Below are 115,343 nucleotides of genomic sequence, written 5' to 3' on the forward strand. Positions count from 1 at the left end.
CCATTTCGCTGGGCGCCGTGGTCGATTCGCATGTTGTCGCTGCCGGGTGGATGCTGCTGGGGCTGCTGCTGGCGTGGTGGCTGGCCCAGCGCGAGCGCAGTGTGCGGCATGCGTTGCCGCGTCTCATGCCGACGGGCGCGTATTCGTTGCGAACGCGCCTTGGCGGTCTCTACGCCGTGATGAGCCTGCTGGGTCTGGCGATGACGAGCGAGATCTACATCCCCTATTTCCTTCAGACGATTCACGGCCAGACGCCTTTCGCCGCCGGTTATCTCGCTGCGCTCATGGCGGCGGGCTGGTCGGTCGGCTCCATGACGAGCGCCGGCCGACAGGGGGAGGCGGCGCAGCGTCGGGTGCGCCTCGGTCCAGTCATCGTCACGATCGGCATGTTCGCGCTCGCCGGGTTGTTGCCGCAGGCGTCGCTTTTCGCGAGTGTGTCGGGTGTCGTGAGTTTGTGCGTCGCGCTGTTTGGCGTGGGCGTCGGCGTGGGCATCGGCTGGCCGCATTTGCTCACGCAGGCGATGACGGCGGCGCGCCCGGGCGAAGCGGGGCTGGCGTCGGCGTCGATCACGACGGTGCAACTGTATTCGATGGCGCTCGGCTCGGCGCTGGCCGGGCTGGTCGCGAATTCTGCCGGGCTGGCGGACGGCGGGCTGGCGCAAGTGCAGCGCGCGTCGGTCTGGCTGTTCACGATGTTTGCCCTGGCACCCGCAGGCGCGAGCGTCATCATCCTGCGCGGCAGGGTCGCCGCGTCTGTCGCAAAGCCGGAAGGACAGGAGGCGTCATGATCGATCGCATCACTGCCATGCGTACCTTTGTGCGCGTGGCCGAAGTCGGCAGTTTCACGAAGGCGGCGCTGTCGCTGGATATTCCGCGCGCCACCGCGACCACGCAAATTCAGCATCTGGAGCGCTGGTTCGGCGTGGCGCTCTTCACGCGCTCCACGCGACGTGTCGCGCTCACGATGGAAGGCGCGGCATATTACGAACGCTGCTCGGCCATTCTCGCGGATGTCGAAGAAGTCGAGTCGGGCCTGTTCGGTGCGCAGGCGCAACTGCGCGGACGCCTCGCCGTCGTCCTGCCGCCGGTCATCGCGCGCGAGGTCGTCATGCCGTCGCTTGCCGAGTTTCAGGCGCGCTATCCGGGATTGGAAATCGCGCTGGACGCGACGCCGGCGCACGGCGACTGGCGGGGGGACGGCGTGGATTGCGGCGTGGTGCTCGGGGAGTTGCCCGACTCACGTCTGGTGGCGCGCCACCTCGGCGATCTGCCGCGTGTCACGTGTGCGAGCCGCCGTTATCTCGAATCGCACGGCACCCCCGGCGATCTCGACGATATCGCCACGCACACCTCGGTGAAATGGCTGTCGGCGCCCGCAGAGTCGCTGGCGTCGTCGGGGGCGTCCGCTTCGTCGTCCGGCAGCGAAGGCGTTGCAATGCCCGCACGCTGCGGCGATCTCACGCTGGTCGTCGGTGGCAAGGCGACTTGCGTGCGCACGCGAGGCCAATTGCATGTCGGGGATGAAGCTGCGTATCTTTCGGCGGGGCTGGAAGGTCTCGGGCTGATTCAGCCCACGTTGCTTGCGGCAGCGCCTTACCTGGCGTCGGGGCGTCTGGTGCCGGTGCTGCCGAAGTGTCCGCCGCCGTCGTTACGTCTGTCGGTGGCGTATCCGGCGCAAAAGCGTGTGTCGCCGCGTGTGCGAGCGTTCGTCGACTGGCTCGCGCTGATCTGCGAGCCGCTGGGCAGTACGCCACCCGGCGTGGCAACGCAGACTCCCGGCGGGGCGGCGCCTCAAGCGACGGACGATGGCGGGCGCGGTGGGGGGATGCCCGCCGACGCCGCCGCACACACGGTGGCGCATGCACATTCCGAGTATTCCGGGCATTCCGGGCATTCCGGGGGCGCGGCACCCCCTTCGCGTTATGCCCCGCTGCCGGTCTTGCCCGACGGCGGGCCGTCGAGTGCGCGTCGTTCGTTCACGCTGCCGGCATAGTGATTGCGCTTTTCTTCATACATCAGCAAGTCGGCGCGCTGAATCGTGGCTTCGAGCCGCTCGCCGGCTTCGCACGTCGCCATCCCCATCGAGAACGACAGCGGCGTACCGGGATAGAACGAGTTGTTCAACTCCACCAACTGACGAATGCTCTCGATGACAGCGGCGCCGCCGGTGGCATCGGTGGACGGCAGTAGCAGCGCGAACTCGTCGCCGCCGATGCGCGCTGCGATCTGCGGCGCTACGACGGCCTTGCTCAGCACCTCGCCTGCGCGGCGCAGCAGGGCGTCGCCCGCGGCGTGACCGAGCTGGTCGTTGACGGTCTTGAGCCTGTTCAGATCCGCCACGACCACCGTCACCGGGTACGGCCCCTTGCGTTCGAGCCGGTTGAGTTCGTCCACGTAGAACGACCGGTTGCGCAGCTTGGTGAGCACGTCGTGCTTGCCGAGGAATTCGAGGTACGACTCGGCTTTCTTGCGTGCGGTGATGTCCGTGAGCGCGACCAGCACCAGATCCCAGCGCGCTTCGTGACCCGGCAGCACGGCGAATTGCAGATGGACGTTGATTTCGTTGCCGTCGAGCGCGTAGTTGACGACCTCGCGCTGCTGGAAGAGCTTGTTCTCCCACAAGTCGATCAATTGTTCGCGGAAGTTGTGACGCATGTCGTCGCGAAAGACCTCGGGCAGGCGGCCGAGCAGCGTGGCCTTGTCGGGGGCGACGAACATCGCGAGCGTGTGACGGTTCACGTCGAGCACATCGATTTCCTGCATGCAGCGCTCGACGAACTCCGGATGCACATCGGTGAATGTGCGGAAGTCGGAGATGCCGCGCGCGCGGGCGTCGTCCAGCAGCAACTTGATCGCGCTGAAATCTTCGACCCACAGGGAGACCGGCGAATACTCGAAGAGGCCCCGGGCGTACTGCTCGCCCATCGTGACGCGCTCGCGCGCGTGCTCCAGTTCCGTGACGTTCTCTAGCGCGATCAGCACACGGTCGAGCGACGCTTCGTGGCCGGGCAGGACCGAGCCGTTGAGCAGCACGTCCAGACGCCGGCCGTCGAGCGTGTAGTTGACGGTCTTGCTCGTGAAATGCGTCTTGCCGTCCCAAAGTTGGCAAAGCTCTTCGATGTGCGTCTTGAGCATGTCGTCGCGGAACACGCGCGGCAGGTTCGCCACGAGTTCGTCGAGCGAGGGGGCGTTGAACATCGTGAGCGTACGGCGATTGACCTTGATGACGCGAATGCGTTGCGAGCACAGCGAGACCTGTGCCGGCTCGGCCTTGAAGTAGGCGCGCAGATCGCGCACGCCCAGCGCGCGCCATTCGTCGAACAACTGCTTCACGCCGCTGAAGTCTTCCAGCCAGAGGGAGACCGGCGCGAGGTCGAACATCAGGGCGTCATCGGTGGAGGCGGTGTCGCCGGTGCATGGCGATTGTTGCGATTGTTGCGATTGCGGCGATTGCGGTGGTTGGGGAGAGGCGGGTACGGCGGGCATGGCGTCCATATCGGCACCTGGTCTGGTTCTGGTTTTCGCCCGCCATTCTACGGTGAAATCTGCTTCATTCAGCAGTGAATCGATTTACAACAGGGGCGCCCCCGTATCGCGTTTGACTTCGCGCAAAGAGAGCATCGACTCGATCGCCGTCACGCCCGGCAGGGCGCGCAGCACATCGCGCGTGAAACTGCCGTAATCGTCGAGATCCGTGGCGACGACACCGAGAAGGTAGTCCGCACTGCCCGAAATGTTGTGACAAGAGACGATGCGGTCGATCGCCTGCACCTCCCGCTCGAATTGCTCGGACAGCGCACGGTCGTGCACGGCGAAGCGCACGTGCACGAATGCCGTGACGCCGAGGCCGAGCGCGCGGTGCGAGAGTTCGGCGCGGTAGCCGGTGATATAGCCCTCGGCCTCGAGGCGCTTGAGGCGTCGGGCACACGGCGTCTCGGAGAGTGACACGCGTTCGGCGAGCCGGGCGTTGGAGATGCGGCCGTCGCGTTGCACGATGGCCAGAATCGCCCGATCGATGGCGTCGAGTTCATTCATTGTGGGTGTCCCGCTACAAAATCTGCTGCAAAGATGGCATTCCACCACGATATGACGCTTACGGAAAGTGTTTCCCTCATCCGTTCGTCCTAATCCGACTGGCGATCCACGTCATGTCGTATTGGCGGTTTTCTTATGGATGACAATTTATCGGGTGGAATAAACCAAAAAATTCGCTTTATATGGGTGGAAAACGCCATGTATCTCTCATCGAATGGCGAGATCATAAAGCTCGTTTTCATTGCGTTACATCCTTTGGGGAAAAGTCATGGTCTCGCTGCAATTGCTCACGGTTTTCATTGGCGCGCTGGTGGTCGTCTACGCATTGCCGGGGCCCGATATGGCGGTCGTGATGCAAACGAGCATGATGCGGGGCACACGCCACGGTCTGGCGACGGCCGCCGGTCTGGCGCTGGCGCGCGCTGCGCACGTGACGCTGTCGGCCTGCGGTGTGGCGGCGCTGTTGCGCGCGGCGCCCTGGCTCTTCGAGACGGTGCGCATCGTCGGCGCGATTTACCTGGCGTGGGTGGCGATTCAGATCTGGCGCTCGCCGGCGTTCGGCATGGATGTGGCATCGGCGACGAAAGACACGGCGCCGCCGCTCTCTTACGCCTTCCGTCGGGGCGTGCTGTCCAGCGTACTGAATCCGAAGGCGCTGCTGTTTTGTTCGGTGCTGCTGCCGCAGTTCGTGCGTCCGGAAGCGGGGCCGGTGTGGACGCAGGTGCTCGAACTCGGTGTGCTGTTGCTGGTCGTCGGCGCGATCTTCGACGTGACGCTCACGTTCGGCGCGGCGCGCATCGCGCGCTGGTTGCGCAATCGCCCGCTTGCCCAAAAAGTACAACGCTGGTCGTTCGGCGCGGCGCTCATGGCCTTTGCCGTGCGACTGTCGCTCGATTGAAAAGCCGGGCACAATCGCTTTCACCGATATCCCTATCCGGCGATTGCACCAAATGCGTGCATTTCGCTGCGACACCGCAAATCAGGGTGCGACACAACGTCGCACCCCTTGAATTCAGAGAACCTTCCCGAATTGCTGCATTGCACAGCGTTTACCGCGAAACAGGTGCCGATCTGCTTGGAAAACGTCGCGCGCGTACGCGTGAGGGCTGCGCGACACTTTGTCGCGCAGGTGGGTGTGCGATGTCCGGCCTAATTAAACTTCGGCATAATGCCGCACCGTGATGGAAGTAAAAGACAAGAAGTCGGACAGTGACTTGAGGTCTGAGGGCGGCAACATGCCCCGGTTCCCGTCTTTTCGATGACACAGTCGTCGTAGTTCGACCGGTGCAATACCGGCGTGACGACTGCTCCCGTCCCACCTTAACCCTTGCCAACCTCCTGCGACCCTGCATCAGGCCGGTAAGCCCGTGTTGCGCCGTTCGGTGGCCAACTCAACCCTGTCGTGTGACATGAAGAAACACAGAAACCCGCGATTGTTTAGGCTGCTCGCCTTGTGCTCGCCGCTGCTTTTGGCAGGCTGCGACATGACGCTGCTCGACCCTAAGGGGCAGATCGGAATCGAGAACAAGAACCTGATCCTCACGGCCACCTGGCTGATGCTGATCGTGGTGATTCCGGTCATTCTGATGACGCTGTGGTTCGCGTGGAAGTACCGCGCATCCAACAAGTCGGCGCGCTATGAGCCGAATTGGTCGCACTCGACGGCCATTGAGGTCGTGGTCTGGCTCGTGCCGATCATCATCATTGCGATCCTCGCGCGCATCACCTGGGTCTCCACTCACGAACTCGATCCCTACAAGCCGCTGGAAAGCGACGTGAAGCCGATCACCGTGGAAGTGGTGGCGTTGAACTACAAGTGGTTGTTCATCTACCCGGAACAGGGCATTGCGTCGATCAACGAACTGGCCGTTCCTGTCGATGTCCCGGTGAATTTCAAGATCACCTCGGAATCGATCATGAACTCGTTCTTCATTCCGCAATTGGGTAGCCAGGTCTACTCGATGGCCGGCATGGAAACGAAGCTGCACCTGATCGCCAACCACGTCGGCGCGTACGACGGCATTTCGGCGAACTACAGCGGCGGCGGCTTCTCGGGCATGCGCTTCAAGACGCTGGCGATGACCGACGGCGACTTCCAGCAATGGGTGACGAAGGTGCGCGAGTCGAAGAAGGTGCTCGACAAGAACGCCTACGCTTCGCTGGTGCCGATGAGCGAGAACGCGCCTGTCACGTATTACAGCTCGGTCGACGCGAACATGTTCCAGTCGATCGTGCACGCCCCGATGGCATCGGGCATGGCGCAGCAGCACGAGGGCCATGAGAACCACGGTGCCATGGACATGAAGGGCGCGGACATGAAGATGGAAATGAAGATGGATACGAAGGGTGCGGGCACCGACGCCGCGACGGCTCCGGCCGCCGCCGCCAACGTGCAAGGCCAGTCGATGACCATGGCCATGGACGCCGGCGCGCATGCGATGCATGCCGGTACGGCTGCGCACGCGCATAAGGAGTAAACAACAATGTCAGCACTGTTTGGCAAACTGACTCTCGAAGCCATCCCGTACCACGAGCCGATCATCGTCGGCGCGGTCGGCATGATGGTGCTGGGCGGGCTGGGCATCATTGCTCTGCTCACCTACTTCGGCAAGTGGAAGTATCTGTGGAACGAGTGGGTGACGTCGGTCGATCACAAGAAGATCGGCGTGATGTACGTGCTCGTGGCGCTCGTCATGCTGCTGCGCGGCTTTGCCGACGCCATGATGATGCGTACTCAGCTGGCGCTTGCCCACAACTCGGGCGGCATTCTCCCGCCGGATCACTACGACCAGATCTTCACCGCGCACGGCGTGATCATGATCTTCTTCGTGGCGATGCCGTTCATGACGGGCCTGGTGAACCTCGTGGTGCCGCTGCAAATCGGCGCACGCGACGTGGCGTTCCCGTTCCTGAACACGTTGTCGTTCTGGCTGTTCGTGGCCGGCGCCGCGCTGGTGAACCTGTCGCTGGGCGTGGGTGAATTCGCACGCACGGGCTGGCTGGCTTACCCGCCGCTCTCGGGCATTCAGTACAGTCCGGGCGTGGGGGTGGATTACTACATCTGGGCCTTGCAGATTTCGGGTCTGGGGACGTTGCTCACCGGTGTGAACTTCGTCGTCACGATTCTGAAGATGCGCGCACCGGGCATGAACCTGATGAAGATGCCGATCTTCACCTGGACGTCCCTGTGCACGATGGTGCTGGTGTGCGCGGCCTTCCCGGTCCTGACCGTGACGCTGGCGCTGCTCTCGCTGGATCGCTACCTCGACTTCCATTTCTTCACGAATGAGTTGGGCGGCAATCCGATGATGTACATCAACCTGATCTGGATCTGGGGACACCCTGAGGTGTACATCCTGATTCTGCCGGCGTTCGGTATCTTCTCGGAAATCATCTCGACGTTCTCCGGCAAGAAGCTGTTCGGCTACAAGTCGATGGTGTACGCCACGGCGGCGATCATGGTGCTGTCGTTCCTCGTGTGGGCGCACCACTTCTTCACGATGGGCTCGGGTGCCAGCGTGAACGCCTTCTTCGGTATCGCGACGATGATCATCTCGATTCCGACCGGCGTGAAGATCTTCAACTGGCTGTTCACGATGTACCGTGGTCGCGTGCAGATGACCACGCCGGTGCTGTGGACGCTGGGCTTCATCGTCACGTTCGTGATCGGTGGTATGACCGGCGTGCTGCTGGCCGTGCCGGGCGCGGACTTCGTGCTGCACAACTCGCTGTTCCTGATCGCTCACTTCCACAACGTGATCATCGGTGGCGTGCTGTTCGGTTACATCGCCGGTATGAACTACTGGTTCCCGAAGGCTTTCGGCTTCAAGCTGGATGAGCGTCTGGGCAAGGCGAGTTTCTGGTGCTGGCTGATCGGCTTCTACCTCGCGTTCATGCCGCTGTACGTGCTGGGCCTGATGGGCATGACCCGTCGTCTGAACCACTACAGCAATCCGGAGTGGCAACCCTGGCTGATCGCCGCGCTGATCGGTGCGTTGTTCATCGCTGCCGGTATCGGCTTCCAGGTGCTGCAACTGGTCGTGTCGATCAAGAACCGCAAGGCGCTGGCCGACACCACGGGCGATCCCTGGAACGGCCGTACGCTGGAGTGGATGACGTCGTCGCCGCCGCAGTTCTACAACTTTGCCGAGGAGCCGCGCGTGCATGACATCGACGAGCTGGCCTATCGCAAGGAACACGGCATCAAGAGCGATCTGAAGACGAGCTACGCCCCGATCCATATGCCGAAGAACACCGGCGCCGGTTTCATCATCAGTGCTTTCTCGCTGGTGTTCGGTTTCGCCGCGATCTGGCACATCTGGTGGCTCGCCATCGTCGGCTTCGTGGGCATGATCGTGACGTTCATCTGCCGCAGCAACAACGATTCGATCGACTACTACGTGCAGTCGCCGGAAGTGGTGGCCATTGAATCGGCCCACCATCAGGCACTGGCCGCAGCAGCAAAGGCTTAATCATGACGAGCGAAGTTCTCAAACACACGGGCGCGCATGCCGATGCGCATGCGCATGACCACGCGCACCACGACACCGGGGGCAACACGATCTTCGGTTTCTGGGTGTACCTGATGACCGACCTGGTGCTGTTCGCCAGCTTGTTCGCCACGTTCGCCGTACTGCGTGACGCCACGGCGGGCGGCCCCACGGGCAAGGAACTGTTCGACCTGAAGTTCGTGCTGGTCGAAACGTTCATCCTGCTGTTCTCGTCGATCACCTATGGCTTCGCCATGATCGGCCTGCATAACGGCAAGAAGGGTGCCGTGATGGGCTGGTTGGCCGTCACCTGGATTCTGGGTGCCGCGTTTATCGCGATGGAACTGTACGAATTCCACCACCTGATCCTCGAAGGCGCAGGTCCGAACCGTAGCGGCTTCCTGTCGTCGTTCTTCGCACTGGTGGCAACCCACGGTCTGCACGTGGCCTCGGGCCTGCTGTGGATGGCCGTGCTGATGTTCCAGATTGCCAAGAAGGGCCTCACCTCGACCAACACCACGCGCCTGCAATGCCTCTCGCTGTTCTGGCACTTCCTGGACGTGGTCTGGATCGGCGTCTTCACGGTCGTGTACCTGATGGGAGCGATGTAAATGAGCAATACGAAATCGGTGCAATCGCACGGCCACGACGCTGGCCACAATGCCGCCGGCGGCAGCCACGGTAGCGTGAAGTCGTATCTGATCGGCTTCGTGCTCGCCGTGATCCTCACGGTCGTGCCGTTCAAGCTGGTGATGGATGGCACGATGCCGCCGTCGACGGTGCTGCCGCTGATCCTCGGCGCAGCCCTCGTGCAGATCATCGTCCACCTGATCTACTTCCTGCACATGGACCGCTCGTCGGAACAGCGCTGGAATGTGATGGCGTTCCTGTTCACCGTGCTGATCGTGGCCATCGTGCTCGTCGGCTCGCTGTGGATCATGCACAACGCCAACTCGCTGATGATGCCGGGGATGTAAGTCTTCCCGGACTTGCCCGCATGTCTCGGGTAAGCGAAAAAGGCGGCTTCGGTTAACCGGGCCGCCTTTTTTTGTTTTTGTTGTTCTCTGCCTTATCGGTACGCAAAAAGTGCAATTCGATCATCGAATCGCCCTTTTTGCCCATACCTCGCCTATGCGTCGACACCGCCCGCTAACCAACCACCACCAGCCCCCGCTTCCCCCCGAACCCGCGGCGCTTGCCGGTACCCTGACTCCGCTCCAACTTTAAAGTCGCTCCGTCAGGGCACCGACAATCACCGCTCATCCATCCTGTCTCATCACTGCCCTCGCACTGGACGAAGCCACTCGTGTTCGCTGCGGGCGGGGAGATCGAACCCCTTTGCGTACCGCTCGGTGTCGTCGCATCGCTATCGTTGGCGGATCGGGGCGGGGGCTGCCCGCGGTGCGACTTAACAGGCAATGGAGTGCCGCGGGCGGCCCCCGCCCCGATTGACTGATGACGACGGAAGCGGGTCGGGCGTTTGCTTTGCCGAGGCGACTTTCAATGCAACCTAAAAAGCGCTTTTGAAAGCGTCCTCAAAAGCGACGCCCAAGGCGACACCCAAAGCCAATTCAACCGTGCGATCCCTTATCATCCGGCGGCGTATCCGACGTCGGCGCCGCCAGAATCACGCCCGGACGCACCGGGAGATCCGGCCGAATCCCCAGCAACGGCAGCGCCTGCGAGGCAATCTCCGCAAACGCCGGCCCGGCCGCCTGACCGCCGAAGTGCTGCGACGCCTTCGGTTCGTCCACCGACACGGCAATCACCAGACGCGGCGCCGACAAGGGGGCAATCCCCACGAACGACGCCCGGTACTTCGAGTGATCGTAGCCGTGTGCGCCCGCCTTGTATGCCGTCCCCGTCTTCCCGCCGATGCTGTATCCGGCCACCTGCGCGGTCGTGGCCGTGCCGCCTGTATCCACCACGCTCGCCAGCATCTTGCGCATCTCCGCCGCCGTGTTTGCATCAATGACGCGCACGCCCTCGGGCTGCACCGGCGAGTCCGGCTTGACGATCGAGATGGGCACGAGCACGCCGTCGTTAGCGAAGATCGTGTACGCACGCGCCAGTTGGAACAGCGACGCCGAGATGCCATACCCGTAAGCCATCGTGGCCTGCTCGATGCGTCGCCAGGACTTGTAAGGGCGCAGGCGCCCCGAGACCGCACCAGGGAACCCCAGCTTCGGCTGCTGGCCCAGTCCGATCTCGGTGAACATGTCCCACATCTCTTCCGCGCGCAACATCGTCGACACCTTTGTCATGCCGATGTTGCTCGACTTCTGAATCACGCCTGCCGCTGTCAGTACGCCGTTCGCGGAATCGTCGGTAATGGTCGCTCCTTCGAAGACGTAACGGCCGGGGCCGGTGTCGATAGTCGTGGTCGGTGTCAGACGGTGCAGATCCAACGCCAGCGCCATGGTGAACGGCTTGAGAATGGAACCCGGCTCGAAGACGTCGGTGAACACCCGGTTGCGCAATTGCTCGCCGGTCAGATGCTCGCGATCGTTGGGGTTGTACGTCGGCAAGTTGGCCAGCGCCAGCACCTGCCCGCTCTTGGCGTCGATGACGACGGCCATGGCGGCCTTCGCCCCCGTGCGCTCGACCGCATTCTTTAATGCTTCGTAGGCGATGTATTGCACGCGCGTATCGAGCGTCAGGCGAATGTCCTTGCCGTCGCGCGGCGGGCTGGAGTCGTCGAGATCCTGAATGGTGCGCCCGATACGGTCCTTGATTACGCGACGCACACCGGCCGTTCCCTCGAGCAAGGGCTCCTCGCCCAGCTCCATGCCTTCCTGCCCCTTGTCCTCGACGTTCGTGAAGCCCACGACATGCGCGGCGACTTCCCCTTCCGGGTAGAAACGCTTGAATTCGCTGCTCTCATAAACGCCGGGAATGCCCAGCGCTTCGACCTGTTTGCCGATCTCCGGCGACACCTGACGCTTCACATAGACGAACTTCTTCTCGCCGATGAGCTTGGTGCGCAGCTCCTTCACCGGGATGTCGAGCAACTTGCTGGCCTTCTGGACGTCGCTGTCGGACAGGTCGTCCGGCACTTCGGCAGGCACCGCCCAGACGGTGCGCATGGGCAGGCTGGTGGCGAGCACGCGACCGTCGCGGTCTTCGATCTTGCCTCGCACGCCCGGCATGACGATGGCGTGCTCGTAACGCTTTTCACCCTGTGCGATGTAGAAGCCGTTGCCCGGGCCGGCAATCCAGAACGCCCGGACCACCAGACCGATGAAGGCGAGGGTAATCAGGATGACGATGAACTTGGAGCGCCACAACGACATGCGCGACTGCAAAACAGGACTGGCGGCGAACGTGACGTCCTTGGGCTGGCGATTCTTTTGCATGGCGCTCGCGGGGCGTTGAGAGACTTGATACCGCCGATCGGCAGCGACGCACGACACGATGTCCGTCGACCGACTCCGGCGCAAATACTAGGCGAGATAGCGTAGCACGCAAGCGGCTGTTGTAATAGCGCGAAAGCCCCGTCACACGGGGCTTCAAGGGGATTTTTCGAGGCTTTCGACACGGCATTTCGCATGGGTGTCGGCAGGTGAAACCGGGGGCGTGTTCCCGGCGCTATTTGCCTGCATCGAAACGCACGTCGCCATACCAGGCATGCGCACTCGTATGCGTGTTGTCGCTGTCGGTGAAAACGCCGTAACCGAGCAATTTGCCCGGCTTCTCCTTATACACGCGCTCGTAGTCCGCCGCGAGGTTGCGGGAGAATGTCTGCCACTTGCCGAGCGACGCCTCGCCGCCCGCCACCACGAGCATCTGTACCCGATCGGTGTGCGGGTTCTGGATCACGCCGCCGACCGGCGCATCGTTGGACCAGATGTACATGAGCGTCGCGTAGGGGAGGTCTTCGCCGCTGGCCCTGGCGAGCGTCATGACCGCGCGGTCGCCGAACGAGAGCGACGACTTGTCGCCGTCGAAGAAGAAGACGAGCCGCGCAGGCGAATCTTCTTTGTCGCTCACCCGGTTATCCGCGCCGGGGACGGCCTTGTCGACCTTCCAGCGCCACGCGACAACCGGCGTTGCATTCAGGTCGACGCCGTCGCCCTTGGCCATGAGTGCGGATGCCGAGTCCGTCGAGCTCGCTTCGATGATGTTGCGCTTGCCGTCCGTGACGACGCTGTAGACGGTGAGCTTCTTGCCGCTCACGACCGGCAGGTTCTGCCAACCCGTGGGCAACGCATTGCCCGGACTCGCTTTGGAGAAGGACACGGCCGGCGTCGTCGACGCGCTCGCCGGATCGGCAGCGAATGCCGGCGCCGCCGCCAGCGACATCGTCGTCAGACAGGCGGTTATCGCCAGGGCCCTGAGGGTCGCGCCCGTGTGACGTCGAGGGGGATTGGCGCGCGAACGAAGCGTCGAAACAATGCGTTGCATGGTGAACGACTCCCACGTTGGAACACGACTTGTGACGGTGCGACGGCTGCCGCGCAACCGTCTGGCCCGGTCTCAGCGCTGCTGCATGGCGACGCGCAGCCCCAGCCCGATGAAGAGGGCGCCGATGATCTTGCCCTGCCAGCGCAGCAGCCAGGTGAAGCGCCTCACGAACTTGCCCAGCGGCCGCACGGAAAACACGATGGCGGTGGTGTAGATGGTGCTCATCGCTACGAACACCATCCCCAGCACGAGAAATTGCGCGAAGACGTTCCCTGCGCTCGCATGCGCGAACTGCGGCATGAACGCGAGGAAGAACAGCGCGGTTTTCGGATTGAGCACCTCGGTTGCCACGGCCTGCACGAATGCGCGGCTCGGCGACACCTGCGGTGCGGCAGGCAACTGCGGGTCGGACGGCCGCTCACGCAGCGCTTTGATGCCCAGATAAATGAGATAAGCCGCCCCCACGTATTTGACGACGTCGAAGGCGAGCGCCGAGGTCATCAGCACCGCCGACAGTCCGACCGCCGCGAACAACGTGTGAACGAGATCGCCGAGGGCGATGCCCATGCCCGCCATGACGCCGGCGTGGCGTCCCCCCTGCACGGTTCGCGTGACGGTAAGCAATACCGCCGGCCCCGGAATCAGAAAAAAACCGAGAACGACAACGACGAACGTGGCAAGCGTGGCAAGCGTGGCAAGGGTCGGCATAAGGGCTCCGGTCGGATGGGGGGCGTTTCACGGCGATGCAATGGCGACATCATCCCAGATTCTGCGAGAGGCCGCCCAAAAGTGGCGCGAGCGAATCCTGAAGCCGCCAGCGCACGGCCGGCAGACCATGCCCGCTCATTCGATTTTCTCATTCGGTTCCCCGTTCGGCCCCTTTGCCCCTTTATTAGGTCCCTCTATTCGGTCCCATTATTCGGCCCCTCGTTCGATTTCCGCCCACATCCCTGTCCTCAAGGAGCTTTCGCCATGTCATTCGCAACCGACGCGACCGTCACGTCTGTCTCGGCCGGCGCCACCCCGAGCATCAGCACACTGTTTCAACTGACGAGGGCGGCCGCGCACTGCGTCTTCGACGCCTTCCGGGGCGACTTCTCCGGTGCCGCGGCATGCCTGCGAGAGAATGGCTTGCGCGATCTGCTCGCCGACGCATGGCATCAGGCGTCCCTGCGATTTCATCGGCACGCGGCGGCGCATCCCGGCGCGGCGGACGTCGGCTTCGCCTGTGCACTCAGTGCGCTGACCGTCGGCGCGACTTGCACCTACTTGTGGCCCGAACTCAAGGCGCTGGAGCAGGCGATCGACGGCGGCGGCGAGGCGCAACGCCAATGGGCATTGCAGACGGATTCGCAATTGCGCCGCCGCACGCTCGCGGACGTCACGGCCATGCGTCAGTGTCTGGCCGTGTTCGAGGCGACGGCGCACGCCGCCAAGGCGCGCGAGGACGGCGCTGCGCTGCCGCGTCGCGCGCTGGCGGAGATGCGGATCGTCGAATCGTTGCTGCTCCATATTGCCGACGCCCCGCAATCCGACTTCGCGCGCAGCGACCGTGTCGCCGGACTCTGTCAGTTGATGGCGCACGGTCTGGGATTCAAGCTGCCGAAGGCCCTGCGCGACGCCCTGCGTATCTCCGACGAGCGCCCCTCGCTCATACGCGACGACAACGCCTTTGCATTGCTCAAATCGCGGTTGGCGCCGGACTGGCGTCACGATGAGGCGGGCTCCCCGACATTCAGCGTCCACCCCATCGATGTGCAGATCTTCGATCCCGCCGAGACGACCGACGATCTGTCTGCGAAAACCCGGAACGAGCGTCGTTTGCTTACGCACGCCAAAGCGCTGCGTCGCGTGCGGACCCGCCTGGTCGCGCTATTCGCCGCCAGCGTGCGTCACGACTGCGGTGGCACAGGCGACTGGCGTCACCTCGCAGAGCGGGCGCTGACGGCCGCTGCTCAGCACGGCATGACGTGCGAGCAGGTCATGACGGCGCTGGGGGTCGCAACGCGTGCCGGTGTCAGTGCGCGGTATGCCTGGCGGTGGTCCGATGAGCCGACGCCGCAGCCCGGCGAGACGCTACGGCCGACGATCGCGCTGGACGTCGCGCAGTGGATCGCGTGCGTCATGATCGTGGCAGGCAGGCCAGAGGGAGATGACCACAATCAGAGCAACGTCGGTCATGTCGGTAATGTCGGTCATCCCGTTAATGCCGGTCATGCGCCGTGCCCGCCACGACTCGCGGCGCTGGTGCGCGGCGACACGCCGCCGTCGCTCAAGATCGGTAGCGCCGACTGGATCCTGCTGGTGGATGGTATCGACACGCTGGGGCGCGACCACTGGCACGCCTCGTTTGCTCAGGTCTGCGAAGCCGGCAAACGCTGAGTGCCGCCGGGCCGGTGTGCGGGGGCGGGAGGCATGCCGATGCACACCCGCCATCGCACCTACAGATACGCGCCGCCGAGCAATCCGGCGATGCTGCCCGCCGCGAGCCACCACAGCGGGTGCACCTTGGTGCGGATCGCGAGCACGGCAACGCTTGCGGTAATGCCCGAGAGCAGCCAGGACGTGGCCGACGCTTGCACGATCAGCACTGCGCTCGCGGCGACCAGCCCGGCGGTCATCGGCATCAGACCGGCCTGCACGATGCGTCGCCATGGGCGATCCCGGAAGCGCTCCCACAAATGCAACACGCCGACCGTGATGAGCGAGGACGGCCCGAACTTCGCGATCGACGTCACGAGCATGCCCTGCCAGCCGGCCACGTGCCAGCCGACGAGCGTCACGATCATGAGATTCGGCCCCGGCGCGGCCTGACCGAGCGCGAACAGCGCACTGAATTCCTCCGACGTCATCCAGCGATGCAGATCGACGACCTGACGTTCCATCTCCGGCAGGATCGTGTTGCCGCCCCCAAAGGCGAGCACCGATAACTGCGTGAAGATGAGCGCGAGCGAGACGAGCGTGCCGGTCATTGCGACACCCGCCACGTGGCGTAGATGGACACGGGCGTCATCACGAGCATGGTCAGCACGAGCGGGACACGCAGCACGGCAATCGCGATGAAGCAGGCCACCGCCACGCCGCCGAGCGCGAGCGATTTGCGCAACGGCCACGCGACCTTCCAGGCCATCTGAATCAGCAAACCGGCGGCGGCCGCCGCCAGCCCGGCAAAAAGATGCTTCACATGGGGATCGTTCTGGAAATGCTGGTAGATCGTACCCAGCGCGATGACCACGGCGGACGGCGCGGCAATCAGACCCAGAATCGACGCGAGCGCGCCGCGCCAGCCGTGAAAACGCATGCCCAGCGCAACCGACAGGTTGATGATGTTGCCGCCCGGCAAAAACTGGCACAGACCGAGCAAGTCGGTGAACTCGGCAGACGTGATCCAGCGGTGCTTCTCGACGATCATGCGACGCGCGAGCGGCAGCGCCCCGCCGAACGCGGTCATGCCGAGGCCGAGAAAACCGAAGAAGAGGGCGCGCACGCTCGGCGTGTCGGCAATGGGCGCCACGGCGGGGGAGGCAGGCGTGGATGGGGGCGGGGCCGGTGTGTTCATGGCGGACGAGTTCAGCAAAAGCGGCATGACGGTGGGCCGCCCGGCACCAAGCGCCATGAGGGAGACAGGCACGCGTGCCGCGCGGGACCCCTTGAGAGTAGGCCGATTGCGCTATATTGTCCAATATATGGAAGTGACTTGAATCATATCGAATCAATATGGCAAATATCGATGTACGCCTGTTGCGCTACTTCATTGCAGTCGCGGAAACCGGGCACATGACACGTGCGGCTGAGCGCCTGGGCATCGGGCAACCGCCGCTCTCTCAGCAGATCCGGGTGCTGGAGACGCAATTGGGGGTGACGCTGTTCGAACGGCTGCCGCGCGGCATGGCGCTCACCGACGCCGGTCAGGCGTTTCTTGCCGATGCCTACGAGGTCGTGCGCAAGCTGGATCAGGCGGTAGACGATGTGAGACGGGTCGCCGCCGGTGTGAAAGGCCGGTTGTCGGTCGGTTTTACGAGTTCCGCCGCGTTGCATCCGTTCGTGCCGACGGTGATTCGCGCGTTTCGCGGCGATGCGCCGTCGGTCTCGTTGATGCTGGACGAGGCGAGCACCGGCGAATTGCTCGACGGATTGCGCGACGGGCATATCGACGTCGCATTCATCCGGCAGCCGCAGGGCAATACCGGCGACATCACCGTCGTGCAGGTGCTGGAAGAGCCGATGGTGCTGGCCGTGCCGTCTGCGCATCCGCTCGCGCGCACGGGGCGAGCGGCCGAGGGTGGCAGGGCAGGCAAGGCCGCGCGTGCCGCCGAAGTCCCGATAACGGCCATCGCGGCGGAGAAGCTCATTCTCTATCGTCGACGGGCGGGACAGGGCCTTTACGACGCCATCATCGCCGCCTGTCACGGGGCGGGTTTCAGTCCGACCATCGAGCAGGAAGCGCCGCGCCTGCTCACCACGCTGTCGCTGGTCGCGGCGGGGCTGGGGGTGTCGGTGGTGCCGGCGTCGCTCATGCGCATGCAGATCGAAGGCATCGTCTACCGGCCGCTCGCGCCATCCCCGCGCGCGCCGCTGTGCTGTGCGTATCGGGAGGGCGTGCTCGCGGGGCCGACGGCCCGCTTGCTCGCCCATGTGCGCGCCGCCACCGGGGCAGAGGCGGGGTGAGTCGATGCGAGACGTCGCCAGGTGTTGCCGTCAGGCTGTCGCCCCGCCTTTCTGCGCAATCAGGGCTTCGATGTGGCCGTGCAATCCGACATCGCGCCAGTCGAGTTCGCCCATACGCCAGTAGCGCACGTTGCCCGCCCGGTCGACGAGGTACGTCGCGGGCAGGCCGAGCGAGCCGAAGCGTTTGTAGAGCGCGCCGTCGGCGTCGAGCAGGACCGTGCCGTCGATGGGCAATTTGTCGAGGAAAGGTTTCACCGTGGTGAGCAGCTCTTTGTAGTTGACGGCAAGCAGCGCAAGACCGCGTTGACGATACTGACGAACCACGGCCCCCATAGCCGGAATCTCATCGCGGCATGGGCCGCACCACGTCGCCCAGAAGTTCAGGATGACCACGCGTCCCCGGTAATCGGACAGCGCATGCGGGGTGCCGTCGAGGCTCGGCAAAGAGAACGCCGGCGTTGCCCCGCGCCAGGCCGACAGCGTGCCGCCGGACGTTCCGGCAAGCGCGCTGTCGTCGACTTCCGTCGACCCTTTCATCGCGCCTTTCATCGCCCCCTTCATCGACTCATCAGGCCCTGCGGCCAACGCTCGCGAGCCGGTTTCGCCGAGGGCGCCGGCGCTGCCGAGCACCCCAAGCGCGTGAAGAAAGCGACGACGTTGCATGGCGATGCGCTCCTTGGTGTGGCGTTTCGGCGAGGCGGCTGACGACGTATCAGGTCGTGAGCTCGCGCGCGGTCATGCGATAGCGGAACGTCTCCGGATCGAGGCTGTCGAGCCGGGCGCGGGCCACTTCGCCGTTCGGATACATGAGGAAGGGGACGGTGGACTTCGGTGCGCCCTGTGCGCCCGGCAGCGGAATGTCCGCCCCGTGGTTGAACGCGACCCAGTTCATTTCCCACTGGCCGAAGAGCATCGCACGCGCCGCACGAACGCGCAGATCGTCGAGCGGCAGACCGCCCGGGACTTCTTCGAGCACGACCTTGCGCACGTCCGCCGGATCGACCGGCACCCATCCGTAACCGGCCGCGTAGAACTCGGCGCGGCAATGCTGTGCGCGCGTCACGTCCCCCGCCTTGCCCAGGCTGTTGAACCCGTGACGTGAGGTCGCCACGCGCACGCCGTAAGCGTCGCGCGCCGGAATGCCGACCGAGCGCGCCAGCGCCGTGAAAAGTGCGTTGATGTCCGCACACTTGCCCGCGAGGTCGCCCGTGGTGAGCATGTAGCGCACGTCCCCCGTGCCGCAGCCGCGCACCGACCCTTCGCGACGACAGTTCTCCACGATCCATTGATAGATGGCGCGGGCCTTCTCCACATCGCCCTTCTCCCCGCGCGTGATTTTCTCGGCGGTTTCTCGCACCAGACCGTCGATCGGTTGGAGTTCGGTCGGACGAAGGTACTGACGCAGCACCGCTTCCGATTCGCGCGGCGCTTTCGCGGACGGCGGCTGCGACAGATCGACGCGCCGGTCGCGCGTCGCGAAAGTGTTCGTCAGCGTGACGGTGCGAGTCCCTTGCGCGGCGGCTTCGGGCCACGCCACGGCAAGCATCGGCACACCGATGTCGGACGCGCCGCGCACCATGCGCAACTCGGCTTTGGCACCGGGCGCTTCCCAGTGCGCGCCCAGAGCCGTCTGATAAGCGCCGGACGGCGTTGTCGCCACCGGCAGCCAGACATTCGCCGGACCGCTTCCCGCCGGCAGGTCGACCTGAGTGGTCAGTTCAAACGTGCGCCAGCCGTCGGCGGCGTCGGGGGCTGGGGTCGCCGACGCGCCAGATGCTGCACGGGCGGCAGCCGGGATCAGCGAAGTCGACAGCACGGTAGCGGGCAGGGCGTAGGCGCCCAGAGACAGGAAGCGGCGGCGTTGCATGGTGTGGGTCCCCTTGTGCTTCAGCGCTCACGGCGCACGGTGGTTAGGGTGAATCGGCACCGCCCTGCGGTGCAGGGACGATGTGAAACGGTAGCATGGCGTCGTCGATCTTCGCGAGGCCGCTGTTTCGAGACAGGCCCGGGCATGGCCGGACATGTCGGGACATGGCGGCAAGCCAAAGCTGCTTCATAATACGTCGACTTAAGGAAAACGAACACTGACGACCATGACCGCAAACGATGCAACTCAAGCGGGCGCCGCCCAGAGCGCCACGGCAGCGCCGCGTCTGACTTCGCTCTCTCACGGCGGCGGCTGCGGCTGCAAGATCGCGCCGGGCGTGCTGTCCGAACTGCTCGCGCGCAACGATACGCCGCTGCCCGCGCCGGCAGCGTTGCTCGTGGGCACGGAGACGTCCGACGACGCGGCCGTCTACCAGCTCAACGACGAGCAGGCGATCATCGCGACGACCGATTTCTTCATGCCGATCGTCGACGATCCGTTCGATTTCGGTCGCATCGCCGCGACCAATGCGCTCTCCGACATCTATGCGATGGGCGGCAAGCCGATCTTCGCGCTGGCGATCGTCGGCATGCCGATCAACGTGCTGCCGCACGAGACGATTCGGGAGATCCTGCGCGGCGGCGAATCGGTCTGCGCCGAGGCCGGCATTCCGATCGCGGGCGGCCACAGCATCGACTCCGTCGAGCCGATCTACGGTCTGGCGGCGCTTGGCGTGGTGCACCCGAAGCGCCTCAAGCGCAATGCCGACGCGCTCGCGGGCGACGTGCTGGTGCTCGGCAAGCCGCTCGGCGTCGGCGTGATGTCGGCGGCGCTCAAGAAGCAACAACTGGACGAGGCGGGCTATCGCCGCATGATCGATGCGACCACGCGCCTGAACCGTGTCGGCCCAGCCCTGGCCGCGTTGCCCGGCGTGCATGCGCTGACCGACGTGACCGGCTTCGGCCTGCTGGGCCACACGCTGGAGATGTGCCGTGGCGCAAACCTCGCCGCCTATCTGCGCATGTCCGACGTGCCCCTGTTCGACGGCGTTCGCGAGTTGGCGGATCAGGGGTGCATTACAGGGGCGTCGGGACGCAATTGGGCGTCGTATGGCGCGTCGGTGGCGTTGGGCGAACGCCTCACGGCGCGCGACCGCGACTTGCTATGCGATCCGCAGACGGCCGGCGGCTTGCTGGTGTCGTGCGCGCCGGGCGCCGTCGACGATGTGCTCGCCGTTTTCCGTGCCGACGGCTTCATCGAAGCCGCCATCGTCGGCGCTATGCGTCCGGGCACGCCGGGGGTGCGCGTCATCTGACACGGCGAGGTTCAGACACGCCGCCGAAACACACCGAAACACGCCGAAACACGCAGCAAAAGCGTGAAATCCAACGTGTGACCGAAAAACACGGGCGTCCGCCGAGCAGGGGCGCCCGCGTTTCATGCACGCAATGCGTTTCGGCGAGGCTTGCGCGATGGCGCGGCGTCAAGCCGCCTGGCGCTGCGTATGCGCACCGATGAATGCGACGATGGCGTCACCAAGGGGGCCGGGGGCGTCGCGATGCGGCGAGTGTCCGCACTCGGGCAGTTTCACGACCTTCGCATGCGGCACATGCGCAGCAATGCTGTCCATCTGCGCCATCGTGCCGTACTCGTCGTCTTCGCCCTGTATCGCGAGCAACGGCTTGGCGATCGTGGCGACGGCGCCGACCAGATTCCAGTCGCGAAACGCCGGGTTCAGCCAGATGTCGTTCCAGCCCCAGAACGCCGAATCCACATCGTCGTGATAGCGGCCGAGCTTCGCGCGCAGGTCGGTCGTCTCATAGACGGTCTTCGTCTTGGCGATGCTCTGCACCGACACATCCTCGACGAACAGATGCGGCGCGAGCACGACGGCGCCGGCGAGCCGGTCGGGGAACGCGGCCGAGAACAGCAGCGCGATCGAGCCGCCGTCGCTGTGCCCGACGAGCCACACGCGCTCGGCCTGATCGGGACCTACGCCGAGCGTATCGAGCAACGCGGGCAGCACCTCGCGCGCCTGCCGGTGCATGAAGTCGACGGGCCACTTCTCGTCGTGCGGGCGCGGCGTCGAGCGGCCATAGCCGTTACGCGAATAGACGAGGCCCCGATAGCCGCCCGCGTCGCACAACTGCTGCGGCCAGTCCTTCCACATGGCCACGGAGCCGAGCCCCTCGTGCAGAAAGACCAGCAGCGGCGCGCTCGTGCGCTCGCGGTGGATCCAGCGATACTCCAGCGAAAGCGCGCCGTGCGAGGGCGTCTCGATGCGGGCGAACTGTATGTCGGACATCTTCCTTGCGTCTCCTAGAGCAACTCGCGCAGCTTGAAGCGTTGCACCTTGCCCGTGGCCGTCTTCGGCAGGTCGTCGACGAACACCAGCTCGCGAGGATATTTGTGCGGCGCCAGGCGCGCCTTGACGAAGGCCTTCAACTCGCTGGCCATCTCGTCGGTGGCGACGATGCCGGGCTTGAGCACGACGAACGCCTGCGTCTTGGTCAGGCCGTTGTCGTCGCGTCCCACGACCCCCGCTTCGAGCACCGCATCGTGCTGCATCAACACCATCTCCACTTCGATGGGCGAGACGTACTGGCCGCTGACTTTGAGCATATCGTCGCTGCGCCCGGCGTAGACGTAATACCCATTGGGCAGACGCTGGTATTTGTCGCCGCTCTTGAGCCAGTCGCCGAGGAAGGTCGAGCGCGACTTCTCGCGATTGCACCAGTACATGAGCGCCGCGCTTGGGCCTTTGATGTACAGGTCGCCGATCTCGCCGTCGGGCACCGGGTTGCCATGCTCGTCGCGCAGTTCCACTGCGTAGCCCGGCACCGGCTCGCCGGTCGTGCCGTAGGCGACCTGTCCCGCGCGATTCGACAGGAAGATGTGCAGCATCTCGGTCGAGCCGATGCCGTCGAGAATCTCGGCGCCGAAGTGTGCCGTGAAGCGCTCGCCGATCTCGCGGGGCAGCGCTTCGCCGGCCGACGTGCACAGCCGCAGCGCGACTTCGTCCCTTGCGGGCAGATGCGGCGAGGAGAGCAGTGTGGCGTAGAGCGTGGGCACGCCGTAGAAGATCGTCGGGCGATGCTGGCGAAGGCGCTTCGCCACGGCTTCCGCCGTCGGCCGCTCGGCCATGAGCACGACGGTCGCGCCGACCGACAGCGGGAACGTCAGCCCGTTGCCGAGGCCGTAGGCGAAGAAGAGTTTTGCGGCGGAGAAGACGATGTCGTCCTCGCGAACGCCGAGTACGTGACGACCGTAGGTCTCGGCCGTCCAGTATAGGTTTGCGTGCGTGTGTACGGTGCCTTTGGGCTTGCCGGTGGAGCCGGACGAGTACAGCCAGAACGCAATGTCGTCGCCCGCCGTATCGGCAGGCAGCGCGCTCGGCGGGCCGTCGAGCAGGGCGTCGAATGTCGTGTCGAAGGAGGGGGCGAAGGTGGCGCTTTTGAACGATGCCGCATCCGTGCGGCCCGCAACCGGTGGGGAGACCACGCACGGCGGCGGCGCAGCGCCCGTCGTCCCGGCGACCTTGTCGAGCGCGGCTTGCACGGTCGGCATCAGTGCGCCGGACGCGATCACGAGCTGCGCCTTGCTGTGCGCGATCATGTACGCGTAATCGTCGGCGGTGAGCAGCGTGTTGACGACCACCGGCACGACACCGGCGTACAACGCGCCGAGGAACGCCACCGGCAAGTCGACGGTGTCGAGCATGATCAGCAGGATGCGCTCTTCACGATGCACGCCTGCACGCGCGAGGCCGGTCGCGAAGCGTCGGCTTAGCTCGGCCAGTTCGCCGTAGGTGAGGGCTCGTGTGTCGTCGACATAAGCAGTCTTGGCAGCGCGCTCGCGACCGAGCGCCTCCAGATGCGCGGCGAAGTTGAAGTTCGCCGGCGGTGGGGTGAGTACGGCTTCCATGTTGCCTCCGGTGGATCACCACGGGCGAGGCGCCCACCAACGGGCGCGCACGCGTGGCGTGAGTTCTTTTCAGCGCTCTGACGGCGCCTGTCTGAATCACCTTGACTGCGACGGCTTGCGGCTACTGCGGGATCAAACGTTGGGTACGATGCACCTCGCGTTTGTCCATGGGGTCGTTCGTATCTTCACTTGCATCTTCACTTGCATCCTTCACTTCGGCAGTTCGACGGCGTTCTGCGTGAGCGCTTCGACGAGCGCGGCCGGGCCCTGAACGGCCGCGCGCACGTGATAGAAGCGCAGCGCGCGCAGGCCGCCGAGTTCTTCGCCGCCACCCGCGCGGCCCGGCCCGCCGTGCAGCGACTGCGGCATCACATTGCCGTGGCCCGTCTGTGTCTTTGCGACCGAGGCGTCCACGGCATGCACGCGACCGTGCGCGTGCGCCAGTGCGAGCGCGGGCGCACGCATGGCGAGCGCGTCGTTGCTGTACAGGGAGACGACGAGCGAGCCTTGTCCGCGCTCGGCGAGCGCTACGGCCTCGTCGAGATCGCGATAGCCGACGAGTGTCGCCACCGGCCCGAAAACTTCTGTGTCGTGCACGCGCTTGCCCGTCGCGCCATCGCGCAGGCCCAGCAGCACCGGTGCGACGCAGGCGCTGTTCGCATCGGCATCGACGAATGCTGCCTCGCGATTGCCGTCGTAAAGCGTTTCGGCTTCCGTTTGCAATTGCGCGATGCCGTCGAGCACCGCACGCTTTTGCGCGAGACTCACGAGCGACCCCATCGTCACGGATGCATTGCGCGGGTTGCCCACAACGGTCTTCGCAAGACGCTCGGCAATGGCTGCGGCCGCCGCGTCGAAGTGCTCGACCGGCACCATCGCGCGCCGAATCGCCGTGCATTTCTGCCCCGACTTCACGGTCATCTCGCGCGCCACCTCGCGCACGAACTGATCGAAGACGGGCGTGCCGGGCCGGGCGTCGGGCAGCAGGACGGCGCTGTTCAGGCTATCGGCTTCCACATTGATGCGCGCAGCGCGTTGGGTGAACGCCGGATGGGCGCGCAATGTCGCTGCCGTGTCGGCCGACCCGGTGAACGAGACGACATCGAACGGCCCGATGCGGTCGAGCAGGCCGGCGGCGCTGCCGCAGATCACGGACAGGCTGCCCGGCGGCAGCATTCCGGCGGCAACGACATCGGCGACCATGCGCTGCGTAAGCCACGCGGTGGCCGTGGCCGGCTTCACGATGACGGGCACGCCTGCGAGCAATGCGCCCGCCGCTTTTTCCCACAGCCCCCATGACGGGAAGTTGAAGGCGTTGATGAACAGTGCAACGCCCGGGGTGGGACGGAACACGTGACGCACGGCGAACGAGGCGTCCTTGGCGAGCGGGACGGTGGCGCCATCGAGCAACGTATGGGCGTCGCCTAGCGACGCGCCGAGTTTCGCGTACGTCGACAAGGTGTAGATGGCCCCGTCGATATCGACGGCCGAGTCGGCGGCGACCGTCCCCGAATTCGCCGTGGCGATGGCGTAGTAATCGTCGCGATTCGCCTGCAATGTGGCAACGATCTGCGCCAGGCGTTGCGCGCGCTCGCCGTATGTCATCGCTCGCAGCGCGGGGCCGGCCGTCTCGCGTGCGAACGCAAAGGCCGCATCGAGATCGAGGCCCGCGCTCGATACATAGGCGAGTGTGTCGCCGTTGCCGGCCACCCATTGGCCGGCGAGGTAGTTTTCGAGCAGGGCAGGGGTACGCATGTCCATCAACCGAGGGGGATCGAACGTGAATCGAACGTGAATCGAACCGAAGGGGGCGACGCCTTCGCCATCGCCGTGCGCGCGTGCTGCGCTCAGGCGCTGCGCGTGAACTCGATCGCGCCTTCGGGCAACAGGTAGAGCACAAGGGCGCGGCCGCCGGCGACCGTCGGGCGATGCGCGCTGCCGGGGCCGTATACGCACCAGCCGGCGGCATGACCGTCAAAGGTCGCGCCCGGCGTGAGCGGCATGATCAGATCGATTTCGCCATTGGGATGCACGTGGTGCGGCCCGGCCAGATCGGCCATGTCCACCACGTCGACAGAGAAACCGTGCGTGTCGGGCGTCGGTTTGATGACGCGTCCGTAGCGAATGCCGCCCCCTTCGCGATTGCACAGCCAGCCTTCGGCCACACCGGTGCGGCAGGCCTCGGCCAGCGTCTCGAATTCGCGGGAGCCCGCGCCATAGTGGGCGTTGAGCCAGTCGGCCAGCGATGCGTCGAGCGGGCGAGCGTCGAGTTGACGTGTCACGTCGGCGATCAGCGCCTGAAATTGGGGCACATCCATCCATGTCTCCTGGGGACGTCGCAGTCGCTGCACCGGGTGCGCCGACAGAGGACACCTGAATCCGACCGGGCCGGGATCGTCGATGCCATGCCCAATGCCGAGTGTCACCTTGCTGCCCGCACGCCGTCCGGTCTGCGCACTGTCTGTTGATATGACGTCGATCAATAACGGTGCACAGCCTGTCTGGCCCGCATTTGCTTTTTTACCGACGCATGGTGAAAATTAGAGCATGCAAATTTGGCTGTCAAGCAATATATTACATGTTATCTGCTTCGAGGATCTCATCCGATGAATAAGAGTGCGCAAGCCGATGGGGTGCCGACGGCGCGGGGCGCCGGCGATAAAGACCCGTTCCTGGTCGCGCTGGGCGAGCGGGTCCGGACGCTGCGGGCCCGTCGTGGCTTGACACGAAAGGCGCTGGCGCTCGATGCGGGCGTGTCCGAGCGTCACGTGGCCAATCTGGAGTCAGGCGTGGGGAATGCGTCCGTGCTGTTCCTGCGTCAGCTGGCACAAGCACTAAATTGCACGTTGGCGGAAATCGTAGGCGACGAGACGACGTCGTCGGCCGAGTGGCTGCTGATCCGCGAAATTCTGCACGGTCGCGATGGCGAGGCGCTCACCCGAGCGCGTCAGGCGCTGACCGAACTGTTCGCGGGGAGCGAGCGCGATCCGGACCGTCGCGGGCGCATTGCGCTCATCGGCCTGCGCGGTGCGGGCAAGTCGACGCTGGGGCGCATGCTTGCCGACGACCTGCACGTGCCGTTCGTCGAACTCAACCGCGTGATCGAGCAACTGGCCGGTTGTCCGCCGTCGGAGATCTATTCGCTGTACGGTGCGAGCGCCTACCGCCGCTATGAACTGCGTGCGCTGGAGGCCGTGGTGGCCGAGCATCCCCGCGCGGTGATCGCCTCGCCCGGCGGTATCGTCAGCGACGCCGCGACGTTCAACTTCCTGCTCACCCACTGCTATACGGTATGGCTGCAAGCCTCGCCCGAAGAGCATATGAAGCGTGTCGTGGCGCAGGGCGATCTGCGTCCCATGTCGGGCAATGCCGAAGCCATGGACGACCTCAAGCGCATTCTGGCCGGGCGTGCAGACTTCTACGCCAAGGCCGACATGAGCTTCGACACCGGTGGGCGCGCGCTGGCCGACGCCTATCTGCAACTGCGCGGCCGCCTGGCAGTGCAGTTGTCGTCCGATTGATCGTCGTCATTCTGCAAAATAATTCATTTTCCGTAAGAGAAACGGTTGACGGTGGGTTTATGCTGCACTATATTGCAATTCAACAAGATCATTATTCGAGTTGGAGGCAATCATGTTCGGCAAACCCCACGTCGACTACCGTACGGATCCCACCCAGTACAAACACTGGAAGCTAAGCGTCGACGGTGCGGTGGCGACGCTCGCCATCGACATCGCAGAAGACGGCGGCATTCGCGAAGGCTACAAGCTCAAGCTCAATTCGTACGATCTGGGGGTGGACATCGAACTGCACGATGCCATCCAGCGCATTCGCTTCGAGCATCCGGAAGTCAAGACGGTGGTGGTCACGAGCGCGAAGGACCGCGTGTTCTGCTCGGGCGCGAACATTTTCATGCTCGGCCTTTCCTCGCATGCGTGGAAGGTCAACTTCTGCAAATTCACGAATGAGACGCGCAACGGTCTCGAAGACGCCAGCCGTCATTCGGGCCTGAAGTTCATTGCCGCGGTCAACGGCGCATGCGCCGGCGGCGGGTACGAACTTGCACTGGCCTGCGACGAGATCTATCTGGTGGACGACCGCTCGTCGTCGGTCGCGCTGCCGGAAGTGCCGCTGCTGGGTGTGCTGCCGGGCACCGGCGGCCTGACGCGTCTGACCGACAAGCGCCGCGTGCGCAACGATCGCGCCGATATCTTCTGCACCATCGTCGAGGGCATTCGCGGCGAGCGCGCCAAGCAATGGCGTCTCGTGGACGAAGTGGTCAAGCCTGTGCAGTTCGCGCAAGCCGTGGCGTCCCGCGCGCAGGAACTCGCGCAGGCGAGCGACCGTCCCGGCGGCAAGGGCGTGACGCTCACGCGGATCGAACGCACCGACGAGCCGGACGCCATGCGCTACGAATTCGTCGAGGTCGAAATCGACCGCAACAACCGCACCGCCAGCCTGACCGTGAAAGCGCCCAAGTCTGCGCCGCCGGCCGACATCGCCGGCATCGAAGCCGCGGGCGTCAACTGGTGGCCGCTGAAGATGGCGCGTGAGCTGGACGACGCCATTCTCAACCTGCGGACCAACGAACTCGATATCGGCACGTGGCTGCTGCGCACCGAAGGCGACGCCAAACATGTACTTGCCGCCGACGCCTCGCTGCTCGCTCACCGGGATCATTGGTTCGTGCGCGAAACCCTGGGCATGCTGCGCCGCACGTTCGCCCGCATCGACGTGTCGTCGCGCTCGCTGTTCGCGCTGATCGAGCCGGACTCGTGCTTCACCGGCACGCTCGCCGAATTCGCATTCGCCGCCGACCGCACGTACATGGCGGCGCTGCCTGCGAGCGAGGAAGACGAGCCGGCTATCACGCTCAGCGAAGTCAACTTCGGCCTGTTGCCGATGGTCACGGATCAGTCCCGTCTGGCCCGTCGCTTTTATGAGGACGTTGCCGAGCTGGAGGCCGTGCGCGCCACCCTCGGCCGCCCGGTGCGTCCGGACGAAGCGGAGCGTCTTGGCCTGGTCACGGCCGCCGTCGACGACCTCGACTGGCCTGACGAAATTCGCATCGCCATCGAGGAGCGTGCGGCCATGTCGCCCGACGCGCTCACCGGCATGGAAGCGAACCTGCGCTTCAACGGTCGCGAGACGATGAACACGCGCATCTTCGGCCGTCTGTCGGCATGGCAGAACTGGATCTTCATCCGTCCGAACGCCGTGGGCGAGAAGGGCGCGCTGAAGGTCTACGGCAAGGGCAACAAGGCGCAGTTCGATCTGAACCGCGTCTGACGAATGCGGCGCATCGCGGCCCCGGCCCTCACGGGCTGACAGGGGGCGGCGGCCCGCGCGGCGACATCCACCGGACGAGACGTCTTACCCAAAGTACGCAAAAGATTTACAGGACACGAGGATTCCCACGATGGCTTCGATCAATTACAGCGAGAAGATCCCCAATAACGTCAACCTGTCGGACGACCGCACGCTGCAACGCGCGCTCGAACAGTGGCAGCCTAATTTCCTGTCCTGGTGGGGTGACATGGGGCCGGAAGGCTCGCACGGGTTCGATGTCTATTTGCGTACGGCGGTGAGTGTCGATCCGAGTGGTTGGGCACACTTCGATCACGTGAAGATGCCCGACTACCGGTGGGGCATCTTCCTCACGCCGGGCGAGGCCGAGCGCAAGATCCATTTCGGCGAGCACAAGGGCGAGGCCGCCTGGCAGGAAGTGCCGGGCGAGCATCGCGCGAACCTGCGCCGCATCATCGTCACGCAAGGCGACACGGAACCGGCATCGGTCGAGCAGCAGCGTCACCTCGGGCTGACCGCGCCGTCGATGTACGACCTGCGCAACCTGTTCCAGGTGAACGTGGAAGAAAGCCGTCACCTGTGGGCGATGGTCTATCTGCTGCATCGCTACTTTGGCCGCGATGGCCGCGAAGAAGCCGAAGCGTTGCTCGGCCGTCGCTCGGGCGACGACGACAATCCCCGCATTCTCGGCGCGTTCAACGAGAAGACGCCGGACTGGCTGGCGTTCTACATGTTCACGTATTTCACGGATCGCGACGGCAAGTTCCAGCTGTCGGCGCTGGCCGAGTCGGGCTTCGATCCGCTCGCGCGCACCACGAAATTCATGCTGACCGAAGAGGCGCACCACATGTTCGTGGGCGAATCGGGGGTCTCGCGCGTGATCGCCCGCACGGCGCAGGTGATGAACGAACTGAAGACGGACGATGTCTCGAAGCTGCGCGCCGCCGGCGTCATCGATCTGCCCACGATCCAGCGTTACATCAACTTCCATTACTCCGTGACGATCGATCTGTTCGGTGCGGATCAGTCGTCGAATGCGGCGATCTTCTACAGCTCGGGTCTGAAGGGGCGCTACGAAGAAAGCAAGCGCGACGACGATCATCAACTGAACGGCCAGATGTATCGCCTGCTCGACGTGGACAACGGCAAGCTCGTCGAGCGCGAAGTGCCGATGCTCAACGCGATGAACGAGGTACTGCGCGACGACTACATCAAGGACTCCGTGGCGGGGGTGAACCGCTGGAACAAGGTGTTGGAGAAGGCGGGCATCGACTTCCGCCTGACGGTGCCGCACAAGGCGTTCAATCGTCAGATCGGCACGTTCGCCGGCGTGCGCGTGTCGCCCGACGGCCGTGTCGTGAGCGAGACGGAATGGGCCGCGCATGAGCGCGAGTGGCTGCCGTCGTCGGAAGACCGTACGTATGTGGCGTCGCTCATGGGGCGAGTGACCGAGCCGGGCAAGTTCGCCAACTGGATCTCGCCGCCTCCGCTGGGCATTAACCGGCAGCCGATCGATTTCGAGTACGTGCGTTTCAACTGAGCGGCCGCAAGCGCCATCCCCACAAGGAGACAGCATCATGAACGGCCCCGTTCCGGTCGAAGTCCTGAAGCAGCATCTGATCGATCCGGAGATCTGCATTCGCTGCAACACTTGCGAGGAGACGTGTCCGATCGACGCGATCACGCACGACGAGAACAACTACGTCGTGCGCGCGGACACGTGCAATGGGTGCATGGCCTGTATCTCGCCGTGCCCGACGGGGGCTATCGACAACTGGCGCGACGTGCTCAAGGCCGAGGCCTATGCCGTCGAGGCACAGTTCACGTGGGACGAACTGCCCGTGCAGGACGATGCGCTTGCCGGGCGGGGCGTCATCGGCGAGGCGGCACAGGGCAATCAGGGGGCGTCCGGCGGTGGGGCGTCGAGCGCCGCCGAGTCTGCCGAGTCCACCGAGTCCACCGAGTCCGCCGAGCCGGTACCCGGGGGCGCTGACCTCGTGCGCGGGTCGCTCGTGCCGCCGTGGTCGGCCGCCAGACCCTACGTCAATCTGTACACCCACAAGACCCCGGTGCAAGCCACCGTGGTCGGCAACTACCGCGTGACGGATGCGAGCACCGAGAGCGACATCCACCACATCGTGCTCGACTTCGGCAAGCAGCCGTTCCCGGTGCTCGAAGGGCAGTCCATCGGCATCATCGCTCCGGGCACGACGGCGGACGGGCGTGCGCATCATGCGCGTCAGTACTCGATCGCGTCGCCGCGCGACGGTGAGCGCGCGGGCTATAACAACCTGGCGCTCACGGTCAAACGCGTGACGAAGGATCATCAGGGGCAGGCGGTCGGCGGCGTGTGCTCGAACTACCTTTGCGATCTGAAGAAGGGCGATGTGGTGAACGTGATGGGGCCGTTCGGCAGTACGTTCCTCATGCCCAACCATGCCGACTCGCATCTGCTGATGATCTGCACCGGCACGGGCGCCGCGCCGATGCGCGCCATGACCGAGTATCGCCGGCGCCGGCGCATGAAGGGCGCGACCGGCAAGCTGATGCTGTTCTTCGGCGCGCGCACGCAAGGCGAGTTGCCGTACTTCGGGCCGCTGCGCAATCTGCCGAAGGATTTCATCGACACCAATCTCGCGTTCTCGCGCACGCCGGGCCAACCCAAACGCTACGTGCAGGATGCGATGCGTGAGCGGGCGGCCGATGTGGCGGCGCTGCTGCGTCACGATCACACGTACATCTACGTGTGCGGATTGAAAGGCATGGAGGACGGTGTGCTGCAAGTGTTGCAAACCATCGCGGGCGATGCCGGGCTCGACTGGCAAACGCTCTGGCAACGGATGAAGGCCGAAGGGCGTCTGCATCTCGAAACCTACTGACTCGACAGGCATGCGCCGTCCGGTCGGCACGACGGCGCGGCCCCACGATTGACCGACGGCGTTTTGCGCCGACTTGACACCGCGTGTTTCGGCACGCGGTTTTTTTTCGTCGCAATGTCGCCTCGGATCGAGGCGCTCGTGCGTCGCTGGACCGACGCATGGCGTATCGTCGTCGACGCTGTTCCGGAGGCGTCACCGGAATTGAGTAACATGGAGGGGCTGTTTCCCTTCCATTTTTTCTCTGAACGGAGAGTCACATGGGCAAGAAGCGGATTCTGGTGTTGGCGGGCGACTACGTCGAAGACTATGAGCTGATGGTGCCGGTGCAGGCGCTCATGGCGGTGGGGCATCGCGTGGAAGTCGTCTGTCCCGGCAAGAAAGCGGGCGACAAGGTGCGCACTGCGATTCACGATTTCGAAGGCGATCAGACCTACAGCGAGAAGCGCGGTCACGACTTCACGCTGAACGCCACGTTCGACGGTCTGTCGCCGTCCGACTTCGACGCGCTCGTGATCCCCGGCGGACGCGCCCCGGAGTATCTGCGTCTGAACGAAGATGTGCTCGCCGCCGTTCGCCACTTTGCGCAAAACGACAAACCGATCGCCGCGATCTGTCACGGCGCGCAACTGCTCGCGGCCGCAGGCGTGATCGAAGGACGCGAGTGTTCGGCGTATCCGGCGTGTGCGCCGGAAGTGCGTCTGGCGGGCGGGAAGTATATGGAGATCGCCATCGACGACGCGCACACCGACGGCAAGCTCGTTACCGCCCCGGCGTGGCCCGCGCACCCCGCGTGGATCGCGCAGTTCCTCAGCGTGCTGGGCACGAAGATCGCACTGTAATGCGTTGAACCGCTCCGTCGCGGCGCGTCACGCGCGACGGAATTGTCCGATGTTGCCTCATTTTCGAAAGCTGGCCGTCCGGTGCCGCAGCAAGATTTGCCGATCTCAATCGGGGACGCAGGCGCGCCGCGCGCGCCTGCGCCCGCGCAACGACCAAGGAGCGTCGGGATGCAAATCAACGCCGGTATCGTGCAGGGGCAGCCAACGCCCGGCTGGGGAGGCAGTGACGCGCCGCGCCACGGCGATGCGCTTCCCGAAGCGGGGCCGCTGGGGGTGTTCGGTGCGGTAGTCGGACACGACGGCAGTGGCGCGCCGCTGCCGGACATCGGTCCGTATGACTTCTCGGGCGCCACCCGCGTGGCCGGCACCGAGGCGATGGGAAGCTCGGGGTCGGCCGTTCGCCTGTCGTTCGCCGCACATGTGCATGCGCCGCAGTACGTCGTAAAGGCGTGTCCGAGCGCCGGGCACGCGGCGCAGACATGGCTGGCGTCGCGGCTCTTCGGCGCGGTGGGGCTGGCCACGCCGACCGCGATTCTCGTGCGGGGATGCTCGCAGATCTTCGACGGCACGCACGCGCCCGAGCGTCTCTATCTGGCGACGACATTTCTGGAGGCGTACCGGAATCTCGGCGAGTGGCTCGAGAGCGACGACGCGTGGCGCGTCATCGGCGGCGTGCATCACCCCGATGTCGAGGCCCTGCAACGCGCACGTGGGCAAGCGCACGCCGCAGGGCAGCGCATGGCGCAGGCGATCGCGATGTCCGGCGGTCTGCCGTTCTACAGGCTCGGCGGCGAGATGGCGCAGATGCATGCCGAAGCGCTCGGCCATCGCAACGCCATGCGCCACCGGCTTTGCCATGCACTCCCGGAGGTCTATCAATGCGCGTTGGAGCGTCACTACATCGCAGCGCTCTGGCTCGGCAATTGGGATCTTTGCAATGTGTTCATGGAGAACATCGGCGTCTGGCGCGACAAGAACGACCTGCCTTACGTGATGTCGCTCGATTTCGACGCGTGCCTCGATCTGGCATTTCAGCAAACACGCAAGGTCGACGGGTACGACATGGCGGTCAACCAGCGTAAGGCGGTGACGTCGCTCCCGCCGCTCACCTCGACGTTTCGCCGGGAGGCCGCGAGTTTCGAGGCCACGCTACCCGATGACGCCTTGGCGGATCTCACGCAGTTCCCGTATGGCGAACACTACGCCCCCTTCGTGCGGCGACTTGCCGGACTGGAGGGCGGTACGGGTATCCAGCGCGATGCGGCGGGCAAAGCGATGTCGGAAGCGTTGAAGAATCCTAACGGCGTACGCGCATTGGCCGCAGAAATGGCGTATCGGCTCGGGCGCATTTCATCGCACGACATTCGGCGCTGGGTGGGATGCGCGTATCAGGTGGCCTACCTGCCGCAGACGGCTCAGGCGGCTGGCGAGACATCGTCCGACGCGATGATGGGGCTTCGCGATCCGGAGGTGCTGGTCGTTCACCTCCTGACCCGGCGAGACAGCGTTGTGCGATTGCTCGGCGGCGCGTGGGCCGCGCAGACGTGGGCGCACATGTATCCGATGCGCGCTCAGGCGATCGATGCGCAGCAGGAGCCGTTCGGATGTCCGGCGGGCGCCTGACACGGACTTTGGGGATGCTTGGCCGGCTTGATCACAGTGAGCCGGTGAGGGAACGGTCAGCCCGGCGGTTGCACGCCGAGTCGCGCCGGCACGGCGTGCAGCAGCGCGTCGATGGCTGCGCGCAGTTTGGGGGACGGATGCCGTGTGTCGGGCCAGACCAGATGCAGCGGCGTGCCCGGCGTATAGGCTTGCGGCAGGAGATGCACGAGCGTTCCCGCATTCAGGGCCTGCATCGCGACCCAGCGGGGAAGGCAGGCGATGCCGAGCCCCTGCTCGGCGGCCGTCACGAGCGCGACGAGATCGTCGAGGACGAAGCGTGGCGCACGCGGCGCGGCCTCGGGTGCCATCGGGAGCGCGGGCCATGAATAGAGATTGCCGCCACGCCCGTACATCAGACGTTCATGGTGCGCGAGATCGGCGGCCGTTTGCGGCGCGCCATGTTCGGCGAGATAAGCGGGCGAGGCGCACAACAGCATCGTTTGTTCGACAAGCGAACGCGCCTTGAGCCCGGGCGTGTCGTCCAGGCGGCCGCTGCGCACGGCCAGGTCGTAGCCTTCCTCGACCAGATCGACACGCCGGTCGCTGAACGACATTTCGAGCCGCAGTTGGGCATGCGATTTCGCCAGTGCCAGCAGGACTGGCGCGATGCACTGTCGCCCGAGCTGAACCGGCATCGTGACGCGCAGTCTGCCCATCGGGGTTTGCGCGCCTGCGCTCAATTCGTCCTCGGCCTCGGATAACTCCGCCAGCACCTTCGTACAACGTTGATAGAACGTCTGCCCTTCGTCGGTCAGATGCTGGCTGCGCGTGGTGCGATGGAACAGCCGCACACTCAGGCGCATCTCCAGCCGGCCGATTCGCTTGGCGACCGCCGAGCGCGTGAGGTGCAGCCGCTCGGCCGCACCGGCGAAGCTGCCTGCGTCAACCGCCGCTACGAAGGCCGAGATGCCCGAGAGTCGGTCGGGCGTGTAGGTCTCATTGGTTCTCATATATCGCCAATCCGTCGATAAATTGCCATCACTGCCGCTGAGTATTCTCCAATAAGCTTCTCCCTGTCTATCCCGCGTGCCGGGATATCCGATGAGAAACACAGATCGACGATCAGGGGAATGGACATGGCAACGATGCAGCAATGGCAAACGACGGCACTGGGCGAAACCGCGCTGGAACTGACGCGCACAGGGGTGCCCGAGCCCGGCCCGGGCGAAGTGCTCGTCAAGGTACGCGCGGTGTCGCTCAATTACCGCGACGCGCTGATGATCGATACCGGCATGGGCTTGCCGGTGACGTTCCCGTTCGTGCCCGGCTCGGACATGGCCGGCGAGGTCGTGGCGGTGGGCCAAGGGGTGACGCGCGTGGCGGTGGGCGAACGGGTCGTCAATACGTTCTGGGATCGCTGGATCGACGGCGAACAGGCGCCTGCGGGATTGAAGCTCTTCGGCGGAACGTTGCCGGGCGTGCTGCGTGAATATGCGGTGTTCGACGAAGCGTCGCTGGTTCGCGCACCGTCCACGCTGGGCGACGTCGCGGCGTCGACGCTGACCTGCGCCGGACTCACCGCATGGTTTGCGCTGTTCGGCACGGGACGCAAGCTCTCGGCGGACGAGACGGTATTGGTCATCGGTACCGGCGGGGTGGCGCTGTTCGCCGCGCAACTGGCGCTGGCCCATGGCGCCAGGGCAATAGTCGTGAGCGGCAGCGCCGGGAAGCTGGAGCGGGCGGCGGCGCTCGGCGCCACGCACGGTGTCCTGCGACGGGAAGGTTGGGCGGACGAGGTGCGCCGACGGACCGGCGGGCGGGGCGTCGAGCAGGTGCTGGAACTGGCGGGCGGGGACATGCGCGAGACGCTGGCGGCGCTCGCCCCGGGCGGCAAGGTGTCGGTCATCGGCACGCTGGGCGGGGATACCCTGCAAATTCCGGTCTATCCGATGTTGCTCAAGCGGGCGCATGTGCAGGGTATCGGCGTCGGGCACCGGCAGGGGCTGGAGGCGCTGACGGCCATGGTCGACCGGCACGGCATCGTCCCGCCGGTGGATGCGGTCTACGATTTCGCGGACTTCCCGCAGGCGTTGTCGCACCTGCGCCGGGGGGCGTTCGGGAAGGTCGTGGTGCGAGTTTCCGGGCCGGTTGCCTAACGTCTCAACCTCGCATAAACTGTCGTCGCCACAAACCCCGCGTGACTGGCGATTAGGGTGCACAGCCTTGTGTGCCCGAGGTGGAGCAACCCACCGGGAAGCGCCGGGGTCTTATTTGCCGTTCGCCTGGGCAGCCGTGATGGTTAGTGCTGCCCTGTCTATCGTCTTCCGAAGCACAAAGGAAGGCGCGCCGCAGCATCCCCTCCCGGAAAACCTGTTCAATTCAACGGAACCGCCATGTTCGACAAATCGAAATCTACCGTTGCCTCCGTCGATCCCGACGTCTGGGCCGCGATTCAGAAGGAAAACCAGCGTCAGGAAGATCATATCGAACTGATCGCTTCGGAAAACTACACCAGCCCGGCCGTGATGGAAGCGCAGGGCTCGCAACTGACCAACAAGTATGCGGAAGGTTATCCGGGCAAGCGCTACTACGGCGGTTGCGAGTACGTCGACGTCGTCGAACAACTGGCGATCGACCGTGTGAAGGCGCTCTTCGGCGCGGAAGCCGCCAACGTGCAGCCGAACTCGGGTTCGCAGGCTAACCAGGGCGTGTATTTCGCCATGCTCAAGCCGGGCGACACGATCATGGGCATGAGCCTCGCGCACGGTGGTCACCTCACGCACGGCTCGCCGGTCAACATGTCGGGCAAGTGGTTCAACGTGGTGAGCTACGGCCTGAACGAAGCCGAAGACATCGATTACGACGCCGCGCAGAAGCTGGCGGAGCAACACAAGCCGAAGATGATCGTGGCGGGCGCCTCGGCCTTCGCGCTGAAGATCGATTTCGAGCGCATGGCTCAGATTGCCAAGTCGGTCGGCGCGTATTTCATGGTCGACATGGCGCACTACGCCGGTCTCATCGCCGCGGGTGTGTACCCGAACCCGGTGCCGCACGCGGACTTCGTCACCACGACCACGCACAAGAGCCTGCGCGGCCCGCGCGGCGGCGTGATCCTGATGAAGGCTGAATTCGAGAAGGCCATCAACTCGGCGATCTTCCCGGGCATCCAGGGTGGCCCGCTCATGCACGTGATCGCCGGCAAGGCCGTCGCGTTCAAGGAAGCGGCATCGCCGGAATTCAAGGAATACCAGCAGCAAGTCGCGAAGAACGCGCGCGTGATGGCCGAAACGCTGGTCAAGCGTGGGCTGCGCATCGTGTCGGGCCGCACCGAATCGCACGTGATGCTGGTCGACCTGCGTGCCAAGAACATCACCGGTAAGGCCGCCGAAGCGGCACTGGGCGAAGCGCATATTACCGTCAACAAGAACGCCATTCCGAACGATCCGGAAAAGCCGTTCGTGACGAGCGGTGTGCGTCTGGGCTCGCCGGCCATGACCACGCGTGGTTTCAAGGAAGCTGAAGCGGAGTTGGTCGGCAACCTGATCGCCGACGTGCTCGACAATCCGGAAGACGCTGAAAACCTGGCCCGCGTGCGCGCACAAGTGGCCGAGTTGACCAAGCGTTTCCCGGTCTACGGCTAAGCCGCAGGCGTCGCACGCATGCGCTGCCCGTTCTGCCGGCACGACGACACGCAGGTCATCGACTCGCGTGAAGCGGAAGACGGCGCTGCCATTCGGCGGCGCCGGAAATGCCCGTCGTGCGATAAGCGATTCACCACGTACGAGCGCGTCGAGCTCACCATGCCGGCCGTCGTCAAAAAGGACGGTAGCCGCGCCGAGTACGATCGGGCGAAAGTCCGTGCCAGCATGCAACTGGCGATTCGCAAGCGCCCTGTCAGTGCCGAAGCGATGGATGCCGCCATTGCGCGCATCGAGTACAAGCTGCTGGCCGGCGCAGAGCGTGAAGTGATGAGCCAGCGCATCGGCGAATTGGTGATGCGCGAGTTGAAGCGGTTGGACAAGATTGCGTACATCCGCTTTGCATCGGTCTATCGCAGCTTCGAGGACATCGCAGAGTTTCGCGACGTGCTCGAAGAAATCGACAGCACCGATATCAAACCCAAGCGCAAGCCCGGGGTGTGAGGCATGTGAACGGTTGAGCGCATGACGGAAAAAACCGTCGTACCTGAAAAGGTACGGCGGTTTTTTTATGGCCGCCCGGCGGGGGATCGGCACGGGTTCGTGACGAGCAGCGACGCGTCGGCGACGTGTAAAAAACGACGGTGGGATGCGCCTGAAATCTCACCTTCAACCGTTGTATGCGCGCCTCATGCCGCATTCACTTTGGGGAAGGTGGGGGCGTGATTTCACGCGTTTTGGGAGTTTTCAAATTTTTATTTAAAAGAAAATACAAGAATCATCCCAATTTTAAAAATTGATGGAATTGTGGGGTAAGTACCAAAAATATTGAGAATGAATCTTTGGTTTTTGATTCGTGCCTAGAATTCGCAGCCTTGAAGTGGCGGGTATGCCGCTATCCGGGTGACGGCATCGTGTGGGGCCGTTTGTTGTGAATTCATCAGGGAACGATCGAATGCAAGAGATGCATCTGACGTCGGATACGTTGCGGAAAACGAAGGTTTGCCTCGCCGTCGCAGCGGTTGTGGCGATGATGGCTGTGCCGTCGAGGGTTGTTGCCGAGCTGTCCGGGAATCAGGCGGGCTGGCTTGTCGAGCGAAATAAGATCGTTGATTCAATTCTTAAAGATAAAGAGCAGGAATATAAAAATAAATATGAGGCGTATTCCAACGCGAAACAGTTGGGCGCCACATATAAGTTAATTCTCGAGGAAAGTGATGCGGGCCTGCCGCTGGCGCGGCGAGTCGATAACATCAGGAAACTGAGCAACAGCTTCGGCCATCTATTGGCGGAACATGAGACGAAGAGCGCAGGCAACGATCAATACCGCGCGAATGGCGGTATTACGCTCGCGGATCTGCGTCACATGAAATCGACGATGGACGCGGTGCTCGATGCGAGCGAAGACGGTCGTGAACAGGCGTTCGAAGCGATGCAGGCGACTTTCTCGGCGACGGCCATTCCCCGGGCAGTCAAGACCGAGTATTGGCAGGCCGCTGAGGCCCTCAGGAAGGCCGAGAAGTCTGCCGAACGCTGGCTGGCATTGGAGACGGTGCAGGCGTTCAATGAACTCTCGCACACCTACGAACTGGTCGCACCGGCCGACGGCGCTCGGGACGGCGCGTCGACTTGGAACAACACGCACCTCGTCAGCGCGAAAACGGGGGGTGCCCCCGACGTCGGGCACGCTCTGCTGGGGCGGAAAACCACGTTGGAAATCGGCGGCGAAGCGGGTTACACGTCGAAGGTACCGGCGGGTGACGGCAACGGGGCGCTCGATGTCGGCACGATCCGCGCAGGCCAGCATGCCGATCATGACATCGCGCTGGCGGATGGCGCGCTGACGGTTCATCGCGGCATCGAAGGGACCGGAAAACTGACGATCCATGTCGGCACCGCCGGCGTACTCCATTTCAACGCCGGGGGCGTGGGCGTTGCCGACGAGTTCAAGACCTTGCGGCTGCGCGCCGGCGTGAGCGAAACCGACAACGAACCCCCGGGTGAAGACGACGGCTTGCACCTGCCGGGACCGGACAATCCTCTCGTGGGCGGCCGCATCGTTTTCGACGAAGGCACCAGCGCCGCACGCGCCAACCTCAGCGCGGCGCACGACGGGCAACTGCGTTTTCACGCCGGAGCCAACGCTGGCGACAGCCTTATCGACGTGCATTCGCGTGGCGAGGCGCATTTCTCCGGCGCCGACCTCGCGCGCGCGAAAATCGACGTTTTCGAGAACGGCGCCGTGCAGGCGAGTGCAGGCGCCCGCATGGGGCAGTCGAGACTGGTGAACCGGGGGCAGGTGGTGATCCGGGATTCGTTCGCCGATGGCGCCGACATCGAGAATCTGACGCAGGGGGCATTGATGATATCGAAAACGCGGCTCGACAACATGGATCTGACGAATGTCGGGGCCGCCTCCATCAGTGCGTCGCGTGGCGGCAATGCCCGGGTCGACAACGTGAGGGACGCTCGTCTCGTGATCGGCGACAGCGAACTCGAACGACTGCGACTGCGTAACGCCGGTACGGCCAGCATGACGGGAACGACCACGGCGCACGACGCATCGATCGAGCTGGCCGGCGGCTCGCTCGACATCTCTGGGATCGCCCCGGCAACGCAAGCGGGTGGGCACACGGGCGCAGCGCTGGGTATCGGGACATTGACCGGCGAGGGCGACATCGTCACGGGCGAGACCGTGCTGATGCTTGGCGCACTGGGCCGTGACGACGCGTTCGGCGGTCGGATCATGGCCCGGCAGGACGGGCCGGCAGGCGACGAAACGGCACGGTTGTCGATGCCCGGGGGCATTGCCCCGGAGACCGGCACGCACACGCTGCCGATCACGCCACCCGGCGCACATGTCGTCAAGGTGGGTGCCGGCAACCTGACGCTCTCCGGCGATCAGCGCGGCATCGCCAACCTGCGCGTGGACGACGGTCGAGTGACGGCGGCGCATGCGCAGGCCCTCGGCACAGGCAACGTGAGCGTCGGGCCGCACGCCACGCTGGCGCTCGCGCAGGACGTCGCAGGCGTCAGACATATCGATAACGCGGGGAAGATCGATCTCAGCGCCCATCGCTTGTCGGTCGAGCGCTACGCCTCGCGGGGCGACAAGGCGCAGATCACCGCGAAAGCTGTCAGGGACGGGGAGCACATCGCTCGCGGCACGATTCACGTCGAAAAGGACGGCGATTTCCGAAATACCACGATCTCCCTGATTCCCGACGCCGGCGTGGCGTTGAAGGATCTGGTCGACCAAAAGCTTCAGGTCGTCACGCACGACGACGGCGCGACGGTCGAGATGGGGGAGGTCGTCTATGGAAGCATCCGGACCGATGTCGATGAGGAGACGCCCGCCGATCCGGAGATGGACGACGACAATCCGGGGGAGCCGAATCCCGGCGACAACCGGCTGGGCAACGACAAGCCGTACGGTCCGGCCGAGGGCGGTGGGACGGTCACTATTACCCAGGACAGCAAGGTCGGCTTCCTTGCTCGCGACGCAGCGTATGGGAGCAACGAGCGTGCAGTGCTGACCTCGATCGACGGCATCAGCGTCGGCGATATCGCGTCACGCCGCATCGGGGGCGCGGTGCTCGACAACGTCGCGACCCTGATCGCCGGCTCGGCGGAGCAGCGTCAGGCGGCGCGCATGCTCTCGGGCGAATCGCTTGTTAACAACGCCTATGCGGCACAAGGTGCGGCAACGCGCTTCCAGCGTAATCTCCAGGCCCGCACGTTGGCCGGCGGCACGATGCTCGATGACAAGGCGACCGGCGGGGCAGCGTCCGGCGATCACGGTATCGCCGGGTGGGCCTCGTTCGATGGCGGCAAGTCGACGCAGCGCGACGAAGCGGTGTCCTTCGACGTGCAAGGGGTGAACGGCGCCATCGGCGTGGACAAGCGTCTGGGCGACGACACGCGGCTCGGTGCCGCCTTCGGTCTGGGCAATCAGACGTCGAGCGCCGGGCGGACGTCGGGCGAATCGAAAATCGACAGCGTCAGCGTAGGGCTGTACGGTTCGCACCTGAACGACGCGAATCTGTTCGTGAACGGCGGCGTGTCGTACACCCATCACAGCGTCGCGACGGACCGAACGGTAGCCGCAGGCGAGGCGTCGGCGCGTTTGTCGGGCAAGACCCGAGGCAACACGTTCGGCGCGTTCGGCGAAGTCGGCCAGCGTTTCGACGTGGCGGGTTTTCACGTCGATCCGTCGGTAGGCGTGCGTATCGCGTCGTCCCGTCTGGCCGCGTTCGACGAAACGAACCGCGACGGTGGGGCCGGCCACGACGGGCTCAAGGTCGGCGCGCAGTCGCAGACGTCGGCGCGCGGCGTGCTGGGTGTGCGCTTCTCGCGCGACGTGTTCCATTTCGATGGCGGCAAGGCGACTCCGTCGCTGCGCCTCGCCTACGAGCACGAGTTCGGCAATACGCAGAGCCAGCTTGCGAACACGATCTACGGCGCGCCGCGCGCCTTCAACGTGATGGGGCCGAAGCTGGGCCGCGATGTCTTCACGGCAGATCTCGGCGTGGATCTGCGCATCAGGACGCGGCTCGATGTGCACGTGGGCGCGAACGTCGGCGTGCGCAAGGGCGAGAACGCGCTCGCCGGGAGCATTGCGGCGAAGTACCGCTTCTAAGCGCCACCGGGCCGTCTTTTGAGGCAGCAAGGCCCGCGAGCTTCATCTGCGTGCGGGACCCGAACCCGTCGCGTCCGAAAAGGACACGGCGGGTTTTTTATGCAAAAAACGCACGGAGGAAATGTCGCAATTTTTGTCCGGAACACGTGGGAAGAAGGCGTCGCCCGTTGATGAATTTGGGATGGGTGAATATTGATTCGATGTGGCGATGAGCGATTTGTTAAAAGCAAAAACAATTCGTTTGGGATTCGTCGCTTATTTAACAAATTTTCTGTTCGTGGGTTAAGTATCAAACCGATCTGATATCAAGTCGATTCGGATGGATCGACTCCTAGAATTTGCCAGAACGATGGCGGCCATCAAGCCACTGTCTGAAGCGTGATGAGGGAAATCATCATTTGAGGCGAATTGAAAAAGGAGTTGTCCGATGCGAGGAAATCGTCCGAAGTCTAGTGCGCTGTGTCAGACAAGAATGTGTGCGGTCATGGTTGCGGTAGTTGCCGTCATGGGGGCATCTCCGGGGGCATCGGCGGCAGATGTTCAGTCGAGCGGGTTGGAAACCAGGGCGCAGAGATTGAAGGCGCTTGATCCGATTGTCAGATATGCGAATAACGAGGAGCGGCAGAAATCCGAAGAACATGCGAAAAACATGTCGTTGATAGAATCGGAAATTCCGATTCACAATATTTTATCTAACATCAAGGATGAGAAAGCCCTTCGCGAAGCGTTGGGAAAGCAGGTGAGCGAGGTTGAAAAGGCTATCGATGTCGTGAAAAAAAGAATAGATGAGGGAAAGCAGTTGCCAAAAGATACGGAGCTGTTGAAAGATCTCGATAGTCTGAAAGTCAAGGTGGAGAATTTGCAGGGAAGTGCAACGCCATTATCGGGTTCGGATCGGAAAGATCTGGAAGATTATTTGAAAAATGGTGTTGATCAGTTTCAAAAATCCCTCGGGGCCCTGGTCGAAGCGAAAAAGCAGGCCGAACTCGTCAATTACAAGTTGCAACGTTGGCAAGACGCACGTGACGAAAAGGCGGCGAGTGAGCTCAGCACGACAACAGAGCTGAATGCGGCTGCCGATGGTGTCGAGGTGGTGGACGACAATCGGTATGTGACGTGGAATGACAAGAACCAGATCAACTTCATGTCGGATGCCGCGCCGGCCGACGGCCAGTCGCTCGATGCCCAATCGATTCTCGAACTGTCGGATCGTTCGGGGAAATTGTCCGATGCGATATACGGGGCGACCGATCGAAAGCGTGATATCGGCACCCTTCGCGCGACCAAAGACGCGGATCACACCGTGCGTGTCGATGAGGGCACGCTTTCCGTGCATCAGGGGATCGATGGCGACGGTAAGTTGGCGATCAATGTCGGCACCAAGGGGAGGCTCAAGTTCATGGCGGGTCAGGGTGTCTCGGACGACGCACGAAATGTGAGTCTTAATGCCGGACAGTCGGCCGGACAGTCGGCCGGCCAGGCACCGGGGGACCCGGGCGGTACCATCGATTTCTTCAAGGGAACCAGCGCGGGGGCGGCGAAGTTCCAGATTCACGAGAGTGGCGCACTCACCTTCCACCCGGAGTCGACCGGTGGGCACAGCGTGATTCAAGTGGACCAAGGCGGATTCGTGGGATTCGACAGTGCGAATGCAGCCGACGCCACGATCACGAACAGCGGCATTGCGGTTTTCCGAAAAGCCAAAGGCGGGGCCGGGGTGATCGAAAATCAGGCGGGCGGTCAGTTGCTCGTCGTGGACAGCGATCTGGAAACGCGCCAGATCATCAACGCAGGCCTCGCCAATCTTGCGGGAACGACAACCGCAGATGCCGCAGCGATCACTCTGCAGAACGGCACGCTCAGTCTGGCCGACGTCAAACAGTCGCCGGGAGACGACCCGGCGCCCGCAACCTCCGCAACCTCCGTGACAATCGGCGCGTTATCGGGCAGCGGCCATGTGGTCACGAGCGGCAAGACACTCAAACTCGGTGCGCTTGGCAAGCACGATGTCTTCAGCGGAGACATCGTCAAGCTCGACACCGACAAGCAGGGCGCCATCGTCAGCAAAGTCGGCACAGGTAATCTCACCTTCAGCGGGGACCAAAGCGCCATCTCCACGCTGAATGTCGAGAGCGGCACGCTGACCGCGGCGCATCGCAATGCCCTCGGCACCGGCTTGCTGACGCTCTCCGAGCCGGGGGTCATCGCGCTGGCGAACGATGTCTACGGCGTCAAGACATTCGAAAACGCGGGGACGCTCCACCTCCACGGTTACAAACTGGTCATCGACTCCTATGCGTCGATGGGCGACAAAGCGAAAATCGAGTCGGATGCGAAAAAGGACCCGCAAGGAATTCATCGCGGCACCCTCGAAGTCAACAAGGACGGCGACTTCACGAAGACGAAGATCGTGCTGCGTCCCGTCGACACTTCCGTGACGCCCGAGGAGTTGTACGAGAAGAAAGTGCAGGTCGTCGTGCCCGGCCCCAATGCCAAGGTGAAACTCGGTGAGGTCGATTACGGCAGTATTCCGACCAAGCCCGACGATACCGGTGGCGACGACGGTTCGGTCATCATCGATCCCGATAAGGGGATTGCCTTTCTCGATCCCAACGCGCCGTATTCTGGCAACGAGCAGGGCTTGCTGGGGTCCCTGCAAGGCGTGACGCTGGCCGATATCGTTTCGGGCCGTGTCGGGGGCAGCGTTCTCGGCCAGATGGTTTTGCTGCCCGCAGGGTCGGCCGAGCAGCGCCGCGCGGCGCGCATGCTTTCCGGCGAATCGCTCGCGAACAACGCGACAGCCGCCTACAGTGCCGCCGACGCGTTTCGCAGCAGTATGCAGACCCGTATGCTCGCCGGCGGCTCGATGCCCGATTGCAATACGTCCAGGGGGCAGCGTGCCGATGAAAACGGCACAGCCGTCTGGGGGGCGTTCAAAGGCACGGGCGCGACACAGGAGAACAGCGATATGGCCTTTTCCACGAAGGGTATCGACGGCGCATTCGGCGTCGACAGACGCCTGAACCGCAACGCGCTCGTCGGCGCGTCGTTCGGCCTGGGCACGCGTTCCTCGGTCGCCGGCGACCTGCCCGGTTCGTCCGACGTCAGAAGTGCGAGCGTCGGGATTTACGGCTCGTACCTGAGCGATACGCGCTGGTTCGCCAACGGCGGTGTGTTCTTCACGAACCACAATGTGTCGACCGAGCGCACCGTCGCGGCCCGCGACGTGTCGGCACGTGTCTCGGGCAGGACCGGTGGCCGCACGCTGGGCTTTTTCGGTGAAGTCGGCCAGCGCGTACTCGCCGGTGGAATGAACGTCGATCCTTTCCTCGGCATGCGAATCGCAACGACGCGTCTGAACGGTTACGACGAGACGGATCGCGACCCCGCACAAGGCAACAACGGGCTGCACGTCGGCCCGCAGACCAGCAACTCGCGCCGGATCATCGCCGGGGTGCGGCTATGGCGCGAACTGGTCAACACCGCCGGCGGCAGCGTGATTCCGACGTTGCGTCTGGCATACGAGCATGAATTCGGCGACACGCAGAGCCGCCTGACCAACGCGATCTACGGTGCGCCGCGCGCGTTCGTCGTCAATGGCGTGAAACTCGGACGCGACATCTTCACCGCCGACCTCGGCGCGGACATCCGGGTCACCAAGCAATTCAACGTGCACGTCGGCGGCGATCTCAGCCTGCGCGCCGGGGAAAAAGCCGTGGCAGGGGGTGTTAGCGCGAAGTACCGTTTCTGAGCACCGACGAATCGATCGTATGCAAAGCAGAAAACCGCCCGGCGATCACCGGGCGGCTTGCGGTGTGGAGACTGGTGGTGGGGTGGCGGGCTGGCGTACGCCCGACGTGATAGCGCGGGCAGACTCAGAACGAGTGCGAGACCCCGATGTAAGCGCCGGTCTGGCTCTTGCCCGGCGGCGGGTTGTCGAGTGAGTCGCTCGGAATCGCGGCGACCGAAAAGCTCTGGTTTGCGCTGTTCTTCACATACGCGACGGTGCCGTACAGGAACGTGCGCTTCGAGAGGTTGTACGTGGTGCCCAACTCGAACATCGTCGCGTGCCCGAAGCCGCCCGGTACGTTCACGTGATACACGGCGGCGTTCGCTGCCCACACGGCGGTCGCCTGGTACTTCACGCCTGCCCAGTAGTGGTCGGCGCGCGTGGCGAAGTCGGGGGCGGGCGCGTCCGGGGCCGACATGTGCGTGTAGCCCAGCGAGATCGTGAAGCGGTTCAGAAAGACGTTCGCGCCGGCGAAGTATTCGCGTGAGGTAGCGAACACGTCGGTAAAGCGTCCGTTGGTATCGCGAATTTCGTCGTACAGCGCACGCAACTGGAAGCGGTCGTGCGTGTAAGTCAGTTGCGCGCCCATGCCGCGCCCGTTGTTGAACTGGCCGGCGATGTTGGAGAAAGCGTACTGGCCCGCGAAGTCCAAGCCATACCAGTTCGGGCTCTGATAGTTGACGGTATTGCTCGCCTGCGGCCAGTTGCGTCCACGCACGAGCGACGCCGACGAGAAGGCCTGCTGCTGGAAGGGATCGAAGTCCCAGACGCCGTTGCTGATGAACAGGTTGCGTCCGAGCGTGAGTTGCCCCCACGAGCGCGAGTTGAGACCGACCAGCGCGCGCCGGTCGAAGATCGATCCCGAGCCGTTGTTGTTGAACCCGTTCATCAACTGGAATCCGCCTTCCAGATTGAATACGGCATGCAATCCACGGCCGAGATCCTCATAACCGCGCAGGCCGAACAGGCTCGTGCCGTAGTCGCCACCCTGCGCACGCCATCGCGAGGCGGTGCCGCCGTTGCCGTCCTGCAAATTGTTCATGAACTCAAAGCCGCCATCGACGCGGCCATAAAGTTGCACACTCGATTGTGCGTGCGCCAATGCGCCGATGCTGCATAGCAGGCTGGCTGCAATGAGCTTCTTTTTCATGGTCTGCTCCCCAGGTTGCGTTTTGCCCCGCACCTCTTTTGCGTGGTTATGACCGTCGCCGTCGTAAGGCGCCCGAGCGGGGGCGGTATGCGACGTCGTCGGAAAAGCCTGAAATTTCGTTACGAATGACGAGAAATCGGCAAGCGGGGACGCCTGGGCAACGGGTGGCGCATGGGGGAATGCGGCCAGTTGCGAGTGGTGTCGATACGACCTTTACCGTTATTACGCTCTGGTCTTCAGAGATCGTCGTCATGGCAGTCCACTGGCGTAGGGTCGGCGGCGAAGCGTTGTCGCGCTTGGCCATGCGACCGGAATGAGTGGCGGGACCGGGGCGTGTTTTTGTCTCGTAGTGCGACCTAAAGCACGACGTCAAGGCACGACGTCGAACTACGAAGCCACCGCACGACGCGAACGCACCGGTTCACCTGATTGGCTTCTTTATATCCGAATTTTTCGGTACGTAATATAAGGGAAAGGCTTAGGCCGCCGAGTGTTGCGTGCCAGCAACCGAAACGCTCGGACGGATCGCCTCGTACACCAAAAAGTTGGGTGGAATGCTTTCAGTCGGCCGTTTCAGGCGGCGTGTGCCGTTGCTGGGGGGCTCCGGCCCCGGACTTCAGCCCGGCGCGCCGAAGGCTTCCATTTTGCTGGCGAGGTGAGTGAGCAGACGGTTGGCCGCGCCGGACAGGCGGCGTCCGGCACGTGTGATCAGGTGCGCCTCGGCGCCATTGAGAATCGGATGATCGATGGGCACCGCACACAGCACACCGGCTTCGATTTCCTGAGACACGGCGAACGTCGGCAGAAAAGTCGCGCCCAGACCCGCGCGAACGAAGTGCTTGAGTACCGAGATCGAGTTCGTGGTGACGGTCGGGATAAGACGATGCTTCTCGGACTGTTCGGCCAGCGCCATCAACTGTCGTGTGCCGTATGAGCCGTGCATGAGCGCGAGCGGCACGCCGTAGAGGGTGTCGAGGGGCAGGGCGCCGGGTCGGTCTGCGTGCTGCGCGTTGCGCGCTGCGGCGATCAGCGGGGAGTCCGGTGCGACGATCGCATGCACCGGCTGCGCCATCTGCGCGCGCGAGACGATCTTGGGCTCGGCGGGCGGATTGTAGACCAGACCGATGTCGGCATCGTCTTCCGCCACCAGCCGCATGACTTCATTGGTGCCGGCGAGGTCGAGGGTGAGCGTGATGTCGGGATAGCGCTTGCAGAAGTACTGCAACGGCGCACCCATCAGATCGCTCACGAAACCTTCGCCGACCGCCAGCCGGATGTGCCCGCGCCGAAGCCCGCGGACTTCCTGAAGCTTGGCCAGCAAGTCTTCCTGGTGCGCGCGCTGCTCGCGGTAATACTCCATGAGCAACCGGCCGGCCTGCGTCAGGTGTACGCCGCGTTTGTGGCGCTCGATCAGGGGCATGGCCAGTTCCGCCTCCAGCAAGGCGATCTGGCGGCTCACTGCGGAGGGGGCGATGTCGAGTCTGTCGGCGGCGGCGCGCACCGTGCCGCACTGGACGGCCTCATACAGATACGACAAACGGTTTTCGTTAATCGTTGGTGTCATGCCCTAAAGACTAATAATTAGAACAAAAATCTTCAAGCGTTGTCATTGAGTGGCAATTTTTTTCAATCCAAACTGCCAGGCATGCGGATCGGCCCCAACGCCGGGCAACGAACCCAGGCGAGGCCCGGTGTCGGCGGCTCGATTCCGCGCCACTTGTGACCCGACCCAATGTGACGACGGCGCACTGCGATTCGACGCGAAGATTCGACGTGAATTCAGCTGGAATCGCATGGCTCCCGGGCCCTTCGGAGACACCCGATGATTCCTCCGCGCAACACGCGATTCGGCATCGATCATCCGCTGGTCACCGTGCATGACCATCCACGGCGGCTGGCGCATTACGAGCGCATGGGTTTTGCGCCGTCGCCGGTGTCGTACCACCCGTGGGGGGGCACGGTCACTTCGCTCATGATGTTCGACGACAACTTCATCGAACTGATCGGCGTGGACAACGCGAACAAGTTCGGCACGAACGCCGTCGGCAATTTCTGCTTCGGACGCTATCTCGGCGGCTTCCTCGCCCGGGAAGAGGGCGTGTCGCTCGTCGCGCTCCATAGCAAAGACGCCCGCGCCGATCATGCGCGCCTCGTGCAGGCCGGCCTCGAATCGCAAGGCATTCTCGATTTCCGTCGTGCGATGCGCAAACCCGACGGCACGCCCGACGAGGCTGTCGTCTCGCTGGGGCTGTTCATCGACGACTCGCTCGGCGACGCTTCCCATTTCATTTGCCACCAGCACCGTCCGGAACTGATCTGGGCGCCCGAATGGCAGACGCACGCGAACGGCGTGACGGGCATCGTCGGTATCACGTATGTGACGCCCGACACCGCGTCGCTAAGCTCGCTCGCCACGCGCTGGCAGCGGATGTACGGCGCGCGTCACGTCGATCTCTACGAAGGCGGCGCGGTGGCCGACACCGGCTGCGGCCATCTGCGCGCCATGTCGCCGCAGCGGGCCGAAGCGCGCTACGCGGCCGTCGGGTTGCCGATGGCGCAGGGCGTGCGCCCCCATGCGGTGGCGATCACGCTGCTCACACCGGACCTGGCGCATGTCGAAGCGCTGTGGCGCGAGAACGGCGTGCCCTATGGGTACAACGAACACGGACTGGTCGTGGAGCCCGAGTTCGCCGGCAATGTCGTGCTGGAGTTCGTGAACCACTAGCGCGGCGATCCCCGTCAATCCTTAGCGTCGGCCGGATATCCCGGCCGGCGGAGCAACGCGGCGCGGCCCGTGGGGGCGGCGTCATTCTCGCAGTCAATCTGGAGTCAACATGAAAATCATCGGAGTGGTCGGACTGGGCAATATGGGACGCGGCATGGCGCTGTCGTTGCAGCGCGGCGGTTTCACGGTGCTCGGTTTCGATCCGTCGCCGGCTGCCGGTGCCGCGCTGGCGCAAGCCGGCATCGGCCTGCGCGCTTCGGTCGCGGAACTGGCGCGCGAAGCCGATGCGCTAGTGCTGTCGCTGCCCACGTCGCAGGTCGTCGAAGCGGTGGTGAATGGCGCCGACGGTATTGCCGCGAACGGGCGCGAAGGCCTGATCGTGGTCGACACGTCGACGGCCGATCCGGAAAGCACACGCAAGCTGGCCGTCACGCTGCGTGAGAAGGGCATCGCCTTGGTCGACGCCCCGGTCTCCGGCGGCCCGAAAGGCGCACTGAACGGCGCACTCACGATGGTGCTCGGCGGCTCGGCGGACGATATCGCCCGTATCGAGCCGGTGCTCGCCGCCATGTCGGCCAAGCGCGTGCATATCGGCGACGTGGGGGCAGGTCATGTGACCAAGCTCATCAACAACCTGATGTGCGCGGCGCATCTCGTGGTGGCCGGTGAGGCCATGCGTCTGGCGAAGGCGGCGGGCGTGGCCCCGGCGCAGGTGCTTGAAGGCCTCAATGCCGGCTCGGGACGCAGCGGTGTCACGCAAACCAACTATCCGACGTGGATCCTGAACGACGCCTTCGATTCGGGCTTCACGATGAAGCTCATGCGCAAGGACGTGCGTCTGGCCATGGCGCTCGCCGAGCAGACCGGCACGCTCGCCACGGGACCGTTGTCGGCCGAAGTCGGGCGTTTGTGGGCCGCCAGCGCCGCAACGGTGGGCGACGACGAGGATTTCAACCGCATCGTGCAATTCATCGAGCCGGGGCGCGCGTAACTGCCATAGCTGAGGTCACGGTCAGAACCGGCGTAACGACCCGGCGCCGGGGCGATCATGCCTGCGGCCCTCTGCAATTCTTTTTGTTTGACGACACGATGCGTGCCGCAGCGCGCATCGCACGGAGCTTTCACATGCCAGACCAACAAGCCGCCGCATTGCTCGGCGCATTCGCCAAGTTCTTCCCCAACGCCACCACAATCGGTTCGTTCGTCAATGGCGAACTGATCGAAGGCCGTGGCGAGGCCAGCATCGACATCGTGAACCCGGCCACCGGCCAGACGGTGCTGACGTACCGCGACGTGGGCGCCGACGTCGTGGCGCAAGCCGCCGAAGCCGCTCAGGCCGCGCAGAAAACGTGGTGGGCCCTCACGCACGCGGCGCGCGGACGCGTGATGCAGGCCGTCGGCGCGAAGATTCGCGAAAACGCCGAAGCGCTGGCGCAACTCGAATCCGTCGGCGCGGGCAAGCCGATCCGCGACTGCCGCGGGGAAGTCGGCAAAGTGGCCGAGATGCTCGAGTATTACGCCGGCTGGACGGACAAGTTCTTCGGCGACGTCATCCCGGTGCCGAGCACGCATCTGAACTACACGCGCCGCGAGGCGATGGGCGTGGTGCTGCAAATTACGCCGTGGAACGCGCCGGTCTTCACCTGCGGCTGGCAACTCGCGCCTGCCATCGCGATGGGCAACGGCGTGCTGCTCAAGCCGTCGGAACTCACACCGGCGAGTTCGCTCGTCGTCGCCGCCCTGGCCGAGCAGGCCGGTGTGCCGCGCGGTCTGATCAACGTGCTCGCCGGTTTCGGTCATACGACGGGGCAGGCTGCCATTTCGCATCCGGTCGTCAAGAAGGTCGTGTTCGTGGGCTCGCCGGCGACGGGCAGCAAGATCGCGACGGCCGCCGCGCAGCGGTTGCTGCCGAGCGTGCTGGAGCTGGGCGGCAAGTCGGCCAACATCGTGTTTGACGATGCGGATCTCAAGCGCGCCTGCCTCGGCGCGCAGGCGGCCATTTTCTCGAGCGCAGGTCAGAGTTGCGTTGCGGGCTCGCGTCTGCTGGTGCAGCGCGGCGTATACGACCAGATGATCGAAATGCTGGCGCGCGGCGCGGAAAAGATTCGCGTGGGCGAACCGCTCGACGACACCACCGAGGTTGGCCCGATCTGTCATCGCACGCAGTACCAGCACGTGATGAACATGATCGATGCGGGTGTCGAGGGCGGCGCGCGGCTGGCGGCCGGCTCGCAGCAGCGCAGCGACGGCGGTTTCTTCGTGCGCCCGACCGTGCTGGCCGACGCCAACAACTCGATGGGCGTTGCGCGTACGGAAATCTTCGGCCCGGTGGTCGTGGCGATTCCGTTCGATACGGAAGAAGAGGCGTTGGCGATCGCCAACGACAGCGAGTTCGGTCTGGCCGGTGCGGTATGGACGCAGGATGTCGCGCGCGCACACCGCGTGGCCTCGCAGGTCAACGCCGGCACGTTCTGGATCAACGGCTACAAGACGATCAACGTCGCCTCGCCGTTCGGTGGCTACAACCACAGCGGTTACGGGCGCTCCAGCGGTGTGGAAGCGCTCTACGAGTACACGCAGACGAAGAGTGTCTGGGTCGAGACGGCGGCCAATCCGGCCACACCGTTCGGCTACGTCTGATCGGTCGGACCCGGTGGGCCGGTGGGTTGGCATGCCGGATGCCGGCGCGCCGGGGGATCCTGCTGTCATCTTGCGTTCAGTTGCCGGCAATCTGGTGCGAATGCATCGTAAAAGTGAGGAAAGTGCGCCGGGTGCGGGTCGAGAGGCCTGATTCGGTGCGCAACCGTTTCAGCCTGCGGGACAGGTGGCCGAAACGGGGTTTTTGACCGCGTATAATGCCGCCCTCGGGCGGTTCGGCGCGGGGCGCTGTTGCTGTCACCAAGGCGTGCCAACATGGCGGGCGTTCAGGCGCCGCCATGCCGAAAAGTCCGCTGGTTTCGCGGCCGGACGGATGGCGCGCCGAACTTCCCTAATCACCGAGATGTTCGCTAACCCCCTCGCATCGTCGCCATGCGCGGCGCGCGAAAGGCATCGGACCGGTTCAATAGCAAGTGCAGTGGAGACCCAGATGGCAGTCATGGAACAAAACGCGGCAAAGCCGCAGGGAGGCGCCTTCAGCGATGGCGTGCGCCTGTATGTGTGGGCAATCGTGATCCTCGTGATCGCGGAGCTGATCGGTGCGATCAGCATCAAGGCCGGTCACGGCAAGATCGTGTTGTTGCCGATGGTCTGGGCGTTGCTGCTCGGCGCGGCGTTGGGCCTGTCGCAAGCGCGTTTGCCGCGCTTCGTGCAGATCGACCTGCCGCTGCAGCATAAGGCGGCGGCCATTCTGCAACCGGCGTTGCTGCTGTTCGTGGCCAAGCTCGGCCTGCTCGTGGGCGGCTCGCTGCCCAAGCTCGTCGCCGCTGGCTGGGCGCTGGTGTTCCAGGAGTTCGGGCACTTCGTGGGCACGATCATTCTGGGCCTGCCGGTCGCGCTGCTGCTCGGCATCAAGCGGGAAGCCATCGGTGCGACCTTCTCGGTCGGCCGCGAGCCGAGCCTCGCCATCATCGGCGAAAAGTACGGCTTCGATTCCCCGGAAGGCCGTGGCGTGCTGGCCGAGTACCTGACGGGCACGATCTTCGGCGCCGTGTTCATCTCGCTGTTCGCGGGCTTCGTTGCCAGCCTGAACCTGTTCCATCCGCACTCGCTCGCCATGGGCGCCGGTGTGGGTTCGGGTTCGATGATGGCCGCCGCCGCCGGCGCCATCGCCGCGCAGCAGACGCCGGAAGTCGCCAAGGAAGTGGCGACCTTCGCCGCCGCGTCGAACCTGATCACCACGACCATCGGCACGTACTTCACGCTGTTCATCTCGCTGCCGCTCGCCGTGTGGGGCTATCGCGTGATGGAGCCGGTGCTCGGTCGCATGAGCAAGCGTGGCCGCGCGAACGCCGAAGCCGCGGCGGTGGCCGACGCCGAAGCCGCCAAGGAACTCAAGCAGGCCAGCAAGGCGCACACCGTCGACATGAACTTCGGCGCGCGTCTGTTCGCCTGGGTCTTCTCGGGGGCGCTGGCGCTGGTCGGTAACAGCATGGCCTTCAAGACGCCGTTCCTCGATGGCGTGCCGGGCATGCTGATCATCATCGGCGCCGTGATCGTCGGCGAAGCGCTGTACTTCGTCACGCGTCGCAAGGTGCCGGCTGTGTGCTGGGTGTCGCTGATCGCGATGTTCCTGACCTCGCCCGCTTTCCCGTTTGCACCGGTCGTCGAGCAGTTCACGGGCAAGATCAACTTCCTGGCGCTGGTCACGCCGATGCTGACCTATGCCGGTCTGTCGGTCGCCAAGGATGTGCCTGCCTTCCGTCGTCTGGGCTGGCGCATCGTGGTCGTGTCGTTCCTCGCGAACGCCGGCACGTTCCTCGGCGCCGCGATCATCGCCGAATTCTTCCACGTGTAATGCGTACGCTCGGGGTGCGACGGTGACAGGTCGCGCACCGAGGGAATCGGTGACGGCACCGTAGGTGAATCACTACCGTCAGACAGACGGTGCGTCGGAAACGAAAGGGCTGGATCCCGTAAAGCGGGATCCAGCCCTTTTCGTTGTCGGGCGGTCCGGGAGCAGGGAGCGGGGAGCATTTTCGCGAGATCCCGTGCCGCCCGGACGTGCTCGCTTACGGCTTTGTGGTCGCCGCATCGGCTTGCGCGCGCTGGTGGTAGTAGCGGCGGAAGAAGCTGCGAATTTCAGCCTGCGAGAGCTTGCCGTCTCGATTCGCATCGATGTCGTCGAAATGCTGATAGAGGAACGGTTCGGACGCCGCAGCTTCCTCACGGCTCAGATAGCCGTCGCCGTCTTTGTCGGCCGCCTTGAAGTAGCGCTCGAACGTCGCGCGACGCGCCTGCAGTTGGCTGCGCTGATAGGCCGACCATTCGTTGCGATCGATCTTGCCGTCGTGGTTGGTGTCGATGGCGTCGAACGAGCGTTGCAGGTACAGGCCCAGCGCGGCGTTCTGGTCGGCGGCGTCGCCGTAGTCCGGGGCGCTCGCGGGCGGCGGTGGCGTCGGCGTGGACGGAACGACGCCGGTGATGGGCGCCCCGGACTGCGCGAAGCTCGGCATGGCCGCGAGCGACAGCGCCGCGGCGCCGACGCACAGCGTTACGGCGGCGAGGGCCCGGCGGCCGAGGCGCCGCGTGTCGAGGGTGCGAAGCGCCCGTTGGCGGAGGGGGGGGTGGGGAGTCATGTGTCGCTTCTCCTTGTTTCTTGAGCGTTCAGGAAGGCCGCGCGGCCGAAGCGTCGCGGGCGACGTCTTGCCGGTGGCTTGCCGCTTGCGGGGCGATCAAGTGCCGTGGGGGCGATGAGCAGCTATCCAAGGCAACGAGAGGCCGTGGCGATGGACGTCGATGAGAGCGACGAAGACGTCCACCGGGGAGGCGAATACTGGCGGATATCGGCGGATATCGGCGAATATCGGTGGATATCGGCGCATATCCGCCATAACTGCAATATCAGCGGCGGCGACGATCGTCGGTGATCACGTTGCCGATCACGCCGCCGACGACGGCGCCGCCGACGGTCGTGCCGAGGTCGCCGCCGGAAATCAGCGCTCCGCCCAGCGCGCCGACCCCTGCGCCGACCGCCGTATTACGCGATTCGCGCGGCGTCATGCCGCCGCATCCGGCGAGTGTGCCGATAAGCGCTGCGCCCACGAGCACCGGGGCGACCGAGCGGGAGAGGCGAGTGATGGGCGTGGCCCATCGTTGTGGGGTTTTCATGACGTATGGCTCCTTCAAAGGGGCAAATCGCCCAGAGTATCGGCAGGCCGTCAGGCGAGCCACCGAACATCGCCCATCGCGATGTCCGTCGTGGCTCCTGTGTGACGAAAGCGGTCTGCTTTCATCGGTTGTTTGATTGGCTATTCGATGGCGTGTCCGGTGTTGGCGATTAATGCGCGGTTGCCGACCCGTTTTCCGGTACACCTGCCCCGGTGGCAGGGTTCGATTCCCGATATGCCGGCGGCGGAGGATACGGAGGGTACGGACGACCCTGCGCATCGGTCGGATACGGCCGGCCCGCGGCGTCGGTCGGCGGATACGGGCGGCCGTAAGCATCCGTATTGGGTAATGGACCCGGCGGCGCGGGCGGTGCGGCGTAAGGACTACATGCCGAGCCCGGCGCATAAGGCGGCGGGCCGCAATTCGGTTGGTACGCAGGATTCGTACTCTCCGGTCCACGGTACGGTAGGCGCGGTTGAGGCGGCGCTTCATAGGCACAGCCTGCCAGCGTCAGCAGCAGCGTCGCCATGCCGATGGCCGAGGACACCTTCGCCACGCGTGTCTTTGAGACGTGCACCGGTGTCGTGTGCCCCGGGCATTTCAGGTTCGTTCGCATCATGACCTCCTTGCGAGAGCGGTGTTTCATCCCACTCGTCGTCATCATGGATTGACCTAAGTTGGACGCAAATTGCGGTATTTGGATCGACCGATCTTGTAAATCTTTGTAATCGCCACCGGAAACCCTGCGCCACAGGCTTATGCGCGAGGAACGTACTTCGCATTGACATCAAGATTTGCAATGGACTCCGAAGGAATGTAGGGGATATCCGACATCTTTTTCCTACACGTGAAAGGGAATCGATCACGACGATACTGCGCGTTGGCATGCATGGTGCGTTCTCATTGGCGTGACAGCGGTGTTCGAATATCGGTGTTCGAACATCGGCCAATCGCATCGGCGCCGTATTCGTTCAGATATTTGTTTAAATATTCGCAACCATATACGACGCCGGCTGCGGTGCCATCGCAGCGCCATGCAGAAGAAACATGACATCGTAATTGTTCAATTTTGAAATATCCGAAAAATGCTACGTCTGCGAAAGATATCGGGGAGCGAGTGCGCGGAAACTGCGGCAAGACGGCGCATTACGCGATGCCTGTCATCGCAATTCGCGTTGCGTGCGTTGAAATATCGGGAAAGTCCGGGGGAGTGTTTGCGCTTAGTTTTCGCCGCAAGCTGCGTTTGCGCTGGCATACTGTGCGCGCTGACACAAGGTACCGGCGTTAGCGGGAGTTGAGAATTTACGATCGAGGTGCCCGGCCTATCCGTGCAGGCTCACATATGCCACAAGTCAAGAAAGAAGACATTCGTCTCGCCATTCTCGAAGCATCGCATGCCCTGTTTCTCGAAAAAGGGTATGTCGACACCACAATGGTGCAGATCGCCAGGCGCGCCGGTATTTCGCACGCGAACATCTACAGCTATTTCACTGCGAAGTTGCAGGTTTTCTTCTGCGTCTACGAGAAATGGTTCAAGGCCCGCATTTCCTCGCTCGAAGCCGAGGTGATGTCGGCGCATGGTGCGCATGCGCGTATGCGAACGTTGCTCGGCGGCCTGCTGGTCGAGACGCCGAGACTCGATAACGGCTTTTCGCACAATCTGGTGCAGGCGCTGGCGACCGTGAGTCCGGGCGATCCGTACGATCCGTCGTTGCTTCAGTGGTTTCGGGAACGCTTGTCGGCCATGCTCGCGGCCAGCGCGCCCAGTCTTGCCCGCGATAGCGTGCGCCGCGCGCGGCTCATCGACATGCTCGTGCTGACGTTCGACGGCTGCCTCGTCAACTATCACGTGAATCCGGCGTCGCTGCCGGATGTGGCCATGCTCGAAGAGTACGTGGCGGCGTTCCTCTGCGCGGAGCCTGCGGAATCGGTGCACGTGTTGCCGGACGCCGAACCGGCGAGCGCGTCCAGCTCGACCGCAGCGGCCTGACAGCACGCCGATGCGCTCACTGCCCTGGACCGCCCTCAATCTCGGACGAAAGCTCAAGTTTCACCAGCTTCAGGTCTTCGACCGCGTGTTGGAGACCGGCTCGCTCGTGCGGGCGGCCAACGAAACCGGCCTCACGCAGCCAGCGGTGAGCAAGATCGTGCATGAACTCGAAGCCTGCTTCGAGGGACCGCTTTTCGTTCGCAGCAACCGCGGCATGCAGCCGACAGAGCTGGGCGAGTTGCTTGGCCATCGCGTGAAATCGCTGATGGCCGAATTGCGGTATCTGACGGACGAAGTGAATGCGTTCAGCGCGGGCACCAGCGGGCACGTGATCGTCGGCACGCTGATCTCGGCCGCAGCCGATCTGCTGCCGCGCACGATCGCCATGCTCAAGGCGCGCACGCCCGGGGTTCTCGTTACCGTGCGCGAGGCCACGACAGCCCAGCTGTTTCCGGCGCTCGCAAGCGGGGATCTGGATATCGTCGTGGGCCGTTTGCCCGAGCGTTCGTTGCCGGTGGCCAACGCCTTCGCGCTCACTCACGAAATTCTCTTCAACGAATCGCTCAGCGTGATCGGCGGTGAGCGTCATTGGTCGCATCTGCCGGCGCGCGTGCCGCTCGCACAACTGCGCGAACAGGCGTGGATTCTGCCGGTGCCCGAATCGCCCTCGCGGCTGGCGGCGGAGCGCCTGTTCCACGATGCCGGCCTCGCATTGCCCGACGATGTCGTCGAGTCGCTGTCCGTGCTGACGAATATCGGTCTGATGCTCGAGACGCCCCGCGTGGCGCTGATGCCACGTGCCGCCGCGACGCCGTTCGTGGAATCCGGGCTGCTGCGTGTGCTGGCCGATACGATGCCGGGCAGTTTCGGTGACGTCGGTTATTCGTTGCGCTCGGACAAGTCGCCTAGTCCGGCTTGCGCCCGGTTCGTGGCGTGCCTGCGCGAGGCGTGCGGCCTGAAGCCTTAGGGCGCCTCGTAGCCGATCCCAAAAAGGGGCGTGCCGACGAATCGGGACGCCCCCTTTTTCAGCGTGGCCGGCGCATGGACTGGACCACGATCTTCCTCACCCCAAAACGCATCACAGACGTGCCAGCGAAGACACCAGGCCCGGGTTCTGTTGTACGAGCCGGATGAGGCAGGCGGCCTGCGCGTTGGGACGGGCGCGTCCTTGCTCCCAGTTCTCCAGCGTACGCGGATTGGTGCGCAGGTAGTGCGCGAAGACATTGCGTGACATGCCCAGATGCTTTCGCAAAGCGAGCAACTCGTCGGGAAACACTTCCAGCTTGGGAAGGGGCGTGCGGGGCAACTCCTTGATGTTGAGCGGCAGATCCGCAGGAAGACCGTTCTTGACGTGTGCCGGCTCGGCCGGCGGTGGTGCACCGGTGTCCTGTGAAAGCAGCCAGCGGAAGGGATTCGAAGGCGTGTTCGAGTAAGCCATAGTCCTGACCGGTGTCGTTGGTTGTTTATCGGGAGTGCTTGCAAAGTCAATCAAGCGGAGCCGATTGCACCACATAGTTTTGCTGGGTGCTTTCACAAAACACTCCCGATTTTCGCGTCTGACACCTATCGAGTACTACGCACCTCATGTAGTCGAGGTGCCGTAGAGTGTACGCAGAAATGTGGCATCCCCCGACCCACGCCCGGGTCAGACGCCCAGATACGCCTGCAATTCGGGCAACGACCGGCGCAGCTTCGACGAGTCGCCTTGCCACGCCACACGGCCTTTGTCGACGATGTAGTGCTGGTCGCCAAGCTCCAGCATCGGGGCCAGATTCTTGTCGATGCAGAGGATCGACAGGCCGCTGCCTTTGAGTTGCTTCAGGCATTGCCAGATTTCACCGCGAATGAGCGGTGCGAGCCCTTCCGTCGCTTCGTCCAGAATGAGTAATTTCGGATTCGTCATCAGCGCACGACCGATGGCGAGCATTTGTTGCTCGCCGCCCGACAGGTTGCTGCCGAGGTTTTTCTCTCGCTCGCGCAGACGCGGGAACAGGCTGTAGATGCGCGCCAGCGTCCACGGCGAACTCGCGCCGTGACGATTCCCGGCCGTGGCGACGAGATTCTCGCGCACGGTCAGCGTGGGGAAAATCTGACGGCCCTCGGGCACGAGCCCCATGCCGGCCCGCGCGATGCGATGCGACGGGCTCCCATGCACCGCTTGTCCGTCGAACACGATCTCGCCGCGTGCGGGACGCATGAGCCCCGTCATCGATTTGACGGTGGTCGATTTGCCCATGCCGTTACGCCCGAGCAGCGTGACGAACGCACCGCGCTCGATTTCCAGATGCATGCCGAACAGCGCCTGACTCGCCCCGTAGTAGGACTCGACGCCGGACAAAGACAACAAGGTGCTCATGCCGTCGCTCCCAGCATTTCGTTGCGGGTTTCGTCCCCGAGATAGGCTTCGCGCACGGCCGCGTCGTTGCGGATGGTCTGCGCGTCGCCGCAGGCGATGGCGCGTCCGTAGACGAGCACGGTGATGCGGTCGGCCAGCGCGAATACGGCGTCCATGTCGTGCTCCACGAGCACGATGGCGTAATCGCCTTTGAGGTCGGCCAGCAAGTGCGTCATCTGTTCGGACTCGGCCTGCGACATGCCGGCCATCGGTTCGTCGAGCAGCAACAGCTTCGGACGCCCCGCGAGGGCCATCGCCAGTTCCAGTTGCCGATGCTCACCGTGCGCCAGCGCGCTCGCGGGCACATGCATGCGCGCGGCGAGCCCGGTGCGCGCCAGAATGTCGCGCGCCGGTTCGACAAGCGCCGCTTCGCGAATCGCCGGGCGCCAGAAACCGAAACTGTGCCCCTGCATTGCCTGCACGGCCACGAGCACGTTCTCCAGCGCGGTGAATTCACGGAACACCGACGTGATCTGATAGGAGCGCGCCAGTCCCGAGCGTGCCCGTTGCTCGATGGGCATGGACGTGATGTCGCGTCCGTCGAAACGGATGCTGCCTTCGTCCGAACGAAGCTCGCCCGCCAGTTGGCCGATGAGCGTACTCTTGCCCGCGCCGTTCGGACCGATGATGGCGTGCAGCTCGCCCGGTGCGACGTCGAGGCAGAAGTGATCGGTGGCGGTCAGGCCGCCGTAACGTTTGACCAGTTGGTCGACACGGAGCAGGCTCATGCTTTGCCCTCCACGGTGCGGGTGCGGCGCGAGAGCCGCACTTGCAGGTCGCCGAGCAGGCCGTAGAGGCCGCGGCGCGAGACGAGCACGGCCACGACGATGAGCGGCCCGAAGACGATCATCCAGTGTTCCGTCATGCCCTTGAGCCACTCCTCGATGAGCAGCATGGCGGTGCTGCCCAGCACCGGCCCGAAGAACGATCCGAGCCCGCCGAGCACCACCATCACGATCAGTTCGCCCGACGCCGTCCACGCCATATAGGCAGGGGAGACGAAGTGCGTCAGGTTGGCGTACAGCATGCCGGCCACGCCGCACACCATCGCGCTGATGACGTAGGCCACGAGCTTGTAACGCAGCGTCGGGTAGCCCAGCGCGCGCATGCGCCGGTCGTTCTGGCGCGCTCCGCGAATCACCATGCCGAAGCGGGCCTCGACCAGACGTCGGCCTGCCCACACGCACAGGCACAGCACGGCGAACGCGACGTAGTACAGCACGGCGGGGTCGTCCAGCGACACACTGCCGAAGCGGCTGCCGGCGGACACCGGCAGGCCGTCGTCGCCGCCGTATTGCTTCAAGCTCACGGCGAGGAAGTAGAACATCTGGGCGAACGCCAGCGTAATCATGATGAAGGCGATGCCGGTCGTGCGAAGCGATAGCAGGCCGGTCACGCCGCCGACGACGGCGCACAGCAGCAGCGTCGCGCCCAGATGGACGAACCCGTTGTCGATACCGTGAAAGCTCATGATGCCCACGACGTACGCGCCGAGGCCGAGATACAGCGCATGACCGAAGCTGACCATGCCGCCGTAGCCGAGAATCAGGTCGAGCGAGACGGCCGCGATCGCGAACACGATGATGCGCCCGAAGAGGGTGAGGAAGAACGGTTGCTGGGCAAACGTCGCGTAAATGGGCACCAGCGCCAGCAGGACCAGCAGCAGTATCGGCACGGCGGTGCGAAGATTGAGTTTCATTTCCATCGTTTCCATCATCAGCCGTGTTTGACCGGGAAGAGTCCTTGCGGACGCACCGCGAGCACTGCCGCCATGACCAGGTAGATCAGCATCGACGCGAGCGCGGGACCGGCGGTGTCGGCAGTGCTGCGCTCCATCAGGCTGCGCAGCAGCGTCGGCAACGCGGTGCGGCCCACGGTATCGACCACGCCGACGATGAGCGCGGCGAGAAACGCCCCGCGCACCGACCCGATGCCACCGATCACGATCACGACCATCGTCAGAATCAGGATCGGCTCACCCATGCCCGGCTGCACCGACAGAATGGGGCCGGCCATGAGTCCGGCGATACCCGCGAGAATCGCGCCCAGCCCGAACAGCAGCGAGTTGAGCAGCACGATGTTCACGCCGAGCGCGCCGACCATCTGACGATGCGTGGAGCCCGCGCGGATCAGCATGCCGATGCGCGTGCGGTGAATCAGCAGATAGCAGCCGAGCGCGACGACGAGGCCCACCACGATGATGAGGAAGCGATACGCCGGGTAGTCGAGTCCGAAGAGATTGACGGTGCCGGAGAGCCACTCGGGCACTTCCATGTAGTACGGCGATGGCCCCCAGATGATGCGCGCCAGTTCGTTGAAGAACAGAATCAGCCCGAAGGTGGCGAGCACCTGATCGAGGTGATCGCGGTCGTAGAGTGTTTTGAGTGCGACGAACTCGACGATCAGGCCGAGCACCAGCATGGTCGGCACCACGGCGAGCGCGGCGAGCGCGAACGACCCGGTGTGGTTGTACACGGTCGCGGCGATGAACGCGCCCATCATGTAGAGCGAGCCGTGCGCGAGGTTGACGAAGTTCATGATGCCGAACACGAGCGTGAGGCCCGCAGCCATCAGGAACAGCAGCACCCCGAGTTGCAGCCCGTTCAGGCACTGCATGATGAAGAGTGTGAGGCTCATGGCGTCTCCCGTAGCAGGTCCATCTGACGGAAGATGGCTTGCGTGAGCGGGCTGGCCGCATCGTTCAGGGTGAGCACGATGTCGAAGTGATTGGTCCCCGGCATCGGAACGTATTCGCCGGCGAAGCCTTTGTCGCGCCACGCGGCGAGGTAGTCGTCGGATTGACGCTTGAATTCGGCCGTCTCCGTCTCTCCGTAAGACACGACGATCGGGCAGCCATGCTCGGGCAACCGGAAGTGCGGGCTGTTGCGGTGCGCGTCGTCCGCCGAGAGCTTCATCCATTCGTTGATGTGCGTGAACGGAATCGGTGTGAGGTCGAACAGGCCGGACAGCGGCGCGGCGCCGGCGATCACGTCTTCCGGCACGCCATAGTCGGCGTGCCAGCCCCTGGCGAGCAGCATGCCGACGAGATGACCGCCGGCGGAGCTGCCGCAGACGTGGATGCGACGCGGGTCGCCATAACATTTGCCGCGATGCTCGCCGATGTTGCGGTGCACCCATGCCAGCGCGCGACGCGTCTGATCGACGATGGTGTCGAGCGAGGCACCGGGGGCGAGCGAATAGTTGATGGTGACGACCGTGGCGCCGGCTTGCGTGAAGGCGGGCGCCATATTGCTCGAATCGCTCTTGTTCAGCGCGCGCCAGTAGCCGCCGTGAACGAAGAAGAACACCGGTGCGCCGGGCGTGGCCGCCGGGAAGATGTCGAGTGTTTCGTCGGGGTGTTCCCCGTAGGCGACATCGAGCACACAGGGCACGGTGGCGCGCGCATGCGCGCTTTGCTCGGCGTATTGCGTCAGGATGTCGAGAACGTTGGAGATGGTGGCGCGAGCGTTGTACTGAACGTCCAGCTCGGCGTCGTCGAAATTGCGGTAGCGCTTCATAAACCCTCGATAGTGCTCAAATGCAGCGGGGGCCGGTCGCCCCCGCCTCGGCAAGCCCGGTGGCTTATGACCGGATCTTGCACATCGACGCCAGATTCGCGCGCGTCTTGATATCGATCTTTCCCTTGTTCGCAAAGGCAGCGCCGCTGCTGTCCTTGACGACATCCACCCGGTAGAACGGGGCGATGGGGAACTGGTTGCTGGCGAACTTGAACGAGCCGCGCACGGACTGGAAGTCGGCGGCCTTGAGGGCGGCACGCAGTGCTTCGCGATCGGCCACGCTGCCCTTGGTCTTCGTGAGGGCGGAGTCGATCAGGTTGGCGGCGTCGTACGACTGCGCGGCGTACATCGACGGCACGCGGTTGTACTTCTTCTGGAAGGCGGCGACGAATTGCTTGTTCTGCGCGTTGTCGAGGTCCGGCGAGTACGGTGCGCTGGTGATGCTGCCGACAGCTTGTTCCTTCAGGGCCGGCAGGGTCGAGCCGTCGATGGTCGACACGGAGATCAGCGGAATCTTGCCCAGCAGACCGGCCTGGCGGTACTGCTTGACGAAGTTCACCCCCATGCCGCCCGGATAGAAGACGTAGACGGCGTCGGGCTTGGCGGCCTGCAACTGGGCGATTTCGGCCGAGTAGTCCGGCTGATTCACCTGCGTGTAGACCTCGTCGACGATCTGGCCCTTGTAGTCGCGCTTGAAGCCGTTCACAGCGTCGCGCCCGGCCTGATAGTTCGGCGCCATCACGTACATCTTCTTGTAGCCCAGGTCGGTCGAGAGCTGACCGCCGGCTTCGTGCAGTTCGTCGTTGTCCCACGACGTCGAGAAGAAGTTCGGCGAGCACTGTTCGCCGGCAATCGGCGTCGGGCCGGCGTTGGAGCCGACCATGACCACGCCCGCATTCGTCACGTTCTTGTGGATGGCCATCATCACGTTCGAGAACGTCACGCCGGTGATGAGCTGCACTTTGTCGCGCTCTACCAGCTTCTGCGCCGCCTGCACGCCGACATCCGGCTTGAGCTGGTCGTCTTCCTTGATCACCTGAACCGGCACGCCGCCGAGCTTGCCGCCCTTTTGCTCGATGGCGAGCATGAAGGCGTCGTACTGATCCTGGCCGAGCGCGCCACCCGGACCGGACAGCGTGCCGATGAAGCCGATCTTCACCTGAGCGTGCGCGCCGCCCGAGGCGAACATGGCCGCAGCAGCGGCGATGGCGCCCAGCACGGCGATGGCTTTGCGTTGCGTGGTCTTCGTTCCCGTCATCATGGTCTCCAAACTATGAATTCAAGCACTGTCATCTGCGGACTCGCGCCGGGATACCTGACCGCTTCTTCACGTCGGTCATCGTTGGCCAGGCGCGTCAGACGATTTCAAAACTTACAGAATTGTTTAAGCGTCAAGTATTTCATTGCCCAGCCTAAACGACGCCTTTTGCGTAGGCAAGCATTTTTAAAAACACCTCGGGAAAGCACCAGTTACAGGCCGAAGAACGTTTGGGCATTCCCGGCGAGCAGGCGATGCCGGGCGTCGTCGTCCAGCCCCGGCTGCTCGGCCACCAGGCGGCCGATGTTCTGCTCGCCGAGCGGGAACGGGTGGTCCGAGCCCAGCATGATGCGCTCGGTGCCCATCGTGTCGACGAGCAGGCGTAATGCGCGGGGGTCGAACACGGCGCTGTCGACGTAAAAGCGGTCCAGATAGTGCGACGGCGGGTGCGGACTGTCGGCGCGCACGATGTCGCGGCAATGCCAGGCGTTCTCCGCGCGGCCGAGCAGGTAGGGGAAGGCGCCGCCGCCGTGGGCGAAGCAAAGCTTGAGCGAGCGGGGCAGCCGTTCGAACGCCCCGGAGAGGATGAGCGACAGAATGGAGAGTTGGGTCTCGGCCGGCATGGCGACCAGCCACGGCATCATCCATTTCTTCATGCGGCCGTCCGTCATCATGTCCCACGGGTGCACCAGCACCGGGATCCGTTCATTGCCGCAGTGCCGCAAAAATGCGACGAGTTGTTCGTCGTCCAGATCTTTGTCGCCCAGATGGTTGCCGATCTGCACGCCGACGTGGCCGGTGGCCTTGGCGCGCGAAGCTTCGGCGCATGCCAGGTCGAGGTCTTGCAGCGGCACCTGCGCCATGGCTTTCAGACGCTTGGGGGCGTAGCCGCAGTGGTCCAGCGCGAGGTCGTTCATGCGCCGCACCCAGTCCATGACGGTGTGGCCGTCGTAGCGGTAGCCGAACATGATCGGCGTGGCGCAGACGACCTGCACGTCGACGCCGTGACGGTCCAGTTCCTCCACGCGCAGCGCGGGGTCCCACAGGGCACGGTAGACCGGCCGGAACGCGCGGTTGTCGAGCATGATGTTGCCGGTCTCGCCGCCTTCGTCGATACGCAGCCACGGGGCAGTGGCGGCGTCCAGGCGGGCCGCTTCTTCCTGCGTGATTCGCGGGAAGAAGTGAGCGTGCATGTCGATTTTCTTCATGACGTGACGTGTGATGTGCTGAGTGCTGCTTCGTTGAGGGGCTTGGTTCAGGCCGACGCCGGCGGTTGGGCCGTTTGGTCTGTTCGGGGCGGCTGGGCTGCACGACCCGGATGGACCTCGCCGCATCCCGGGCACCGGCGCAGCGACGCATTGCCGTAGAACGCCTCGAACAGCGGCGGCAGATCCGTCACGATGCTCTTGAGTTGCACTTCCACGCGATGCACCTGCGTGCCGCACGCCAGGCAATACCACTCGAAGCCGTCGAGCAGGCCGGCCGGGCGCTGACGCTCGATCACGAGACACAGGCTGCCGTCCTCCGGACGCTGCGGCGAGTGGCGCACGTGCGGCGGCAGCAAAAAGATGTCGCCCTCCTTGAGGTCGACGCGTTCGGCCCGCCCGTCGATCCACAGATTGACCCAAGCGTTGCCTTTGAACTGATAGAAAAACTCTTCGAGCGGATCGTCGTGGTAATCGGTGCGATGGTTCGGTCCGCCCACCACCGTCACGATGAAGTCGCTGTCCTGCCAGACCTGCTGATTGCCGACGGGCGGTTTGAGCAGGTGCGCGTGATCGTCGATCCAGCGCTGGAAATTGAAAGGCTTGCCATACGTCAACATGCTGTCTCCCGGGTCATGCCGCGTCAGGGGGATCGGTATTGGAAGTGTGTCGTCGATGCGACCCTACCGCGCGCGTGGCGCGTAGGCCACGCATTTGATTTCGATGAGCAACAACGGGTGCGGTAACTGATGCACCGCGACCGTCGTGCGCGTGGGGCCGTTTTCGTCGAAGTATTCGCCGTACACCTCGTTGTAGCCGCCGAAGTCGTTCATGTTCACGAGGAACGTGCTGATCTCGACGACATCGGCCAGCGACGCACCATCGCTGGCGAGAATGTCGCGTATGTTCTCGATCACGGCGCGCGTCTGTTCGCGGATGTCGAGTTGCGTGACACCCAAGGCATCTACCCGTGCGCCGGCAAACGAATTGTCGGGGCGGCGCGAACTGGTGCCCGAGACGAACAGAAAGTCGCCGGCGCGCTTGATATGCGGGAACTTGCCGCGTGGCGTGGCCTTGCCCTCGACGACGCGGGCCTGCGTGTTCTGGCGGTTTTGCGAAATGCTCATGAATTCAGTCTCCCTCGTGCGGAAGTGCGCGTGGCGATGGGTGAAGACGGACGGCGCGCGGGTGCGGCAATCCCGACCCCCATCGGAACTGCCGCACCGTCGCCTCACCGTATAAATCAAAGCTTGATACAGATGTTGGTGATTTCGGAGTAGAAGTCGAGCGAGTGGCGTCCGCCTTCGCGTCCCAGCCCGGAGAGCTTCACGCCGCCGAACGGCGTGCGCAGATCGCGCAGGAACCACGTGTTGACCCACACCAGTCCCGTCTGAAACCGACGCGCCACACGATGCGCGCGCGAAAGGTTCGTCGTCCACACGCAGCCCGCGAGGCCGTAGTCGCTGTCGTTGACGCGACGAATCACTTCGTCCTCGCTATCGAACGGTGCGACATGACACACCGGGCCGAAGATTTCTTCGCGCACGCAGCGTGCGGTGTCGGGTAATCCGGTCCATACGGTTGGCTGGATGAAGGCCCCTTCGTCGCGCATGTCGCCGAAGTGCGGCACCCCGCCGCCGGTGACGACCGTCGCGCCTTCTTCCACGGCCAGGCGATAGTAAGAGAGCACCTTCTCGCGATGCTTGCGAGAAACGAGCGGGCCCATCTGCACGCCGTCGGCGTCGGGGGCGTCGATACGCAGCGCGGCGGCGCGTTCGGCGAGTGCGGCGACGAACCGGTCGAAGATCGGGCGCTCGACATAGACGCGCTCGGAGCAAAGGCAAACCTGACCCGCGTTGGTGAACGAGGAGCGCACCACGCCGTCGACGGCCTTTTCGAAATCGGCGTCGGCGAATACGACGGCGGCGTTCTTGCCGCCCAGCTCGAAGGAGATTTCCTTCACGCCGTCGGCCACGGCTTTCATGATGGCGCTGCCGGTGCGCGATTCGCCGGTGAAGGTGATGGCGGCGACGTCGGGGTGTTGCGTCAGGAATTCGCCAGCCGAACCGGGGCCGAAGCCGTGCACGAGGTTGAAGACCCCGGGCGGCACGCCGGCGGCGTCCATGACTTCGGCGAGCAGCGTGGCGGACGACGGGGTGTCTTCCGAGGGCTTTGCGACCACACAGTTGCCCATGGCCAGCGCCGGGGCGACTTTCCACGTGAAGAGCAGCAACGGCAGGTTCCACGGCGAAATGATGCCGATCACCCCGAGCGGTTTGCGGGTGACGTAGTTCATCACGTCGCCGCCGTCGGCGGCGCGCATCTCGTACATCTCGCTGCCGGCGGTCTTGATCAGGTCGGCGAACATGCGGAAGTTGGCGATGCCGCGGGCGATGTCGAGCGTACGCGCCTGTTCTGCGGGGCGGCCCGTGTCGGCGACTTCGGCGGCGACGAAGTCGTCGAAGCGAGCCTGAATGCCGTCGGCGATGCGGTGCAGCACGGCGGCGCGCTCGGCGGGCGTGGTCGTGCCCCAGGGGCCTTCGTGCAGGGCGCGGCGGGCGGCGCCGACAGCGCGCGCGACGGTGGCGGCGTCGGCTTCGCAGACCTTCGCGACGAGCCGCCCGTCCACCGGGCTAAGGTTATCGAACTGGCGGTCGGTGGCGACGAATGCGCCATCCACGTAATGCCGCAGCAGCGGCGCAGTCGCAAGGCTCACGAGGTCTCCTGGAGCTGGGTGTCGTGTGGGGCGGCAGATGTCGATGGCAGGGAGCGTCATGACCTGCGCGCCGGATGCTCACAAGTCTAGGCAGCCGGAGATATAAAAAATAATGAAAAATCACGGATCGTCTATTCCTTGATGGAATAGACGACGGGCGCATGGGGCTCGCGGATCCGGGCGACGTCAGGCAACGTCCGCCGATGCGGCGTCGAGTCGCCGAGTCGTTGAGTTGCCGAGTCGCCGAGTCGTCGAGTCCGTTCAGGTGTGTTGCGCCGCCTAATGGCGGGCGTCGTGACTGACGCGTGCGCGGGCTTCCCGTCGTTCGCGCGGATCGCGCTCCTTGCCGATGGCGGCAGGCGGCAGATCGGTGTCGAGGCATTCGACGAGATGGGCGTTGAGCACGGCGGCCAGTCCTTCGCCGCCTCGGCGCATGACGTAGTTATGGTTCCAGCGAAAGAGCGGGCGGGCGAGCGGCGCGAGCTTGTTCATCCATTCGCGCTTTGTATGGACGTCCCATGTGTAACGAACGACGGTAATGGCGCCTTCCGTATCGAAGCGCCAGACGCCGGTGCCTTCGGCTTCGCCGGTGGCGATGCTGCGGACTTCGCGCATCGGATCGATGTGCGTAATGCGTGTCTCGAAGGTGAGGGAGTAGGGCAGTGCGCCGTGCCACGTCAGTTCGCGAACGGCGCCGATCCCGTCGGCGTCGCCCGAATCGAGCGTGCGCACTTCCCGCACGCACGGCCACCAACGCGCCCAGTGGTCGACATCGCGCAGGGTGTCCCAAACTTCGTCGAGCGGCGCGGTGAGCCGCCACAAGGTGAGGAAGTGATAGTCGTTCATGGCCTTTCCCGGTCGTGGATGGGAGGGGGTGCCGTGATGTCCCCGGCAGAGCAGGGACTTTCAGTATAGGCGGCTTCCTGATGCGCCGAGCGATGTCAGGATGCTGCCGCTCTCCGGTGCCCGATCGGGCACGCCCGGGCATCCGCCGACGACCCGTCAATTTCATCGGCAGGTGTCATCCAATTCAGCATGCCCCCAGTTCCGGTCGACGCAACGGATCATGCTCGCGCCTGTGCGCCCGTTGGCCTTCTGCGCCGCCGATCCGTCGGCTGTCACGAATTCATCACAATGCCTCCATAGAATCCCGAAGTGAAAACGTTTTCGTAAACGTTTACATTTGCGTAAAATCCGTCAACTTCAAAAACGACGGTCCAGACAAAAGGAGCGGGTGTGGCTGATATTCGGGATGTGGCGCAGCGTGCGGGGTGTTCGATCGCGACCGTGTCGCGCGCGATCAATTCGCCGCATCTCTTGCGTCCCGAGACGCTCGCCAAAGTCCAGGCGGCCGCCGCCGAGCTGAAATTCCGCCCCAACGCGCTCGGCCGGCAGCTGCGCGGCGAGCGCACGGGACTCATCGGCGTGATGCTGCCCACGCTCGGTAATCCCGTCTTCGCCGATTGCCTCGAAGGCATCGAGGCGGCTATCGACGGCACCGGCCGCCGCCTCTTGCTCGTCACCACCCAATACGACCCCGAGCGCGAACGCAACGCCATCGAAACCCTGCTCCAGCAGCGGGTGGACGGGCTGCTGCTGACGCTGGCCGACGCCGAGCACAGCGCGCTCATCGACGATCTCGCCGCCGAAGGCGTGGCCTGCCAACTCGTCTACAACGATGCGCCCGAACGGCCGTGCGTGTCGGTCGACAACCGCGCCGCCGCCGCGCAAGGCGTGGCGATGCTCATCGAGGCGGGCCATCGCGACATCGTCATGGTGACGGGGGCGCTGCACGCGTCCGACCGCGCCAAGCGTCGTTATCTCGGTTACGGCGACGCCATGCAGGCTGCTGGCCTGACGCCGCTGCCCGCCTTCGAAATCGACTTCAACAGCGGCGCGCGTGGCGAGCGGGTGCGCGAATGGCTGGCGCAGCGCGAACGCGACGGCGCGCGCCCCACCGCCCTGTTCTGCTCCAACGACCTGCTCGCTCTCGGCGTGATGCGCGCCCTGCGCGAAGCCGGCCTGCGCGTGCCGGACGACATCTCGGTGCTCGGCTTCGACGGCCTCGCCGTGGGCGAACTGCTCTCGCCCACGCTCGCGACCGTCGTGCAGCCGAGCGTGGACATCGGGCGTCACGCGGCACAGCGTCTGCTCGCTCAGATCGACGCACGAGGGGGACCCGCCGGCGTGAGCGGATCACACGACGCCGCGCTCGGCCGCGCGCTGATCCTGCCGCACGAGATTCGCCGTGGCGGCACCGTGGCGCCGCCGCCGGGCAAACGCGGATGACACCGCCGACACCGCCGACACCGCCGCAGCGGCAGGGTGCTGCGGAAGGCCCAAGACGATTTGCATTGATCGAAGTCACTCGCAAGACAGCAGGAAAGCAAGGAATCAAGGAATCAAGGAATCAAGGAATCAAGGAATCAAGGAAGCGGCCGACGACTGACTCCGTAAAGAGAGGGCAGCGACGGCCAAGGCAATCAGGCATCCGGCCGCAAGGCCCGTATCGGACAGTCCCGTACTGTAGAGAACGTAACCTGCGGCAGCCATGTGCTGCCCACGCTCAGACTTTCAGGAGCCCAGAAATGAAGCTTTGGATTACCCGCGCCGCTCGCACACTGGCGTTGTTCACCTTGCTCGGCGCTGGCGCCGCGCATGCTCAGCAGACTGCGATCTGCTACAACTGCCCGCCCGAATGGGCGGACTGGGCCGGTCAGGTCAAGTCGATTGCGCAAGACACCGGCATTCGCGTGCCGCTCGACAACAAGAACTCGGGTCAGGCCGTCGCGCAGTTGATCGCCGAGCAGAAGGCGCCGGTCGCCGACATCGTCTATCTGGGCATCACCTCGGCTATCGAAGCCGCGAAGAAGGGCCTGCTGGCGTCGTACAAGCCGGCGAACTGGGATCAGGTGCCGGCCAACCTCAAGGATCCGAACGGCATGTGGACCACGATCCACTCGGGCACCGTCGGTTTCTTCGTGAACCGCGACGCGCTCGAAGGCAAGCCGGTGCCGCGTTCGTGGGCCGACCTGCTCAAGCCGGAATATCGCGGCATGGTGGGTTATCTGGATCCGAGCAGCGCGTTTGCAGGTTACGCCGCGGCCATCGCCGCCAACCAGGCGCTCGGCGGTTCGATGGAAAACTTCGGTCCGGCCATCAGCTTCTTCCAGAAGCTCAAGGCCAACGCGCCGATCGTGCCTAAGCAAACGGCCTACGCCCGTGTGCTCTCGGGTGAGATCCCGATCCTGATCGATTTCGACTTCAACGCCTACCGCGCCATCTACAAGGACCGCGCCAACGTGCAGTTCGTGATTCCGATGGAAGGCACGGTGTCGCTGCCGTACGTGATCGCGCTCGTGAAGAACGCGCCGCATAGCGACAACGGCAAGAAGGTGATCGACTACACGCTGTCCGACAAGGGCCAGGCGCACTGGGCGCAAGCCTTCCTGCGTCCGGTGCGCGCGAGCACGATGCCGGCAGACGTGGCGGCCAAGTTCCTGCCGTCGACCGACTACGCTCGCGTGAAGCCGGTCGATCTGCAAAAGCTCGCCGCGCAGCAGGACGCGTTCGGTCAGCAGTACCTGAAAGACGTGCGCTAAGACGCCTGCGCACGACAACGTCCAACGAGGAAGAGGAGCAAAGCAAGCGATGCGTGACCTGACTTTGCCGCGCGGCTGGCGCGTGGCACTTCTGCTACCGGCACTGGCGGTCTTTCTGGCATTCTGGCTGTTGCCGATGGCCGCACTCGTGCAGGTCAGCGGCGACGGTCACGCGTTCGAGACTTATCGCGCGATTCTCACCAACGCGCGTTATCTCGACAGCCTCTGGCAGACCGTAGTGCTCTCGGCACTCGTCACACTGGCCACTTTGGCGCTATCGCTTGTGGCGGGCCTCTTCCTCACCCGTCATGACTTTCCGGGGAAATCGGCGCTCGTGTCGATGCTAACCCTGCCGCTGGCGTTCCCCGGCGTGGTGGTCGGCTTCATGGTCATCATGCTTGCGGGACGCCAGGGCCTGATCGGCGATCTGACGTTGAAGCTCGTCGGTCACAAGCTCGTGTTCGCGTACTCGCTGGCCGGGCTGTTTCTCGGTTATCTGTATTTCTCGATTCCGCGCGTGATTCTGGCCGTGATGGCGGCGGCGGAGTCGCTCGATCACTCGCTCACGGAAGCGGCCGCATCTCTCGGCGCGGGTCCCTTCGCGATTGCCCGCGACGTGACCTTGCCCGCGCTCGCGCCCGCGCTGATCGCCTCGGGCGCGATGTGTTTCGCGACCTCGGTCGGTGCGTTCGGCACGGCCTTCACGCTCGCTACCGACATCGACGTGCTGCCGATGACCATCTACACGGAGTTCACGCTCAACGCCAACGTGGCGACGGCGGCGGCGCTCTCGGTGATTCTCGGCATCGTCACCTGGGCGGTGCTGATGCTCGCCCGCAATTTCACTGGGCAGGCTGTCGCCGCCGGAGGTTGATCCGCATGCTCAAGAAGACACTCTTCACGCTGCAACTGCTGCTCACGCTGCTCATGTGCGCGTTCCTGCTGATTCCGGTCGGCATGTCGATTCTCGCCGGCCTGTCGGTGAACTATTTCCGTGGTCCGTCCGCCGGTCTCACGTTCAAGTGGGTGATTCAGGTCTGGCAGGACTATCACGACGCGATTCTGAATTCGTTGTACGTCGGTGCCGCCACCCTCGTGCTGGTGACGTTGCTCGGTGTGCCCGCCGGTTACGTGCTCGCCCGCTGGCAGAGCCGTGCCGCGCGCTGGATCGAAGAATTGCTGACGCTGCCCATCGCGCTGCCGGGGCTGGCGAGCGCACTGGCGCTGATCAGCGTCTATGGCGGCATGCGCGGCTTTCGCGAAAGTCTGGCGTTCATCGTCGTCGGGCACGTGATTTTCACGCTGCCGTTCATGGTGCGAGCCGTGGCCGCCGCCTGCGCGGATTCGCGCATCAAGCTGATGGAAGAGGGCGCGGCGAGCCTCGGCGCGAGCTTCCTGCGTCGCTTCATGACCGTGGTGCTGCCCAACATTCGCAGCGAAATCGTGGCGGCCGCGCTCATCGTCGTGACGCTCTCGCTCGGCGAATTCAACCTCACGTGGATGCTGCATACGCCCGATACCAAGACGCTGCCGGTCGGGCTGGCGGATGCTTACGCGTCGTTGCGTCTGGAGATCGGCAGCGCCTATACGGCGGTGTTTTTCGTGCTGATCGTGCCGCTGCTCATCGTCATGCAGATGACGGCGCAGCGCGCAAAAATTCGCAATGCGCGTGGCCGCACCTGAGCGCATCCGACTTCGCGGTTGCGCTGCACGCACACCGAATGCCAAGGATTTGACGATGAAACTGACTTCCATCCCCATTCATCTCGAACGCTGTGCCAAGACGTTTCACGGCAACACCGTTCTGCAACCGCTCGATCTGACGATCGGCGCGGGCGAGACGCTGGTGCTGCTCGGCCCGTCGGGATGCGGCAAGACCACGACCCTGCGCATGATCGCAGGCCTGGAGCGCCCGGACGCCGGGGGGCGTGTTCGCTTCGGCGACGAAGACGTTACGCGTTTGCCGATCGAGAAACGTCGTGTCGGCATGGTCTTTCAGAACTACGCCCTGTTTCCGAACTTCACCGTGCGCGGTAACGTGGCGTACGGCCTCAAGTTGCGCGGTCTGCCCTCGGCGCAGATCGACAAGCGTGTGGACGAGTTGCTCGATCTGGTGCATCTCACGCCTTACGCAGACCGCGCCATCGCACAGCTCTCCGGCGGTCAGAAGCAGCGCGTGGCGCTCGCCCGTGCACTTGCGCCGGAGCCGCGCGTGCTGCTGCTCGACGAGCCGCTCACGGCGCTGGACGCCAAGCTGCGCGAGACCGTGCGCGCCGATATGGACCGACTGCTTCGGGGCCTTGGCGTGACGACCGTGTACGTCACGCACGATCAGGACGAAGCGATGGCGCTCGGCGACCGCATCGTGGTGATGAGCGCAGGTCGCATCGAGCAAATCGGTGCGCCGCGCGATATTTATTACCAGCCGGCGTCGCGCCACGTGGCGAACTTCGTCGGCACCCTCAATCGTTTGGCCGGCGTGTGGCGCGACGGCCACTTCCATCTGGAAGGCGGCCGATTCGCTTGCCCGAATGTTCGTGCCGATGTCGAGGAGCTTTATTTCCGCCCCGAGGATGCCATCGTCGTGCCCGCTGGCGACGCCTCGCTCACGGGGCGGATCGAGGAAGTGCAATTCCTCGGCGACCGCACGCGTCTGACACTGAGCGGCGTGTCTGCCGCCGGCGTCGTGCTGGTCGAAGTTTCCAGCCGCCGCGAATGCCGCGTCGGCGATCAGGTGGGCCTGTCGCTGCCCGCCGCTCATGTCTTTTCGCTTCACGGATAATCCGCTCATGCTGTTCGCGCAAATCAGCGACCTTCACATCAAACGCCCCGGCAAGCTGGCCTATCGTCGCGTCGATACGGCGGCCTATCTCGAACGCTGCGTGGCACGTCTCAATACGCTGGAACCCCGTCCCGACTTCGTGGTGCTCACGGGCGATCTCGTCGATTTCGGCGCGCGCGAGGAGTACGAACACCTGCGGCGTCTGCTCACGCCGCTGCAAATCCCGTACTACCTCGTCATCGGCAATCACGACGGCCGCGACGCACTGCGCGAAGTGTTCCCCGAGCATGCCTACCTCGGCAAGCCAGGCGATTTCGTGCAATACACGGCGATGTTCGGGTCGTTGCGGCTCGTCGCGCTCGATACGCAGGACCCGCCCAACGGCGGCGGCAAGTTGTGCGACGAACGCCTCGCATGGCTCGAGGCCACGCTCGCGAGCGATACCGAAACGCCAACGGTCATCGCCATGCACCATCCGCCGTTTGCGTGTGGCATCGAGCACATGGATGTTCAGGCGCTCGACCCGGTCGCAGCGGCGAAGCTGGCGGCCGTGGTGAAACGATTCGATCATGTGGAGCGCTTGATTTGCGGCCACGTACATCGCCCGATTCATACGCGTTTCGCAGGCACCGTGGCAAGCGTGTGCCCGTCGCCTGCGCATCAGGTTGCCCTCGATCTGCGCGAGGGAGGGCCGTCTGCGTGGGTACTCGATCCGCCCGCGTTCCAACTGCATCGCTTCACGCCGCAGACCGGACTCGTCTCGCATCTTGCTTTCGTGGACGATGCGGGCGGCTCGCATCCGTTCTACGACGCTGCCGGTGCGTTGATCGACTGATCGCGATTTGCGCGTACCGAGTGTGTCATGCCACAAGGCCCCCGAGGGTGGATCGGGGGCCTTGTGCATTTGCCGGTGCGCGGCGTGGCCGGGTTACAGCAGGTGATCCAGCGCGTCCGGGCCGAAGACTTCGCGATGCATGCGCTCTGCGGGCACGCCGGCGTCTCGCAGGGCGCGCCATTGCGTCTGCATGAAAGCCGAGGGGCCGCACAGCAGATAGTCGGCATCGGCGGGCAGCGTGAGCTGTGAGAGGTCCATGCGTCCGGCAAACGTGTAATCGACGCCTTCACGCTCGGTCGGCAGCGGCGTCTCGAAGAATGTCGCGACACGCAGATGCGCAAGTCGCGTGCCTGCGAACGCCAGTTGGCGACGCAGGGCGACGTGCGAGCCGTTGCGCCCGGCATGGGCGAACAGAATTTCGCGGCGCGATTCCCGGGCGGCCAGTGCCGCCACCATCGACATCATCGGTGTGATGCCCACGCCGGCGCTGAGCAGCACGAGTGCGCGGGCGTCGTTTTGCGGCAGCGTGAATTCGCCGTAGGCCGGACTCACCAGAAGGCGGTCGCCTGCCTTGAGATTGGCATGCAGCCAGTTCGACACCTGACCGGCAGGCTTCGCGCCGGTGGCGTCTTCGCGCTTGACGGTGATGCGCCAGTGCGGCGCGTCCGGCGCGTCCGACAGGCTGTATTGGCGGCGCTGTTGCAGGCCGTCCGGCAGGGTGATCGACACGCTCACATACTGACCCGGGGCGAACTCACCCGGCGAGTTGCCCTCAGGCGTGCGCAGGTAGTACGACACGACGTGCTCGGTTTCACGATCGACATCGGTCACGATCAATTCCCGCAGCGCGCCCAGCGGGGCGTGTGTCTTCTCCGAGAGTCGGGCTTCTGCGGCGATCAGCTCGCCGGCGAGCAGCCAGTAGGCTTCGTCCCATGCGGCGATCAGTTCCGGGGTGGCGGCGTCGCCCAGCACGTGCTTGATGGCGCTGAGCAGGTGACGTCCGACGATCGGGTAATGCGACGGCGTGATGCCGACCGACACGTGCTTGTGCACGATGCGTTCGAGCACCGGCGCGAGGGCGGCGGCGTTGTCGATGTTCGCGGCGTATGCGAACACGGCCGAGGCCAGCGATTGTTGCTGCGCGCCGCTTGCCTGATTCCCCATATTGAAAAGATGGCGCAGCTCGGGGTGCGCTTCGAACAGGCTCGCGTAGAAATGACGCGTGATCGCGAGACCGTGTTCGCGCAGGACCGGAACGCTGGCGTCGATGTACGGGCGGGAAGCGGCGGAAAGCATGGCAAGACTCCTGAATTTATAAGATGTAATTAAAATGCATCTTTTTGGTCGTACTCGTGGGTACTTCATCGGCACCGTGGCATCTCGCTGAGCATGATTCACGGTGCAGCATTCGGTCGCCGGTGCCCCGGGGCTCACTTCACGACAACAACATTGGGGGCCCGGCGAAGTGATTATAAGATGTAAATGAAATGCATGTTATGGGGCTGCGGCGGAATGTCGCAACGGCGCGGCGTGCGGTTCACGGTGTTGCGCGGTGGCGACGAGTGTCGCCCGTGCGAGGGGATTGCGGCGGTTGTTCAGGTTCTGCAAGGCGCGCCGGCGTGTCTGCGTGATGAAAGCCAGGCCGGCGCGTAGAAACCGAATGCGCTCGGCGGTGAGCGATGTGATCGCCGAATGCCCGGCGTGATTGTCGATCGTCGGATCGCCACCGTAGCGAAGCGCGGTGTTGAGCATGTAGTCCGCGTAGATGGCGTCGCCCGGATGGCGCGTCGCGACCGCAAGAAAGTGCATCAGCGTATTGCCTTCGAACCGGGGCGCATTGCAATCGGGCATGAGCGCGAGCAGGACTTCGGCCGCGCCGCAGTATCCGCGCAACGCGAGCCAGAGAACGGGGGGCGAACCGTCCTGATGCAATGAGTCGATATCGACGCCTTGCTGCCTGAGCGACGTGGCGACATGGAACAGCGACGCATGCGGGCGCAGTGGATCCTGACCCGCATCGCACAGGCGTTTGGCTTCTGCCATGAGGGCGGCGCTGACGACCGGCAAGGTCCCGTTCGTTTCCTCGGCCGACTTCGGCCGTGGGTTGGCGATGACATGCAGCGCCCGCTCGCGGGCCTGAGCGATCATCTTCTGACTCAGCCGCACATACTGCGCGAGGCTGTCGGGTAGCAGCGAGACGGCCTTGACGCCTGACGAGTTCGGCAGATCGGGGTCGCCGCCATAGCGCAGGGCGAGGATGAACAGAAAGAAGGCGGTAAACGAGTACGCCTTGTGTTGTGTGGCCGATGCGAGTTGATGCATCAACGTATTGCCGCTGCGGTTGCCCTCCGACGTGTTGCACGTCGCCCCCAGTCCCAGCAGGACTTCGGCAGCGCCGCAGTAGCCGTTGAGCGCGAGCAACATGACCGGCGGCGAGCCGCTGCGCGACGGCGCCGTCAGGCTCGCACCGTGGGCGTTGAGTGTCTTGCCCAGCCGGTAGAGCGATTCGTGCAGGATCAGCAGGTCGCAGCCCTGCGCATGCAGACGATCGGCTTGCGCGGCCATGGCGGAGGCGATGAGCGGCACGCCGCTTGCCGTTACCTGGTTGGGGTTCGCGCCGAACCTGAGCAGGGACGGCAGCCACTCCACGGCGACATGGCTGCACAGGTGCGATAACGGCAGATGCACGTCGCCGGGTGTCTCGGAGATCGGCACATCGTTGGTCGTATCCCGGCCGCAAGCGATCAGCACGCGCAGGGCGTGAGCGAGGCGAGGCGGTGGTTCGGGCGAAAATTCGCCGTTCATGATGGCGTCGACGAAGAGCGTGGGGTAGGCGCAGGGCGATGCGGCGTAGCGCAGCCACAGTTGAAGGCCTTGGTCGCACATCAGGAGCGCGGCGTCTTCGGCGGCGAGTTGTGCGTATCGCGAACGATCGATGAAGATGCCGGCATTGTCCAGATCGGCCAGCGTTCTGCGACGCTCGGGCGTGCAGAACAGCGACGCCATCGAAAAGGCCAGTCCTTTGGGATCGACGGGATTCGCGATCAGACAACTGTCGCGAAGTTCGCGGCCAGCGGCGCTCGTCAGGCTCATCAGGGTCTCCCACGTCGTTTGCGACGAACAGCGCCCCTCGCGGTGGGCCGCGAGCAGGTCGTCGAGCCCGATGCTCGATAAGGGGGCGGGTGCGGCGGGCGCCCCGATGTCGGGACGCGCGATAGGCGGCGCAGTGGTCGGTGTGGAAGCAGACGCGAATTGCATGAAGGGCATGGGGAGGCGGGCAACGAGACGCCCGGTGCAGATGGCATCGGGAAGTTGGGTGGGTACGGCGGACGGTGAGCGCGCCGCCGCGACGGGGATGTTCGCCGTCGCCGTGGCGATGATCGGCACGGGGTGAGCGGGCTGGGTGCGAAGGGGCTCAACCAAGCGCCTTGATCCGACGAAATGCGGTCGCACGCACGTCGCAGAGGAATTCGTCGTCGATGCGTGGCGCGAGGGACAGCGCCGTGGGCAACCATTCCCGCGCCGAGTGCCCGTTGCCGTTCACGCGGGTCAGATCGCCGTCATGGCGCGAGGCGACGATCAGCATGTAATGCGCGAGCTTGGCGTTGTCGCTGTGCACCGGGTCGTCGCGCAGACGCGCTGCATGCGTGAGGTGGTGCATCAGCGTGTTGCCATGAGCGTCCGGCGCGTTCGGGTCGGCGCCCGAGGCCAGCAGTGCTTCGGCAGCCCCGCAAAGCCCGTGAAAGGTGAGCAGGGCGACGGCGGGCACGCCGCGTCGATTCGGCGCCATCAGATCGCCACCATGTCGCTTGAGCAGATCGGCAAGTGCGTGCAGCGAGGCATGTGCGCACATGACGTCCTGTCCGGCGTGGTGCAGGCGCAGGGCTTCGGCGCGCATCGCGGCGACGGTGAGCGGCATGCCGCGCTGGTTGCGCTGATTGGCGTTCGCACCGAGTTCGAGCACACGTGCGAGCCAATGAGGCGCGACCTGGCTGCACAGATGGACGAGCGGATTGCGCGGGGCGTTCTCCGCCATCGCGGACGGTGCGGCGTCGGTGCGGTCACGCCCGCTGGCGACGAGCACGCGCAGAATCTTGCCGATGAGAGCATGATCGTCGGCGCAGGCCGGGCCGAAGAGGTCGGCCCCGTCGAATACATTGAGATAGCCGCTCGGGGTGGCGGCATACCGCAGCCAGAGCATCAGGCCTTCATCGCTGCGGAGCAAGGCGGCGTCGCCGGGTTGCAGGCGGCGCACGGGATCGGGAACGAGAAAGATGCCTGCGCTCGAGAGCTGGTCGAGCGTGCGCTCGCTTTCCGGCAGGCTCAGCAACGTCACCATTTCGAGAAATAGCGGACCGTTACGCGACGCCCGTTCGCACGTCTCTCGCAACTCGCGGCCCGCACAGGTCTGGGCGTTGACGAGCGTGTTCCAGATGTCCTGAGTGCGAAAGACGCATGTGCGCCGTGTGTCGAGCAATTCGCTCAAGGTCATGGCGGCCAGATGTGCGCTGTCGGCTTGCCAGGTCGACGCGCAGGGCCCTTCGCTGGTGCTGTGGGCGCTGGTGGTGATGGGTGGGGTTCCGGGCATGATGGCAGGGCGCGTGGCGCCGCTAAGCGTTGGGAAGGCCGCATGGTTGCGCATCTGTCGCCGCCGGGTTTTGGCATTCACACCGCGAAGCTATCGTCCTCGGACCTGTCGGCACGCGCCGTGAGCGAACTACAATGCGGTATTCGTGAATCATTGCTACGTTTGGGTATGTCGCAGAAAAAACATTCCGCCGCTACGCCGGTGACGGCCTCAGCTCCCGTGTCGGGGCAGACGCAGGACAACGACGCCGTGATCGCGGCGACACGTCACTGGCTCACGCGTGCCGTTATCGGACTGAACCTTTGTCCGTTCGCGAAGGCGGTACACGTCAAGGAGCAGATCCGGTATGTGGTGAGCGCGGCGCGCGACATGGAGGGGGCACTGCACGATCTCGAAAAGGAATTACAGTGGCTCTCCGACGCCGATCCGCGAAGCGTCGATACGACGTTGCTGATTCTGCCCGGCGCGTTGCTCGACTTTCACGAGTACAACGATGCGCTGTTTTTCGCGGAACGCCTGCTCAGGCAACGGCGGCTCGAAGGTGAACTCCAGATCGCGAGCTTTCACCCGGACTACCAGTTCGAAGGCACGGCGCCGGACGACGCCGAGAACTACACGAACCGCTCTCCGTATCCGATCCTGCATTTGCTGCGCGAGGCCAGCATCGATCGTGCGGTCGAGGCGTTCCCCGAAGCCGAGACGATCTATGAACGCAACGAAGCGCTGATGCGCAAGATGGGCGTGGCGGGCTATCACGCGTGGATGGCGCAGCCGGCGGAAGATGAAGAGGGCGCGAACGACAACGCCATGGACGATGGCGGGAACGACGGCGCACCCGTCAGGCGCTAACGGACACCGGCCGGGCGATGCATCCATCCGGCATCACCTGCGTGTTCGGTGACGCGAACACGGGCGCCGATTCTGAGGCGATCCTGAGCCGATTGCGATATCGGCGCGTCGCTGTCCGGCACGTCGCTGCCGAGAGTGCGGCGCCTCTCTCCCGGGGCACCGATGTCTCGAATGACATGACAGACGTGCCGGAACTCCAAAGGTGGTGACTCGAATCCAGAGTCCAGGTACGCAATTTGATAACTATTGATAAGCGTGCTAGAGTGACCACTAACCCAGCCAACACCTACCGGAGGGAAATCATGATCAGTGCTGAACTCGGGCGCTCGCTTGAGGAGTACGTCGCCGAACTTGTGAAGAGAGGCCGCTATGGCTCGAAGAGTGAAGTCTTGCGTGAGGGGGTCCGTCTGATTCAGGACCGGGAGTCGCAGCTTGCCGCACTGGATGCCATGGTTGAGAAGGGCATTGCAGACGCCGCAGCAGGAAAGGGCCACCCGGCCGCCGATGTGTTCGACCGCCTTGAGAAGAAGTATCAGGCAAAGGTGGACGAAGAGGGATGATCGTTCACTTATTACCCGAAGCCATCGTAGACCTCGAGAACGTTGGTGACTACATCGCGCTGGACAATCCGCGCCGCGCCGTAACATTCATTCAGGAACTGCGGGACAAGTGTTTGAGTCTCGCAGACATGCCGTACGCGTTCCCCGTCGTGCCACGCTATGAGCGATTCGGCATTCGCCATCGCGTCTACGGCAACTACCAAATTTTCTATCGCGTGGTCGAGTCGGACGCGCGTATCGACATCGTTCACATCCTGCACAGCGCACGAAATTACGCGGCGATTCTGTTTCCCTGACGGCATCCGTTGAAGCGCCGAGGACGGCTAAGCGGCGCGGCGAGTGCCCTCAATAGCTCCCTAAACATTCCCCAAAAATCCGTCTGAATCACACCGCCCCGAGCCGCATTTCCACGTAAATCTGCACGGGGACGATGATTAGGGCGCTGACGTCCGGGAGCCTAGTCAATCAAGGCTCGGGACCCTACCTCAAACGATGATTTGGGATCAGATGCGCTGTTTGAGCTTATCGGCATAATCCGCCCACTGCTGCATCATATTTCGGCGCTGAGGAAGGTGTGACGTGCGGTTATAGGCTCGACCAAGCGGGTCTCGTACCGAGTGGGCTAACTGGGCCTCAATGACAACTACAGGGACGTTGAGCGTCTCATCGAGAATGGTTCGTGCAGTTGCGCGGAATCCATGGCCCGTCATCATTTCTCTGTCGTAACCCAGCCGACGCAAAGCGGCATTCAACGCGTTGTCGCTCATTGGCCGTTCGGTCGAGCGAATGCTTGGGAATGGATATTTGCCGCTACCGGTTAGCGCGTGCAGTTCACGAAGAATTGCGATGGCCTGCGTTGATAGAGGCACGATGTGCGCAGCCCCTTTAAGCTTGGCCGCTTTCACCCGTTTCATTCGAATGCTTGGCACTTCCCATGTCGCCCCATCCAAATCGAACTCGCTCCATTCCGCTTGCCGCAATTCGCCGGGGCGCTGGAAGAGGAGGGGAGAGAGCTTGAGTGCGCACAACACGGGAAACGTTCCGGTGTAGCCGTCTATCGCGCGCAGCAGGTGGCCTAGTTCGGTTGGATCTGTGATGGCCGCGAAGTGCGTCGTTTGGATCGGTGCTAATGCCCCGCGTAGGTCGACGGTAACGTCGCGCGTTGCTCGCGCCGTCGCAACGGCGTAGCGCATGACCTGGCCGATGTTCACACGCAGGCGATGCGCGGTCTCAAGCTTGCCTTGCTTCTCGATGCGCCGGAGCGCATCCAGCACCTCCACGGCTTCTATCTCGGCAATCGGGCGTCCGCCGATCCACGGGAACGCGTAGAGCGTCAGACGGCGCAGGACCTTCTCTGCGTATCCATCCGTCCAGTTCGGGGCGAATCTCTCGTGCCACTCGCGTGCGACTGCTTCGAAGCAATTCGTCGCGTTCAGACGTGCGGTGCGCTTCTCCGCTTTGCGCGTCGCGCCGGGGTCAATGCCGTCGGCAAGCTGAAGGCGGGCCACATCGCGAGCGCGTCGAGCGGTAGCTAGTGAGACCGTTGGATACGTGCCAAGCGCCAGCCGCTTCTCTTTCCCAGCAAACCGATACTTCAGTCGCCAGTACTTCGCGCCAGAGGGAGCGATCTCCAGGTACATGCCGTTAGCATCGGCAAGGCGGTATGTCTTTTCGGAGGGTTTGGCAGTGCGTGCCTTCGCGTCGGTAAGCGCCATATGTGCGACTCCATGCCGTGTTGGGGGCATCGGTCGCGAGGGGCAATGTCATGCCCCCACATGTGCCCCCAGATTGATGATGGATTGGGGGCATCGCATGGTCCCTCGTGGAAAAACAAAAAACCCGCCAAGCTTGTGCTTTAGCGGGTTTTTAGGACTTCGCTGCATCCAACGACTTAAGTCGCTGGTGCCGGAGAGAGGAATCGAACCCCCGACCTTCTCATTACGAATGAGCTGCTCTACCGACTGAGCTACTCCGGCGCTGCGAAGAAGTGAGATATTAGCAGACTTTCCGGGTTTGTCACTACTTTTTTCAGGATTTTTTTGTGATGCTTGCGGGCATCACGCGTAAATCATTGAAATTCCAGAGATCCTGCGCTTTTGTCGTCGCGGGAAATTTTGCCGCGCACCGCGGTTCCGCAACGACGGTCTGTCTCTCTTACTTCGCGCCGGCTTCGTGGTGATAGCCGGTCACGCGTTCGACCTCGTTCTTCGAGCCGAGGAACACCGCCACGCGCTCATGCAACTTCTGCGGCTGAATGTCCAGAATGCGCTGCACGCCGTTCGTGGCCGCACCGCCCGCCTGCTCCACGAGGAAGCTCATCGGGTTGGCTTCGTACATGATGCGCAGCTTGCCCGGCTTGTCCGGATCGCGCTTGTCGGCCGGGTACATGAACACGCCGCCACGCGTGAGAATGCGATGCACGTCTGCAACCATCGACGCGATCCAGCGCATGTTGAAGTCCTTGCCGCGCACGCCTTCCTTACCCTGCAACAGTTCGCCGATGTAACGCTGCACCGGCGGATACCAGTGACGCTCGTTGGACATGTTGATCGCGAATTCCTTCGTGTCTTCCGGAATGCGCATGCCTTCCTGCGTGAGCACCCACGATCCCATTTCGCGATCCAGCGTGAAGCAGTTCACGCCATGCCCGGTCGTGAGCACCAGCACCGTTTGCGGGCCGTACACGGCGTAACCGGCCGCGACCTGTTGCGAGCCCGGTTGCAGGAAGTCCTTCTCCGTGGGATCCGTCACGCCGTCCGGGCAACGCAGCACCGAGAAGATCGTGCCGATCGACACGTTCACATCGATGTTGGACGAGCCGTCGAGCGGATCGAACATCAGCAGGTATTCGCCCTGCGGATAGCGGTTCGGAATGTGGAAGACGTCTTCCATCTCTTCCGATGCCATGGCCGCGAGATGGCCGCCCCATTCGTTCGCCTCGAGCATGATCTCGTTGGAAATCACGTCGAGCTTCTTCTGCACTTCGCCCTGCACATTCTCGCTGCCGGCGCTGCCCAGCACGCCCCCGAGCGCGCCCTTGGACACGGCATGGCTGATGGACTTGCACGCGCGTGCCACGACTTCGATCAGCAGACGCAACTCGGCGGGAATATTGTTGAATTCCCGTTGCTGTTCGATCAGATATTGGGTAAGGGTCTTGCGCCGCATGAGGGCCTCCGGAAAAGCGTACCGATTCGAGATGGACGCAATTTTACTCGTAAAGCGACACTGCCCCCGCGAAAAATCCTCGGGGGCAGTGCAATGTGGGATGAGCGCGCAACGTGTCTCGGAAAAATCCGAGACACGTTGCGCGTCGGGGCGATCAGTCGAGGCCGTCGAACAGCGCGTCGTCCGGGCCGATGTGCGACGGCGAGCGCCAGGCGGCGTCGCGCATGCTGTGCTGAACTTGTTTGTCCACGCCGAGCAGGATTGCGAAAATCGCCATACGCACCGGAATGCCGTTGTCCGTCTGACGGAAGATGGCCAGACGCGGGTCGTGATTCAGATCGGTCGACAAATCGTTCGCGCCCGGGCGGCTGTCGCGCGGCAGCGGGTGCATGATGATCGTGCGGCTGTCGCAATACTGGTTGATCAGCGCTTCGTTGATCTGGAAGTCCGGCGTGTAGCCCTCGATCGCTTCGTCGGCAAAACGCTCCTTCTGGATGCGCGTCGCGTAGACCACGTCGGCGCCGGCCAGATCGGCGAGCGAATTGCTCTGCACGATGACATGGCCGTTCTGCGAAATCTGATCGAGAATGTAAGTCGGCATTTCGAGCGACGGCGGCGAGATCAGCGTGAACTTCAGGCCGCGATACAGCGCGAGCAGTTTGATGAGCGAGTGCACCGTGCGGCCGTAGCGCAGGTCGCCGACCATGGCCACGTGCGCGCCGTCGACCAGCTTGCCCACACGCGAGAACTCGCGCCCGATCGTGTAAAGGTCGAGAATGGCCTGGCTCGGATGTTCACCGGGGCCGTCGCCGCCGTTGATGACGGGAATGTTCGTGGCGCGCGCGAATTCGGCGACCGACCCCTTTTCCGGGTGGCGCACGACGAGCGCGTCGACGTAACCGCTCATCACGCGGCTCGTGTCGTAGATCGATTCGCCTTTGGCCATCGACGAGAACGTGAAGCCGGTCGTGTCGCACACCGAGCCGCCGAGGCGGCAGAAGGCGGAGCCGAAGCTCACGCGGGTGCGGGTGCTGGCTTCGAAGAACAGGTTGCCGAGCACAGCGCCTTCGAGCACGCGGGAGATCTTCTGACGGCGCGCGATCGGTTGCATGATGTCGGCGACATGGAACAATTCTTCGAGCGAGTCGCGCGAGAACTGGTCGACGGAGATCAGATGCGGCTTGCCGTCGAGGCCCATGCGTTCGCGCAGCGGCTTGTGTGCGCTTTGCGTAGATTCTGCGGACGGGGCTTCGCGACCGAGGATTTCGCCGACGAATTTCTCGACGATGCTCGGCATCGTGCGATATTCGCTCGAATCTTCCGGCAGCAGCCAGGTGTCGAGGGCGCGCCGGCGAACGCCGATGCGCTCGGCGAAGGTGTCGCGGGTCATGTTCAGGCGACGCATCGCGTCGCGCAGGAAAGTCTGCTGTGCACTCATGGTCGGGTCGGCAGGTCTGTGTACGCGATGCGTATAATAGGCGTCGATTCGTTGTTTGTCCAGCAAAAGACGTGCCCCTCGCGGGGCCGCGCCAGCCGGGCGTTTCCGGCATTTCCGGTGTATTGCCGTACGGGTATGGAAAACCTTCTCCGCAAGCTTGACCTCACTTCTTTGCGTCTATTCGTGGCCGTTTGCCAGGAGCGGAGCATGGCGCGCGCCGCCGAGCGCGAATTCATCGCGCCTTCGGCCATCAGCCGCCGTATTGCCGACATCGAAGCCGTCGTCGGACTGCCGCTCATCCAGCGGCATCAGCGCGGTATTACCGTCACGCCGGTCGGAGAGACGGTGCGCCGCTATGCCGAACGTATTTTAGGCACGATCGAATCGCTGGGCGCCGAACTGTCCCAATTCCACGAAGGGGCGCGCGGCAGCGTGCGCATTGCGGCGAATCTGTCGGCCATCGTTCAGTTTCTGCCGGAGGATCTGGCGGCGTTCGGGCGCGTGTTCTCGGCCGTAGACGTCGAACTCGACGAACAGCACAGCAACGAAGTGCTCCAGCGCGTGGCCGAGCGGGCCGTGGATGTGGGCATCTGCAACGCTGTCGAAGGCATCGACGCCTTCACGATGGTGCCGTATCGCCGCGACCGGCTCGCCGTGATCCTGCCGGTCGGTCATCCGCTCGCCGCGCGCACCGGCGAGATTCCGTTCTCGGCATGCGTGGGCGAGACCCTCGTCGGTCTTCAGGGCAATAGCGCACTGACGCAGATGCTTCGCCAGCAGGCGAGCGCAGCAGGTGAATCGCTGCGCATCAAGATTCGCGTGTCCAGCCTCGACGCCCTGTGCCGCATGGCGCATGCCGGGCTGGGCATCGCCATTGCACCCGAGCAGGTGGGGCAGTTGTATGTCGGCAAGCTCGATGTGGTGGTACGTCCGCTAACAGACGAGTGGGCGCACCGGCAACTGTGGCTCGTCTTCCCGTCGCGTGAGCAACTGAGCGCGACGGCGTCCGCTGTCGTCAACTTCCTCGCGCAGGGGCAGCAAGGTCAGATGCCGGGTGCGCCGGGCGTCGGCGCCGTCTGAGTCGATTAACTCACTTTGCGCTTGCCTGTCGTGCCTGCGTCGCTCTCCAAGCATCCCCCAAGCGTCCTCCGGGCGTTCGCGGGGCGCGTCGCCTCCCCCGGCGTAACCCTTCGCAATCGGTCACGCCCGGCTTGCCGAGACGGCACGGCAGGGCGGTGACCCGACCGCTATGCTGTCTTCCGGAGGTATTGCCGCATGGAAGACACCATTCGTTTCGATGGCCGCGTGCTGTTTCTGTCCGACGACCCGGCCATCGTGCGCCGTCAGTTGTCGGGCGAGTCCCTCACGCGTGCGCAGGCCGGTGCGCTGCGCGATAACGTTTCGACGGACGAAATTACCCCCGTGACCGTCATGCTCACGTACGACGAGCGGCTCGGACGCTATCCCTACGTCGGTTTCAAAGCGGGAAACGACATGCCGATCGGCGAGCACGACGTGCGTCGCGGTGGCTTTCAGGTGAGCGTGGCGGGCAAGCGTTACGGTAAGGGGTCGTCGCGTGAATCGAGCCCACTCGCGGAATTGTCGGCCGGTATCCGTTTGATCGTCGCCGAGAGCTTCGAGCGTATCTATCAGCAGAACTGCGACAACATCGGCATTCTCACGACGACCGACTTCGGCGTACTCGATCGCATTCTCGCCGGCGAAGCCATTCCGATCACCGAGTTCCTCAAGGGGCGTGACGCCCTCACGCAGCAAATCATCCGCAGCGGCGGCCTGCTGGCGTACAGCAAGTTCGCCGAATGGCCTGCGCCTGAGGTCTCGACCGAATCCCCCGACGCGCCGCCGCGCACGCTCGTCGAGAAGATCATGGCGCGACGTCTGCACCCGGCCACGCCCGGGACGGCGCACGGCGACGGCGTGTTCGTGCGCGTCGACTGGCGCTTTTCGCACGATTACTTCACGGGCATGTGCGCGCATCTGATGCATCGCGCGTTCGGCGAGCCGGCGGCGTTGCACGATCCCGCCCGCATCATCGCGTTTCAGGACCATCTGGTCCTCGCCGCCCAGAGCTTCCCGCACGTCTCGCAGGGCTTGCTGCCGGGCGTTGCGAATCTGACGAGCGGCCACCGCGAATTCGTCGCTCGCTATCCGGTATTGGCGCACGGACAGCGGGCGCAAGACGGCGAGTCGGGCACGGACGGCACCGACGGCGCTGGCGGCGCTGGCGGCGCTGACGACGCCGACGGCATCTGCCACGCCCTGATGGCCGAGCGCTACGCGTTGCCGGGCCAGATCGTGATCGGCACCGACTCGCATACGCCGCATGCGGGCGCACTGGGCTGTCTCGCGTTCGGCGCGGGCGCCACCGACATTGCGAATAGCTGGGTGACGGGCTACGTGCGCTGCAAGGTGCCGCAGACCCTGCGCATCGAAATCGACGGCGAACTCGCGCCCGGCGTGACCGCCAAGGATGTCGTGCTCCACCTGTTGCGACTCGACGCGATTCGTAGCGGCGACGCCATCGGTCTCGTCTTCGAATACGCGGGCAGCGCGGTGCGGGCCATGTCGGTCGACGAGCGCGCCACGCTCACCAACATGGTGGCGGAGCTCGGCGGCTTTACCGGCATTGTCGCGCCCGACGAGAAGACCGTGGCGTTCCTCAAGGCGCGGCGCGGCATCGACTTCACGCTCGAACCATGGATGACGAGCGACGCCGATGCCGACTACCGCGATGTGATCCGCCTCGATGCCGCCTCGCTCACGCCGATGCTGGCGCGTCCCGGCGACCCCGGCAATGGCGTTGCGCTCGCGGAGCTCGAGGCGCCGATGGCCATCGATATCGCTTACGGCGGATCCTGCACCGCAGGCAAGCGCGACGACTTCGACGCGTATCACGACGTGCTCGCGTGGGGCGTTGCGAACGGCCTTCGCGTGGCGCAGGGGCGTTCGCTGTTCCTGCAATTCGGCACGATGGATGTGCGCGCGTATTGCGAGGCGCGCGGTTATCTGAAGACGTTCGAAGCCGTGGGCGCCACGCTGGTTTCGCCGGGCTGCGGCGCGTGTGCGAACTGTGGCCCGGGGCAATCAACGTGCGCCGAACAGGTCACGATCAGCGCCATCAATCGCAATTTCCCCGGGCGCTCGGGGCCGGGCAGCGTGTGGCTCGCGAGTCCGTACACGGTCGCGGCAAGCGCGCTTGCCGGGCGCATCGTCGGCTTCGACGAATTGAAGGCGACCGCATTGGCTTCACAGTGGTGACGTGCGCGGTGTCATTCATGGCACAATTTCGGCCTCGCGCCTGTCGATTCATGAGATTTCCGACGTCCATGCAGATGTCGGGCAGTGATCAGTTCGGCCATGACCGAACGGGCCCGGAGACGATTTTCATGCCATCCCCCGACGTATCAATGCCTTCCATGCCTCGCGCCGCTCAAGCAACGACAGCGGCAACCCGCCTTACCGCAGGCGATATTTCCGCCCGACTCGACCGTCTGCCGCCCACTCGCACCGTCTGGAAGCTGGTCGTGCTGCTCAGTCTCGGTTTTTTCTTCGAACTCTACGATCTGCTCTACACCGGCTATATCGCGCCGGGCCTCGTCAAGAGCGGCATTCTCACGCCCACGACCCCGGGCCTGTTCGGCACCACCGGTGTGGCGAGTTTCATCGCCGCACTGTTCGCGGGCCTGTTCCTCGGCACCATCGCGTGCGGCTTTCTCGCCGATCGATTCGGGCGTCGCGCAGTCTTCACCGGCTCGCTGCTCTGGTACACGGTCGCCAACGTCGTCATGGCGTTTCAGGAGACGGCCATGGGCGTGAACTTCTGGCGCTTCGTCGTGGGCCTGGGCATCGGTGTCGAACTCGTGACGATCGGCACCTACATCGCCGAACTCGTGCCCAAGCAGATTCGCGGCCGGGCGTTCGCCTGCGAGCAGGCCGTCGGCTTCACGGCGGTGCCGGTCGTCGCGCTGCTCTCGTACTGGCTCGTGCCGCGCGAGTGGCTCGGTCTGGAAGGCTGGCGCTGGGTCGTGCTCATCGGCGCGCATGGCGCGGTGTTCGTCTGGTGGATTCGCCGCGCGTTGCCGGAAAGCCCGCGCTGGCTCGCACAGAAAGGGCGTCTCGATGAAGCGGAGCAGGTGCTCTCGGCACTCGAAGCCCGTGTCGAACGCGAGTACGGCAAGCCGCTGCCGCCGCCGGGTGCACCGGCGCCGGTCGTGCCCAGGAGCGCGTTTCGCGACATGTGGGTGCCGCCGTATCGCAAGCGCGCGATCATGATGATTCTGTTCAACATCTTCCAGACGGTCGGTTTCTACGGCTTCGCCAACTGGGTGCCGACGTTGCTCATCAAACAAGGCATCACGGTGACGACGAGTCTCGCCTATTCGAGTGTGATCGCCCTGGCCGCGCCCGTCGGGCCGCTGATCGGACTGTGGATGGCCGACAAGGTCGAGCGTAAGCACGCCATCGTGTGGACGGCCGGCATCGGCATCGTGTGCGGGATCGTGTTCTCGCAAGTCACCTCGTCGTTCCTGCTGATCGCGATGGGCATCGGACTCACGCTCGCGAACAACATCATGTCGTACAGCTACCACGCCTATCAGACCGAGTTGTTCCCCACCGGTATTCGCGCGCGTGCGGTCGGCTTCGTCTATTCGTGGAGCCGTTTCTCGGCGATTTTCACGGCGTTCCTGATCGCGTCGGTGCTGCGCAACTTCGGGGTGACGGGGGTATTCGCGTTCATCTCCTGCGCGATGCTGATCGTGATGCTCTCCATCGGGTTGATGGGGCCGCGCACGCGCGACATCGCGCTGGAGAAGATTTCGCAATAAATCGTTGGGTAAGCTCACCCTTGCTGCGCGCTACGGCGCCTTTCCGGAGATTCCTATCATGGCGGACTTGCAAACCGAAGCGGCCTACGAGGCCCATGCCAGACGTTACAACGAGGAGTGGCGCAACCAGCCGCCGCCCGACGACATGTACGCGCTGCTGGTGCGTCATTTCGTGGCGGGCGGGCGCACCATCGACGTGGGGTGCGGCAACGGCCGCGACGCCGCATGGCTTGCGCAGCAAGGCTTCGATGTGACCGGTTACGACGCGTCGCCCGCGCTCGTGGCGCTCGCACGCGAGTCGTTTCCCTGGGTCACGTTCCACGTCGACCGCCTGCCGAAGCTCGAGAGCGTGATCGCACAGTTCGACAACGTGCTGTGCGAGACGGTCCTGATGCATCTGCCCGCGCACGAAGCGGCGCAGGCCGCCGACCGGTTGTGGACGCTGGTGCGCCCGGGCGGGGTGCTGTACGTGTCGTGGCGCGTGACCGTGGGCGCCGATCAGCGGCACGAAGACGGCCGGCTGTACAGCGCTTTCGATCCCGGCGTCGTGCGCGCCGCGCTGCATGACGGCATCGTGCTGCACGAGGAGGACGTGACGAGCGCCAGCTCGGGCAAGCGGGTGTGCCGGCTCATTGTCCGGCGGCCCGCCTGAGTGCGGCTCTGATGCAACCCAGGGTGACCCGACGGTGATTTGCCCGTCACTGGAAAGGTCGCCTTCGCGCTGTCCTCAAAGCAATTCGATTTCCGGCAGGGTCAGCAGGCTCGTCTCGCGCATGATCGAGACGAATTCCCCGATGTAGGGGCGCGCCGTAATCGCCGGCAGCGTGGCCGCCCATAGCTCGGCCGTCAGCCCCTTGGGCGTGATCGGGCGGGCGCTTACGTACTTTCGCTCCAGATATCCCGTGACGGCCCACAACGGCAGCGCAGCCAGTCCGCGACGGCTCGCGACCAGTTGCAGGATTGCGACCGTCAGTTCGGTCGTGCGGCGCGTCGGTTCGATGCCCGCCGGGCGCAGCACCTGACGCACGATGTCCAGCATGTCGTCCGGCACGGGGTAGGTGATGAGTGTCTCGTCGCGGAAATCCTCGGCGTCGAGGTGCGGTCTGGCGGCCAGCGGATGATCGTTCGCCATGAGCGCCATCATCTGGAAGCGGAACAGCGGATGGAAGTCCACCGCTTCGCCCGCCTCATGCTCCGAAATGATCGCGAGATCCGCGCGATCCTGATGCAGCAGCCCGATCGGATCGGCGTGAAAGCCGGACACGATATCCAGTTCCACCTCCGGCCAGCGTTGACGGAACGCGTCCATTGCGGGCATCAGCCAATCGAAGCACGTATGGCATTCCACCGCGATGCGCAGCGTGCCCTGCGTGCCCTGAGCGAGCCGCGTGAGATCGCGCCCGGCCTCGTCGACCGCCGGCACCACTTCCTCCGCGAGCGCAAGCAGGCGCTTGCCCGCCGGCGTGAACACCAGCGGCGCCGACTTGCGCACGAACAGCGGCAAGCCATAGAAATCTTCCAGTGCTTTGATCTGATGCGAGAGCGCAGATTGCGTCAGATGCAGCCACAGCGCGGCGCGCGACACGCTGCCGGTATCGCGCAACGCCAGTAGCGTCTGCAAATGACGCAGTTCGATGGGGGTTCGTTGCATGAATGAAATTAATGATGATCGGCAAAAACTTTCGTTTGAATAATACACTTGCGCCCGGGATACTGCCAGCCTGGGCGGAGATGACTCTGCCGACACTCATTTGCAACATCGTCAGTACCCGGAAGGACAACGCTCATGGCTCAGGCCCACGTACTCGGATTACCGCGCATCGGCGCGCAGCGTGAACTCAAATTCGCCGTCGAGGCGTTCTGGCATGGCGGCATGCGCGCGTGCGACGAGCCGGCGTTGCAGGACACGGGGCGCAGCATCCGCGCAGCGAACCGCCGCGCCCAGCGCGATGCGGGGCTCGACTGGATTACCGTCGGCGACTTCCATTGGTACGACCACGTGCTCTCGACGCTGGCGCTCGTGGGCGGGTTGCCGGCGCGCTTCGGCTTCGCGGCCGCCACGCGCTCGCTGGCCGATTACTTCGTCGCCGCGCGCGGGCATGCGGGCAACGGCACCGATCAGCGTGCCGATCAAAGCGGCAATCAAAGCGCCAATCAAAGCGCGATGGAAATGACGAAGTGGTTCGATACGAACTATCACTACCTCGTGCCGGAGTATTCGCCGCAGACGCGCTTTGGCGAAGGCACCGACTGGCTGTTCGAAGAAGTTGCCGAAGCGCTGGCCGAGGGGCCGAACGTCAAGCCTGTGCTGCTCGGGCCGCTCTCCCTGTTGTATCTCGGCAAGGAGAAGGGCGGACTGACGGATCGTCTGACGTTGTTGCCCGAATTGCTTGTGCAATACACGCGCGTGCTCGGCCGCCTGAAGGCGCAGGGCGTGACGTGGGTGCAAATCGACGAACCGATCCTCGCGCTCGACTTGCCCGCGCCGTGGCGTGAAGCCTTTGCGCCGGCATACGCGCGTCTGTCGCCCGTGGCCCCGTCGCTGCTGCTCGCCACGTACTTCGGCGACGTCAGCGAGCACGCGGACCTGCTGGCGTCGCTGCCGGTGGCCGGCGTGCATCTGGACGCCGTGCGTGCGCCGCAGGCGCTGGAGGCGTTCGCATCGCGATGGTCGTCGCACCACGACAAGGTCCTGTCCGTCGGTGTGGTCGACGGCCGTAACGTCTGGCGTACCGATCTGGCCCGCGCGCGTGCGCAACTTGCCCCGTTGGCGCAAGCGCTCGGAAATCGTCTGTGGGTGGCCTCCAGTTGCTCGCTGATGCACTGCCCGGTCGATCTGGCGAACGAAGGGCAACTCGATAAGGAGGTGCGCACCTGGCTCGCGTTCGCCGTGCAGAAACTCGGGGAAGTGGCGCTGTTGCGTTGCTCGCTCGACGCCGCCGAATTCCTCCGCGCGGACGTGCAAGAGGCGTTCGTGGCCGATGCGGCGGCGCAGGCTGCGCGCCGCACCTCGCCGCGTATCCACAACACCGTGGTGCAGAAGCGTCTGGCGGCGCTGACCGAGGCGGACGCGCGTCGTGCGTCCGCCTACCCGGCGCGCGCCCGGGCACAGCGTGCCTGGCTCAAATTGCCGCCGTTGCCGACCACGACCATCGGCTCATTCCCGCAGACGGCGGCGATCCGTGCCGCGCGCGCCGAGTTCAGGCGTCATGCCATGTCGCATCTGGATTATCTGGAGACGATGCGCGCACAGATCCGTCTGGCCATCGAAAAGCAGGAAGCCTACGGTCTCGACGTGCTCGTGCATGGCGAAGCCGAGCGCAACGACATGGTCGAGTACTTCGGCGAATTGCTGTGGGGCTTCGTCATCACGGCGAACGGCTGGGTGCAGAGCTATGGCTCGCGCTGCGTGAAGCCGCCGGTGATCTATGGCGACGTCTACTTGCCGGAACCGATGACGGTGGCGTGGAGCGCCTACGCGCAGCAACTCACCGACAAGCCCGTCAAGGGCATGCTGACGGGGCCGGTCACGATGCTGCAATGGTCGTTCGTGCGCGACGATCAGCCGCGCGAGCAAACGGCGCTGCAAATCGCATTGGCGCTGCGAGAAGAGGTCGCGGCGCTGGAGAAGGCCGGTGTGCGCGTGATTCAGATCGACGAACCGGCCTTGCGCGAGGGGTTGCCGCTACGCGAGCGCGACTGGCCGTCGTACCTCGAATGGGCCGTGCGGGCGTTTCGCGTGTGCTCGTCGGGAGTGGCCGACGATACACAGATCCACACGCACATGTGCTATTCGGAGTTTCACGACATTCTGCCGTCGATCGCCGCGCTCGATGCCGACGTGATCTCCATCGAAACCACACGCTCCGACATGGAGTTGCTCGACGCCTTCGAGGCGTTCGAGTATCCGAACGACATCGGCCCTGGCGTGTACGACATTCACTCGCCGCGCGTGCCGTCGCAGGCGGAAATGGAGCGTCTGATCGAAGCGGCGCTCGTGAGAATTCCGTCGGAGCGTCTTTGGATCAATCCGGATTGCGGTCTGAAAACGCGCGACTGGACGCAGGTCGACGGTGCGCTGACCCACATGGTGGCCGCGGCGAACGCGGTGCGAGCGCGTCTCGTGCGGCAGCAGGCGCAAGCCGCCTAGGCGCTTGCCGCGGCCTCGGGCGAGGCCGCGTGAGATGCCATGTGAGACCGTGTGGGTGACACCTATCGCGCACGTAAAACGCCGCAGGCGCCATGAGATGCCGGCGGCGTTTTTCATCGTGGCCTCGAAACGAGGAACGACGCACCTGTCAGGGTTGACAGGTGCGCAAATGCGTTTCGTTGACTAGACTCCGCTGCAAATAGCACGCACACGAACTATCACAAGCAAGTGGCGTGCCTTATGCGGGTAGCGACGACACAGAGAAACACGCGCTCGCGGCAACGACTCAGGTTTGCAGCAGAAGTCGGGAGGTAGCGCATGGAAGAGTTCATTCTACTTTCGCGCGGTGATCTCGTGCCGCCAGTTTCCGTCGACACCCGGTACCCACGTGTCATGATCAACGAGCAGGGTACGCCCGAGCGCGGGGCGTTGCACTACGACGGCTGCATGCGGGCATGGTCCTACGATGGCGAGGAGAAAAAGCGGTTTCTGCCCGTCGACGTCAAGCTCGACGCGATAGACGGTTCGCCGTTCTGGTGGAGCGTGCGCGGCGAGGTCCGCTCGCCGGTCGCGTCTCACGCCGCCTTCGATGAAGCGCTGCGGCTGACGTTTCGTGCGAATCTGCTCAATGGCACCTACGATGTCGAGTGTCCACCGGACGCCAACGTGATGATGATCTATCAGTTGACGTTTCGCGACCCGCCGAACTATCCGGGGCAGGACGTTCATCTGAGCGTCAGTGCGATGAGCGGGAAGGTCACGCTGTGCAACGATCCCGTCAATTACCTGATGGCGGGAGCGTTCGACGACGTGGTCATTCCGGTGCCGGCACTGCGGCCACTGATCGGCGTGGGGCCGCGATGGCCCTACAGGCTCTGTATCCGCTGCGGGTATTTCGAAGTCATGCGACCGTGACGACGGATGCCGGCACGATCGCATGACCCGCGATCGTTCGCCGCGATCAGGCGAGCGCCTTTTCCACGATTTCACGCACGTCCTTGGACAAGGCCTTGTGCTGCGCGACCTGCGTTAGCGCCTCGCGCATGCGCTCGCGCAGGGCCGGCGTGTATTTGCGCCAGCGGTCGAGCACACGTGCCAGACGCGCGGCGACCTGCGGATTGAGGGCGTCGAGCGCGAGCACCTGCTCCGCCCAGAACCGATAACCCGAGCCGTCGGCGGCGTGGAACTGAGCCGGATTGCCGCTGCAGAAGCTGAAAATCAGCGAGCGGGCGCGGTTCGGATTCTTCAGCGTGAATGCCGGGTGACGCATGAGGGCGCGCACGGCATCGATCACGCAATGGCTGCCGTCACCGCGTTGCATCGCTTGCAGCGCGAACCATTTGTCGATGGCGAGCGGCTCGTTTTCGAAACGCTGATAGAAGTCGACCAACGCTTCGGCCGCGTGGTTCTGACCGTGCGCGGCGTCGCTTTCGCGCGCCGCACCGCCGCGTTGCACGAGCGCGGTGAGCGCTGCGAAACGATCGGTCATGTTGTCCGCCGAATCGTATTGCGTGCGCGCGGTTTGCGCCACACCGGCGTCCGACAGTTCCATCAGGTACGACAGCGCGAGATTCTTCAGGGCGCGTTCGCCGCTCGATGCGGCGTCCGGCTGGTACGGGCCCGGCACGCGATGGTTGTGATACGCCGCGAGCCACTCGGTGTGGAGCGACGCCGCCAGACGCTGACGCAGGTACTGCCGTGCCGCGTGGATCGCGGCCGGATCGATCTCCGTCATCTGCTCGCCGAGATACGACTCGGCGGGCAGCGTGAGCGCCTGCGCACGGAACGCCGGATCGAGCGTCTCGTCGCGCAGCACCTGCCGGAAGGCTTCGAGCACATAGCTGTCCACGCTTGGCAACTGGCCCATCTGGATCGATTCGACGAGGGCGAGCAACTGACGCGTCGCCAGTCGCTGACCCGCTTCCCAGCGGTTGAACGGATCGCTGTCGTGCGCCATCAGGAACGCGAGTTCGTCGATGGTGTATTCGTGTTCGACGATGACCGGCGCGGAGAAACCGCGCAGCAGCGACGGCATCGGCGAGTGTGGCACATCGACGAACGTGAAGGACTGACGCTCCTGCGTGAAGTCGAGTACGCGCGTGGTCGGCGCGCAGGCATCGGCCGCTTCGCCTTGCAGACGCAGCCCCATGTCGCGGCCATCGCGATCGAGCAGGCCCACGGCGAACGGAATGTGGAACGGTTGCTTGACGAGCGTGTCGTCCTGCAATTCGACACCGACCTTCGGGCAGCGCTGCGTGAGCGTGAGCGTGTAGGTGCGTGCGGCTTCGTCGTAGACGGCATCGACCGTCACGCGCGGCGTGCCGGCCTGGCTGTACCAGCGGCCGAACTGCGTGAGGTCGCGCTGGTTGGCGTCCGCCATGGCGGCGCGGAAGTCGTCGCAGGTCACGGCCTGACCGTCATGACGCTCGAAGTACAGATCCATGCCACGACGGAAGCCGTCCCGGCCGAGCAGCGTCTGATACATGCGCACGACTTCTGCGCCCTTCTCATAAACGGTGACGGTATAGAAGTTGTTGATCTCGACGTAGCTCTCGGGGCGCACCGGATGCGCCATCGGGCCGGCGTCTTCGGGGAACTGCGCCTGGCGCAGCACGCGCACGTCGTCGATGCGCTTGACGGCGCGGCCCGACTCGGAGCCCATCATGTCGGCGGAGAATTCCTGATCGCGGAACACCGTCAGGCCTTCCTTCAGGCTCAACTGGAACCAGTCGCGGCAGGTCACGCGGTTGCCGGTCCAATTGTGGAAATACTCGTGACCCACGACCGCTTCGATATTGCCGAAGTCGTCGTCGGTGGCCGTGGCGGCATCGGCCAGCACGTACTTCGTGTTGAAGATGTTCAGGCCCTTGTTCTCCATCGCCCCCATGTTGAAGTCGCTCACGGCGACGATCATGAAGCGATCGAGATCGAGCACGCGGCCGAAGCGCGCTTCGTCCCAGCGGATCGAGTTGATGAGCGAGTGCATGGCGTGCTCGGTCTTCTCCAGATCCTGCGGCTGTACCCAGACCTGTAGCAGCTTCTCGCGGCCGTCGCCGGCGACGATGCGTTCCTCACGGCAAACCAGACGCCCCGCGACGAGCGCGAACAGATAGCTGGGTTTCTTGAACGGATCGTCCCACACGGCGAAATGACGGCCGTCGGGCAGATCGCCCTTGTCGATCAGATTGCCGTTGGCGAGCAGCACCGGATACGCCTCGCGTTCGGCGCGCAGCGTGACGGTGTACGTCGCCATCACATCGGGACGATCGAGAAAGTACGTGATCTTGCGGAAGCCCTCGGCTTCGCATTGCGTGAAGAAGTTGCCGCCGGAGACGTACAGCCCCATGAGCGACGTGTTCTCCTGCGGACGGCAGCGCGTGACGAGCGTGAGTTCGAACGCTTGCGGCGGCGCTTCGACGGTGAGCGTCTCGTCGCCGGTTCGGTAGCCGGACCAGGGCTTGCCGTCGACTTCGAGGCTGACCAGTTGCAGCCCCTGTCCCACAAGTTCGAGATTGCCGCCCGCGCCGGCCGGGTTGCGGTGCACCCGCAAACGGCTGGTGACCGTGGTGACATCGGGGGCGAGATCGAAGTCGAGTTGAACGGTGTCGATCAAATACGCTGGCGGCGTATAGTCGGAACGTTGGATGACACCTGCGAGGTCAGTTCTGAGCATGGACGGTAATGTGCGGACGGCCAAGGATTCACAAATTGTAACGGAGTGGCGCGCCCTTGGCGTCCAGGCCGCAAATTTGCTGAATTTTCGTTCAACGCATCCGTCAAATGACTCGGATGTGCGCGAGGCGCCGTCCTATGCTTAAATCGTCGCAGTTGTCGGCCCTCGGGGGCGCATCCCCCGCGCGTGCTGCCGGTCGTGGAGTCTCTCGGGAGTTGTGAATCATGTGGAAACGATGGGGAATGGCGACGTTGGCCGTTGCCAGCGTCTTGCTGGCGGGATGCGCCAGCACGGTCACCAGTCAGGTCACCGCGTTCGGCAATTCGCCGGGTTTCGAAGGTCCGCGGACCTATGCGCTCACGCGCACGCCCGAGCAGCAGAACAATCAGGAGCACGCGACATACGAGCAGTGGCTGCGTACCCGACTGGCCGGTGACGGCTTCAGTGAACAAAGTGCGTCCAGCGCGCACTATCTGGTCGGCATGACCTACGGCATTCAGCAACAAGTGATGCGCGTGACGGAACCGGCTTACGATCCGATGTTCGCCCCCGGCCCGTGGGGGCCGTGGGGACGTCCGTGGGGCTGGTACGGTTATCCGTACGGCGCGCCGCCCGCATACGTCCAGCGCGATTATCCTTACGCACTCGCCGGCTTGCAGTTGCGCTTCACCGACCGGGCGAGCGGCAAGGAGGTGTACCGTGTGCAGGCCGATACGAGCGACGCCGGTACGTCGCTCGCCTCGGCGATGCCGTACCTGATCGACGCCGCGCTCAAGCAGTTGCCGTTCCCGAGTGGGCGCACGGTCACCGTGCAGCAGCAAGTCGGCAAGTAAGACGCAAACGCGCCGACAGTTGTGTCAGGCGAAACAAAGTGGGTGGGCAGGACGATGGCACAAAACGCCGGTGCGGCGCGTGCGTCAGACGACGCACGGCGCTGCGCCGGCGTTTTGCGTTACTGCATTAACGTGATGAGGCCGAGCACGAGGAAGATCACGGCGGCGACGGCATGCACCGCACGCGTGGGCAACCGTCCCGAGAACTTGTGGCCCACCAGCACGGCGGGCACGTTGGCGAGCATCATGCCGAGCGTCGTACCGGCGACCACACCGAAGAAATCCTGATAGCGGGCCGCGAGCATCACCGTGGCGATCTGCGTCTTGTCGCCCATCTCGGCGATGAAGAACGTGATGACGGTCGACACGAAGACGCCGAACTTGCGACGTGTATTGGTTTCCTCGTCGTCGAGTTTATCGGGCACGAGAATCCAGATCGCCATGCCGATGAACGACGCGACGACGGCCCATTTCATGATGGCGGGACTGACCGCGCTCGACAGCCATTCGCCAACGGCGCCGGCAAAGCCGTGATTGACGAGGGTGGCGACGAAAATGCCGAGAATGATCGGCACGGGCTTCTTGAAGCGCGCCGCGAGCACGAGGGACAGCAATTGGGTTTTATCGCCGATTTCGGCAAGCGCGACCACGCCGGTCGATACGAGGAATGGGGACACCTTATTTTTCTCCACCGGGCCGTGTAATTGCGAGCCAATGACAATGCATCCCGGCCCGGTTGGCGGAAGCATCGTCATCGGTCTCGCCAGGCCCGAGGGCTGCGCACGCCATAGCCGGAACCGGCCAAGTTTGTTGACGTACGCCCCTGTCGAAGACAGTTGTCTATGACAGGGCGGCTACTCCCCAATGAATCGAGGCGGATTATAGCATTCGATCGTTGATGCGCAAGTGACGGCGCGTCGCAGGTGCGATGGGTGCGCGCCCTGCGGGCATCATGCGATGCGTCAAGCGGCGTCAAGCGGATGTCATGCGCAAAGCGCAAAAAAGGGCGGCCGAAGCCGCCCAAGGAGATCCCCGGCCGCATGCCCCTTGCGCGCGGCCGGCGACTGCGCGGGAACGAGCGCCACGCCAAGGCAGTGGTGGGCGTTTCCGCGCAAAAACAGGCGTCGTGCCGTCATCCGTCATTCCGATGCTTCGCACCGGAACGTTGCATCGCGGATCAGTGCGCCGCCCGGCGATGCACCGGCACGCCTGCGGCGTAGGTGGTGGCGATCGCACGGTCGTCGCCGAGCATGGCGAACGCGAACAGCAACTCCTCCAGCGACTCGGCCAGCGCGGTGCGACGCGCGAGCAACGGCGTGGCCTTCGGATCGAGCACCACGAAGTCGGCTTCCGCACCCACGGCCAGCGTGCCGATCGTGCCGTGCAGGTCCAGCGCGTGCGCAGCGCCCTCGGTGGCCAGATAGAACATACGTTCGGCCGAGAGGTGATAGCCCGACAGGCGCGCCACTTTGTGCGCCTCGTTCATCGTCTGCAACATCGAGAACGTGGAGCCGCCGCCCACATCTGTGGCGAGCGTGACCGGCATGCGCGTTGCTTCGGCGGCGGCGAAGTCGAACAGTCCGCTGCCGAGGAACTGGTTCGATGTCGGGCAATGCGCGGCGACGGTGCCCGTCTCGAACATGCGGCGGCGATCGTGCTCGTCGAGCCAGATGCAATGGCCGTACACGGCGCGCTTGCGCAGCAGGCGGTAGTGGTCGTAGACGTCGAGATAGCTGCGATGCCCCGGAAACAGCGAGCGCACCCATTCGACCTCGTCGGTGTTCTCCGCCACGTGGCTCTGGATGAAGACGTCCCGATACTGCTCGGCCAGTTCACCGCACACACCGAGTTGCGCTTCGGTCGAGGTCGGTGCGAAACGCGGCGTGAGCGCGTAGAGCTGACGCCCCTTGTTGTGCCAGCGCTGAATCAGCGTCTCGCTGTCGCGGGCGCCGCTCTCGGCGGTGTCGCGCAGGAATTCGGGGCAATTGCGATCCATCATCACTTTGCCCGCGATCATGCGCAGATTGCGCGAATCGCTTTCCTTGAAAAAGGCGTCGGCCGAGCCCGGGTGCACGGTGCAGTACACCATGGCGCTCGTGGTGCCGCCGCGCAGGAGTTCGTCGAGAAAGAACCGGGCGACGTCTGCCGCGTATTCCGGATTCTCGAAGCGGCGCTCGGTCGGGAACGTGTATGTCTCCAGCCACGGCAGCAGCCCCGGCGCGGGCGACGCGATCATATCCGTTTGCGGATAGTGGATGTGCGTATCGATGAAGCCGGGTGTGATTACCTTGTCGCGCAGGTCTTCGACGGGCGTGCCGGCAGGCAGCGTCCGGGCGAGCGCGGCGTAGTCGCCCACGGCGGTGATGCGGCCGTGGGCGAACGCGACGATACCGTCCGTATGGTGCACGGTGCCCGGGGTGCCGTCGAGATAGGCGCGTGCGGGATCGTGCGTGAAGTAGACCAGTTGTGCACGAACGGCGCGCAGACCGGCGGGGGCAGTCGTAGCTGGGTTTGCGGTGGACATGAGTGGGGTCCTTCAGTCTTTACATTTGCGTGAGCAGCAGTACGGCCAGCGCTGCGACGACCCACATCGCGGGCTTGATCTCCTTGACGCGCCCCGTGAACAACTTGAGGACGACGAAGGCGAGGAAGCTGTAGGCGATGCCGTCGGTGATCGAGTACGAAATCGGAATCATCACGAGCGCGATGAAACTCGGGATGGCTTCGTCCATACGATGCCATTCGATGCGCGCCACCGATTCCATCATAAACACACCGACGAGGATCAGCGCAGGCGCTGTGGCGATGGCCGGCACGAGCGAGAGCATTGGCGAGAGGAACAGGAACGGCAGGAACAGCAGGGCGCATACGACCGCCGTCAGCCCGGTGCGGCCGCCTTGCGCGATACCGGCGGCCGATTCGATATAGGCGTTTGCCGGGCTCGTGCCGAGCGGGCCGGAGATCAGCACCGAGAACGAGTCGACGATCATCGCCTGGCGCATATTGCGCGGGTTGCCGTCGCGATCCTTCATGTTGCCTGCCTCGGCAATGCTCATGAAGGTCGAGAGGGTATCAAAGAACGCCGTGAAGAGCATCACGAAGATGAACGGCAGGTAAGCCACCTTCAGCGCGCCCATCAGGTCCAGCTGGCCGATGCCCGAGAAGTCCGGCGCAGCGAAGAAGCCCTGGAAGTTCACCAGCGTGGCTGTGGCGATTTCCTTCGGGAAGTAGGCGCTGCCGTCGCCCCACAGGCGACCGATGGGCACGGCCATGAGCGTGGTGACGACGATGCCGATCATCAGCGCGCCGTTCACGCGGCGCGCGACGAGCACCGTCGTGAGGGCGAGGCCGATCAGGAACGTGACCGTCGGTGGCGACAGGTGCGCGAGACGCACGACCGTGACCGGATCGCTCACCACGAGCTTGGCGTTGACCAGCCCGATCACGGTGATGAACAGGCCGATGCCGCACGAGATCGCGTAGCGCAGGTTCGCGGGGATCGCCTCGACGACGAAGCGTCGCACGTTCAGCGCGGCGAGCAGCGCGAAGAGAATGCCCGACCAGAACACGCAACCGAGTGCGGTCTGCCACGGCATGCCGACGCCGTGCACCATCGTGAACGCGAACAGCGCGTTCAGCCCCATGCCCGGCGCGACGAGCACGGGATTGCGGGCGTACAACCCCATCGCGCAGCTACCGAAGAAACTGATGAGCACCGTAGCGGTGAGGGCCGCCGGGAAGGCCATGCCCGTCTTCGACAGAATGGCCGGGTTCACGACGATGATGTACATCGCCGCGAGGAAGGTCGTGATACCCGCGATCACTTCGGTGCGGAATGTGGAGCCGAGCGCCGTGATGCCGAAATAACGGTCGAGCGTGGAGGTCGGTTGCGCGCCCGCCACGCGCGAGAGATCGTGCGCCGCTTCCGGCGCCGTGGCTGCATCGAGGGCGGCGTCCAGTGCATTACTCGCCGGGGGGCTGAGCGATGAGTCCATGGGGTGTTGTCTCCGATATGTTCTATGTGGAGTGCGCCTCGCGCCGGCGGTGTGGGGGCACCTTGGGCACGTATCGGGGCACGCTCGAAAAATAGCATCGGGTCCCCGCGAAAATATTCCTCGCGCGGAATGTTCCACATCATCGGGAGGTAATGTGATGCGGCGCGCGGCGCTGGCGGAACCGACGGCGTGGGCATAAAAAACGCCCGAATGATTCGGACGATGATTCGGGCGTTCGATTTGCCGGACGGTCAGGGGCGGTGCGTTGACCGATGGCGGATGCGCGATCTGTGGGGCATCGGTGGCTCATCTGTGGGCCGACGATGCGCCGCTTATGTACTTTATGCGCTGTTTTATGGGCTATTTGTAGGCGCCGGTAGGCGTATGAGGGTTTTCGATGGGCTATCGGTGCCTATATCGCCTGCCGGTTTCGCGGGCCGCTCAAGCCCCCCAAAGCCCGCCCAGGTCCCCCCGGCCTCCCAAGCGTCCGTTGCCGCCTACGCTGCGTGCGCCGCGCGGAACTGCTCCAGTTCACCGACCAGACGGCGCTTCTCGCTATCGTCGATGAACGACGCCTCGAAGCTGTTCCTTGCCATCGTGTAAGCGTCGTCGAGCGTCATATCGAGCGCGTTGAACGTGGCGAGAAAATTGTCGTTCAGATAGCCGCCGAAGTAGGCCGGATCGTCCGAGTTGATAGTGACGGCCAGACCGCGCTTGAGCAGTTGGTGCAGCGTGTGCTGTGTCATGTCGTCGAACACTTTGAGGCGCACGTTCGACAGCGGGCACACCGTCAACGCGATCTTCTCGCGCGCCAGCCGGTCGAGCAGCGCCTCGTCCTCGATGGCGCGCACGCCGTGATCGACGCGCTCCACGCGCAGCATGTCGAGCGCTTCGTGGATATACTCGGGCGGGCCTTCCTCACCGGCGTGCGCCACGATTCGCAGGCCGAGCGCGCGGCAGCGTTCGAACACTCGGGCGAACTTGTTGGGCGGATGCCCCCGCTCCGACGAGTCGAGCCCCACGCCCACGAGACGGTGCCCGTGGCTGTTGAAATAAGGCAGCGCCGTTTCCAGCGTTTGCAGGGCGTCTTCTTCGGGGAGATGGCGCAGGAAGCAGAGGATCAGGCGGCTGGTAATGCCGTGCTGCGCTTCGGCTTCGGCGAGTGCGCGTTCGATGCCGTTGATGACCGTGGCCATCGATACGTTACGCGAGGTGTGCGTCTGCGGATCGAAGAAGATTTCCGTGTGACGGATGTTGTCTGCGACGGCGCGGGCCATGTAGGCGCGCGTCATGTCGTAGAAATCGTCTTCGGCGAGCAGTACGCTGGCGCCCGCGTAATAGATGTCCAGGAACGACTGGAGATCGGTGAAGGCGTACGCTTCGCGCAGGGAGGCTTCGCTCGGGAACGGCAGCGTGATTTGATTTCGCTGCGCGAGCCGGAAGATCAGATCGGGTTCGAGCGTGCCCTCGATATGCAGATGCAGCTCCGCCTTGGGCATGGCGCAAAGGGTCTTGGCGAGTTCGGGCGTGAGTGGCATGGACGTGTCTTGTTTGAGGGGGATGGGCGGATTTTAGTTCAACACGCCGCTATCCTGCACCGCTGCCGGCGCGCCTTGACGCATTTGCTGCTCGCGCACCCGCAACAACTGCGCCGTGACGGCGATCGCAATCGTCGCCGGCGCTTTCCCGCTGATACCGGCGACGCCGATGGGGCAGATCATCCGTTCGAAACGCTCGGGCGGCACGCCGCGATCGCGCAGACGGTGCTCGAACTGGCGACGTTTCGTCATCGATCCGATCAGCCCGAAATAGGCAAAATCGTCACGCTTGAAGATTGCCTCGCACAGCCGCTGATCGAGCGCATGGTTATGCGTCATGACGAGGAAATACGCGCCCGGCGGCGCTTCGGTCACGATGGCCTCGGGCGTGTCCGTCGATTCCACGACCGTGTTGGGCGGCACCGACGCGGGAAACGTCTCGGTACGCTCGTCGGCCCACGTGACGCGGCACGGCAATGTGGCGAGCACCTGCACGATGGCCTGTCCGACATGGCCCGCACCGAACAGCACGATGTGGAAGTCGCTTGGCGCGAGGCGCTCGGTCAGCCACAGCCAGCCGTCGCTGCCTTGCCAGAAGGAGCAGGCGGCGTCGTCGGCGTCGCGGGTGAGGGTGTGCGGGTGCGCGAGGGGCTCGGCGGCGTCGAGGGCCGTCAGCATGACCGGGCCGCCTTGTTGCTGGCTGGCGGCGGCGTCCGCCCCGGGGGCGCCGAACGCCACGCTGCGCAGGCTCGCTTCGCCGGCGCCCAGACGCTTGTGCAACGCGCTTACCCACGCCAGATCGGTGAGCGTAAGCACTTCGAAAGCGAGGGTGACGGCGCCGCCGCAGCACTGGCCCAGGCTCGGGCCGAGCGCGAAACGTTCGACGTGGCGTGCGCCCTGCTGTCCGTATTGACGCAGCAACTGACGGGCGACGTCCATCGCCCGCCATTCGAGATGTCCGCCGCCGATCGTCTCCCACACATGCTCGCGCGTGACCAGCAGATGGGTGCCCGCCTCACGCGGCGCAGAGCCTTCCACGCGCGCGATCGTGACCAGAACCGCTGCTTCGCCGCGAGCGAGCAGCTTGTGGGCGACGTCGACCCAGTGATGCATCAGGCGGTACTCCGGGTGCGCAACTCGGTGATCGCCATGAGCAGCGCTTCGGACGTGGCGGGCGCATTGAGCACCGGTTCGTCGCGATAGTCGTTCACGCTCGCCACGGCGTCGCGCAGCGCGTTGAACACCGAGAACGGCAGCAGCAGCGGCGGCTCGCCCACGGCCTTCGAGCGATGGATCGAGTCCATCGCGTTGGCGTTTTCGAACAGCGCCACACGGAAGTCCGTGGGGCAATCGCTGATGCCGGGAATCTTGTAAGTGGACGGGGCGTGCGTCATGAGCTTGCCGTCCTTGTTCCACCACAGTTCTTCCGTCGTCAGCCAGCCCATGCCCTGAATGAAAGCGCCTTCGACCTGACCGATGTCGAGCGCCGGGTTGATCGATTTGCCGGCGTCGTGCAGCACGTCGGCGCGTAGCAGACGCCACTCGCCGGTGAGTGTGTCGAGCAGCACTTCCGAGACGGCCGCGCCATATGCGAAGTAGTAGAACGGATTGCCGTTCATCGACTTGGCGTCCCACGAGAGTCCCGGCGTGGCGTAGAAACCGTCCGACCAGAGTTGCACGCGCGCCCAGTAGGCGGCTTCCACGAGGTCGGGGAAGGGGACATCGTTGCCGTTCACGCTGACGATGTCGTTGGCGAAGCGCACGTCGTCCGCCGAACCGCCGTACTTTTGCGCGGCGAACGCGGCCAGACGCTGGCGAATCTGCCACGCGGCGTTCTGCGCGGCCTTGCCGTTCAGATCCGCCCCGGTCGAGGCTGCCGTTGCCGAGGTGTTCGCGACCTTGCTCGTGTCGGTGGCCGTCACGCGCACGTGCGAGAGGTCGACGCCGAGTTCGTGAGCGACCACCTGCGCGACCTTGGTGTTCAGCCCCTGACCCATCTCGGTGCCGCCGTGGTTCACCAGCATCGAGCCGTCGCGGTAGACGTGCACGAGCGCACCGGCCTGATTGAATGCCTGCACGTTGAACGAGATGCCGAACTTGAGCGGCGTGAGCGCCAGCCCCTTGCGCAGCACCGGACTTGTCCGGTTGAACGCGCGCACGGCCTCACGGCGGGCGCGGTAGTCGCTCGTACGCTCCAGTTCGGCGACCAGCTCGTGGATGATGTTGTCCTTGACGACTTGTCCGTAAGGCGTGACGTTGCGCTCGGTCTTGCCGTAAAAGTTCACACGGCGCACGTCGAGTGCGTCTTTGCCCAGGCGACGCGCGATGGCGTCTTGCAGCACTTCCATGATGAGTGCGCCTTGCGGGCCGCCGAAGCCGCGAAACGCCGTATTCGATTGCGTGTTCGTCTTGCCGCACAGCGCGCGCAAATCGGCGTCCGGCACGAAGTAGGCGTTGTCGAAGTGGCAGATCGCGCGCGTGGCGACCGGACCCGACAGGTCGGCAGAGAAGCCGGCGCGCAGCGTCATGTCGACCTTCGCGCCGGTGATGCGGCCCTCGTCGTCGAAGCCGACGTCGTACTCGAAGTAGAAGCCGTGACGCTTGCCCGTCATCATGAAGTCGTCGTCACGATCCAGACGCAGCTTCACGGGGCGCTTGAGCCTTGAGGCGCACAGCGCCGCAACGCACGCGAACAGGCCCGACTGGGATTCCTTGCCGCCGAAGCCGCCGCCCATGCGACGGCATTCGACCTGCACCTGATGGCTGTGCCAGCCCAGCGCGTGGGACACGAGCGCCTGCATCTCGCTCGGGTGCTGCGTCGAGCAATAGAGGTGGATGCCGTCGTTTTCCTTGGGGATGGCGTACGAAATCTGCCCTTCGAGATAGAACTGCTCCTGCCCGTTGCATTCGAACGTGCCGCTCAGCCGGTTCGGCGAGGCTTGCAGCGCGGCGTCGGCATCGCCCCGGCGCAATTGCATCGGCGGGATCACGCCCGCGCCGGCGGCCTTGGCGGCCTGCGGCGTGAGAATGGCGGGCAGGTCCTCGTATTCGCCCTTGGCCAGACGCGCCGCGCGACGTGCGGCGTCGTGCGACTCGGCCACCACGGCGAACATCGGCTGACCGATGTACTGCACCACACCGTCCGCGAGAATCGGGTCGTCGTGAATGACGGGGCCGCAATCGTTGACGCCGGGAATGTCGGCTGCGGTGAGCACGGCGACCACCCCCGGGGCACGGCGTACGGCGTCGAGATCGAGCGAGAGGATGCGTGCATGCGCCTTGGGCGACGCACCGAGCGCGCAGTGCAGCGTGCCTTGCAACTCCGGGATGTCGTCGGTGTACGTGGCTTCGCCGGCCACGTGAAGCTCGGCGGACTCGTGCGGGCGCGAGCGGCCGACCTGTGCGGCAGTCTGTGCGGTCTGCGTCATGAAGCCTTCGACTTGCGTGTTCATGGGCAACTCCGGTTAGACGTTCGCGAACGCGTTGACTTCATGCGCCGCAAGCGGCGCGTCGGTGCGCGTTTCCAGGAAAAAACGATACAGCAGATTTTGCGCACCGGCCAGACGATAGGCGCTCGTCGCCCGCATGTCGGACAGGGGCTGGTAGTCGGTCGGCACGGCGGCCATGGCGGCGTGCACACTGGCTTGCGTCCACGGCTGGCCGTTGAGCGCGGCTTCGATGGCGTTGCCGCGTCTGGGCGTGGCGGCCATCCCGCCGAAGGCCACGCGAGCCGAGCGCACGGTGTCGCCGTCGAGTTCGATGGCAAAGGCGGCGCACACCGCGGAAATGTCCTGATCGAAACGCTTCGCGAGCTTGTACGTGCGAAAGCGCTGATTCGCCCCCGGCAGCGGCACGCGAATGCCCTGCACGAATTCACCGGGTTCGAGAGCGGTCTTCTGATACGCCAGGTAGAAGGCTTCGAGCGGCATCTCACGCACCACACCTTCGCGGTGCAGCACGATGCGTGTGCCGAGCGCGATCAGCGCGGGCATCGAATCGCCGATGGGCGAGCCGTTGGCGACGTTGCCGCCCAGCGTGCCTGCATTGCGGATCGGGAACGAGGCGAAGCGCTGACGCAGTTCGGCCAGATCCGGATAGTGTTTGACGAGTGCGTCGAACGCATCGTTGAGCAAGGCCCCTGCACCGATGTAGATGCCGTTCGGACCCTCGGAAATCTCGCGCAGTTCCGTCACCTGGCCGATGTAGATGAGGTGCTTCAGTTCGCGGAATTGCTTCGTTACCCACAAGCCCACGTCGGTGCTGCCGGCGAGAATGCGCGCGTCCGGGCTGGCGGCGCGCAGGCGACCCAGCTCGGCCAGCGTGCGCGGGGCATGGAAGACTTGCCCGTCGTGCTCGTAGGACAGCGAGGCGGACGACGGGCCGCGTTGCAACGCCTGAAGCTGCTCGGCGAGCGCCTTGCGATCGAACTCGCGACGCGGTAGCTCGAACATCTTCTGCGCGGCGTCGACGATCGGGCGGTAGCCCGTGCAGCGGCAAAGATTGCCGGAGAGGACGTCGTCGATTTCACGGCGGCCCGGGCAGCCGGCATCGGCGGGACGGTTCAGATACATGGCCCACAGCGACATCACGAAGCCGGGCGTGCAGAAGCCGCACTGCGACGCATGGCAGTCCACCAGCGCCTGCTGCACCGGGTGCAGCGTGCCGTCGGCGGCGCGCAGGTCTTCGACTGTGAAGAGCGCCTTGCCGTCGAGCGTGGGCAGGAACTGGATGCACGCATTGACCGCACGCAGCGCCACGTTGCCATCGTCGGCCAGTTCCCCGATCACGACCGTGCAGGCGCCGCAATCGCCCTCGGCGCACCCTTCCTTGGTGCCGGTGCAGTGCAGGGCTTCGCGCGTGTACTGAAGCACGGTGCGGGTCGTGGCTTCGCCAGTGACCTCATGCACCTTGCCGCGGTAAAAGAAGCGGATGGCTTGTGTCTCCATGGTTCTCAGTGTAGTGCAGTGGGGTTGCAGGGGGGCCGTATCGCCTGTCATCGCCCTGAAGCCTGATGGCGTGGGCCGAAATGGGCCTAAATGGGCCGAATGGGCCGAATGGGCCGAATGGGCTGGCATGGCCCCGGCGTAGGGGATGAGGCGAAGATAGCACCGCCGGACCGGGGAAATATTTCAGCCGCATGATGATGCCTATTCGAGCGCCCCGATGACGCGGCATTGTCATAAACTACCGTTCAACCCGCCGTTTTCCGGTGTTCAACGCGCCTCCAGAGCGCCCCCGCCCATGCAAAGACCCCGCGAACAGATCGACGCCTACCTGCTGCGGGTGCTCCATACGCTGCTGACCGAACAAAGCGTCTCGCGCGCTGCGCTCAAGCTGGGCCAGTCGCAGCCGGCCATCAGCAATTCGCTGCGGCGTTTGCGCGAAATCACCGGTGACGCCATCCTCGTGCGCGGCAAGAGCGGCATGGTGGCCACCGAGCGCGGCCGGGAACTGCTGGGCTACGCCACCGACGCGCTCGCCGCCATCGAACGCATCACGCATCCCACGACCGAATTCGCGCCGCAGACCACCACGCGGGCGTTCCGGCTCGGCGCGCCGGATTATCTCGACGCCGTCTTCCTGCCCAATATCGCCGAAGTGCTGCGCCGCGACGCCCCGTCGGCGCGACTGCACGTTCAGCCGATCAACGCCGGGTTCGATTATGCGGGCGCGCTGGAAAACGGCTCGCTCGATGTGGTCATCGGCAACTGGCTGGAACCGCCGCCGCAGTTGCATATGTCGCGTCTGTTCGACGACGAGGTCGTTTGCATGCTGGGCGCGCAGCATCCGCTCGCGAGCAAGGGCATCTCGCTCAAACACTATCTGGAATTGCCGCACCTGGCGCCCATGCCCTATGTGGCCGAGCGGCAGAGCTTCATCGACGGCTATTTGGCCGAGCAGGGCCTGCGCCGCAATATCCAGATGACGATGCCGTACTTCGGACTCGTGCCGTATGTGCTGATGCGCACCGATCTCGTGTTCACGACAGGGCGTCAGTTTGCGCAGCACTACGCGCGTTATTTGCCGATTCGTGTGGTGCCGTCGCCGATCGAGTTTCCGCCCATGCGGTTCTACCAGCTCTGGCATGAGCGAACCCACGCCGCCCCCGAGGTGACATGGCTGCGGCGACGCATTGCCGACGTGGCGACGGAACTCGACGCGGCCAGTGGCCTCGGCGGGGGCAGCGGTGGGGCGAACGCGCCTGCCCTCGTGCGGCCCTGAGCGGCGCGCGCGTCAGGAAGAAAAACTGCCGGAAAAGCCGCCAGAAGGGCGACGAGAAGGGTGGCGAGAAGGATGGCGATAGGCGCGGCCGGAAGCATGCTCGGAAAAACGGCCGTCGCCCCAGGGCTGACGGCCGTTGTGTGCTTTGGCGCGCGCGGTGCGACAGCGAGTTCGGCGCACGCGGCTCAAGCCTTCGCAATCATCGCAACGAGATCGCCCGACGCGGACGGTGCAGCACCAGCGCGAGGAAAATCACCACGAACGCGGCGAGCGACCACATCGGCAGCGTCAAACCGAGAATCGGCGGGTACATCGTCTGACACATGCCCTGTACCTGGAAGACTTGCGGCAGCATGCGCGAGGTGGGCAGGGCATCGACGAATGCCTCGACCACGTCGTAGCCGCAGCTGACCATCGGGTTGGCTTGCACGTAAATCAGATAGCCCGACGCGGCCATGCCGCCGATGGCCGACAGCGTCGCGAGCACGCGCGCGACCTGAATGCCCGCCCAACCGCGCGAGACGGCGCCCACGAGACCGAAAATCGCGATCAGCACCAACGCGTAACGCGCCAGAATGCAAAGCGGACACGGATCTTCGTGAAGCACGTACTGAAAGTACAATGCGCCGCCCAGCAAGGCGAGGCAGACCACGGTGAGCAGGAGATACAACAGGCGTTCGCGGCGCAGAGCCGGTTCGATTTGAGCGTTCATTTCACTTCGGGCGGTAGGCCATCACGAATCCCGCGAATCCCCGCATGACGCCGGGCGGCAGGCACTTGGGCTGGGATTGTAACCCCAGCCCGAGGCGTGTGTGAGTCGAAAAATTACGGAACTTTTCGTCAGAAAATCAGACGCTTGCGCATATTCCGGGGCTCCACCGTCCGCAAGTTGAGGGTTGCGCGCGGCGCATGGCGCGCCCGCATTGCGCGTCATGTGCCGGCACCTCGCGTCAACGCTGGTGGCGTCAACCGCCCAGACCTGCGGAACGCAGCGTACGTTCGATGGCGCGTCCGACCGGGAAAAGGCGTGCGTCGTCGCCCGTCGCACCGCTCACCATGAGCCCGATTGGGGCTTCTCCCTTCGCCTGGCAAGGCAATGAAAACGCGCAGCCGTCGATCATGTTGATGGCGGTCGGGTTGCGCAGCACGAGGGCGTTGGTGGCGGTGAAGGTTTCGTCGCTGGCTTCGAGCGGGGCGATGGCCGGCGGCGTGAGCGGCACGGTCGGACACAACACGGCGTCGAAGCTTTGCCAGACGGGCCGGGCAGCGGCGATGAGGGCCGCGCGTGCGTTGAGCAGATCGATGTAGTCGGCCGCGCCCGCAGGCTCCCCCTTGCGAATGCGCACGAGCACGCGCGGGTCGTAGCCGTCCGCCCGCTCGGCCAGCAACTTGCGGTGCCATGCATATGCCTCGATGGGAGAGAAGCCGAAGCGGTTGATCGTCGGCAGGGTGTCGAACGGGGCAAACGCGAACTCGATGAGCGTCGCGCCGGCGTTGGCGAGCGTGGCGAGGGCGCGTTCATAGATGGCGAGCGCGGCCGGTTCGGCGCCGTCGAGCGCGAAATGGGTCAGGATACCGAAGCGCATGCCGCGCACGTCGCGCGAGGCGGCAGGCGTTTCGTCCACCGGATTGCCGCTGAGAATGGCGTCGACCCAGGCACAGCAATCCACGGAGCGGCCGATGGGGCCGACGGAATCGAGTGAGGTCGACAGCGGCAGCGCGCCGTCGCGCGGTGTGCGGGCGGCCGTGGGTTTGAAGCCCGTCAGGCCACAGAATGCCGACGGAATGCGGATCGAGCCGCCGGTGTCGGTGCCCAGCCCGACGGCCGCCATGCCGTCGGCGACAGAGGCCGCCGCGCCCGACGACGACCCGCCGGCAATGTGCCCGACCTCGCGCTGCCAGGGCGAGCGGGGCGTGCCGTAATGCGGATTCAGACCGAGGCCCGAGAACGCGAATTCGGTCATGTTGGTGCGCCCGACGATTACCGCCCCTGCCTGACGCAGACGGGCAACGGCGAGCGCGTCGTGTTTGGCCGGGGCGGCGTCGGCCAGCACCGTGGAACCGGCGCGCGTGACCTGCCCTGCCACGTCGAACAGATCCTTCACCGAGACGGGAATGCCCATGAGCGGCGACAGGCGTGTGCCGGCGCGGCGCAGCGCGTCGAGCCCGTCGGCGGCGTCGCGTGCGGCTTGCGCATCGACTTGCGTGAAGACGACCTTGCCCTGACCGGCCGGGTCGGCGATGCGCGCGAGCGCCTGCTCGGTGAGGGCGCGGCTGGTGGTGCGCCCGGCATCGAGCGCGGCGGCGAGTTCGGACAGGGGGCGTTGCAGATCGATGGCGTCGGTGCTCATGTTCAGATCGCTTTCAGAATATGGGTGCGGAATTCTTCGATGTGACGGGCGATTGCCCGACGGGCGCGCTCGCCGTCGTGGGCGGCCAGCGCTTCGTATAGTTCGAGATGTTCTTCGTAGACGCCTTCCAGATGGCTCGGCGTCGACAACGCGAGAAACCAGAAGCGCAGCGAGCGCTCATGCAGGCCGCGCAGCAACTCGGCGAGCGTCTGGTTGCGCGAGGTGCGCGAGATCGCCAGATGGAAGTCGCGGTCGATGCGCATCATGGCGGCCACGTCGCGTGCGGCGATGGCGTCGCGTGACCGTTCCAGCACGCCACGGATGGCGGCAAGGTCGTCCGGCGTTGCGGCACGTGCGGCCAGCTCGGCGCAATACGTCTCGTTGATCATGCGCACATCGATGATCTCGAGCGCGTCGTTCAGCGAGACGGGGGCGACCATCGCTCCCTTGCGCGGCAGAATGACCAACAACCCCTCGAGCGCGAGCCGGTGCATCGCCTGATGCACGGGCGTGCGCCCGAGTCCCGTCGACTGCATCAGTTGCGCTTCGTTGAGCGTTTCGCCCGGGCGCAGACGCAACGTGATGATGTCGTGCTTGATCGCCTCGTAGGCCCGCTCGGTCAGGCTGCGACCTTCCGTCGCCGTTTGCGAGATGACGGTAGCGGGCCCGGTTTGGCGGGCGGCGGCAGGCGGTGGGGACTCGAAAGGGGTGTCGTTGGGCATCGGGTTCGGAGCAGTCAGTCGGCGATGGCCAGCGCCCGTGTGGCGTAGCGATGCCGGATCGTGCGGTCGAGGACCGGGTCGTGCAGTTCGATCTCGAACTGCTCGCCGCCGGCCACGCCGCCAATGGCAGCGAGTGTGCCACAGAACATGGCCGCGCCCGCCGGCAAGCCGTTCGGGCCGAGCCTTGCCATCAGTTCGTGTGGAGACAGCAGGCCGGCAACCGTGCCTTCCTGATAAAGACGCCGCTCGCCGTCGCTCGTCACCCAGGAGCGCAGTTCCAGGCGATCCCAATGCGCCGCCACATCGGCGAAGCGCCACGCCTCGCGCGCCACCGGTTTGGCGCAGACCTGCTTGGAGACGGTCACGCCATAGGCCTCGACTT

93 protein-coding genes, 1 tRNA gene and 2 riboswitches (2 of these 96 running past the window's edge) are annotated in these 115,343 nt (G+C 64.4%); of the genes, 44 read left to right on the forward strand and 50 right to left on the reverse strand.

Annotation, left to right across the window (positions count from 1 at the left end; genetic code table 11):
- On the forward strand, window positions 1-788 hold the 3' portion of the coding sequence (locus tag PAN31108_RS06380; RefSeq protein WP_150668045.1) for an MFS transporter. 697 nt of this gene lie to the left of the window's left edge; the window shows 788 of its 1,485 coding nt (coding positions 698-1,485); its start codon lies beyond the left edge, outside the window; its stop codon occupies window positions 786-788.
- Window positions 785-1,993: a LysR family transcriptional regulator gene (locus tag PAN31108_RS06385; protein WP_150668046.1), complete on the forward strand. Its 1,209-nt coding sequence runs from the start codon at window positions 785-787 to the stop codon at window positions 1,991-1,993. Before PAN31108_RS06380 ends, PAN31108_RS06385 begins: the two co-directional genes overlap by 4 nt.
- On the opposite strand, the gene PAN31108_RS06390 is transcribed toward PAN31108_RS06385, so the two are convergent.
- A complete protein-coding gene (locus tag PAN31108_RS06390; RefSeq protein WP_246183827.1) occupies window positions 1,921-3,381 on the reverse strand; it encodes a sensor domain-containing diguanylate cyclase in 1,461 nt (486 codons plus the stop codon). The genes PAN31108_RS06385 and PAN31108_RS06390 overlap by 73 nt on opposite strands.
- Before the next feature lie 189 nt (window positions 3,382-3,570).
- Window positions 3,571-4,035 (reverse strand): Lrp/AsnC family transcriptional regulator, encoded by a 465-nt coding sequence (locus PAN31108_RS06395; protein ID WP_044456539.1) that lies wholly within the window; start codon window positions 4,033-4,035, stop codon window positions 3,571-3,573.
- A gap of 268 nt (window positions 4,036-4,303) precedes the next feature.
- Here PAN31108_RS06395 and PAN31108_RS06400 point away from each other — a divergent pair, with 268 nt between their 5' ends.
- From PAN31108_RS06400 to PAN31108_RS06420, 5 genes are all read left to right on the forward strand, one after another.
- Complete coding sequence (locus PAN31108_RS06400) at window positions 4,304-4,933, forward strand: LysE family translocator (protein ID WP_150668047.1); 630 nt, start codon at window positions 4,304-4,306, stop codon at window positions 4,931-4,933.
- Window positions 4,934-5,444: 511 nt separating this feature from the next.
- Window positions 5,445-6,512: a ubiquinol oxidase subunit II gene (cyoA, locus tag PAN31108_RS06405; RefSeq protein ID WP_150668048.1), complete on the forward strand. Its 1,068-nt coding sequence runs from the start codon at window positions 5,445-5,447 to the stop codon at window positions 6,510-6,512.
- Window positions 6,513-6,527: 15 nt separating this feature from the next.
- Window positions 6,528-8,507 (forward strand): cytochrome o ubiquinol oxidase subunit I, encoded by a 1,980-nt coding sequence (cyoB, locus tag PAN31108_RS06410; RefSeq protein WP_044458326.1) that lies wholly within the window; start codon window positions 6,528-6,530, stop codon window positions 8,505-8,507.
- 2 nt (window positions 8,508-8,509) lie between these two features.
- A complete protein-coding gene (locus PAN31108_RS06415) occupies window positions 8,510-9,136 on the forward strand; it encodes a cytochrome o ubiquinol oxidase subunit III (RefSeq protein WP_150668049.1) in 627 nt (208 codons plus the stop codon).
- On the forward strand, window positions 9,137-9,502 hold the full coding sequence (locus PAN31108_RS06420) for a cytochrome o ubiquinol oxidase subunit IV (RefSeq protein WP_052266693.1): 366 nt from the start codon (window positions 9,137-9,139) through the stop codon (window positions 9,500-9,502). It abuts the gene before it with no gap.
- A 594-nt stretch (window positions 9,503-10,096) separates the two neighbouring features.
- On the opposite strand, the gene PAN31108_RS06425 is transcribed toward PAN31108_RS06420, so the two are convergent.
- From PAN31108_RS06425 to PAN31108_RS06435, 3 genes are all read right to left on the reverse strand, one after another.
- Window positions 10,097-11,881: a peptidoglycan D,D-transpeptidase FtsI family protein gene (locus PAN31108_RS06425; protein ID WP_150668050.1), complete on the reverse strand. Its 1,785-nt coding sequence runs from the start codon at window positions 11,879-11,881 to the stop codon at window positions 10,097-10,099.
- A gap of 232 nt (window positions 11,882-12,113) precedes the next feature.
- Complete coding sequence (locus tag PAN31108_RS06430; protein WP_246183812.1) at window positions 12,114-12,929, reverse strand: DUF3047 domain-containing protein; 816 nt, start codon at window positions 12,927-12,929, stop codon at window positions 12,114-12,116.
- A gap of 72 nt (window positions 12,930-13,001) precedes the next feature.
- Window positions 13,002-13,637: a LysE family translocator gene (locus PAN31108_RS06435; RefSeq protein ID WP_150668051.1), complete on the reverse strand. Its 636-nt coding sequence runs from the start codon at window positions 13,635-13,637 to the stop codon at window positions 13,002-13,004.
- 264 nt (window positions 13,638-13,901) lie between these two features.
- On the opposite strand from PAN31108_RS06435, the gene PAN31108_RS06440 reads away from it, so the two are divergent.
- On the forward strand, window positions 13,902-15,311 hold the full coding sequence (locus tag PAN31108_RS06440; RefSeq protein WP_150668052.1) for a hypothetical protein: 1,410 nt from the start codon (window positions 13,902-13,904) through the stop codon (window positions 15,309-15,311).
- 59 nt (window positions 15,312-15,370) lie between these two features.
- Here the strand turns inward: PAN31108_RS06440 and PAN31108_RS06445 are convergent, their stop codons facing one another.
- Complete coding sequence (locus tag PAN31108_RS06445; RefSeq protein ID WP_150668053.1) at window positions 15,371-15,901, reverse strand: chromate transporter; 531 nt, start codon at window positions 15,899-15,901, stop codon at window positions 15,371-15,373.
- Window positions 15,898-16,515, reverse strand: a complete 618-nt coding sequence (locus tag PAN31108_RS06450; protein WP_246183813.1) for a chromate transporter — start codon at window positions 16,513-16,515, stop codon at window positions 15,898-15,900. Before PAN31108_RS06450 ends, PAN31108_RS06445 begins: the two co-directional genes overlap by 4 nt.
- 131 nt (window positions 16,516-16,646) lie before the next feature.
- Here PAN31108_RS06450 and PAN31108_RS06455 point away from each other — a divergent pair, with 131 nt between their 5' ends.
- Window positions 16,647-17,597 carry a LysR family transcriptional regulator gene (locus PAN31108_RS06455; RefSeq protein ID WP_150668054.1) on the forward strand — a complete coding sequence of 317 codons (951 nt, stop codon included), beginning with the start codon at window positions 16,647-16,649 and terminating at the stop codon, window positions 17,595-17,597.
- Between the two features lie 30 nt (window positions 17,598-17,627).
- Here the strand turns inward: PAN31108_RS06455 and PAN31108_RS06460 are convergent, their stop codons facing one another.
- Together PAN31108_RS06460 and PAN31108_RS06465 are read right to left on the reverse strand one after the other, a co-directional pair.
- Window positions 17,628-18,260, reverse strand: a complete 633-nt coding sequence (locus tag PAN31108_RS06460) for a TlpA family protein disulfide reductase (protein WP_150668055.1) — start codon at window positions 18,258-18,260, stop codon at window positions 17,628-17,630.
- Window positions 18,261-18,309: 49 nt separating this feature from the next.
- Complete coding sequence (locus PAN31108_RS06465; RefSeq protein ID WP_150668056.1) at window positions 18,310-19,464, reverse strand: transglutaminase-like domain-containing protein; 1,155 nt, start codon at window positions 19,462-19,464, stop codon at window positions 18,310-18,312.
- A 226-nt stretch (window positions 19,465-19,690) separates the two neighbouring features.
- Here PAN31108_RS06465 and selD point away from each other — a divergent pair, with 226 nt between their 5' ends.
- On the forward strand, window positions 19,691-20,779 hold the full coding sequence (gene selD, locus PAN31108_RS06470; RefSeq protein ID WP_150668057.1) for a selenide, water dikinase SelD: 1,089 nt from the start codon (window positions 19,691-19,693) through the stop codon (window positions 20,777-20,779).
- Between the two features lie 168 nt (window positions 20,780-20,947).
- Here selD and PAN31108_RS06475 read toward each other — a convergent pair whose 3' ends face one another.
- The 4 genes from PAN31108_RS06475 to PAN31108_RS06490 form a co-directional block, all read right to left on the reverse strand.
- Window positions 20,948-21,769, reverse strand: coding sequence for an alpha/beta fold hydrolase (locus PAN31108_RS06475; protein WP_150668058.1), 822 nt, complete (start codon window positions 21,767-21,769; stop codon window positions 20,948-20,950).
- A gap of 14 nt (window positions 21,770-21,783) precedes the next feature.
- Complete coding sequence (locus PAN31108_RS06480) at window positions 21,784-23,388, reverse strand: benzoate-CoA ligase family protein (protein ID WP_150668059.1); 1,605 nt, start codon at window positions 23,386-23,388, stop codon at window positions 21,784-21,786.
- Between the two features lie 210 nt (window positions 23,389-23,598).
- A complete protein-coding gene (locus tag PAN31108_RS06485; RefSeq protein ID WP_150668060.1) occupies window positions 23,599-25,149 on the reverse strand; it encodes a 3,4-dehydroadipyl-CoA semialdehyde dehydrogenase in 1,551 nt (516 codons plus the stop codon).
- 86 nt (window positions 25,150-25,235) lie between these two features.
- On the reverse strand, window positions 25,236-25,706 hold the full coding sequence (locus PAN31108_RS06490; RefSeq protein ID WP_150668061.1) for a DUF4863 family protein: 471 nt from the start codon (window positions 25,704-25,706) through the stop codon (window positions 25,236-25,238).
- A gap of 288 nt (window positions 25,707-25,994) precedes the next feature.
- Between PAN31108_RS06490 and PAN31108_RS06495 the strand changes: the two genes are divergently transcribed.
- From PAN31108_RS06495 to PAN31108_RS06520, 6 genes are all read left to right on the forward strand, one after another.
- Window positions 25,995-26,909, forward strand: coding sequence for a helix-turn-helix transcriptional regulator (locus tag PAN31108_RS06495; protein WP_150668062.1), 915 nt, complete (start codon window positions 25,995-25,997; stop codon window positions 26,907-26,909).
- Window positions 26,910-27,021: 112 nt separating this feature from the next.
- A complete protein-coding gene (gene boxC, locus PAN31108_RS06500; protein ID WP_150668063.1) occupies window positions 27,022-28,677 on the forward strand; it encodes a 2,3-epoxybenzoyl-CoA dihydrolase in 1,656 nt (551 codons plus the stop codon).
- Between the two features lie 130 nt (window positions 28,678-28,807).
- Window positions 28,808-30,235, forward strand: a complete 1,428-nt coding sequence (gene boxB / locus PAN31108_RS06505) for a benzoyl-CoA 2,3-epoxidase subunit BoxB (RefSeq protein ID WP_150668064.1) — start codon at window positions 28,808-28,810, stop codon at window positions 30,233-30,235.
- Window positions 30,236-30,272: 37 nt separating this feature from the next.
- Complete coding sequence (boxA, locus tag PAN31108_RS06510) at window positions 30,273-31,574, forward strand: benzoyl-CoA 2,3-epoxidase subunit BoxA (RefSeq protein ID WP_150668065.1); 1,302 nt, start codon at window positions 30,273-30,275, stop codon at window positions 31,572-31,574.
- 257 nt (window positions 31,575-31,831) lie between these two features.
- The gene (locus tag PAN31108_RS06515) at window positions 31,832-32,413 is read left to right on the forward strand and encodes a DJ-1/PfpI family protein (RefSeq protein WP_150668066.1); all 582 of its coding nucleotides are present in this window, start codon (window positions 31,832-31,834) and stop codon (window positions 32,411-32,413) included.
- Window positions 32,414-32,581: 168 nt separating this feature from the next.
- Entirely contained in the window at window positions 32,582-34,036 is a 1,455-nt protein-coding gene (locus PAN31108_RS06520; protein ID WP_150668067.1) for a hypothetical protein, read from the forward strand.
- A gap of 56 nt (window positions 34,037-34,092) precedes the next feature.
- Here the strand turns inward: PAN31108_RS06520 and PAN31108_RS06525 are convergent, their stop codons facing one another.
- A complete protein-coding gene (locus tag PAN31108_RS06525) occupies window positions 34,093-35,025 on the reverse strand; it encodes a LysR family transcriptional regulator (protein ID WP_150668068.1) in 933 nt (310 codons plus the stop codon).
- Between the two features lie 135 nt (window positions 35,026-35,160).
- On the opposite strand from PAN31108_RS06525, the gene PAN31108_RS06530 reads away from it, so the two are divergent.
- The 5 genes from PAN31108_RS06530 to PAN31108_RS06550 all read left to right on the forward strand — a co-directional run bounded on the left by PAN31108_RS06530 (window position 35,161) and on the right by PAN31108_RS06550 (window position 46,043).
- On the forward strand, window positions 35,161-36,171 hold the full coding sequence (locus tag PAN31108_RS06530; protein WP_150668227.1) for a zinc-dependent alcohol dehydrogenase family protein: 1,011 nt from the start codon (window positions 35,161-35,163) through the stop codon (window positions 36,169-36,171).
- 31 nt (window positions 36,172-36,202) lie between these two features.
- Window positions 36,203-36,310: riboswitch (ZMP/ZTP riboswitch) on the forward strand.
- 98 nt (window positions 36,311-36,408) lie between these two features.
- Window positions 36,409-37,656 carry a serine hydroxymethyltransferase gene (glyA, locus tag PAN31108_RS06535; protein ID WP_150668069.1) on the forward strand — a complete coding sequence of 416 codons (1,248 nt, stop codon included), beginning with the start codon at window positions 36,409-36,411 and terminating at the stop codon, window positions 37,654-37,656.
- An 18-nt stretch (window positions 37,657-37,674) separates the two neighbouring features.
- Complete coding sequence (nrdR, locus tag PAN31108_RS06540) at window positions 37,675-38,157, forward strand: transcriptional regulator NrdR (RefSeq protein WP_150668070.1); 483 nt, start codon at window positions 37,675-37,677, stop codon at window positions 38,155-38,157.
- A gap of 676 nt (window positions 38,158-38,833) precedes the next feature.
- Entirely contained in the window at window positions 38,834-42,292 is a 3,459-nt protein-coding gene (locus PAN31108_RS06545; protein ID WP_174994873.1) for an autotransporter family protein, read from the forward strand.
- A 916-nt stretch (window positions 42,293-43,208) separates the two neighbouring features.
- Complete coding sequence (locus PAN31108_RS06550; RefSeq protein ID WP_174994874.1) at window positions 43,209-46,043, forward strand: autotransporter family protein; 2,835 nt, start codon at window positions 43,209-43,211, stop codon at window positions 46,041-46,043.
- A 124-nt stretch (window positions 46,044-46,167) separates the two neighbouring features.
- Here PAN31108_RS06550 and PAN31108_RS06555 read toward each other — a convergent pair whose 3' ends face one another.
- Both PAN31108_RS06555 and PAN31108_RS06560 read right to left on the reverse strand, forming a co-directional pair.
- Window positions 46,168-47,232, reverse strand: a complete 1,065-nt coding sequence (locus PAN31108_RS06555) for a porin (RefSeq protein WP_150668073.1) — start codon at window positions 47,230-47,232, stop codon at window positions 46,168-46,170.
- A gap of 616 nt (window positions 47,233-47,848) precedes the next feature.
- Window positions 47,849-48,796 (reverse strand): LysR family transcriptional regulator, encoded by a 948-nt coding sequence (locus PAN31108_RS06560; protein WP_150668074.1) that lies wholly within the window; start codon window positions 48,794-48,796, stop codon window positions 47,849-47,851.
- A gap of 258 nt (window positions 48,797-49,054) precedes the next feature.
- Between PAN31108_RS06560 and PAN31108_RS06565 the strand changes: the two genes are divergently transcribed.
- The 4 genes from PAN31108_RS06565 (at window position 49,055) to PAN31108_RS06580 (ending at window position 54,413) form a co-directional block, all read left to right on the forward strand.
- Entirely contained in the window at window positions 49,055-49,957 is a 903-nt protein-coding gene (locus PAN31108_RS06565) for a VOC family protein (RefSeq protein ID WP_150668075.1), read from the forward strand.
- A gap of 37 nt (window positions 49,958-49,994) precedes the next feature.
- Entirely contained in the window at window positions 49,995-50,948 is a 954-nt protein-coding gene (locus tag PAN31108_RS06570; RefSeq protein WP_281350043.1) for an NAD(P)-dependent oxidoreductase, read from the forward strand.
- Between the two features lie 134 nt (window positions 50,949-51,082).
- Window positions 51,083-52,597: an aldehyde dehydrogenase family protein gene (locus tag PAN31108_RS06575; RefSeq protein WP_150668077.1), complete on the forward strand. Its 1,515-nt coding sequence runs from the start codon at window positions 51,083-51,085 to the stop codon at window positions 52,595-52,597.
- Window positions 52,598-53,045: 448 nt separating this feature from the next.
- Entirely contained in the window at window positions 53,046-54,413 is a 1,368-nt protein-coding gene (locus PAN31108_RS06580; RefSeq protein WP_150668078.1) for a DUF3100 domain-containing protein, read from the forward strand.
- A gap of 214 nt (window positions 54,414-54,627) precedes the next feature.
- Here PAN31108_RS06580 and PAN31108_RS06585 read toward each other — a convergent pair whose 3' ends face one another.
- Together PAN31108_RS06585 and PAN31108_RS06590 are read right to left on the reverse strand one after the other, a co-directional pair.
- Complete coding sequence (locus tag PAN31108_RS06585; RefSeq protein ID WP_150668228.1) at window positions 54,628-55,194, reverse strand: EF-hand domain-containing protein; 567 nt, start codon at window positions 55,192-55,194, stop codon at window positions 54,628-54,630.
- A 265-nt stretch (window positions 55,195-55,459) separates the two neighbouring features.
- On the reverse strand, window positions 55,460-55,726 hold the full coding sequence (locus PAN31108_RS06590) for a YMGG-like glycine zipper-containing protein (protein ID WP_246183814.1): 267 nt from the start codon (window positions 55,724-55,726) through the stop codon (window positions 55,460-55,462).
- A 1,342-nt stretch (window positions 55,727-57,068) separates the two neighbouring features.
- Between PAN31108_RS06590 and PAN31108_RS06595 the strand changes: the two genes are divergently transcribed.
- Both PAN31108_RS06595 and PAN31108_RS06600 read left to right on the forward strand, forming a co-directional pair.
- The gene (locus PAN31108_RS06595) at window positions 57,069-57,716 is read left to right on the forward strand and encodes a TetR/AcrR family transcriptional regulator (protein WP_150668079.1); all 648 of its coding nucleotides are present in this window, start codon (window positions 57,069-57,071) and stop codon (window positions 57,714-57,716) included.
- A 10-nt stretch (window positions 57,717-57,726) separates the two neighbouring features.
- Entirely contained in the window at window positions 57,727-58,683 is a 957-nt protein-coding gene (locus PAN31108_RS06600) for a LysR substrate-binding domain-containing protein (protein ID WP_150668080.1), read from the forward strand.
- A 111-nt stretch (window positions 58,684-58,794) separates the two neighbouring features.
- Here PAN31108_RS06600 and PAN31108_RS06605 read toward each other — a convergent pair whose 3' ends face one another.
- From PAN31108_RS06605 to PAN31108_RS06660, 12 genes are all read right to left on the reverse strand, one after another.
- Entirely contained in the window at window positions 58,795-59,154 is a 360-nt protein-coding gene (locus tag PAN31108_RS06605; RefSeq protein ID WP_017234237.1) for a helix-turn-helix domain-containing protein, read from the reverse strand.
- 207 nt (window positions 59,155-59,361) lie between these two features.
- Window positions 59,362-60,072 (reverse strand): ABC transporter ATP-binding protein, encoded by a 711-nt coding sequence (locus PAN31108_RS06610; protein WP_150668081.1) that lies wholly within the window; start codon window positions 60,070-60,072, stop codon window positions 59,362-59,364.
- Window positions 60,069-60,839 carry an ABC transporter ATP-binding protein gene (locus PAN31108_RS06615; RefSeq protein WP_150668082.1) on the reverse strand — a complete coding sequence of 257 codons (771 nt, stop codon included), beginning with the start codon at window positions 60,837-60,839 and terminating at the stop codon, window positions 60,069-60,071. Before PAN31108_RS06615 ends, PAN31108_RS06610 begins: the two co-directional genes overlap by 4 nt.
- A complete protein-coding gene (locus PAN31108_RS06620; protein WP_150668083.1) occupies window positions 60,836-61,810 on the reverse strand; it encodes a branched-chain amino acid ABC transporter permease in 975 nt (324 codons plus the stop codon). The genes PAN31108_RS06615 and PAN31108_RS06620 overlap by 4 nt, the downstream gene beginning before the upstream one ends.
- Before the next feature lie 17 nt (window positions 61,811-61,827).
- On the reverse strand, window positions 61,828-62,748 hold the full coding sequence (locus tag PAN31108_RS06625; protein ID WP_150668084.1) for a branched-chain amino acid ABC transporter permease: 921 nt from the start codon (window positions 62,746-62,748) through the stop codon (window positions 61,828-61,830).
- Entirely contained in the window at window positions 62,745-63,629 is an 885-nt protein-coding gene (locus tag PAN31108_RS06630; RefSeq protein WP_150668085.1) for an alpha/beta hydrolase, read from the reverse strand. Before PAN31108_RS06630 ends, PAN31108_RS06625 begins: the two co-directional genes overlap by 4 nt.
- 64 nt (window positions 63,630-63,693) lie before the next feature.
- Complete coding sequence (locus PAN31108_RS06635; RefSeq protein WP_150668229.1) at window positions 63,694-64,887, reverse strand: ABC transporter substrate-binding protein; 1,194 nt, start codon at window positions 64,885-64,887, stop codon at window positions 63,694-63,696.
- A gap of 212 nt (window positions 64,888-65,099) precedes the next feature.
- Window positions 65,100-66,095, reverse strand: a complete 996-nt coding sequence (locus PAN31108_RS06640; protein WP_150668086.1) for an amidohydrolase family protein — start codon at window positions 66,093-66,095, stop codon at window positions 65,100-65,102.
- A 47-nt stretch (window positions 66,096-66,142) separates the two neighbouring features.
- Complete coding sequence (locus PAN31108_RS06645) at window positions 66,143-66,712, reverse strand: 3-hydroxyanthranilate 3,4-dioxygenase (RefSeq protein WP_150668087.1); 570 nt, start codon at window positions 66,710-66,712, stop codon at window positions 66,143-66,145.
- 63 nt (window positions 66,713-66,775) lie between these two features.
- Entirely contained in the window at window positions 66,776-67,219 is a 444-nt protein-coding gene (locus PAN31108_RS06650; RefSeq protein WP_150668088.1) for a RidA family protein, read from the reverse strand.
- 116 nt (window positions 67,220-67,335) lie between these two features.
- The gene (locus PAN31108_RS06655; protein ID WP_150668089.1) at window positions 67,336-68,808 is read right to left on the reverse strand and encodes a 2-hydroxymuconic semialdehyde dehydrogenase; all 1,473 of its coding nucleotides are present in this window, start codon (window positions 68,806-68,808) and stop codon (window positions 67,336-67,338) included.
- 279 nt (window positions 68,809-69,087) lie between these two features.
- Window positions 69,088-69,654 carry an SRPBCC family protein gene (locus PAN31108_RS06660; protein ID WP_150668090.1) on the reverse strand — a complete coding sequence of 189 codons (567 nt, stop codon included), beginning with the start codon at window positions 69,652-69,654 and terminating at the stop codon, window positions 69,088-69,090.
- 390 nt (window positions 69,655-70,044) lie between these two features.
- Between PAN31108_RS06660 and PAN31108_RS06665 the strand changes: the two genes are divergently transcribed.
- The 6 genes from PAN31108_RS06665 (at window position 70,045) to PAN31108_RS06690 (ending at window position 76,027) form a co-directional block, all read left to right on the forward strand.
- A complete protein-coding gene (locus PAN31108_RS06665) occupies window positions 70,045-71,097 on the forward strand; it encodes a LacI family DNA-binding transcriptional regulator (protein ID WP_150668091.1) in 1,053 nt (350 codons plus the stop codon).
- Window positions 71,098-71,396: 299 nt separating this feature from the next.
- Window positions 71,397-72,410, forward strand: coding sequence for an extracellular solute-binding protein (locus PAN31108_RS06670; protein WP_150668092.1), 1,014 nt, complete (start codon window positions 71,397-71,399; stop codon window positions 72,408-72,410).
- A gap of 49 nt (window positions 72,411-72,459) precedes the next feature.
- Window positions 72,460-73,284, forward strand: coding sequence for an ABC transporter permease (locus PAN31108_RS06675; protein WP_069344760.1), 825 nt, complete (start codon window positions 72,460-72,462; stop codon window positions 73,282-73,284).
- A gap of 5 nt (window positions 73,285-73,289) precedes the next feature.
- Complete coding sequence (locus PAN31108_RS06680) at window positions 73,290-74,093, forward strand: ABC transporter permease (protein ID WP_150668093.1); 804 nt, start codon at window positions 73,290-73,292, stop codon at window positions 74,091-74,093.
- Between the two features lie 55 nt (window positions 74,094-74,148).
- On the forward strand, window positions 74,149-75,192 hold the full coding sequence (locus PAN31108_RS06685) for an ABC transporter ATP-binding protein (protein ID WP_150668094.1): 1,044 nt from the start codon (window positions 74,149-74,151) through the stop codon (window positions 75,190-75,192).
- A gap of 7 nt (window positions 75,193-75,199) precedes the next feature.
- Window positions 75,200-76,027, forward strand: coding sequence for a phosphodiesterase (locus tag PAN31108_RS06690; protein ID WP_150668095.1), 828 nt, complete (start codon window positions 75,200-75,202; stop codon window positions 76,025-76,027).
- A gap of 93 nt (window positions 76,028-76,120) precedes the next feature.
- Here PAN31108_RS06690 and PAN31108_RS06695 read toward each other — a convergent pair whose 3' ends face one another.
- The 3 genes from PAN31108_RS06695 to PAN31108_RS06705 form a co-directional block, all read right to left on the reverse strand.
- Window positions 76,121-77,323, reverse strand: a complete 1,203-nt coding sequence (locus tag PAN31108_RS06695; protein WP_150668096.1) for a globin domain-containing protein — start codon at window positions 77,321-77,323, stop codon at window positions 76,121-76,123.
- 198 nt (window positions 77,324-77,521) lie between these two features.
- Window positions 77,522-79,285 (reverse strand): ankyrin repeat domain-containing protein, encoded by a 1,764-nt coding sequence (locus tag PAN31108_RS06700; RefSeq protein WP_150668097.1) that lies wholly within the window; start codon window positions 79,283-79,285, stop codon window positions 77,522-77,524.
- 157 nt (window positions 79,286-79,442) lie between these two features.
- Entirely contained in the window at window positions 79,443-80,615 is a 1,173-nt protein-coding gene (locus tag PAN31108_RS06705; protein ID WP_150668098.1) for an ankyrin repeat domain-containing protein, read from the reverse strand.
- Window positions 80,616-80,783: 168 nt separating this feature from the next.
- On the opposite strand from PAN31108_RS06705, the gene PAN31108_RS06710 reads away from it, so the two are divergent.
- The 3 genes from PAN31108_RS06710 to PAN31108_RS06720 all read left to right on the forward strand — a co-directional run bounded on the left by PAN31108_RS06710 (window position 80,784) and on the right by PAN31108_RS06720 (window position 82,320).
- Entirely contained in the window at window positions 80,784-81,464 is a 681-nt protein-coding gene (locus tag PAN31108_RS06710) for a DUF1415 domain-containing protein (protein WP_174994875.1), read from the forward strand.
- Between the two features lie 302 nt (window positions 81,465-81,766).
- Window positions 81,767-82,024 (forward strand): type II toxin-antitoxin system ParD family antitoxin, encoded by a 258-nt coding sequence (locus PAN31108_RS06715; protein WP_150668099.1) that lies wholly within the window; start codon window positions 81,767-81,769, stop codon window positions 82,022-82,024.
- Window positions 82,021-82,320, forward strand: a complete 300-nt coding sequence (locus tag PAN31108_RS06720; RefSeq protein WP_150668100.1) for a type II toxin-antitoxin system RelE/ParE family toxin — start codon at window positions 82,021-82,023, stop codon at window positions 82,318-82,320. The genes PAN31108_RS06715 and PAN31108_RS06720 overlap by 4 nt, the downstream gene beginning before the upstream one ends.
- A gap of 207 nt (window positions 82,321-82,527) precedes the next feature.
- On the opposite strand, the gene PAN31108_RS06725 is transcribed toward PAN31108_RS06720, so the two are convergent.
- From PAN31108_RS06725 to PAN31108_RS06740, 4 genes are all read right to left on the reverse strand, one after another.
- Complete coding sequence (locus tag PAN31108_RS06725; protein ID WP_150668101.1) at window positions 82,528-83,739, reverse strand: tyrosine-type recombinase/integrase; 1,212 nt, start codon at window positions 83,737-83,739, stop codon at window positions 82,528-82,530.
- A 185-nt stretch (window positions 83,740-83,924) separates the two neighbouring features.
- Window positions 83,925-84,000: transfer RNA gene (locus PAN31108_RS06730), tRNA-Thr, on the reverse strand.
- Window positions 84,001-84,178: 178 nt separating this feature from the next.
- Window positions 84,179-85,192: a class 1 fructose-bisphosphatase gene (locus tag PAN31108_RS06735; protein WP_150668102.1), complete on the reverse strand. Its 1,014-nt coding sequence runs from the start codon at window positions 85,190-85,192 to the stop codon at window positions 84,179-84,181.
- Window positions 85,193-85,346: 154 nt separating this feature from the next.
- Window positions 85,347-86,630: an aspartate carbamoyltransferase gene (locus tag PAN31108_RS06740; RefSeq protein ID WP_150668103.1), complete on the reverse strand. Its 1,284-nt coding sequence runs from the start codon at window positions 86,628-86,630 to the stop codon at window positions 85,347-85,349.
- 135 nt (window positions 86,631-86,765) lie between these two features.
- On the opposite strand from PAN31108_RS06740, the gene PAN31108_RS06745 reads away from it, so the two are divergent.
- From PAN31108_RS06745 to PAN31108_RS06760, 4 genes are all read left to right on the forward strand, one after another.
- The gene (locus PAN31108_RS06745) at window positions 86,766-87,710 is read left to right on the forward strand and encodes a LysR family transcriptional regulator (RefSeq protein WP_150668104.1); all 945 of its coding nucleotides are present in this window, start codon (window positions 86,766-86,768) and stop codon (window positions 87,708-87,710) included.
- Between the two features lie 195 nt (window positions 87,711-87,905).
- Window positions 87,906-89,909 carry an aconitase family protein gene (locus tag PAN31108_RS06750; protein ID WP_150668105.1) on the forward strand — a complete coding sequence of 668 codons (2,004 nt, stop codon included), beginning with the start codon at window positions 87,906-87,908 and terminating at the stop codon, window positions 89,907-89,909.
- Between the two features lie 149 nt (window positions 89,910-90,058).
- Window positions 90,059-91,477, forward strand: a complete 1,419-nt coding sequence (locus PAN31108_RS06755) for an MFS transporter (protein ID WP_150668106.1) — start codon at window positions 90,059-90,061, stop codon at window positions 91,475-91,477.
- A 58-nt stretch (window positions 91,478-91,535) separates the two neighbouring features.
- Window positions 91,536-92,129 (forward strand): class I SAM-dependent methyltransferase, encoded by a 594-nt coding sequence (locus tag PAN31108_RS06760; RefSeq protein WP_150668107.1) that lies wholly within the window; start codon window positions 91,536-91,538, stop codon window positions 92,127-92,129.
- A 75-nt stretch (window positions 92,130-92,204) separates the two neighbouring features.
- Here the strand turns inward: PAN31108_RS06760 and PAN31108_RS06765 are convergent, their stop codons facing one another.
- Window positions 92,205-93,128, reverse strand: a complete 924-nt coding sequence (locus PAN31108_RS06765) for a LysR family transcriptional regulator (protein WP_150668108.1) — start codon at window positions 93,126-93,128, stop codon at window positions 92,205-92,207.
- Window positions 93,129-93,263: 135 nt separating this feature from the next.
- Here PAN31108_RS06765 and metE point away from each other — a divergent pair, with 135 nt between their 5' ends.
- Both metE and PAN31108_RS06775 read left to right on the forward strand, forming a co-directional pair.
- Window positions 93,264-95,627 carry a 5-methyltetrahydropteroyltriglutamate--homocysteine S-methyltransferase gene (gene metE, locus PAN31108_RS06770; RefSeq protein WP_150668109.1) on the forward strand — a complete coding sequence of 788 codons (2,364 nt, stop codon included), beginning with the start codon at window positions 93,264-93,266 and terminating at the stop codon, window positions 95,625-95,627.
- A 318-nt stretch (window positions 95,628-95,945) separates the two neighbouring features.
- The gene (locus PAN31108_RS06775) at window positions 95,946-96,542 is read left to right on the forward strand and encodes a hypothetical protein (protein WP_150668110.1); all 597 of its coding nucleotides are present in this window, start codon (window positions 95,946-95,948) and stop codon (window positions 96,540-96,542) included.
- Between the two features lie 46 nt (window positions 96,543-96,588).
- On the opposite strand, the gene pepN is transcribed toward PAN31108_RS06775, so the two are convergent.
- Window positions 96,589-99,300 (reverse strand): aminopeptidase N, encoded by a 2,712-nt coding sequence (pepN, locus tag PAN31108_RS06780; RefSeq protein WP_150668111.1) that lies wholly within the window; start codon window positions 99,298-99,300, stop codon window positions 96,589-96,591.
- Between the two features lie 224 nt (window positions 99,301-99,524).
- Between pepN and PAN31108_RS06785 the strand changes: the two genes are divergently transcribed.
- Entirely contained in the window at window positions 99,525-100,133 is a 609-nt protein-coding gene (locus tag PAN31108_RS06785) for a DUF4136 domain-containing protein (RefSeq protein ID WP_246183815.1), read from the forward strand.
- Window positions 100,134-100,252: 119 nt separating this feature from the next.
- Here the strand turns inward: PAN31108_RS06785 and PAN31108_RS06790 are convergent, their stop codons facing one another.
- The 7 genes from PAN31108_RS06790 to xdhA all read right to left on the reverse strand — a co-directional run bounded on the left by PAN31108_RS06790 (window position 100,253) and on the right by xdhA (window position 110,612).
- Window positions 100,253-100,810, reverse strand: coding sequence for a TMEM165/GDT1 family protein (locus PAN31108_RS06790; RefSeq protein ID WP_246183816.1), 558 nt, complete (start codon window positions 100,808-100,810; stop codon window positions 100,253-100,255).
- A 13-nt stretch (window positions 100,811-100,823) separates the two neighbouring features.
- Window positions 100,824-101,008: riboswitch (yybP-ykoY riboswitch) on the reverse strand.
- A 302-nt stretch (window positions 101,009-101,310) separates the two neighbouring features.
- Entirely contained in the window at window positions 101,311-102,657 is a 1,347-nt protein-coding gene (guaD, locus tag PAN31108_RS06795) for a guanine deaminase (protein ID WP_150668113.1), read from the reverse strand.
- Window positions 102,658-102,676: 19 nt separating this feature from the next.
- Entirely contained in the window at window positions 102,677-104,128 is a 1,452-nt protein-coding gene (locus tag PAN31108_RS06800; RefSeq protein WP_246183817.1) for an NCS2 family permease, read from the reverse strand.
- Window positions 104,129-104,625: 497 nt separating this feature from the next.
- On the reverse strand, window positions 104,626-105,666 hold the full coding sequence (locus PAN31108_RS06805) for an adenosine deaminase (protein WP_150668114.1): 1,041 nt from the start codon (window positions 105,664-105,666) through the stop codon (window positions 104,626-104,628).
- 33 nt (window positions 105,667-105,699) lie between these two features.
- Window positions 105,700-106,779 carry a xanthine dehydrogenase accessory protein XdhC gene (gene xdhC, locus PAN31108_RS06810; protein WP_150668115.1) on the reverse strand — a complete coding sequence of 360 codons (1,080 nt, stop codon included), beginning with the start codon at window positions 106,777-106,779 and terminating at the stop codon, window positions 105,700-105,702.
- Window positions 106,779-109,118, reverse strand: coding sequence for a xanthine dehydrogenase molybdopterin binding subunit (gene xdhB / locus PAN31108_RS06815; protein WP_150668116.1), 2,340 nt, complete (start codon window positions 109,116-109,118; stop codon window positions 106,779-106,781). Before xdhB ends, xdhC begins: the two co-directional genes overlap by 1 nt.
- Before the next feature lie 12 nt (window positions 109,119-109,130).
- The gene (xdhA, locus tag PAN31108_RS06820; RefSeq protein WP_150668117.1) at window positions 109,131-110,612 is read right to left on the reverse strand and encodes a xanthine dehydrogenase small subunit; all 1,482 of its coding nucleotides are present in this window, start codon (window positions 110,610-110,612) and stop codon (window positions 109,131-109,133) included.
- Window positions 110,613-110,907: 295 nt separating this feature from the next.
- On the opposite strand from xdhA, the gene PAN31108_RS06825 reads away from it, so the two are divergent.
- Window positions 110,908-111,888, forward strand: coding sequence for a LysR substrate-binding domain-containing protein (locus PAN31108_RS06825; protein ID WP_150668118.1), 981 nt, complete (start codon window positions 110,908-110,910; stop codon window positions 111,886-111,888).
- 199 nt (window positions 111,889-112,087) lie between these two features.
- On the opposite strand, the gene PAN31108_RS06830 is transcribed toward PAN31108_RS06825, so the two are convergent.
- The 4 genes from PAN31108_RS06830 to PAN31108_RS06845 form a co-directional block, all read right to left on the reverse strand.
- On the reverse strand, window positions 112,088-112,600 hold the full coding sequence (locus PAN31108_RS06830; protein ID WP_150668119.1) for a disulfide bond formation protein B: 513 nt from the start codon (window positions 112,598-112,600) through the stop codon (window positions 112,088-112,090).
- 253 nt (window positions 112,601-112,853) lie between these two features.
- Window positions 112,854-114,239, reverse strand: a complete 1,386-nt coding sequence (locus PAN31108_RS06835) for an amidase (RefSeq protein ID WP_150668120.1) — start codon at window positions 114,237-114,239, stop codon at window positions 112,854-112,856.
- A gap of 2 nt (window positions 114,240-114,241) precedes the next feature.
- Entirely contained in the window at window positions 114,242-114,961 is a 720-nt protein-coding gene (locus PAN31108_RS06840; RefSeq protein WP_150668121.1) for a GntR family transcriptional regulator, read from the reverse strand.
- Between the two features lie 14 nt (window positions 114,962-114,975).
- Window positions 114,976-115,343, reverse strand: the 3' portion of a protein-coding gene (locus PAN31108_RS06845) for a DUF2848 domain-containing protein (RefSeq protein ID WP_150668122.1). Its footprint extends 319 nt past the window's final position; 368 of the gene's 687 nt are visible here — the last part of the coding sequence; its start codon lies off the right edge, out of view — the gene reads right to left on this strand; its stop codon occupies window positions 114,976-114,978.

This window comes from Pandoraea anhela (assembly GCF_902459655.1).
Lineage (GTDB): Bacteria > Pseudomonadota > Gammaproteobacteria > Burkholderiales > Burkholderiaceae > Pandoraea > Pandoraea anhela.

Bases quoted from the DNA above. Each gene is read 5' to 3' on its own strand.
- PAN31108_RS06385 (WP_150668046.1), top strand. From the start codon at position 785: ATGATCGATCGCATCACTGCCATGCGTACCTTTGTGCGCGTGGCCGAA.
- PAN31108_RS06390 (WP_246183827.1), bottom strand. From the start codon at position 3,381: ATGTTCGACCTCGCGCCGGTCTCCCTCTGGCTGGAAGACTTCAGCGGC.
- PAN31108_RS06395 (WP_044456539.1), bottom strand. From the start codon at position 4,035: ATGAATGAACTCGACGCCATCGATCGGGCGATTCTGGCCATCGTGCAA.
- PAN31108_RS06400 (WP_150668047.1), top strand. From the start codon at position 4,304: ATGGTCTCGCTGCAATTGCTCACGGTTTTCATTGGCGCGCTGGTGGTC.
- cyoA (WP_150668048.1), top strand. From the start codon at position 5,445: ATGAAGAAACACAGAAACCCGCGATTGTTTAGGCTGCTCGCCTTGTGC.
- PAN31108_RS06415 (WP_150668049.1), top strand. From the start codon at position 8,510: ATGACGAGCGAAGTTCTCAAACACACGGGCGCGCATGCCGATGCGCAT.
- PAN31108_RS06420 (WP_052266693.1), top strand. From the start codon at position 9,137: ATGAGCAATACGAAATCGGTGCAATCGCACGGCCACGACGCTGGCCAC.
- PAN31108_RS06425 (WP_150668050.1), bottom strand. From the start codon at position 11,881: ATGCAAAAGAATCGCCAGCCCAAGGACGTCACGTTCGCCGCCAGTCCT.
- PAN31108_RS06430 (WP_246183812.1), bottom strand. From the start codon at position 12,929: ATGCAACGCATTGTTTCGACGCTTCGTTCGCGCGCCAATCCCCCTCGA.
- PAN31108_RS06435 (WP_150668051.1), bottom strand. From the start codon at position 13,637: ATGCCGACCCTTGCCACGCTTGCCACGCTTGCCACGTTCGTCGTTGTC.
- PAN31108_RS06440 (WP_150668052.1), top strand. From the start codon at position 13,902: ATGTCATTCGCAACCGACGCGACCGTCACGTCTGTCTCGGCCGGCGCC.
- PAN31108_RS06445 (WP_150668053.1), bottom strand. From the start codon at position 15,901: ATGACCGGCACGCTCGTCTCGCTCGCGCTCATCTTCACGCAGTTATCG.
- PAN31108_RS06450 (WP_246183813.1), bottom strand. From the start codon at position 16,515: ATGCCGCTTTTGCTGAACTCGTCCGCCATGAACACACCGGCCCCGCCC.
- PAN31108_RS06455 (WP_150668054.1), top strand. From the start codon at position 16,647: ATGGCAAATATCGATGTACGCCTGTTGCGCTACTTCATTGCAGTCGCG.
- PAN31108_RS06460 (WP_150668055.1), bottom strand. From the start codon at position 18,260: ATGCAACGTCGTCGCTTTCTTCACGCGCTTGGGGTGCTCGGCAGCGCC.
- PAN31108_RS06465 (WP_150668056.1), bottom strand. From the start codon at position 19,464: ATGCAACGCCGCCGCTTCCTGTCTCTGGGCGCCTACGCCCTGCCCGCT.
- selD (WP_150668057.1), top strand. From the start codon at position 19,691: ATGACCGCAAACGATGCAACTCAAGCGGGCGCCGCCCAGAGCGCCACG.
- PAN31108_RS06475 (WP_150668058.1), bottom strand. From the start codon at position 21,769: ATGTCCGACATACAGTTCGCCCGCATCGAGACGCCCTCGCACGGCGCG.
- PAN31108_RS06480 (WP_150668059.1), bottom strand. From the start codon at position 23,388: ATGGAAGCCGTACTCACCCCACCGCCGGCGAACTTCAACTTCGCCGCG.
- PAN31108_RS06485 (WP_150668060.1), bottom strand. From the start codon at position 25,149: ATGGACATGCGTACCCCTGCCCTGCTCGAAAACTACCTCGCCGGCCAA.
- PAN31108_RS06490 (WP_150668061.1), bottom strand. From the start codon at position 25,706: ATGGATGTGCCCCAATTTCAGGCGCTGATCGCCGACGTGACACGTCAA.
- PAN31108_RS06495 (WP_150668062.1), top strand. From the start codon at position 25,995: ATGAATAAGAGTGCGCAAGCCGATGGGGTGCCGACGGCGCGGGGCGCC.
- boxC (WP_150668063.1), top strand. From the start codon at position 27,022: ATGTTCGGCAAACCCCACGTCGACTACCGTACGGATCCCACCCAGTAC.
- boxB (WP_150668064.1), top strand. From the start codon at position 28,808: ATGGCTTCGATCAATTACAGCGAGAAGATCCCCAATAACGTCAACCTG.
- boxA (WP_150668065.1), top strand. From the start codon at position 30,273: ATGAACGGCCCCGTTCCGGTCGAAGTCCTGAAGCAGCATCTGATCGAT.
- PAN31108_RS06515 (WP_150668066.1), top strand. From the start codon at position 31,832: ATGGGCAAGAAGCGGATTCTGGTGTTGGCGGGCGACTACGTCGAAGAC.
- PAN31108_RS06520 (WP_150668067.1), top strand. From the start codon at position 32,582: ATGCAAATCAACGCCGGTATCGTGCAGGGGCAGCCAACGCCCGGCTGG.
- PAN31108_RS06525 (WP_150668068.1), bottom strand. From the start codon at position 35,025: ATGAGAACCAATGAGACCTACACGCCCGACCGACTCTCGGGCATCTCG.
- PAN31108_RS06530 (WP_150668227.1), top strand. From the start codon at position 35,161: ATGCAGCAATGGCAAACGACGGCACTGGGCGAAACCGCGCTGGAACTG.
- glyA (WP_150668069.1), top strand. From the start codon at position 36,409: ATGTTCGACAAATCGAAATCTACCGTTGCCTCCGTCGATCCCGACGTC.
- nrdR (WP_150668070.1), top strand. From the start codon at position 37,675: ATGCGCTGCCCGTTCTGCCGGCACGACGACACGCAGGTCATCGACTCG.
- PAN31108_RS06555 (WP_150668073.1), bottom strand. From the start codon at position 47,232: ATGAAAAAGAAGCTCATTGCAGCCAGCCTGCTATGCAGCATCGGCGCA.
- PAN31108_RS06560 (WP_150668074.1), bottom strand. From the start codon at position 48,796: ATGACACCAACGATTAACGAAAACCGTTTGTCGTATCTGTATGAGGCC.
- PAN31108_RS06565 (WP_150668075.1), top strand. From the start codon at position 49,055: ATGATTCCTCCGCGCAACACGCGATTCGGCATCGATCATCCGCTGGTC.
- PAN31108_RS06575 (WP_150668077.1), top strand. From the start codon at position 51,083: ATGCCAGACCAACAAGCCGCCGCATTGCTCGGCGCATTCGCCAAGTTC.
- PAN31108_RS06580 (WP_150668078.1), top strand. From the start codon at position 53,046: ATGGCAGTCATGGAACAAAACGCGGCAAAGCCGCAGGGAGGCGCCTTC.
- PAN31108_RS06585 (WP_150668228.1), bottom strand. From the start codon at position 55,194: ATGACTCCCCACCCCCCCCTCCGCCAACGGGCGCTTCGCACCCTCGAC.
- PAN31108_RS06590 (WP_246183814.1), bottom strand. From the start codon at position 55,726: ATGAAAACCCCACAACGATGGGCCACGCCCATCACTCGCCTCTCCCGC.
- PAN31108_RS06595 (WP_150668079.1), top strand. From the start codon at position 57,069: ATGCCACAAGTCAAGAAAGAAGACATTCGTCTCGCCATTCTCGAAGCA.
- PAN31108_RS06600 (WP_150668080.1), top strand. From the start codon at position 57,727: ATGCGCTCACTGCCCTGGACCGCCCTCAATCTCGGACGAAAGCTCAAG.
- PAN31108_RS06605 (WP_017234237.1), bottom strand. From the start codon at position 59,154: ATGGCTTACTCGAACACGCCTTCGAATCCCTTCCGCTGGCTGCTTTCA.
- PAN31108_RS06610 (WP_150668081.1), bottom strand. From the start codon at position 60,072: ATGAGCACCTTGTTGTCTTTGTCCGGCGTCGAGTCCTACTACGGGGCG.
- PAN31108_RS06615 (WP_150668082.1), bottom strand. From the start codon at position 60,839: ATGAGCCTGCTCCGTGTCGACCAACTGGTCAAACGTTACGGCGGCCTG.
- PAN31108_RS06620 (WP_150668083.1), bottom strand. From the start codon at position 61,810: ATGAAACTCAATCTTCGCACCGCCGTGCCGATACTGCTGCTGGTCCTG.
- PAN31108_RS06625 (WP_150668084.1), bottom strand. From the start codon at position 62,748: ATGAGCCTCACACTCTTCATCATGCAGTGCCTGAACGGGCTGCAACTC.
- PAN31108_RS06630 (WP_150668085.1), bottom strand. From the start codon at position 63,629: ATGAAGCGCTACCGCAATTTCGACGACGCCGAGCTGGACGTTCAGTAC.
- PAN31108_RS06635 (WP_150668229.1), bottom strand. From the start codon at position 64,887: ATGACGGGAACGAAGACCACGCAACGCAAAGCCATCGCCGTGCTGGGC.
- PAN31108_RS06640 (WP_150668086.1), bottom strand. From the start codon at position 66,095: ATGAAGAAAATCGACATGCACGCTCACTTCTTCCCGCGAATCACGCAG.
- PAN31108_RS06645 (WP_150668087.1), bottom strand. From the start codon at position 66,712: ATGTTGACGTATGGCAAGCCTTTCAATTTCCAGCGCTGGATCGACGAT.
- PAN31108_RS06650 (WP_150668088.1), bottom strand. From the start codon at position 67,219: ATGAGCATTTCGCAAAACCGCCAGAACACGCAGGCCCGCGTCGTCGAG.
- PAN31108_RS06660 (WP_150668090.1), bottom strand. From the start codon at position 69,654: ATGAACGACTATCACTTCCTCACCTTGTGGCGGCTCACCGCGCCGCTC.
- PAN31108_RS06670 (WP_150668092.1), top strand. From the start codon at position 71,397: ATGAAGCTTTGGATTACCCGCGCCGCTCGCACACTGGCGTTGTTCACC.
- PAN31108_RS06675 (WP_069344760.1), top strand. From the start codon at position 72,460: ATGCGTGACCTGACTTTGCCGCGCGGCTGGCGCGTGGCACTTCTGCTA.
- PAN31108_RS06680 (WP_150668093.1), top strand. From the start codon at position 73,290: ATGCTCAAGAAGACACTCTTCACGCTGCAACTGCTGCTCACGCTGCTC.
- PAN31108_RS06685 (WP_150668094.1), top strand. From the start codon at position 74,149: ATGAAACTGACTTCCATCCCCATTCATCTCGAACGCTGTGCCAAGACG.
- PAN31108_RS06690 (WP_150668095.1), top strand. From the start codon at position 75,200: ATGCTGTTCGCGCAAATCAGCGACCTTCACATCAAACGCCCCGGCAAG.
- PAN31108_RS06695 (WP_150668096.1), bottom strand. From the start codon at position 77,323: ATGCTTTCCGCCGCTTCCCGCCCGTACATCGACGCCAGCGTTCCGGTC.
- PAN31108_RS06700 (WP_150668097.1), bottom strand. From the start codon at position 79,285: ATGCAATTCGCGTCTGCTTCCACACCGACCACTGCGCCGCCTATCGCG.
- PAN31108_RS06705 (WP_150668098.1), bottom strand. From the start codon at position 80,615: ATGCCCGGAACCCCACCCATCACCACCAGCGCCCACAGCACCAGCGAA.
- PAN31108_RS06710 (WP_174994875.1), top strand. From the start codon at position 80,784: ATGTCGCAGAAAAAACATTCCGCCGCTACGCCGGTGACGGCCTCAGCT.
- PAN31108_RS06715 (WP_150668099.1), top strand. From the start codon at position 81,767: ATGATCAGTGCTGAACTCGGGCGCTCGCTTGAGGAGTACGTCGCCGAA.
- PAN31108_RS06720 (WP_150668100.1), top strand. From the start codon at position 82,021: ATGATCGTTCACTTATTACCCGAAGCCATCGTAGACCTCGAGAACGTT.
- PAN31108_RS06725 (WP_150668101.1), bottom strand. From the start codon at position 83,739: ATGGCGCTTACCGACGCGAAGGCACGCACTGCCAAACCCTCCGAAAAG.
- PAN31108_RS06735 (WP_150668102.1), bottom strand. From the start codon at position 85,192: ATGCGGCGCAAGACCCTTACCCAATATCTGATCGAACAGCAACGGGAA.
- PAN31108_RS06740 (WP_150668103.1), bottom strand. From the start codon at position 86,630: ATGAGTGCACAGCAGACTTTCCTGCGCGACGCGATGCGTCGCCTGAAC.
- PAN31108_RS06745 (WP_150668104.1), top strand. From the start codon at position 86,766: ATGGAAAACCTTCTCCGCAAGCTTGACCTCACTTCTTTGCGTCTATTC.
- PAN31108_RS06750 (WP_150668105.1), top strand. From the start codon at position 87,906: ATGGAAGACACCATTCGTTTCGATGGCCGCGTGCTGTTTCTGTCCGAC.
- PAN31108_RS06755 (WP_150668106.1), top strand. From the start codon at position 90,059: ATGCCTTCCATGCCTCGCGCCGCTCAAGCAACGACAGCGGCAACCCGC.
- PAN31108_RS06760 (WP_150668107.1), top strand. From the start codon at position 91,536: ATGGCGGACTTGCAAACCGAAGCGGCCTACGAGGCCCATGCCAGACGT.
- PAN31108_RS06765 (WP_150668108.1), bottom strand. From the start codon at position 93,128: ATGCAACGAACCCCCATCGAACTGCGTCATTTGCAGACGCTACTGGCG.
- metE (WP_150668109.1), top strand. From the start codon at position 93,264: ATGGCTCAGGCCCACGTACTCGGATTACCGCGCATCGGCGCGCAGCGT.
- PAN31108_RS06775 (WP_150668110.1), top strand. From the start codon at position 95,946: ATGGAAGAGTTCATTCTACTTTCGCGCGGTGATCTCGTGCCGCCAGTT.
- pepN (WP_150668111.1), bottom strand. From the start codon at position 99,300: ATGCTCAGAACTGACCTCGCAGGTGTCATCCAACGTTCCGACTATACG.
- PAN31108_RS06785 (WP_246183815.1), top strand. From the start codon at position 99,525: ATGTGGAAACGATGGGGAATGGCGACGTTGGCCGTTGCCAGCGTCTTG.
- guaD (WP_150668113.1), bottom strand. From the start codon at position 102,657: ATGTCCACCGCAAACCCAGCTACGACTGCCCCCGCCGGTCTGCGCGCC.
- PAN31108_RS06800 (WP_246183817.1), bottom strand. From the start codon at position 104,128: ATGGACTCATCGCTCAGCCCCCCGGCGAGTAATGCACTGGACGCCGCC.
- PAN31108_RS06805 (WP_150668114.1), bottom strand. From the start codon at position 105,666: ATGCCACTCACGCCCGAACTCGCCAAGACCCTTTGCGCCATGCCCAAG.
- xdhC (WP_150668115.1), bottom strand. From the start codon at position 106,779: ATGCATCACTGGGTCGACGTCGCCCACAAGCTGCTCGCTCGCGGCGAA.
- xdhB (WP_150668116.1), bottom strand. From the start codon at position 109,118: ATGAACACGCAAGTCGAAGGCTTCATGACGCAGACCGCACAGACTGCC.
- xdhA (WP_150668117.1), bottom strand. From the start codon at position 110,612: ATGGAGACACAAGCCATCCGCTTCTTTTACCGCGGCAAGGTGCATGAG.
- PAN31108_RS06825 (WP_150668118.1), top strand. From the start codon at position 110,908: ATGCAAAGACCCCGCGAACAGATCGACGCCTACCTGCTGCGGGTGCTC.
- PAN31108_RS06830 (WP_150668119.1), bottom strand. From the start codon at position 112,600: ATGAACGCTCAAATCGAACCGGCTCTGCGCCGCGAACGCCTGTTGTAT.
- PAN31108_RS06835 (WP_150668120.1), bottom strand. From the start codon at position 114,239: ATGAGCACCGACGCCATCGATCTGCAACGCCCCCTGTCCGAACTCGCC.
- PAN31108_RS06840 (WP_150668121.1), bottom strand. From the start codon at position 114,961: ATGCCCAACGACACCCCTTTCGAGTCCCCACCGCCTGCCGCCGCCCGC.